Annotated in this window: 110 protein-coding genes, 1 tRNA gene, 1 pseudogene and 1 riboswitch (1 of these 113 running past the window's edge); of the genes and pseudogenes, 45 read left to right on the forward strand and 67 right to left on the reverse strand. The window is 63.9% G+C overall.

Annotation, left to right across the window (positions count from 1 at the left end; all coding sequences use genetic code 11):
• The 6 genes from WDM24_RS33485 to WDM24_RS33510 form a co-directional block, all read right to left on the reverse strand.
• Positions 1-186, reverse strand: partial view of a L,D-transpeptidase gene (locus tag WDM24_RS33485; protein WP_338828813.1) — the 5' end (the start) only. Its footprint begins 690 nt before the window's first position; 186 of the gene's 876 nt are visible here — the first part of the coding sequence; it begins with the start codon at positions 184-186; the stop codon falls past the left edge of the window.
• Positions 187-584: 398 nt separating this feature from the next.
• Entirely contained in the window at positions 585-1,208 is a 624-nt protein-coding gene (locus WDM24_RS33490) for a peptidoglycan recognition family protein (protein WP_338828814.1), read from the reverse strand.
• A 135-nt stretch (positions 1,209-1,343) separates the two neighbouring features.
• Positions 1,344-2,558, reverse strand: coding sequence for a GGDEF domain-containing protein (locus tag WDM24_RS33495; protein ID WP_166298569.1), 1,215 nt, complete (start codon positions 2,556-2,558; stop codon positions 1,344-1,346).
• 681 nt (positions 2,559-3,239) lie between these two features.
• Positions 3,240-3,851, reverse strand: coding sequence for a LysE family translocator (locus WDM24_RS33500; protein ID WP_338691764.1), 612 nt, complete (start codon positions 3,849-3,851; stop codon positions 3,240-3,242).
• A gap of 95 nt (positions 3,852-3,946) precedes the next feature.
• Positions 3,947-4,774 (reverse strand): dienelactone hydrolase family protein, encoded by an 828-nt coding sequence (locus WDM24_RS33505; protein ID WP_338828815.1) that lies wholly within the window; start codon positions 4,772-4,774, stop codon positions 3,947-3,949.
• A 93-nt stretch (positions 4,775-4,867) separates the two neighbouring features.
• On the reverse strand, positions 4,868-5,272 hold the full coding sequence (locus tag WDM24_RS33510) for a response regulator (RefSeq protein ID WP_338832495.1): 405 nt from the start codon (positions 5,270-5,272) through the stop codon (positions 4,868-4,870).
• A gap of 168 nt (positions 5,273-5,440) precedes the next feature.
• Between WDM24_RS33510 and WDM24_RS33515 the strand changes: the two genes are divergently transcribed.
• A complete protein-coding gene (locus WDM24_RS33515) occupies positions 5,441-6,307 on the forward strand; it encodes an SDR family NAD(P)-dependent oxidoreductase (protein WP_338828816.1) in 867 nt (288 codons plus the stop codon).
• 234 nt (positions 6,308-6,541) lie between these two features.
• Here WDM24_RS33515 and WDM24_RS33520 read toward each other — a convergent pair whose 3' ends face one another.
• Positions 6,542-7,390 (reverse strand): FRG domain-containing protein, encoded by an 849-nt coding sequence (locus WDM24_RS33520; protein ID WP_338828817.1) that lies wholly within the window; start codon positions 7,388-7,390, stop codon positions 6,542-6,544.
• Positions 7,391-7,462: 72 nt separating this feature from the next.
• Complete coding sequence (locus WDM24_RS33525; protein WP_338828818.1) at positions 7,463-8,269, reverse strand: lytic murein transglycosylase; 807 nt, start codon at positions 8,267-8,269, stop codon at positions 7,463-7,465.
• Positions 8,270-8,451: 182 nt separating this feature from the next.
• On the opposite strand from WDM24_RS33525, the gene WDM24_RS33530 reads away from it, so the two are divergent.
• Both WDM24_RS33530 and WDM24_RS33535 read left to right on the forward strand, forming a co-directional pair.
• Complete coding sequence (locus WDM24_RS33530; RefSeq protein WP_338828819.1) at positions 8,452-9,279, forward strand: hypothetical protein; 828 nt, start codon at positions 8,452-8,454, stop codon at positions 9,277-9,279.
• Positions 9,280-9,396: 117 nt separating this feature from the next.
• A complete protein-coding gene (locus tag WDM24_RS33535) occupies positions 9,397-10,770 on the forward strand; it encodes a tetratricopeptide repeat protein (RefSeq protein ID WP_338828820.1) in 1,374 nt (457 codons plus the stop codon).
• A gap of 66 nt (positions 10,771-10,836) precedes the next feature.
• Here WDM24_RS33535 and WDM24_RS33540 read toward each other — a convergent pair whose 3' ends face one another.
• Complete coding sequence (locus WDM24_RS33540) at positions 10,837-11,784, reverse strand: DUF817 domain-containing protein (RefSeq protein ID WP_338828822.1); 948 nt, start codon at positions 11,782-11,784, stop codon at positions 10,837-10,839.
• 58 nt (positions 11,785-11,842) lie between these two features.
• Positions 11,843-12,253 carry an ester cyclase gene (locus tag WDM24_RS33545; RefSeq protein WP_338828823.1) on the reverse strand — a complete coding sequence of 137 codons (411 nt, stop codon included), beginning with the start codon at positions 12,251-12,253 and terminating at the stop codon, positions 11,843-11,845.
• Positions 12,254-12,705: 452 nt separating this feature from the next.
• Here WDM24_RS33545 and WDM24_RS33550 point away from each other — a divergent pair, with 452 nt between their 5' ends.
• The gene (locus WDM24_RS33550) at positions 12,706-15,510 is read left to right on the forward strand and encodes a CHAT domain-containing tetratricopeptide repeat protein (protein WP_338828824.1); all 2,805 of its coding nucleotides are present in this window, start codon (positions 12,706-12,708) and stop codon (positions 15,508-15,510) included.
• A gap of 114 nt (positions 15,511-15,624) precedes the next feature.
• A complete protein-coding gene (locus WDM24_RS33555) occupies positions 15,625-15,861 on the forward strand; it encodes a hypothetical protein (protein ID WP_029082033.1) in 237 nt (78 codons plus the stop codon).
• A 352-nt stretch (positions 15,862-16,213) separates the two neighbouring features.
• Here the strand turns inward: WDM24_RS33555 and rpoD are convergent, their stop codons facing one another.
• Together rpoD and dnaG are read right to left on the reverse strand one after the other, a co-directional pair.
• Positions 16,214-18,346 (reverse strand): RNA polymerase sigma factor RpoD, encoded by a 2,133-nt coding sequence (gene rpoD, locus WDM24_RS33560; RefSeq protein WP_338828825.1) that lies wholly within the window; start codon positions 18,344-18,346, stop codon positions 16,214-16,216.
• Between the two features lie 250 nt (positions 18,347-18,596).
• Entirely contained in the window at positions 18,597-20,615 is a 2,019-nt protein-coding gene (dnaG, locus tag WDM24_RS33565; protein ID WP_029082031.1) for a DNA primase, read from the reverse strand.
• 208 nt (positions 20,616-20,823) lie between these two features.
• On the opposite strand from dnaG, the gene WDM24_RS33570 reads away from it, so the two are divergent.
• Positions 20,824-21,378 carry a chlorite dismutase family protein gene (locus WDM24_RS33570; protein WP_166298578.1) on the forward strand — a complete coding sequence of 185 codons (555 nt, stop codon included), beginning with the start codon at positions 20,824-20,826 and terminating at the stop codon, positions 21,376-21,378.
• Between the two features lie 128 nt (positions 21,379-21,506).
• On the opposite strand, the gene WDM24_RS33575 is transcribed toward WDM24_RS33570, so the two are convergent.
• The 3 genes from WDM24_RS33575 to WDM24_RS33585 all read right to left on the reverse strand — a co-directional run bounded on the left by WDM24_RS33575 (position 21,507) and on the right by WDM24_RS33585 (position 23,806).
• A complete protein-coding gene (locus tag WDM24_RS33575) occupies positions 21,507-21,905 on the reverse strand; it encodes a gamma-glutamylcyclotransferase family protein (protein ID WP_166298579.1) in 399 nt (132 codons plus the stop codon).
• A gap of 183 nt (positions 21,906-22,088) precedes the next feature.
• Positions 22,089-22,901 (reverse strand): transglutaminase-like domain-containing protein, encoded by an 813-nt coding sequence (locus WDM24_RS33580; RefSeq protein WP_166298580.1) that lies wholly within the window; start codon positions 22,899-22,901, stop codon positions 22,089-22,091.
• Between the two features lie 2 nt (positions 22,902-22,903).
• Positions 22,904-23,806, reverse strand: a complete 903-nt coding sequence (locus WDM24_RS33585) for a transglutaminase family protein (protein ID WP_338832496.1) — start codon at positions 23,804-23,806, stop codon at positions 22,904-22,906.
• Positions 23,807-23,909: 103 nt separating this feature from the next.
• On the opposite strand from WDM24_RS33585, the gene WDM24_RS33590 reads away from it, so the two are divergent.
• From WDM24_RS33590 to WDM24_RS33600, 3 genes are all read left to right on the forward strand, one after another.
• A complete protein-coding gene (locus tag WDM24_RS33590) occupies positions 23,910-24,707 on the forward strand; it encodes an N-formylglutamate amidohydrolase (protein WP_338828826.1) in 798 nt (265 codons plus the stop codon).
• A 486-nt stretch (positions 24,708-25,193) separates the two neighbouring features.
• Positions 25,194-25,502: a hypothetical protein gene (locus WDM24_RS33595; RefSeq protein WP_338828827.1), complete on the forward strand. Its 309-nt coding sequence runs from the start codon at positions 25,194-25,196 to the stop codon at positions 25,500-25,502.
• Positions 25,503-27,015: 1,513 nt separating this feature from the next.
• Entirely contained in the window at positions 27,016-27,237 is a 222-nt protein-coding gene (locus tag WDM24_RS33600) for a hypothetical protein (protein WP_338828828.1), read from the forward strand.
• An 11-nt stretch (positions 27,238-27,248) separates the two neighbouring features.
• Here WDM24_RS33600 and WDM24_RS33605 read toward each other — a convergent pair whose 3' ends face one another.
• The 9 genes from WDM24_RS33605 to WDM24_RS33645 form a co-directional block, all read right to left on the reverse strand.
• Positions 27,249-27,431, reverse strand: coding sequence for a hypothetical protein (locus tag WDM24_RS33605; RefSeq protein ID WP_338828829.1), 183 nt, complete (start codon positions 27,429-27,431; stop codon positions 27,249-27,251).
• A 5-nt stretch (positions 27,432-27,436) separates the two neighbouring features.
• Positions 27,437-28,525, reverse strand: coding sequence for a PepSY-associated TM helix domain-containing protein (locus tag WDM24_RS33610; RefSeq protein ID WP_338832497.1), 1,089 nt, complete (start codon positions 28,523-28,525; stop codon positions 27,437-27,439).
• A 368-nt stretch (positions 28,526-28,893) separates the two neighbouring features.
• Positions 28,894-29,625 carry a DUF1275 family protein gene (locus tag WDM24_RS33615; protein ID WP_338828830.1) on the reverse strand — a complete coding sequence of 244 codons (732 nt, stop codon included), beginning with the start codon at positions 29,623-29,625 and terminating at the stop codon, positions 28,894-28,896.
• A gap of 69 nt (positions 29,626-29,694) precedes the next feature.
• Positions 29,695-30,477 (reverse strand): 3-hydroxybutyrate dehydrogenase, encoded by a 783-nt coding sequence (locus WDM24_RS33620; RefSeq protein ID WP_338828831.1) that lies wholly within the window; start codon positions 30,475-30,477, stop codon positions 29,695-29,697.
• Positions 30,478-30,520: 43 nt separating this feature from the next.
• Entirely contained in the window at positions 30,521-31,696 is a 1,176-nt protein-coding gene (locus WDM24_RS33625; RefSeq protein WP_338828832.1) for a patatin-like phospholipase family protein, read from the reverse strand.
• Between the two features lie 33 nt (positions 31,697-31,729).
• Positions 31,730-32,524, reverse strand: coding sequence for an acetoacetate decarboxylase (locus tag WDM24_RS33630; protein WP_338828833.1), 795 nt, complete (start codon positions 32,522-32,524; stop codon positions 31,730-31,732).
• A gap of 71 nt (positions 32,525-32,595) precedes the next feature.
• Positions 32,596-33,801: an NAD(P)/FAD-dependent oxidoreductase gene (locus WDM24_RS33635; protein WP_338828834.1), complete on the reverse strand. Its 1,206-nt coding sequence runs from the start codon at positions 33,799-33,801 to the stop codon at positions 32,596-32,598.
• A gap of 117 nt (positions 33,802-33,918) precedes the next feature.
• Complete coding sequence (locus tag WDM24_RS33640; RefSeq protein WP_338828835.1) at positions 33,919-34,254, reverse strand: hypothetical protein; 336 nt, start codon at positions 34,252-34,254, stop codon at positions 33,919-33,921.
• Positions 34,255-34,351: 97 nt separating this feature from the next.
• The gene (locus tag WDM24_RS33645; RefSeq protein WP_338828836.1) at positions 34,352-35,302 is read right to left on the reverse strand and encodes an AraC family transcriptional regulator; all 951 of its coding nucleotides are present in this window, start codon (positions 35,300-35,302) and stop codon (positions 34,352-34,354) included.
• A 367-nt stretch (positions 35,303-35,669) separates the two neighbouring features.
• Between WDM24_RS33645 and WDM24_RS33650 the strand changes: the two genes are divergently transcribed.
• Positions 35,670-36,599: an AraC family transcriptional regulator gene (locus WDM24_RS33650; protein ID WP_338828837.1), complete on the forward strand. Its 930-nt coding sequence runs from the start codon at positions 35,670-35,672 to the stop codon at positions 36,597-36,599.
• A gap of 12 nt (positions 36,600-36,611) precedes the next feature.
• On the opposite strand, the gene WDM24_RS33655 is transcribed toward WDM24_RS33650, so the two are convergent.
• Entirely contained in the window at positions 36,612-36,791 is a 180-nt protein-coding gene (locus WDM24_RS33655) for a hypothetical protein (protein WP_338828838.1), read from the reverse strand.
• Positions 36,792-36,800: 9 nt separating this feature from the next.
• Complete coding sequence (locus WDM24_RS33660; RefSeq protein ID WP_029082016.1) at positions 36,801-37,034, reverse strand: DUF6894 family protein; 234 nt, start codon at positions 37,032-37,034, stop codon at positions 36,801-36,803.
• Positions 37,035-37,229: 195 nt separating this feature from the next.
• Here WDM24_RS33660 and WDM24_RS33665 point away from each other — a divergent pair, with 195 nt between their 5' ends.
• Genes WDM24_RS33665 through WDM24_RS33675 form a run of 3 tightly spaced genes read left to right on the forward strand, consistent with a single transcriptional unit; the run spans position 37,230 to position 41,520 of the window.
• The gene (locus tag WDM24_RS33665; RefSeq protein ID WP_338828839.1) at positions 37,230-37,904 is read left to right on the forward strand and encodes a helix-turn-helix domain-containing protein; all 675 of its coding nucleotides are present in this window, start codon (positions 37,230-37,232) and stop codon (positions 37,902-37,904) included.
• On the forward strand, positions 37,901-40,582 hold the full coding sequence (locus WDM24_RS33670) for a molybdopterin-dependent oxidoreductase (protein ID WP_338828840.1): 2,682 nt from the start codon (positions 37,901-37,903) through the stop codon (positions 40,580-40,582). The genes WDM24_RS33665 and WDM24_RS33670 overlap by 4 nt, the downstream gene beginning before the upstream one ends.
• A complete protein-coding gene (locus WDM24_RS33675) occupies positions 40,579-41,520 on the forward strand; it encodes an FAD binding domain-containing protein (protein WP_338828841.1) in 942 nt (313 codons plus the stop codon). Before WDM24_RS33670 ends, WDM24_RS33675 begins: the two co-directional genes overlap by 4 nt.
• Before the next feature lie 13 nt (positions 41,521-41,533).
• Here the strand turns inward: WDM24_RS33675 and WDM24_RS33680 are convergent.
• The 5 genes and pseudogenes from WDM24_RS33680 to WDM24_RS33700 all read right to left on the reverse strand — a co-directional run bounded on the left by WDM24_RS33680 (position 41,534) and on the right by WDM24_RS33700 (position 46,379).
• Positions 41,534-42,309 (reverse strand): annotated as a pseudogene (locus tag WDM24_RS33680) (IS5 family transposase).
• 172 nt (positions 42,310-42,481) lie between these two features.
• On the reverse strand, positions 42,482-43,465 hold the full coding sequence (locus WDM24_RS33685) for a DUF3592 domain-containing protein (RefSeq protein WP_338828842.1): 984 nt from the start codon (positions 43,463-43,465) through the stop codon (positions 42,482-42,484).
• Between the two features lie 75 nt (positions 43,466-43,540).
• Complete coding sequence (locus WDM24_RS33690; protein WP_029082011.1) at positions 43,541-44,158, reverse strand: LysE family translocator; 618 nt, start codon at positions 44,156-44,158, stop codon at positions 43,541-43,543.
• 230 nt (positions 44,159-44,388) lie between these two features.
• Positions 44,389-44,928 (reverse strand): hypothetical protein, encoded by a 540-nt coding sequence (locus WDM24_RS33695; RefSeq protein ID WP_338828843.1) that lies wholly within the window; start codon positions 44,926-44,928, stop codon positions 44,389-44,391.
• An 8-nt stretch (positions 44,929-44,936) separates the two neighbouring features.
• Positions 44,937-46,379 (reverse strand): hypothetical protein, encoded by a 1,443-nt coding sequence (locus tag WDM24_RS33700; RefSeq protein WP_338828844.1) that lies wholly within the window; start codon positions 46,377-46,379, stop codon positions 44,937-44,939.
• 120 nt (positions 46,380-46,499) lie between these two features.
• Between WDM24_RS33700 and WDM24_RS33705 the strand changes: the two genes are divergently transcribed.
• Genes WDM24_RS33705 through WDM24_RS33720 form a run of 4 tightly spaced genes read left to right on the forward strand, consistent with a single transcriptional unit; the run spans position 46,500 to position 48,286 of the window.
• A complete protein-coding gene (locus WDM24_RS33705) occupies positions 46,500-46,814 on the forward strand; it encodes an ArsR/SmtB family transcription factor (protein ID WP_028333124.1) in 315 nt (104 codons plus the stop codon).
• Positions 46,807-47,277: an SRPBCC family protein gene (locus WDM24_RS33710; RefSeq protein ID WP_051346425.1), complete on the forward strand. Its 471-nt coding sequence runs from the start codon at positions 46,807-46,809 to the stop codon at positions 47,275-47,277. Before WDM24_RS33705 ends, WDM24_RS33710 begins: the two co-directional genes overlap by 8 nt.
• On the forward strand, positions 47,274-47,741 hold the full coding sequence (locus tag WDM24_RS33715) for an SRPBCC family protein (protein WP_338828845.1): 468 nt from the start codon (positions 47,274-47,276) through the stop codon (positions 47,739-47,741). The genes WDM24_RS33710 and WDM24_RS33715 overlap by 4 nt, the downstream gene beginning before the upstream one ends.
• Positions 47,742-47,773: 32 nt before the next feature.
• The gene (locus WDM24_RS33720) at positions 47,774-48,286 is read left to right on the forward strand and encodes an SRPBCC family protein (RefSeq protein WP_338828847.1); all 513 of its coding nucleotides are present in this window, start codon (positions 47,774-47,776) and stop codon (positions 48,284-48,286) included.
• A gap of 179 nt (positions 48,287-48,465) precedes the next feature.
• Here WDM24_RS33720 and WDM24_RS33725 read toward each other — a convergent pair whose 3' ends face one another.
• From WDM24_RS33725 to WDM24_RS33760, 8 genes are all read right to left on the reverse strand, one after another.
• A complete protein-coding gene (locus tag WDM24_RS33725; protein ID WP_338828848.1) occupies positions 48,466-48,900 on the reverse strand; it encodes a hypothetical protein in 435 nt (144 codons plus the stop codon).
• A 2-nt stretch (positions 48,901-48,902) separates the two neighbouring features.
• On the reverse strand, positions 48,903-49,256 hold the full coding sequence (locus WDM24_RS33730; protein WP_338832498.1) for a nuclear transport factor 2 family protein: 354 nt from the start codon (positions 49,254-49,256) through the stop codon (positions 48,903-48,905).
• A gap of 96 nt (positions 49,257-49,352) precedes the next feature.
• The gene (locus WDM24_RS33735; protein WP_338828849.1) at positions 49,353-49,823 is read right to left on the reverse strand and encodes a MarR family winged helix-turn-helix transcriptional regulator; all 471 of its coding nucleotides are present in this window, start codon (positions 49,821-49,823) and stop codon (positions 49,353-49,355) included.
• Positions 49,824-49,841: 18 nt separating this feature from the next.
• Complete coding sequence (locus WDM24_RS33740) at positions 49,842-51,452, reverse strand: acyl-CoA synthetase (protein ID WP_338828850.1); 1,611 nt, start codon at positions 51,450-51,452, stop codon at positions 49,842-49,844.
• A gap of 56 nt (positions 51,453-51,508) precedes the next feature.
• The gene (locus WDM24_RS33745) at positions 51,509-53,029 is read right to left on the reverse strand and encodes an FAD-dependent oxidoreductase (protein ID WP_338828851.1); all 1,521 of its coding nucleotides are present in this window, start codon (positions 53,027-53,029) and stop codon (positions 51,509-51,511) included.
• A 26-nt stretch (positions 53,030-53,055) separates the two neighbouring features.
• Positions 53,056-53,673, reverse strand: a complete 618-nt coding sequence (gene folE, locus WDM24_RS33750) for a GTP cyclohydrolase I FolE (protein ID WP_338828852.1) — start codon at positions 53,671-53,673, stop codon at positions 53,056-53,058.
• Positions 53,674-53,790: 117 nt separating this feature from the next.
• Positions 53,791-54,246, reverse strand: a complete 456-nt coding sequence (locus WDM24_RS33755; protein ID WP_338828853.1) for a GatB/YqeY domain-containing protein — start codon at positions 54,244-54,246, stop codon at positions 53,791-53,793.
• Positions 54,247-54,304: 58 nt separating this feature from the next.
• Positions 54,305-55,006: an alpha/beta hydrolase gene (locus WDM24_RS33760; RefSeq protein ID WP_338828854.1), complete on the reverse strand. Its 702-nt coding sequence runs from the start codon at positions 55,004-55,006 to the stop codon at positions 54,305-54,307.
• A gap of 160 nt (positions 55,007-55,166) precedes the next feature.
• Here WDM24_RS33760 and carA point away from each other — a divergent pair, with 160 nt between their 5' ends.
• The 5 genes from carA to WDM24_RS33785 all read left to right on the forward strand — a co-directional run bounded on the left by carA (position 55,167) and on the right by WDM24_RS33785 (position 60,829).
• Positions 55,167-56,360 (forward strand): glutamine-hydrolyzing carbamoyl-phosphate synthase small subunit, encoded by a 1,194-nt coding sequence (gene carA / locus WDM24_RS33765; RefSeq protein ID WP_338828855.1) that lies wholly within the window; start codon positions 55,167-55,169, stop codon positions 56,358-56,360.
• Between the two features lie 186 nt (positions 56,361-56,546).
• The gene (locus tag WDM24_RS33770) at positions 56,547-57,044 is read left to right on the forward strand and encodes a PaaI family thioesterase (RefSeq protein WP_166303711.1); all 498 of its coding nucleotides are present in this window, start codon (positions 56,547-56,549) and stop codon (positions 57,042-57,044) included.
• Between the two features lie 139 nt (positions 57,045-57,183).
• Complete coding sequence (locus WDM24_RS33775; RefSeq protein WP_338828856.1) at positions 57,184-58,284, forward strand: mandelate racemase/muconate lactonizing enzyme family protein; 1,101 nt, start codon at positions 57,184-57,186, stop codon at positions 58,282-58,284.
• Positions 58,285-58,356: 72 nt separating this feature from the next.
• Positions 58,357-58,878, forward strand: a complete 522-nt coding sequence (locus WDM24_RS33780; RefSeq protein WP_338828857.1) for a cupin domain-containing protein — start codon at positions 58,357-58,359, stop codon at positions 58,876-58,878.
• A gap of 487 nt (positions 58,879-59,365) precedes the next feature.
• Positions 59,366-60,829 (forward strand): DUF1254 domain-containing protein, encoded by a 1,464-nt coding sequence (locus WDM24_RS33785; RefSeq protein ID WP_338828858.1) that lies wholly within the window; start codon positions 59,366-59,368, stop codon positions 60,827-60,829.
• Between the two features lie 106 nt (positions 60,830-60,935).
• Here the strand turns inward: WDM24_RS33785 and WDM24_RS33790 are convergent, their stop codons facing one another.
• Positions 60,936-61,463 (reverse strand): DNA starvation/stationary phase protection protein, encoded by a 528-nt coding sequence (locus tag WDM24_RS33790; protein ID WP_338828859.1) that lies wholly within the window; start codon positions 61,461-61,463, stop codon positions 60,936-60,938.
• A 123-nt stretch (positions 61,464-61,586) separates the two neighbouring features.
• Between WDM24_RS33790 and WDM24_RS33795 the strand changes: the two genes are divergently transcribed.
• The 5 genes from WDM24_RS33795 (at position 61,587) to WDM24_RS33815 (ending at position 67,654) form a co-directional block, all read left to right on the forward strand.
• Positions 61,587-62,276: a class I SAM-dependent methyltransferase gene (locus WDM24_RS33795; protein WP_338828860.1), complete on the forward strand. Its 690-nt coding sequence runs from the start codon at positions 61,587-61,589 to the stop codon at positions 62,274-62,276.
• Positions 62,277-62,353: 77 nt separating this feature from the next.
• A tRNA-OTHER gene (locus tag WDM24_RS33800) sits at positions 62,354-62,429 on the forward strand.
• A 368-nt stretch (positions 62,430-62,797) separates the two neighbouring features.
• The gene (carB, locus tag WDM24_RS33805) at positions 62,798-66,262 is read left to right on the forward strand and encodes a carbamoyl-phosphate synthase large subunit (protein WP_338828862.1); all 3,465 of its coding nucleotides are present in this window, start codon (positions 62,798-62,800) and stop codon (positions 66,260-66,262) included.
• A gap of 197 nt (positions 66,263-66,459) precedes the next feature.
• Entirely contained in the window at positions 66,460-66,933 is a 474-nt protein-coding gene (gene greA / locus WDM24_RS33810; protein ID WP_156928677.1) for a transcription elongation factor GreA, read from the forward strand.
• A gap of 316 nt (positions 66,934-67,249) precedes the next feature.
• Positions 67,250-67,654, forward strand: a complete 405-nt coding sequence (locus tag WDM24_RS33815) for a DoxX family protein (protein WP_166209731.1) — start codon at positions 67,250-67,252, stop codon at positions 67,652-67,654.
• Between the two features lie 223 nt (positions 67,655-67,877).
• Here the strand turns inward: WDM24_RS33815 and WDM24_RS33820 are convergent, their stop codons facing one another.
• The 5 genes from WDM24_RS33820 to WDM24_RS33840 all read right to left on the reverse strand — a co-directional run bounded on the left by WDM24_RS33820 (position 67,878) and on the right by WDM24_RS33840 (position 71,278).
• A complete protein-coding gene (locus WDM24_RS33820) occupies positions 67,878-68,582 on the reverse strand; it encodes a hypothetical protein (protein WP_166303675.1) in 705 nt (234 codons plus the stop codon).
• A gap of 87 nt (positions 68,583-68,669) precedes the next feature.
• Entirely contained in the window at positions 68,670-68,870 is a 201-nt protein-coding gene (locus WDM24_RS33825) for a hypothetical protein (protein ID WP_165127768.1), read from the reverse strand.
• 192 nt (positions 68,871-69,062) lie between these two features.
• Complete coding sequence (locus WDM24_RS33830) at positions 69,063-69,647, reverse strand: protein-S-isoprenylcysteine O-methyltransferase (RefSeq protein ID WP_166303669.1); 585 nt, start codon at positions 69,645-69,647, stop codon at positions 69,063-69,065.
• Between the two features lie 255 nt (positions 69,648-69,902).
• Positions 69,903-70,442: a GDSL-type esterase/lipase family protein gene (locus WDM24_RS33835; protein WP_176422228.1), complete on the reverse strand. Its 540-nt coding sequence runs from the start codon at positions 70,440-70,442 to the stop codon at positions 69,903-69,905.
• A gap of 128 nt (positions 70,443-70,570) precedes the next feature.
• Positions 70,571-71,278 carry a thioesterase domain-containing protein gene (locus WDM24_RS33840; RefSeq protein ID WP_166303661.1) on the reverse strand — a complete coding sequence of 236 codons (708 nt, stop codon included), beginning with the start codon at positions 71,276-71,278 and terminating at the stop codon, positions 70,571-70,573.
• A 371-nt stretch (positions 71,279-71,649) separates the two neighbouring features.
• On the opposite strand from WDM24_RS33840, the gene WDM24_RS33845 reads away from it, so the two are divergent.
• Complete coding sequence (locus WDM24_RS33845; protein ID WP_338828863.1) at positions 71,650-72,852, forward strand: alpha/beta hydrolase; 1,203 nt, start codon at positions 71,650-71,652, stop codon at positions 72,850-72,852.
• A 52-nt stretch (positions 72,853-72,904) separates the two neighbouring features.
• On the opposite strand, the gene WDM24_RS33850 is transcribed toward WDM24_RS33845, so the two are convergent.
• On the reverse strand, positions 72,905-73,384 hold the full coding sequence (locus WDM24_RS33850; protein ID WP_029081984.1) for an Lrp/AsnC family transcriptional regulator: 480 nt from the start codon (positions 73,382-73,384) through the stop codon (positions 72,905-72,907).
• 283 nt (positions 73,385-73,667) lie between these two features.
• On the opposite strand from WDM24_RS33850, the gene trxB reads away from it, so the two are divergent.
• The 3 genes from trxB to WDM24_RS33865 all read left to right on the forward strand — a co-directional run bounded on the left by trxB (position 73,668) and on the right by WDM24_RS33865 (position 76,994).
• Positions 73,668-74,633, forward strand: a complete 966-nt coding sequence (trxB, locus tag WDM24_RS33855) for a thioredoxin-disulfide reductase (protein WP_338828864.1) — start codon at positions 73,668-73,670, stop codon at positions 74,631-74,633.
• Between the two features lie 2 nt (positions 74,634-74,635).
• Positions 74,636-75,556, forward strand: a complete 921-nt coding sequence (locus tag WDM24_RS33860; RefSeq protein ID WP_029081982.1) for a LysR family transcriptional regulator — start codon at positions 74,636-74,638, stop codon at positions 75,554-75,556.
• A 520-nt stretch (positions 75,557-76,076) separates the two neighbouring features.
• Entirely contained in the window at positions 76,077-76,994 is a 918-nt protein-coding gene (locus WDM24_RS33865) for a 4-hydroxy-tetrahydrodipicolinate synthase (protein WP_338828865.1), read from the forward strand.
• 344 nt (positions 76,995-77,338) lie between these two features.
• Here the strand turns inward: WDM24_RS33865 and WDM24_RS33870 are convergent, their stop codons facing one another.
• The gene (locus WDM24_RS33870; RefSeq protein ID WP_166294930.1) at positions 77,339-78,373 is read right to left on the reverse strand and encodes an IS110 family transposase; all 1,035 of its coding nucleotides are present in this window, start codon (positions 78,371-78,373) and stop codon (positions 77,339-77,341) included.
• A 170-nt stretch (positions 78,374-78,543) separates the two neighbouring features.
• A complete protein-coding gene (locus WDM24_RS33875; RefSeq protein ID WP_338828866.1) occupies positions 78,544-80,937 on the reverse strand; it encodes a heavy metal translocating P-type ATPase in 2,394 nt (797 codons plus the stop codon).
• Between the two features lie 65 nt (positions 80,938-81,002).
• Here WDM24_RS33875 and WDM24_RS33880 point away from each other — a divergent pair, with 65 nt between their 5' ends.
• Positions 81,003-81,278: a metal-sensitive transcriptional regulator gene (locus tag WDM24_RS33880; RefSeq protein WP_029081978.1), complete on the forward strand. Its 276-nt coding sequence runs from the start codon at positions 81,003-81,005 to the stop codon at positions 81,276-81,278.
• 217 nt (positions 81,279-81,495) lie between these two features.
• Here WDM24_RS33880 and ychF read toward each other — a convergent pair whose 3' ends face one another.
• From ychF to WDM24_RS33900, 4 genes are all read right to left on the reverse strand, one after another.
• Positions 81,496-82,593 carry a redox-regulated ATPase YchF gene (ychF, locus tag WDM24_RS33885; RefSeq protein ID WP_166303649.1) on the reverse strand — a complete coding sequence of 366 codons (1,098 nt, stop codon included), beginning with the start codon at positions 82,591-82,593 and terminating at the stop codon, positions 81,496-81,498.
• A gap of 131 nt (positions 82,594-82,724) precedes the next feature.
• On the reverse strand, positions 82,725-83,330 hold the full coding sequence (gene pth, locus WDM24_RS33890) for an aminoacyl-tRNA hydrolase (protein WP_338828867.1): 606 nt from the start codon (positions 83,328-83,330) through the stop codon (positions 82,725-82,727).
• 55 nt (positions 83,331-83,385) lie between these two features.
• Complete coding sequence (locus WDM24_RS33895; protein ID WP_338691817.1) at positions 83,386-84,111, reverse strand: 50S ribosomal protein L25/general stress protein Ctc; 726 nt, start codon at positions 84,109-84,111, stop codon at positions 83,386-83,388.
• A 302-nt stretch (positions 84,112-84,413) separates the two neighbouring features.
• On the reverse strand, positions 84,414-84,677 hold the full coding sequence (locus tag WDM24_RS33900) for an accessory factor UbiK family protein (protein ID WP_029081974.1): 264 nt from the start codon (positions 84,675-84,677) through the stop codon (positions 84,414-84,416).
• A gap of 177 nt (positions 84,678-84,854) precedes the next feature.
• Between WDM24_RS33900 and WDM24_RS33905 the strand changes: the two genes are divergently transcribed.
• The 8 genes from WDM24_RS33905 (at position 84,855) to WDM24_RS33940 (ending at position 91,706) form a co-directional block, all read left to right on the forward strand.
• Positions 84,855-85,586: a dienelactone hydrolase family protein gene (locus WDM24_RS33905; RefSeq protein WP_166303640.1), complete on the forward strand. Its 732-nt coding sequence runs from the start codon at positions 84,855-84,857 to the stop codon at positions 85,584-85,586.
• A gap of 16 nt (positions 85,587-85,602) precedes the next feature.
• Positions 85,603-86,103, forward strand: a complete 501-nt coding sequence (locus WDM24_RS33910; RefSeq protein WP_338828868.1) for a GNAT family N-acetyltransferase — start codon at positions 85,603-85,605, stop codon at positions 86,101-86,103.
• 5 nt (positions 86,104-86,108) lie between these two features.
• Positions 86,109-86,951: a prolipoprotein diacylglyceryl transferase gene (gene lgt, locus WDM24_RS33915; protein WP_338828869.1), complete on the forward strand. Its 843-nt coding sequence runs from the start codon at positions 86,109-86,111 to the stop codon at positions 86,949-86,951.
• Between the two features lie 83 nt (positions 86,952-87,034).
• Positions 87,035-88,093 (forward strand): class I SAM-dependent methyltransferase, encoded by a 1,059-nt coding sequence (locus tag WDM24_RS33920; protein WP_166308222.1) that lies wholly within the window; start codon positions 87,035-87,037, stop codon positions 88,091-88,093.
• On the forward strand, positions 88,090-88,857 hold the full coding sequence (gene pgeF / locus WDM24_RS33925) for a peptidoglycan editing factor PgeF (protein ID WP_338828870.1): 768 nt from the start codon (positions 88,090-88,092) through the stop codon (positions 88,855-88,857). The genes WDM24_RS33920 and pgeF overlap by 4 nt, the downstream gene beginning before the upstream one ends.
• 73 nt (positions 88,858-88,930) lie before the next feature.
• Positions 88,931-89,863 carry a MerR family transcriptional regulator gene (locus tag WDM24_RS33930; RefSeq protein WP_338828871.1) on the forward strand — a complete coding sequence of 311 codons (933 nt, stop codon included), beginning with the start codon at positions 88,931-88,933 and terminating at the stop codon, positions 89,861-89,863.
• 102 nt (positions 89,864-89,965) lie between these two features.
• Positions 89,966-90,574, forward strand: a complete 609-nt coding sequence (locus WDM24_RS33935) for a hypothetical protein (RefSeq protein WP_338828872.1) — start codon at positions 89,966-89,968, stop codon at positions 90,572-90,574.
• 178 nt (positions 90,575-90,752) lie between these two features.
• Positions 90,753-91,706 (forward strand): ribose-phosphate pyrophosphokinase, encoded by a 954-nt coding sequence (locus WDM24_RS33940; RefSeq protein ID WP_166303623.1) that lies wholly within the window; start codon positions 90,753-90,755, stop codon positions 91,704-91,706.
• A gap of 162 nt (positions 91,707-91,868) precedes the next feature.
• Here the strand turns inward: WDM24_RS33940 and WDM24_RS33945 are convergent, their stop codons facing one another.
• The 10 genes from WDM24_RS33945 to WDM24_RS33990 all read right to left on the reverse strand — a co-directional run bounded on the left by WDM24_RS33945 (position 91,869) and on the right by WDM24_RS33990 (position 101,988).
• Positions 91,869-92,675 (reverse strand): SDR family oxidoreductase, encoded by an 807-nt coding sequence (locus tag WDM24_RS33945; RefSeq protein WP_338828874.1) that lies wholly within the window; start codon positions 92,673-92,675, stop codon positions 91,869-91,871.
• Between the two features lie 81 nt (positions 92,676-92,756).
• Positions 92,757-93,218: an SRPBCC family protein gene (locus WDM24_RS33950; protein ID WP_166303616.1), complete on the reverse strand. Its 462-nt coding sequence runs from the start codon at positions 93,216-93,218 to the stop codon at positions 92,757-92,759.
• Between the two features lie 8 nt (positions 93,219-93,226).
• Positions 93,227-94,063, reverse strand: coding sequence for an XdhC/CoxI family protein (locus WDM24_RS33955; RefSeq protein ID WP_338828875.1), 837 nt, complete (start codon positions 94,061-94,063; stop codon positions 93,227-93,229).
• Positions 94,063-95,274, reverse strand: a complete 1,212-nt coding sequence (locus WDM24_RS33960) for a VWA domain-containing protein (protein ID WP_338832499.1) — start codon at positions 95,272-95,274, stop codon at positions 94,063-94,065. The genes WDM24_RS33955 and WDM24_RS33960 overlap by 1 nt, the downstream gene beginning before the upstream one ends.
• A complete protein-coding gene (locus tag WDM24_RS33965) occupies positions 95,271-96,143 on the reverse strand; it encodes a MoxR family ATPase (protein ID WP_338691827.1) in 873 nt (290 codons plus the stop codon). The genes WDM24_RS33960 and WDM24_RS33965 overlap by 4 nt, the downstream gene beginning before the upstream one ends.
• Entirely contained in the window at positions 96,140-98,566 is a 2,427-nt protein-coding gene (locus WDM24_RS33970; protein ID WP_338828876.1) for an aerobic carbon-monoxide dehydrogenase large subunit, read from the reverse strand. The genes WDM24_RS33965 and WDM24_RS33970 overlap by 4 nt, the downstream gene beginning before the upstream one ends.
• Positions 98,563-99,063, reverse strand: coding sequence for a (2Fe-2S)-binding protein (locus WDM24_RS33975; RefSeq protein ID WP_338828878.1), 501 nt, complete (start codon positions 99,061-99,063; stop codon positions 98,563-98,565). Before WDM24_RS33975 ends, WDM24_RS33970 begins: the two co-directional genes overlap by 4 nt.
• Positions 99,064-99,074: 11 nt before the next feature.
• Complete coding sequence (locus tag WDM24_RS33980; protein WP_338832500.1) at positions 99,075-99,938, reverse strand: xanthine dehydrogenase family protein subunit M; 864 nt, start codon at positions 99,936-99,938, stop codon at positions 99,075-99,077.
• Between the two features lie 175 nt (positions 99,939-100,113).
• Positions 100,114-101,310 (reverse strand): MHYT domain-containing protein, encoded by a 1,197-nt coding sequence (locus WDM24_RS33985; protein WP_338832501.1) that lies wholly within the window; start codon positions 101,308-101,310, stop codon positions 100,114-100,116.
• A 96-nt stretch (positions 101,311-101,406) separates the two neighbouring features.
• Complete coding sequence (locus WDM24_RS33990; RefSeq protein WP_166303600.1) at positions 101,407-101,988, reverse strand: 6,7-dimethyl-8-ribityllumazine synthase; 582 nt, start codon at positions 101,986-101,988, stop codon at positions 101,407-101,409.
• Between the two features lie 78 nt (positions 101,989-102,066).
• Positions 102,067-102,220, reverse strand: a riboswitch (FMN riboswitch).
• A gap of 444 nt (positions 102,221-102,664) precedes the next feature.
• Between WDM24_RS33990 and WDM24_RS33995 the strand changes: the two genes are divergently transcribed.
• Together WDM24_RS33995 and proC are read left to right on the forward strand one after the other, a co-directional pair.
• Positions 102,665-103,165, forward strand: a complete 501-nt coding sequence (locus WDM24_RS33995; RefSeq protein ID WP_029081955.1) for a YbjN domain-containing protein — start codon at positions 102,665-102,667, stop codon at positions 103,163-103,165.
• 260 nt (positions 103,166-103,425) lie between these two features.
• Positions 103,426-104,190 carry a pyrroline-5-carboxylate reductase gene (gene proC, locus WDM24_RS34000; protein WP_338832502.1) on the forward strand — a complete coding sequence of 255 codons (765 nt, stop codon included), beginning with the start codon at positions 103,426-103,428 and terminating at the stop codon, positions 104,188-104,190.
• A gap of 143 nt (positions 104,191-104,333) precedes the next feature.
• Here the strand turns inward: proC and WDM24_RS34005 are convergent, their stop codons facing one another.
• The 4 genes from WDM24_RS34005 to WDM24_RS34020 form a co-directional block, all read right to left on the reverse strand.
• The gene (locus WDM24_RS34005; protein WP_338828879.1) at positions 104,334-104,729 is read right to left on the reverse strand and encodes a thioesterase family protein; all 396 of its coding nucleotides are present in this window, start codon (positions 104,727-104,729) and stop codon (positions 104,334-104,336) included.
• Between the two features lie 174 nt (positions 104,730-104,903).
• Positions 104,904-105,107, reverse strand: a complete 204-nt coding sequence (locus WDM24_RS34010; protein ID WP_018269806.1) for a tautomerase family protein — start codon at positions 105,105-105,107, stop codon at positions 104,904-104,906.
• 125 nt (positions 105,108-105,232) lie between these two features.
• Positions 105,233-106,735 carry a histidine--tRNA ligase gene (hisS, locus tag WDM24_RS34015; RefSeq protein WP_338828880.1) on the reverse strand — a complete coding sequence of 501 codons (1,503 nt, stop codon included), beginning with the start codon at positions 106,733-106,735 and terminating at the stop codon, positions 105,233-105,235.
• Between the two features lie 198 nt (positions 106,736-106,933).
• Positions 106,934-108,013 carry a branched-chain amino acid aminotransferase gene (locus WDM24_RS34020; RefSeq protein ID WP_166303590.1) on the reverse strand — a complete coding sequence of 360 codons (1,080 nt, stop codon included), beginning with the start codon at positions 108,011-108,013 and terminating at the stop codon, positions 106,934-106,936.
• 331 nt (positions 108,014-108,344) lie between these two features.
• Here WDM24_RS34020 and WDM24_RS34025 point away from each other — a divergent pair, with 331 nt between their 5' ends.
• The 3 genes from WDM24_RS34025 to WDM24_RS34035 are packed head-to-tail and all read left to right on the forward strand — an operon-like array spanning position 108,345 to position 111,013.
• A complete protein-coding gene (locus tag WDM24_RS34025) occupies positions 108,345-108,893 on the forward strand; it encodes a MarR family winged helix-turn-helix transcriptional regulator (protein ID WP_414645645.1) in 549 nt (182 codons plus the stop codon).
• A 20-nt stretch (positions 108,894-108,913) separates the two neighbouring features.
• Positions 108,914-109,618 carry a response regulator gene (locus WDM24_RS34030; protein WP_414645783.1) on the forward strand — a complete coding sequence of 235 codons (705 nt, stop codon included), beginning with the start codon at positions 108,914-108,916 and terminating at the stop codon, positions 109,616-109,618.
• Positions 109,619-109,627: 9 nt separating this feature from the next.
• On the forward strand, positions 109,628-111,013 hold the full coding sequence (locus WDM24_RS34035; protein WP_166303587.1) for an ATP-binding protein: 1,386 nt from the start codon (positions 109,628-109,630) through the stop codon (positions 111,011-111,013).
• Between the two features lie 38 nt (positions 111,014-111,051).
• Here WDM24_RS34035 and WDM24_RS34040 read toward each other — a convergent pair whose 3' ends face one another.
• Positions 111,052-113,031: a TonB-dependent siderophore receptor gene (locus WDM24_RS34040; protein WP_338828881.1), complete on the reverse strand. Its 1,980-nt coding sequence runs from the start codon at positions 113,029-113,031 to the stop codon at positions 111,052-111,054.
• Between the last annotated feature and the right edge of the window lie 342 nt (positions 113,032-113,373).

Consider the following 113,373-nt stretch of genomic DNA (forward strand, 5'->3'; position numbering starts at 1 on the left):
CGATGGCACCGGAGCCGATGGCGCCGGGACCTGGTGCGCGGCTTGCTTCCGTATCGGTTGGACGCTCGCCGGACGCCACAGCAAACCGTACCCCAATGCGACAGCCGCCACGGCGCCAATTGCAACTCTTCCCGCCACCGGTAGCGCGAGCGCCTCAGTCTTCCCACGTTTGGCCCGCTTGCCCATATCTTCTCTTCCCCTGATCCCTTGCTGGCAGAGGTACCCAGCAAATTTTAACAAGCTTCGAAGCGATTTCGCTCAGGCTGGAAATCGCCAAGCGTCGTTAACGCGAGCGCTTGTTCCGTAAGGTTGAGCGAAATCCGGGCAGTCGGTAGGATGGGTGGAGTACAGCGATACCCATCATCCCACAGCGCGGCACGAAGTTGATGGGTATCGCTTCGCTCCACCCATCCTACGAAGCTGTCGTCCTACTGCGAAAGCGGGGGACCCCGTACGGCGCGGGGTCGAGAGAGGACGCGCAATAACTGCTGTCTCTGGAATACTGGATCGCCCGGTCGAAGCCGGGCGATGACAGCTGTTTGCTAGCCCGGGCGTCCTCGTCCACACATGACGCGTACGCGCCCCTACTCGCCCCATTGCCGCGCCATGGTCGCAAGCGCGCAGCCCTCGCAGTAGCGGGCGTCCTTGAAGTCGATCCAGTTGTGCGCGTAGACGTGCTCCAGTGCGATGCCGTAACGCGCGCGCAGCAGCTTCACCAGCACCCGCCACGCCGCGATCTGCGCATCGGTCGGGCCCTTCGCGACATCGGGATAGTTGCCGGAGAACTCGACGCCGATCGAATTGCTGCCGATCACCTGATGATAGGTCGCCCGGTTGTCGATGTACTTGTTGTCGTTGCGGTTGCCGCCGTCGCCATGGGTCGGAACGAGATTGTCCGCGACCGACCAATAGACCGTGCCGTCGGTTTCGACCCAGACCATGACGCCGCGCCGGGTCGGGTTGTTGTGCTGCTCTGCTGCGCCAAACCGCGCCGAGCCCTGCGGGCCCTCGGTCTGGTGCACGATGATGTTGCGCCAGGGATGGGACTTGGCGACGTCACCCCAGGGCGACAGCCAGACCATTTTCAACCCGGGAATCTCAGGCGTGCCTTGCGATCGCGCGATGGTCGCGAGATCGGGCATTTGAGCTGATGCCGCGGAGGACAGCACGAGCGCAGCAAGTACGGCGAGCAGGCGAGACATGATCACGGAAGGATCCAGTGTCGTCCCTCGATAGAGCGGGATAACTTTTCTTCGAATCGTCATCCGACTCTATCTTTTTGATTTGAGCATGATCTTTTCGGAAAACCGCTACACACTTTTCCGGATCATGCTCTAGCATGCTCAGGCGCGCTTGCGCAGCGTCGCTTCCACGAGATCGGCGATCTCGGGCGGCAGCTTGGGCTCGTAGGTCGCATAGCCGTTCTTGCCGCCTTTCTTGGCGTCGTACAGCGCGTGGTCGGCGGCGGCGATCAGGCGGTCGGGATGCATGCCGATCTCGCGGCTCCATTGCGCAACGCCGATCGACACCGCGATCGGAATGTCCTGGCCGGTGCACTGCTCGGCATCGGCGCGGCAGACCTCCAGCACGCGGCGGGCAATCATCGCGCCCTCGCGCAGCGTCGAGGACGGCAGCACGATGCAGAACTCGTCGCCGCCGGTGCGGGCCAGCATGTCACCGGGGCGGAGCCTGGTCTGCGCCATCAGCGTGAAGTGCTGCAGGCAGGCGTCGCCGGCGGCGTGGCCATGGGTGTCGTTGATGCCCTTGAAGCCGTCGAGGTCGATCACCAGCAGCGCGAACGCCTCGCCGTTGCGGTCGGAGCGTGCGCATTCCTCGGTCAGCCGCTGCAGCAGATGGCGGCGGTTGCCGACGCCGGTCAGGTCGTCGAGCAGCGCGAGGTCGGCGACCTCGTTGCGCAGCCGGTCGATCGCCATCAGCAGAAAGCCGAAATTGAGCGCCATCGACAGGAACACCATCAGCAGGATCACCAGCGACTGGCCGGCACTGAAGCGGACGAAGGAGAATTCGCCGGGCTGCAGCAGGGCGCCGACAAGGCGCAGCGCATAGATGCCGATCAGCAGCGAAGCGACGATGCCGGCAAGCCGCGCGCCGGGACTGACGCGGCCGTTCTCGGGCGACAGCAGCAGCTTCAGCGTCAACGCGAACGGCGTGACCTGCGCGATGGTGTAGACCAGGATGCGCATCGGCATGCTGTCATAGGCAAAGATGAAGACGGTAAGGCCGGCGAAGGTGAGCGCGGTGGTCAGCATGGTGCTGCGCCAGCCCACTGGCTTGCCGTAGAACCGCTCGATGCCCATTGCGGCAAGGCCGGCGGCGAACACCATCAGCGTCCCCGCCGCCAGCAGCGGCAGCAGCGAGTCCGTCAGCACCACGCGGAGCATGGCACAGGCGGCACCGGCCGCCGCGGCGAACGCCGACGCGGTCCAGAATTGCGCCGCACCGAAGGCAGGATAGCTGCGCGCGACATAGGCCCAGATCAGGCCGAGCGCGAGAAAATTGATAACGAATACCGTCCAAAGCGTCGGAACGCTCAACATCGCCCCTGTTCGAGACCCCTATCGGTCTCGCCTCTCCTGAAATGACCGCCGCCCCTAGGGCGCTTCCCCAATGACAATCCCCGTTGTCTTGCGGGACAGGATGCGGCCGCGCCGCTTAACGGACTGTCACCCGCAATGCTCCAATCCAAGCTGTGGTTTTGAATTGATGAAGATGCGCGCATCGGCCGTTTGCGCATCGTTAAGCATGACGGATGCGACGCGCGGCGCGCGTAGCGCGGCAAAAAACTGGCGAAAACAGCTAACAACTGTGGATAACACAATGACAGCGCCGTGACAGCACGCGGCAGCCGCCTCCGAATCTGCTGAGTTTGCTACTGAGGATGTTGCGAGGCTGGCCCTCCGCCAAGCATGCCTCGGAGTCGCGTTTCAATCCATGAAACCTTGAGAGGATACTATGGCTAAGAAAGCGAAGAAGGCGAAGGCGAAAAAGGCCCCCAAGAAGAAGAAGGCCGCCAAGAAGAAGTAACCCGTTTCTTGCCCGGGTAGCGGCTCTGCCCTGCCCGGGCACCCAGATCGGGGCATCCAGATCAGGACCACCGGCCGCAACAATATCAACTTCAAATTCACCAATCCAAATAAGTCGGCCCCAGACGGATGGGGCAACACCGCAGGCGCAAGGCCTGCTTTTTTATTGCCTGCATCAACGGTGGCGAAACGCGGTCAGCGCTCCGCGAAGGCAAGCTTGGCGCCGAGCAGGGCAAAGCCCGCGGCAAAGCTGCGCCGCAGCCAGGCCATCACCTTCGGCCGGGTGATGACGCGGTCGCGCACTGACGCCGCGAACAGCCCGTAGACCGCGAACACCGCAAAGGTCATCGCCATGAACACACCGCTCAGCTCGACCATCCGCGCCAGCGGATGCGGCTCGTCGACGGCGATGAACTGCGGCAGGAAGGCCAGGAAGAAGATCGACAGTTTTGGATTGAGGATGTTGATCAGGATGGCGGTGACGATCACCCGCCCGCTCGAGCGCGGCTTGATCTCGGTGTCGACGGCGAGCGCACCACGCTCGCGCAGCGCCTGCCAGGCCATATAGAGCAGATAGACCACGCCGCCCCATTTCAGCGCCGCGAACGCCAGCGCGCTGGTGTGCAGGATGGCGGCCAGCCCCAGCATCGCCGCGATCATCTGCGGCACGATCCCGAGCGTGCAGCCGAACGCCGCCGCCACGCTCGCCCGCGAGCCCCGGGTCAGCGCGACCGCGAGCGTATAGAGCACGCCGGTGCCGGGCGAAGCGACCACGATCAGGGTGGTCAGCAGGAAGGACCAGGTCATTCAAATCCTCAAATGGTCACGTCAATCCAGATGTTGCTTCAGATAGTCCAGCACGCGCGGAAAGGCATCCTTGCGCGCTTCGGGATCGGTCCCGATCACGGGAATTGAGCCGTCGTGCATCTGATATTGCGGCAGCTCGGTGCGCGGCAGGTTGGGCGCGTCGAAGGCGTGCACCGCGCCGGGATGCTCTTCAGCTCGACCGGATTGCCGCGCCCCTTGGCCGCCGCGATGAAGGCGTCGCACGGCTTGAACGGCGTCCAGACGTCGGCCTCGCCGATCAGCACCAGCAGCGGCACCCTTGTGGTCCAGCTGTCCGGCTCGACATTGGTGTACGGCCTTGACTGGTAGATGTCGGCGCACACGCCGGGATGGAACGACACCGCGACCCGAAAATCCTGCGCCAGCGTGGCGGGCCGGCCGATGCTCTTGTCGTTGATCGAGAGCAGCGCCACCCCGCCGCCCTGCGACCAGCCCATCAGCGCGATGCGGTCAGGCTTCACGAACGGCTGCCCCTGCAGATATTGCAGCGCGCCGTAGGCGTCCTTCGGCCGGTCGCGCCACATCCGGCGGGCGTCCGGCCCGCGCGAGCAGGTCTGGCCGAGACCGCGCGGCGTCGCGCTGTCGACGATCAGCGTGACATAGCCCTGCACGGCAAGCGCGCGCGCCCAGGCGCGGTAGAGACCGAAGATGCGGCCCTTTTTGTCGTTGAGGCCGGAGCAGCCGTGCATCAGGACCACCGCCGGCCGCGGCGCGTCGCCCTCGGGACGGGTGAGATGGCCGATCAGGTCGGTCGCACCGTCCAGCGACGGGAAATTGACAATCGCCTCCGCCGCCGCGGCGGGCACCGCGATCGCGGCCGCGCCAGCCATTGCGGTCGCGAGCATGAACCAGACCAGTCCGATGATCGACCACGGGCGGGACATCAGCCGCCAATATCACGGCGTCCGGGGCGGCGGAAGCGGCGGCCGGCCGGCCGCGCCTCGCTTGCGCTGACAACTCCGTTATGACGACCGGCGCTATAAAGACCCGCGCGGCCCACGGCCGAACAGCGCCGACGCCGTCATCTCGGCGAGGCGGATCACATCCAGCGGCGCCCAGGGTTTGGCCCAGAACAGCGCGCCATCGGGCAGGCGCTGCCGCAGCGGCCGGCCCGAGGTGACGACGACATCGAGATCGGGGTTGTATTTCTTCGCGGCATAAGCGAGCTCGACGCCGGTCATGTTTCCGGCCAGCTCGACATCCGTCATCATCAGCACGACATTGTCGCCGTTGCCCTGCAACACCAGTTCGGCGGCTTCCGCGCTGGCGCAGGCGATGACGTCGAACTCGCTCTCCTCCAGCAGCAATTCGATCATCTCGCGCTGCATCGGGTCGTCCTCGACGACCAGGGCCTTCGCACGGTGGGGCCTCGACTGTCCCATAGAATATCCCATGGCTGGGCCTCCCTTTTGATTGCAGTTTTTCAGAGCGAGCACGGGTTCAATGCCTAAAATCACTGGATGGTTCGGTTCCAATTTGAGAAAAGTGGGGACAGCCGCCGTGTTCCCGCACGGCCACCGCGCCCCCTGTTGAGATGGAGCTGACCCGACATGACCGCGATCGCTGGATCCGCCGCCGCCGTGACCGGAGCCGCCAGCGGCATAGGCCGCGCGCTTGCGCTCGAACTTGCGCAGCGCGGCTGTGATCTGGCGCTCGCCGACCGCGACGAGGCCGGCCTGCAGTCGGTGGCTGCCGAGATCGCGAAAGCAGGCCCGCGCAAGGTCAGCGTGCACCGTCTCGATGTCAGCGAGCCGGAGCAGATCACGGCGTTCGCGCAGGCCGCCGGCACCGTGCATCCCGGCCTCAACATCCTCGTCAACAATGCCGGCGTCGCGCTGCTCGGCGCGTTCGGCGAGATCGGGCAGGCGCAGATGGAGTGGCTGTTCAACATCAATTTCTGGGGCGTGGTGCACGGCACCCGCGCCTTCCTGCCGCTTCTGTCGCGGCAGCGCGAGGCGCATATCGTCAACATCTCCTCGATCTTCGGCATCCTCGCCCCGCCCGGCCAGAGCGCCTATTGCGCGGCCAAGTTCGCGGTGCGCGGCTTCTCGGAAAGCCTGCGCCACGAGCTTGCGGTGGCGAACAGTCCGGTCAGGCTGTCCGTCGTGCATCCCGGCGGCGTCGCCACCAACATCGCGCGCAACTCGCGCACCGGAAGCGGCATCACCGACAACGCCCGCCGCGCGCAATCGATCGAGCGCTTCGATTCGCTGGCCCGGACGACGCCGGCCGACGCCGCGCAATGCATCATCACCGGCATCGAGAAAAACCAGCCGCGCATCCTGATCGGCAAGGACGCCCGCCTGATGGACCTGCTGCAACGCTTCCTCCCCGGCACCTACTGGAAGGTGATGCAGCGGCAGATGGAGAAGACCGCGGCGCGGCGGATGGCGCGGGATGCGGCGCGAGCGAGTTGAATGCGCGACGGCAGCGCGCAAGGGCGCCGCGTACACCATCGTCGTCCCGGCCTAGTGCGCAATTGCGCACGGGGGCCGGGACCCATAACCACGGGGGTTGGTTGTTGAAATCCGCTGGGGCCACAGCGTCGTACATAACGGGCATTTGTGGTTATGGGTCCCGGGTCGCGCTTCGCTTGCCCGGGACGACGCTGAGGGTGTTGCAGCATGTGAGTCACGCCCACGCAGCCCGTCTCACCCGCCCAACTGCTTCTTCACCCCAAGCGCCAACCGGAACAGCGGATCGCTCTTCTCCGACGGATAGAGCGCGCTCTTCGTCACCTGCGGAAAATTGTCATTCTTCCAGAACGACGCCGGCGCGAACGCGAATTTTGCGACCAGCCGCCGGCCGAAATCCATCTCGTAGGGAAAATAGTTGTCCTTCTGCGCGGTGCCTGACATCTCCGGATACTCGCCGAGCAGATAGCCCTCCTGGATATGCGGCCGCACCGCCGACGGCGGGCAGACGCTGGAGAGGCGCACGATCTGCAATCCGGCCTCGGCGCTGGCGGTGATTGCGCCGCTCAAATTCGGCACGCCGAGCACATAGAGGAAGGCGGTGCCGGTCTCCGCCAGCGAAGCGAACGACGCGGCGATCCGGATCGAATGGGTGACGTCGAGCAGCGGCGTGGTGCAGACCTCATAATGCTGCAGGATCGACCAGCGGAGGATGCGATGCCGCTTCAGCCGCTCCAGCCCGAGCAGTTTTGCCTTCGCATAGTCCGCGATCAGGATCTGCTCGGCACGCCCCAGCGTCGCGAACCGCGCCACCAGCGTCGCCTGATCCGGATTGCCACGGCCGCTGCGAAACAGCGTCGGCTTCAGCGACGAGTTGCACTTGATGTTCCTGAAGTCGGCGCCCTGGCCGCGAAACAGCAGCACATGGTCGCGATTGAGGAATTGCAGCTCGGCGATTTTTGTCGCGAGTTCGAGATAGGAGCCGACGCGATGGCCCGGCCCCTCCCGCACCGCCGCGTTCTTCGCGATCTGGCATCCGCGGCGGTCGAAGAACGACCAGATCTTTTGGCTGCCGATGGTTTCCATGGGACTCACTCATTCCGTCATTCCGGGGCAGCCCGCAGGGCTGAACCCGGAATGACGACGGCGGGATATTCCTCACCGCCCCACGAGCTGATCGGCAAAATACCCGATGGTCTTGCGGTAGATCACCGCCCTGTTCCACTCGCGCATCGCCTCGAAATTCGCGGTGCCCTCGCCATAGGGCGCGCCCATCTTGAAGCCGTTGGTGTGCAGGAGGTTCGCGGTCGAGGCCAGCACGTCGGCAACCGAGTGGCGCAGATCGACATGGCCGTCGCCATCGAAATCAACGCCGTATTTGATGTAGGACGACGGCAGGAATTGCGTCTGGCCGATCTCGCCGGCATAGGCGCCGATCATGTCGTTCAGACGAAGATCGCCGCGCTGCACGATCTTGAGCGCCGCCAGCAGCTCGCCCTGGAACAGGTCGGTGCGGCGGCAATCATGCGCCATCGTGGCAAGCACGCGAAACACCGGCAGCTTGCCCATGTCGCCCTTGCCGAAATCGGTCTCCAGCCCCCAGATCGCGACCAGGATCTGGCGCGGCACGCCATACTGCTGCTCGATCTTCGACAAGAGCGCGGCGTGACGCTGCAGCATGGCGCGGCCGCCATTGATGCGCCCGGCGCCGACGCGGGTCGCGACATACTGCTCAAACGTCTTGTTGAAGGTGTAGCGCTGCCGCCGGTCGAAGGCGAGCACCCCGCCATCCTGCTGCACCCCGCCGAGCGCCGAGGCGATCACATCCTGCGAGATGCCGGCGCTAGCTGCCTCCTGCGAGATCGCCTGAACGAAGCCGGGAAAGCTGCCGCCGCAGCGGGCGGCATAGGAGGGGGTGGCAAGCAGCAAGGCGCCGAACACAACCGCCAAACGACACCTGAGCATGCAAACATCCCTCCTGCTTCGTGTCGCCCATAGTGACACGGGAAAAACGCTCCAGTCAAAGCAGGATCACGCCAGACCAGTTTTCAGCAATAGCCCAATAACAAACCAATCTCAGGCCGAGAGTTGTCCACTCACCATCAACAATGTTACAAGCAGAAGTTGCTACCGCCTAGGGTACCATAATGTCCAAGAATTTTGACAATCGGACACGCGCATTTGCGGATGTTGTTACGATCGACGCATGGCATCAAGCCTTCGATGAGCAGACCTCCTCGGCGGACCTCCATGCGGACGTTGTGTTCGGCACTGCGCGAGTTGGAGGCGAACTAGATTCTCCAATTCGATTCCGTCTAAGCGTCAAACGGGCAGAAATCGTCGTCGTGATCCCCGAGGCTGAGCCCGTCGCAGTTGACCGGCGCTCCGTGTCAAGGGATGCACCGGACTTGCAGGGCAAGATGACGGAAATAATAGAGAGATCAGCTCAAGCCAACGTTAAGGGATCTGGCGCCGCCACGATTTCCTCTACCGTTATGGCCGGCTCATTGTCTCTTGAGGGAAGCGCCGGCGCGAGCATTACCGCCAATAAGCGGATTGAGGTCTCGGAAAATATTCAATTCATGCTCGTGACCCAGTCGAAGACGGCGGACGGTCACTACCGCTGGTCAGTCGAGCCGCAAAGAACAAAGGTGCTTCACGGGCGTCCCTGGGACGGAACGAAAGAACCTCGATTAGGACTTATCGATAAGCGGAAGGATCGGTCCAAAGGAATTCCACCCGCGGTTAGGGTGGAGGTACGCTGCCGACGCGAAGACCTCTTGATCGAGGACCTCGTGATGAAAGACGAGAACCTGTGGGGTAAAGTTCAGAGTCGCGCCGGATTTAGAAATAGAATGGCGGCCGCCGAGTCTTACATCCGAGATCGGCTTTCTCAGGAAGGACTCGAAGTAAGAAATATACAGGATGTCTTTGGCCAACTTACGTTGGCTAACGTAACAGCAGATTCTACGTAGCGCATGCGACACTGGCTGCATAAAGTTCTGGTGCTTCTGCAGGCTGAGACCTCTGATCTACGCGAACTAGCGTATCTCGCAGGAGGAGACCCGAGAACCTTCTATCGCGGAGCAAATTTGGATGGCGTCGATCTCTCCGGGCAAGACGTCACAGGAATGGAATTCACAACATCGGGCATCTTCTTCACTACGGCCGATGAGTCGACAGGGGGCGATACCAGATATGTACCGCGATTTGATCTTTTCGAAGATGATTGGACTCAATATTCATCGCTCGACTTTGGGAACAAGGATGCACTGTTAAACAGCGAAGACTTCGTGCATTTGGGAGATAACCTCACCTCACGAGGAGAACATAATTTAGCGGCAGCTCTTTATTTGGCAGCTACGGCGCGTTTTCCTCTAGATCACCAGCTATGGCTAAGACTTGGCCAGAGCCTTTCTCAGAATAGAGATTTGCCGAAGGCAATTCGAATTCACTACGATATTGTTCAGAAATTTCCTGCCGTTGAAAGAGCCCGAACACAATTAGCTACCCTGCTTCAAGGGCGCGGTAACGTTCTCGAAGCCGCCAACATACTTAGGGAGGCGACGCAGGTATTTCCCGCAAGCGCAGCATTATGGGCACATCTTGTCGATCTTCTTTCAACGATTGACGTTACCGAGGCTCTATCGGCTCAACGTTCGCTACATGCACTGTATCCTGATGATCTAAGCAACTGGCAAAAACTTGCGAGTTTGTACTTGGAAGCTGGAGACACGAAGCGCGCTATCGCTTCATATCGAGGAGCCCTGAGCAAGTTTCAATATTCGCCCACGCTCGTTCAGGGGATGGCCACTACCTTGCGTCGGCACCACCAATATACGGCGAGCATCGAACTCTTTGAAGAAATTATTGCACGTTACCCGAAACAGATTGACGCATATCGTTGGCTTGCAGATGCTTACTCCCGCAAAGGTGCAGTGCCTGCTGCCAAAAAGATATTGGATCGCGCAATCCGAAAATTTCCAACAAACCCGACGCCGTGGAAATGGCTTGGCGATACTCTCCGCAAGCATTCAGATACGAGGGGATCAATAGCGGCATACAAGAAGGCTATTAAGCTTAGCAGCGAGGACTCTGGCCCTTGGAAGTGGTTAGGCCGCGCATACGAAGAAGAAGGGCATTTCGAGAAGGCCATTAAGGTATACGAAGAAGCAGTTAGGGCAACGCCGGATGTCGCACCCAACAAGTGGTTGAGCGATCTTATGGAGCGAACTGGTCGAACCAACGAAGCCATTGATCTACTGCATAAGGCCCGCCGTCGACATCCTGATGATCCGACCGTTTGGAGGTGGCTATTCGAAGTGCTGGTTCGAGCGAAACACCCCAGTGCCAAGAATGTCCGTCGGGAAGCGCTTGCACATTTTAGAACTGACCCTCGATTTCCGAAATTGCGTGCGAAGTTCAACAGATCAGTGGTCAAGCGCGTGCGAAGTACCCAACGGTAGGCCCACATTGCATCGTATTGGCTTCCGCCAAGACGCTCAATTCCTGGCATCGAGGAAACGAAGCAGTCAAAGTGTCGGCACCGAAATTCTACCAGCGACCTCGTGATCCCGTTGCGCGTCGGTGCCCCTCCACTTCAGCGGCGCATTCACCAGGCTCACCAGCGCGTAGCTGATGATCAGCAGCAGAAACCACGAGCCGAGCTTGTCGATCGGGACCATCGACCAGCCGAGCCGCTGCGACGGGTAGAGCCAGGTCTTGGTGAAGGTACCGATGTTCTCCGTGAACCAGATGAACAGCGACACCAGCACGAGGCCGAGCAGCAGCGGCATCGCGCGGTGGCGGGTCCAGACCCTGAAATGGACGCTTGTGCGGCCGAACAGCCAGGCGGCGCAGGCGAACAGCAGCCAGCGCAGGTCGACGACATAGTGGTGGCTGAAGAAATTGACATAGATCGCGATGCTGAGGGTGATCAGGCTGAGGCGGCGCGGATGCTGCGAGAAGCGGAAATCGAACAGCCGCCAGCAGCGGCTGATGTAGCTGCCGATGCAGGAATACATGATGCCCGAGAACAGCGGCACGCCGCCGATATGGAAGATGCTGGGCTCCGGATAGATCCAGGAGCCGACCGAGGTCTTGAACAGCTCCATCGCGGTGCCGACGACGTGGTAGATCAGGATGACCCTAGCCTCCTCCCAGGTCTCGAGCCGTCCGATCAGCAGCGCGGCCTGGACCGCGAGCATGCAGAGAAACAGGAAGTCGTAGCGCGCAAGCGCCGCGTGCTGCGGATAGAAGCGCCACGTGCCGATCATGAGCGCCACCGCGATGCCGCCGAACAGGCAGGCCCAGGCCTGCTTCGCGCCGAAGCGCAGGAATTCGTAAAGACCCGCGGTCCAGCGGCGCTGGGCCATGACGAGGCCGAGGCGATGTTCGGCGGCGATGAAGCGGCGCAGCGGCGGCCAATTGGCTGCGGCGCTCGCGATTGGTTTGGGTTGACTTCTCAGCTTGTGATGCACGCCGCGGACAATGGCGGCGGATCAGGGTCGCAGCGCGGCGGAGTTGTGCAGATTTCCCTCAATCCCTGAGCTGCTGCTCCAGCCCTGCAAAATCGATCTCGGCCCAGCGCTCGGAGATCCTGCCGTCCCGGATGCGCCAGAACGTCATGCCGCGGAATTCGACGTGGCGGCCGGTTGGGGCAATGCCGCGCCATGGGCTGCGGTGCCGGCCGCGCCAGACGAAGCGGCCGGCGACGATGTCGCGGTCGGCGACCAGGCATTCGGCCACCGCCGACAGGTCGGCGAAGGTCTCGTGCAGCGCGGCCGAATGCGCGATCACCTCCTCGGCACTCATCCGCTTGCCCGCCGCATGGTCGAAGAAGTCGGGCGCCAGCTGCGCGCGGATCGCCCCGGGATTATGCCGGTTGGTCACGGCGTCATAATGCGCGAGCACAAGCGCCTTGTTGGCGTCGAGGGTGGCGTTGGACATCGGCGATCGGCTCTCAAAAATGAGAAGTTGTAGTAGAGGCAAGATGCGCCTCATACGCGAATCTGATGTAGCCGCGCAAGTGACGATGGTCAGAAAGATCGGAGCTTTCGGCCCGCGCGCGTTTCGAGCCCGATGCGAAAGGCGGTTGCCGGCAGGTCGTTCATCCGCAGGCGGTAACATCGTCCGATGGCGGGCAGCGCCGCTGGCATGCAAGCGACGCCGCGCCCAACCAACCGGGAAGCCGTTCAAGGCACGGCGGATGAACGCCGAAGGCGCCGGCCGCGACCAACGAGGATCAATGCGGCGAGCCGGTTCTGCGCTGACGCGTGACCGTCCGCCGTGTCTTGTTCATGCAAAGCTGCGCCGCTAAAGCCAGGCCGGCTGGCTGCAACGACGCTGTCATTCGGGCGACGCCATCCGATGACGGACTTCACGACGAGGATGTGCTGCCGATGACATCAGCCGGAGGATTTGTGCGCGCGCGCCGGGCTGCCGCTTCCGTTGGCATCGTCCTCGTGCTCGGTACGACCTTCGCCGGACCAACCAACAGCGCCGCCGCGCAGGACTCCCGCGCCAAACGCGCGCCGGCGCAAGGCGCAGGCAGCGCCCAAGCGATCACCGCGCAAATGAACAACGCCATCGCGCTGACGCGCAGCGGCAAGATCGACGCCGGCTATGCCCAGCTCAATGCCGCGCTCGACGCCGCGGACAGGCTCGACGACGCCCATTTCGTCATGGGGCAATACTACCAGGCGACCGCCACGCTGCGCGCGGTGAAGCGCGACGATCTCGCCGAGAAACTGTTCGCGCGGGCGCTGCAGGGCAAGGCGGCCGCGCAATCGCCGCCCGGCAATGCCGACGTGCTGCTGTCATATGCCATCCTCTTATCCGACCACGCCAGGATCGCCGAAGCGGTGCCGCTCTTCATGAAGGCAATCGCGACCTACAACGCCTATTGGGGCGAAGGCTCCGAGGAATCGCTGATCGCCAACGACAAGCTCGCGGTCGCGCTGTCGGCCAACGGCTCGGCCGCGTCGGCGACGAATTTGGGCCGGCACAATCTCGAACTCTCCGCGAAGGCGCTAGGGCCCGACCACCGCACCACCTGGAAGCTCGCCAACAATTATGCCGACATGCTGCGCGAGATCGGCGCGCCGGCGAAGGCGCTGGAGCTCGATCTGTTCGCGATCGAGAAGCGCGCCAAGCATTATGGCGAGAACCACCTCAACACGCTGGTGACGGTCAACAACGCCGGGCAGGATTTTCTCAATCTCGGACGCTTCGACGACGCCCGCCGCTATTTCCGCCGGCATCGCGCGATCGCGACCGTGCTGGCGCCGACGGATCCGGGTTTTGCGGGACAGGCCGACGCGTGGCTGTTCTACACCGACATGCTCGCGGCGGGCGATGCCGCGATGGCGCCGACCGATCTGGAGCGGCTGGAGGCGATCGTTGCCAACGAGGAGAATTTCGCGGATTTCCCGCGCATCAAGGCAGCTGGGCTGGCCGCCGGCAAACGCGAGCAGCGCGGCGAGCCCGACAAAGGCATGCGGCTGCGCGAGACCGCGCTTGCGATCTCGACGCGGGCCTTCACCGCGCAGCATCCGGTGAGCTTCGAGATCAAGCTCGGCATCGCGACCGCGCTGATCGCTGTTGATCCGAAGCGCGCGCTGCAGGCCTTCACCGCGCTCGATCGCGAGATGTTCGACTGGATGAAGCGCGAGGTCGGCACATCAGGCGATCGCGCCGTAGCCGAAGCGATCCGCGCCCATGCCGACCATCTCTTGTTCGCGTTCGGCCGCTTCGCCGCCGGCGCCGGTTCAGCGGTGGCGCAGCCGGCCTTTGCGAGCGCCGTGCTGCGCTGGAAGTCGCTCGGCGGCGGCGACGCCGCGGCGCTGCGCCAACTCGAGACGGAGGTCGCGGGCAAAGACGCGGAGACCGCGGCGCTGGTGCGCACGGCGCTGCGGCTCAATGGCGAGAAGCAGGAGCTGTTCTCCTCGGGCAATATCGACGACTGGGCGCGATCGGTGTGGCAGCGGCAGGACGCGGCCGAGAAGGCGCTGAACCAGCGGCTCGATGCGATCGGTATGAGGCCGCCGCGCGATCCGCTCCGCCCACAGCAGCTGCTCGCGGGCGATGAAGCCGTCATCAACTATTTCATCACGCGGCAATGGAAGGCGGATCGCCAGTCGAAGCAGCCGCTGGCGGCGACCGTGCTGTACGCCATCGTCGAGACCGCGCAGGGCGCGCCGCGCGTGGTCGATCTCGGCGATCCCGGCCGGATGGTCGATACCGGGGTGCGGACCGAGATCGCGCGGCTGCGCGCGACGCGCGCCACCGTGCCTGATTCCGGCGCCAGGGTGCTCGATGCGAGGGGCCGTTTCCAGAACCTGCGCGAGCGGTTGTTCGCGCCGCTGGAGCCGCTGCTGAAGGACAAGACCACGCTCTACGTCGTGCCTGATGGCTTCCTGTTTGCCGTGCCGTTCTCGCTGCTGCCTGATGCCGACGGCGGCCTGCTGGAAGACCGTTACACGATCCGGATGCTGACCAGCCCCGACGCGCTGATCGCAATCCATGCCCGCGAGAAGCTCGACAAAACGGGCGCGATGCTGCTCGCCGGCGGCATCGAATACGGCCAGCCGGGGCCAATGCCGCTGCCCGGCACCAAGACCGAGATCGAGGCGATCGCAAAACTCGCCCGCGCACGCGGCGCGCCGGTCGAGATGCTGAGCGGGCGCGGCGTCAGCGAGGATGCGCTGCGCGGGGCGATCGGCAAGGTCCGCATCGCGCATCTGGCGACGCACGGCTTCTATCACGACAGCACGGCAAGTGGCCTCGACACGCTGTGGCAGAGCGGCATCGTGCTGTCAGGCGCGGGCGACAGCCGATTTCCGCTGCGCGACGACGGCGATGGCTATCTCTATGCCTTCGAGTTGATGGACTGGGATCTGTCCGGGCTCGATCTGCTGGTGCTCTCGGCCTGCGAGACCGGCCGCGGCGACGAGAGCTTTGTCAGCGGCCTGCGCGGCCTGCCGACCGCGCTCGGCATCGCCGGGGCGCGCCGCGCGCTGCTGACGCTGTGGCCGGTAACCGACGACGGCACCGCGAATTTCACCGTGCGCTTCTACGAGCACCTCGCTGATGGACTGACCTATTCGGACGCGCTGCGCCAGACCCGGCGCGATGCGCGCAACGGCAAGGTCGCCGGTGCCAGGGATTCCAGCGTGTGGGCGGCGTTCGTGCTGTTCGAAGAGTGAGGCGCGATCCGCGCGTCACAGGGCTGTCACCGTTCCGCCAGCGCAGGGCAGATCGGCGCGGAAAACTGCGTGATTTGCTTTGACAGCGCTGCCGGTATCGGGGACAAGCCGCGCATGCCGAAAAAACCCGGAACCAATCCCAAAGGCGAATTCGCCTTCTTCAACGTCTTCTATGAAGACGGCTCGCAGCGCTCCAACCGCCGCGTGCCATCGGAGCTCTTGGGCGGGCTCGACGGCGACGAGCCGGTCCGCGCCTTCCTGCGCGACCAGGACCGCGAGATCGCCGAAAAGGGCGGCCGCCCGCCGCTCGAGATCAAGACCATCGAGCGCGTCGGTGTGAAGAAGAAGTAGCGGCGCGGGCTGGTCGCCGCATCAGACAAACGTATTTGCTGAACTGCGCGCTTGATTGGCACCGAACAAGCGGCACCCCTCTCCCCACCCTCCCCCGCAAGGGGGGAGGGAGCCCTCCCGCCGGTGCGTCTCTCACATTGTGACTGTCGGACAGCGCGCATTGTGATGCGCTGTGCAAAGCTATGAAGCAACGTAAGGCGAGCACGCTCTCCAGGCTCCCTCCCCCCTTGCGGGGGAGGGTTGGGGAGAGGGGTGGCCGCGGGCGCTGGCGTCAGGATTTGAAGTCATCTGTCTACAAACAAAAACGGCGGGCCTCGGCCCGCCGTTTTCGGTTGAATGGACGCCCGCGAGCTTAGTTGTCGAGGAACGACCGCAGCTTGCGCGACCTCGACGGGTGCTTCAGCTTGCGCAGCGCCTTAGCTTCGATCTGACGAATGCGCTCTCTCGTCACCGAGAACTGCTGGCCGACTTCTTCCAGCGTGTGGTCGGTGTTCATGCCGATGCCGAAGCGCATGCGCAGCACGCGCTCCTCGCGCGGGGTGAGCGAAGCCAGCACGCGCGTCGTGGTCTCGCGCAAATTGGACTGGATCGCGGCGTCGATCGGCAGGATCGCGTTCTTGTCCTCGATGAAATCGCCGAGATGCGAGTCTTCCTCGTCACCAACGGGGGTTTCCAGCGACAGCGGCTCCTTGGCGATCTTGAGGACCTTGCGGACCTTCTCGAGCGGCATGCCGAGCTTCTCGGCGAGCTCTTCCGGGGTCGGCTCGCGGCCGATCTCGTTCAGCATCTGGCGCGAGGTGCGGACGATCTTGTTGATCGTCTCGATCATGTGCACGGGGATGCGGATGGTGCGGGCCTGGTCGGCGATCGAACGGGTGATCGCCTGCCGGATCCACCAGGTGGCGTAGGTCGAGAACTTGTAGCCGCGGCGATACTCGAACTTGTCGACCGCCTTCATCAGGCCGATATTGCCTTCCTGGATCAGGTCGAGGAACTGCAAGCCGCGGTTGGTGTACTTCTTGGCGATCGAGATCACGAGACGGAGGTTGGCTTCCACCATCTCCTTCTTGGCCTGACGGGCTTCGCGCTCGCCCTTCTGCACGCCGTGCACGATCTTGCGGAATTCGCCGATCTCAAGGCCAGTGAGCGCCGCCAGCGACTGGATCTCGTGGCGCAGGTCCTTGATGCGGTCCTTCTCGTGATGGACGAAGTTCTTCCAGCCCTTGGCCGACAGCTTCGAGACACGGTTGAGCCAGCGCGGATCGAGCTCCGAGCCCTGATAGTTGCGAAGGAAATCCTCGCGCGCCACGCCGTGGCTGTCGCCGAGACGCAGCAGGCGGCCTTCGAACGAGACCAGCTTCTTGTTGATGTCGTAGAGCTGCTCGACCAGCGAATCGATGCGGGCCTGATTGAGGCGCAGCGACTTCACCTCGACGATGATCTCGTCCTTCAGCTTCTTGTACTTGCGCTCCTGCGAGGGCGACAGCGACTCGCTCTGCAGCTGGTTGGCGATGTCCTGCTCCTGCAGGCGGCGCAGCTTCTTGTATTCGGACGCGATCTTGTCGAAGGTTTCGACCACCTTCGGCTTCAGCTCGGCCTCGATGGCGGCGAGCGACATCTGGTTCTCGAACTCGTCGTCGTCCATGTCGGCTTCGGCCGCGGCCTCGCCGGGATACTTCTCCTCGGTGGCGGCTTCGCCACCAGCAGGCGCGGCGCGGAACGGGGTCGGCGACGGCGGCGCGGCGGGCGGCGCCACAAGGGCGGGCGCGGCGGCGTCAGCGCCGTTGCCGTTGGCCTCGGCGGTAGCGCCCTCGCCGGCGTTGTTGCCGATCAGGTTCGGATTGATGCCGCCCTTGGACTCCGGCCCGGCATAGGTGGCTTCGAGATCGATGATGTCGCGGAGGAAGATCTTTCCTTCGTTGAGCTCGTCGCGCCAGATGATGATGGCCTGGAAGGTCAGCGGGCTTTCGCAGAGGCCCGCGATCATCGCCTCGCGGCCGGCCTCGATGCGTTTTGCAATTGCGATTTCGCCCTCGCGGGAGAGCAATTCCACCGTGCCCATCTCGCGCAGATACATCCGCACGGGATCGTCGGTGCGCTCGCCGGGCTCCGACTTCTTGACCTCGGTGACGGCCTTCTGCGTGACCTCGACAAGCTCGTTGTCGGTCTCGTCGTCACCGTCGTCCTTCTCGTCCTCGCCTTCGGAATCGTCAGCCTCGGTGACATTGATGCCCATGTCGGAGAGCATCGACATGATGTCTTCGATCTGTTCGGGCGACGTCGTATCGGAGGGAAGCACTTCGTTGAGCTGATCGAAGGTCACGAAGCCGCGCTTCTTGGCCTGCTTGATCATCTTCTTCACCGCGGCATCCGACAGGTCGAGCAACGGCGACGGCGCGTCAGCGGAATCCTTCTCAGGAGCGTCCGCTGCCTTGTCGTCTTTTTCCTTGTCCTTAACCTGCAGCGTCTTTGCCTTGGTGGCCATTCACTAAGCTCCCGAAACGCGGTCGTGCAAAATGGTGCCACGCACGCATGTTTACACGCTATCTAGAATTACTCTCGACGCACAAAGGGCGGCGCAACAAATCGCCACCCCTGTCATCCGTCTCGATGGTTTCCATCTGCAATAGCCGCGAGGCTATTAAGTTTCGCTTAACCCTGTTTCTGCAGCCAAACCATGGATTTGGCGAGTCTTTTTGCGGGTTCGGCCGGCGCCGTCCGCAGCATTTTTGTTATCAGACATTACGCTGGAACCGGCCCGATAATTCCCCGAACCCCTCGATCAGGGCTTCGGTCCCATCGGCTTCTGCCATCCGGGCCTGGATATCCTGCAACCATGCCAGATTGGCCTCGCTGGAGTCCTCAGCCAAGGCCACTTCCGCATCTTTTCTCTCCCTAAGTAGGGCGTGGGTTTTCTGATGCAAGGCAACGAGTTGACGCCAGGTCGATAAAACATCCTCGCGCGCTGCGCCGATCTGCGCGCCCCACACCGCCTGGGTTGTGATTGATCGATCAACCCTTTGAAGAATCTGTAATAATCCGCCTGCTTCGAGGTCGGCCCGCATCTTTTCGGCCTGCTCCTCGACATCAGGGGAGTGGTGATGGTCGTGGGCAAAGGCCGCGATGATGGCCGCCCGCAGCTTGTGGACCTCGGGATGGGCGAGCTCGAGGGCGGCGACCTCCTCAAGATGGTCGTGCAGCAGCCAGGGGTGGTTGATCAGGGATTGCAGGATCAGCGCCTCGCGGCGGGAGATCGCGCTGCGCTGGCCGCGCATGATCGGGCTGTTGGCAAGCTGAGGGCTCGCCGCCTGATAGGGCCCCCGTGAAATCCCGGGGGTGACGCCGCCTTTGGCGCCAAACCGGCTAGCTTGGCCCCCTTGGGCCGGGCCGCGGGGGGCAAACTGGCGGGGTGATTCGCCGCCCCGGCCGCCGCCGAAATTGCCCCTGCCGTAGCCGCCGCGGCCATAACCGCCGCGGCCGCCCTCCGGGGCAAAATTGCGTTGCAGCCGCTCCTGCAGGTCCTGGCGATAATAGCGGCGCACCACCTCGTCGCGGATGCCGTTGGTCAATTCGCCGATCCGCGCCTCCAGTGCCGCGCGGCGCTCCGGCGTGTCGAAATTGCCACCCTCGATCTCGCGCGACCAGATCATCTCGGCGAGCGGCCGCGCGGCTGATATCACGTCCTCGACCGCGCCACGTCCGCCGGAGCGGGCGAGATCGTCGGGGTCCTGGCCTTCCGGCAGCAGCGCGAAGCGCAGGCTTTTTCCCGGCTTGAGCTGCGGGAGGGCAATGTCGGCCGCACGATAGGCCGCCTTCTGCCCGGCGCGGTCGCCGTCGAAGCAGAGGATCGGCTCGTCGACCATCTTCCAGAGCAGGCCGAGCTGGTTCTCGGTCAACGCTGTGCCGAGCGGCGCGACGGCGCCGGGAAAGCCCGACGTGACCATCGCGATGACGTCGACATAGCCCTCGACGACGATCAGCTGTGCGCCGTCATGCGCGGCCTGCCGCGCGGTGAACAGATTGTAGAGATTGTCGCCCTTGTGAAACAGCGTGGTTTCCGGCGAGTTCAGGTATTTCGCCGGAACGTCCTTCTCCAGCGCGCGGCCGCCGAACGCGATGACGCGGCCGCGGGCATCCGTGATCGGGAACATGACGCGGTCGCGGAAGCGATCAAACGGCACCGGCTTGTCCTCGCCGGACACCAAAAGCCCGGCCTCCACCATGTCCTCGGTGGAGATGCCCTGCCCGCCGAGATGCTCCTTCAGCGCGAAGCGGTCCGGCGGCGCATAGCCCATCCGGAACTGGAGCTGGGTTGCCGGCGAGATGCTGCGGTCGGCGAGGTAGCCGCGCGCCTTGGCGCCGTTGCGCGAGGCCAGCGTGTCGGCGAAGAATTTTGTCGCGAGTTCCATCACGTCGTGCAGGGTGCGGCGATGCTGCTCGTGCCGCGCCGCATCGGGCGTCACAGCCGGCAGCGGCACACCGGCCATCGCGGCAAGGCGTTCCACCGCCTCGGGGAACGTCACGCCCTCGGTCTTCATCAGGAAGTCGAAGATGTTGCCGTTCAGCCCGGACGAAAAGTCGAACCAGGCCTGCTTCTGGTCGTTGACGAAGAACGACGGCGTCTTCTCCTGCTGGAACGGCGACAGCCCCTTCCACTCCCGCCCGGCCTTTTTGAGCTTGACGCGCCTGCCCACGACTTCCGAGACCGGAAGCCGGGCGCGCAACTCATCGAGGAATTCGGGCGTGAAACGCATCAGTTTGATTCTGGGCTCGGGCGACGAATCGCGAACAACCGGTTAGCCATATAGCGGGACGGCCCGGCATGACGAACAATGTGGGGCTTTTCCGGGCTATTCACAGGCTGGTCTGTCGGGCCCGGTCGAGCGGGCTACCCCCAAATCCACGGTGGAGAGCCGTTTCGGCCAACTTGAACCTTCCCCGCTTCCGGGATTGGATAGCGCCATGTTCACGACGTTCAGAGGCGGACAGAGCGGCGGCTGGAAGGTCACTTCCATCACGCGGGTGAAGGGCGAGACCTTGCCGAAGGTCGAGGCGCTCTCGGTGATCTCGAGTGACGCGATCGCGCTGCCGCTGTTGCCGGCGCAGACCTCCTGGCGGCTCGCCGGCGTCGCAAGCCATCTGCGCTACACCGAGAAGGAGGAGCGCGAGAAACTCATCGCCGTGCAGGCCGCACTCGGCCGCAGCGAGGCGACGCATGCGGCGCTGATCCCGATCAGGAAATCGGCTGCCTGGTGGGAGCTCACGCAGGAGGAGCGCCGCAAGATATTCGAGGACAAGTCGCACCACATCGCAGACACCATGAAATTCCTGCCGGCGATCGCCCGCCAGCTGTTTCACGCCCGCGACCTCGGCATGCCCTTCGACTTCCTGACCTGGTTCGAATTCGCGCCCGAACATGTCAGCCTGTTCGACGAACTGGTCGGCGTGCTGCGCGCGACCGAGGAATGGACCTTCGTCGAGCGCGAGGTCGACATCCGCGTGGTGCGGGAAGTGTAAGCCCTTGCCCCGGACGCAGCGCGGCACGCAGTGATGCGCTGCTGAGCCGGGGCCCATGATCGTGACACAAATGGGCCCCGGTTCTGCACAGCGGCACTTCGCGCCGCAGGGCGCCCGGGACACGAGCGTCAATGCTCGAGAAACTTTCCTGACGCGATCCGCGGCAACTCCGTGACCGGCCAGTTGTAGAAATAGGTCCACGCCTCGCTCGCGCTGCCGTCGGCGCGCGTGACCTTCAGCATCTCGCGGACATATTCGGTCGGCGGCGGAAACCCTTCGCCGCAGGCTTCGTACATGTCGAACTCGCGCAGCATGGCCTCGCGCTCGCGCAAGCGGAACAATTCACCGTGTACGATGTCGGCGGGATCGTCCGATGCCACGAGGCCCGGATAATGCTTCACCAGATAGAGCCGGCCGCAGCACTGCGCCGGCCCGAGGAATTCGGCATTGCCCGCGAGCAGCTTCGCCATCGGATGGTCGAAGCCGCGCATCAGCGTGCCATAGACGAAGAGAAGATCGGAGATCATGTGAGTTCTATGTCATTGCGAGCGAAGCGAAGCAATCCATCGTGCCACGAAATGGATTGCTCGCTGGCGATCTCCCGTCATCCTGAGGAGCGCGGAACGCGCGTCTCGAAGGATGCACGGCCCGGCTGGTGGCCGTCGACCCTTCGAGACGCGCTTCGCGCTCCTCAGGGTGACGGCTCTACATCAAGCCGCCGCCACCTCATCGGTCATGACGACGAACTTCGCCAGCGTCATGCGGCCAAAGCTCGTGGTGAGGGCTACGTCGGCGGCGTCGCGGCCGGTCGCCATCAGGATGCGGCCGATCCGCGGCGTGTTGTGGCGGGCATCGAAGGTGTACCACTGGCCGGACAGATAGACCTCGAACCAGCCGGAGAAATCCATCGGCGCGGGATCCGGCGGCACGCCGATGTCGCCGAGATAGCCGGTGCAGTAACGCGCCGGAATTCCCATGCAGCGGCAGAAGGTGAGCGCCAGATGCGCGAAGTCGCGGCAGACGCCGGCGCGGCTTTCATAGACGTCGTGCGCCGACTTCATGTGATGGGCGTGCTCGTAGCCGAACGTGACGTGGCGATGCACGAAATCGGTGATCGCCTGCACCCGGGCCCAGCCGGGCTGTGTATTGCCGAACAGCGACCAGGCGATATCGGTCAGCTTGTCGGTCTCGCAATAGCGGCTCGGCATCAGATAGAGCAGCATATCATCAGGCAATTGCTCGATCGGGACCTGCTGCGCCGCCGGATTGACGACGTCAGCCAGCCCGGAATCGCGCACCAGTGCGCTGCCGCGGAAGGTGACGCCACCGGCGGGCGCGACCAGACGCCCACAGACATTGCCAAAGCCGTCGCGATAGAGGCCGAACGGCACGTCTGGCTCGGTCACGATCTGCTCTGTACCGACGATGTCCGCGTAACGCGACGGATGGATCGACAGCATCATCACCATCGGCGTCGGCTGCGGAGCCGTGTAGGTGATCTCGAAGCCGACCCTGATCTGCATCGTCAGACTGTCTCCCGTTCTGCCGCGTCCTCACCGACCGACACGACCTTGATGTCGACGTCCATGCGCTGGAAAGCGTCAGGCGGACCAAGATAGACCCCGTGCAGCGGGACCGCCTGGCGCGGATCGCGCGCCACCGCGACGCGGATCAGGTCGCGCGTGCCGACGATGCCGTTGGTCGGATCGAACTCGATCCAGCCCGCGCTCGGCAGATAGACCTGCACCCAGGCATGGGTCGAGCCGCCGCCGACATAGCCATGCGCGCTGTCTGTGGGCATCGCGAGATAGCCGGAGACGAAGCGCGCGGCGAAGCCGAGCCGGCGCAGCGCCTCGATCATCAACAGCGCATAGTCGCGGCAGGTGCCGGACTTCGTCTGCAGCGTGTCGAGCGGATGCTGGGTGCCATGTTCGTGGCGCTTGCGATAGCTAAAGCTCTCGCGGATACCATGGGTCATGCCGCTCATGATATTGAAAGTCGGCGTCGGAGCCTCGACATCCAGGAAGCGCCGCGCCCAGGCCGACAGCTCGCCGTTCGGGTCGCCATATTGCGGCGTGACGAACTGCTGCAGATCAGGGAATTCCTCATCGTCGTAGAGAAACGGATAGAAGTAGGCGGCATCGTCAGGCGTCAGCGCGAATGTGTCGGCCGGATTATGCTCCACCGTCGCGGTCGAGACGAATGTCAGCGTGTCGGCGCGCTCGTCGAAGGCGGCGATCGCCGTACTGTTACCGAACACATCGTGGATCCAGCGCAGCGACATCGGCTGCGGATCGATCATAAGCGCACTGTCGAGCACGCGCAGATCGTGGCCGTCGCGGGGACGCAGCATGATGCGGTGTTCGCCGAACGCCACCGGGCGCGCGTAGCGATAAACGGTCTTGTGATGAATGGTCAGCAGCGGCATCTTCAAACAATCATCGTGATTTCGGACCGCTTAATCTATAGAGAATGCTGCTCGATTCCAGACCAGCATGCCCCTTGAATAGGCAAAGTTGAGGAAAAGGCCCTTGAATTACGGCAGTGATCCATCGTTCCTGCTCGCAAGCACCGACGTTTCACCGGTTCTTGAACATAATGCCTCCGGCCGCTCGCCGTTCCTGTTCACCTGCGACCATTACGGCAGGCTGATTCCCTCTCCGCTCGGCGACCTCGGCCTGCCCGAAAGCGAGCTCGTGCGGCACATCGCCTGGGATGTCGGCATCGCCGGCGTCGCGACCCAGCTCTCCGACCGGCTCGATGCGCATCTGATCGCGCAGCGCTATTCGCGGCTCGTGATCGACTGCAACCGTCCGCCGCATGCCGCAAGCGCGATCCCGCTGATCAGCGAGGCCACCACCGTTCCCGGCAATGAGGGCCTGTCGCGCGAGGCCGCCGAGATGCGCCGCGCGCAGATCTTCGATCCCTATCACCGGCGCATCGACGAGATCATCGACGCACGTGCGCACCAGGGCATGGCGACAGTGCTGGTGTCGCTGCACAGCTTCACGCCGGTTTATTCCGGCATCGCCCGTCCCTGGCACATCGGCACGCTCTACCACCGCGACACGGTGCTGCCGCCGCGGCTCTTGAAGCAGCTGCGCAACGAGGGCGATCTCGTGGTCGGCGACAATGAGCCCTATGCGGTCAGCGACGAGACCGATTACACGATCCCGGCGCACGGCGAGAAACGCGGCCTGATGAATTCCGGCATCGAGATCCGCCAGGACCTAATCTCCGATCAGGCCGGCGAGACGGCGTGGGCCGAGCGGCTGGCGCGCGTGCTCGGCGAGATCGAGACGGCGCTACGCGCGGAGGCGCTGATCTAAGACGTAGAACGGGCAGCTAGGGCGTGTATTCACAAAGGCCCGCTTCTGAGGGTGAAGTGGATGCTACTCGGCTCGACCGTCATCGGCGGCTTTTGACCCACGGCGGACTTCCGGCCAGCTACGGAAATGGTTTTGGAAGATGTTCTGGGGCCCCAGCAAAGTGTGAGTCGACTTACTCAAATGAAAGGCGCCTAGTGCCCGGATCATCGCCCGCCCTCGGCATCCATCGGTGACTGAGAGTTTTGTGCTCCCGCCCATACCGCGAGAGCATTCATGCCGAAAAATGCGCCCCACCTCTCGCATTTGTCCGTGTGGCGCCCGTTGAACCAGTAACGCCTCGTTCGGACGTCGCGATATCGCTGGCTGGCCAAGAACCGATTGTATTTTGCCAAATCGTGCCTAGTTAACAAGCATCGTCTTTTGTCAAAGACGGCCGAGAGTTCGGCGCTCCCACAGCAGAGTGGCTTCCTCAGAATGGAGCAAAAAATGACAGAACTTCGAATTGACGCGGGCAAAGCAGAACGAATAATCGCGCAAACCTTGCGCGGCGAAAAGGGCATACCCCCAGCCGATGCAGCCGCCATGGCTGCAAATATTTGTCGGCGGCTTACGATGGCGATGCCGACGAGCCCGTCATTGGATCGCTATCGGATCATTTCGAGAGAGCCTCCGGTCGGCGACGGTTTCGCGAGTGCAGTGGCCAAAAAGCTCACTGAAGGGAAGAGTGAGCTTTGGAACGCCAGCGAGCTTTGGGAGCTTGTTTACAATCAAGGTCGCCATCTTCGGACGAACTAGTAATAAACCGCGTTCAATGCCTGCTACCGCTCGGACCCAACTGCGCGAAAGCATCGCCCACCAGACGCCGCGGCTCGACGACATCGCGATATCGCTTCAGGCGTTGGCCCTGCATAGTACGCTCTAGCATGATAGTGCCTGCGCAGGTGCACCACGACCCGGACATCAGCTCCAAGTTCCGACTTCCGAGTTTGACCCAAAGCGGACTTCCGGCCAGCCATGAAATGGTTTTGGCCGATGTTCCGGGGCCGCAGCAAAGTGTGAGTCGACTTACTCAAATGAAAGGCGCCTAGTGCCCGGATCATCGCCCGCCCTCGGCATCCATCGGTGACTGAGAGTTTTGTGCTCCCGCCCATACCGCGAGAGCATTCATGCCGAAAAATACGCCCCCACCTCTCTGCAGGAAGTGCAGCGAGCCCATGAGATGGCTGCTAGCGAAGACGGGCGGTCGGGAGTTCCGCTGCTGTGATTGTGACGGTCCATATCCACTAAAGTCGCCCGAAACAATGAGACTGATCTTAGGCCCATTGAAGCCACCCCACTAAGATGAGTAGGCCGCCTCATGCTGAGGGCCATGGACAGGCCCGGCCGGAAGTGAGCGGCCCGGCCGGGCTTGGGGGCTGAAAGCCGGGACCGCCCGGATCAGGCACGCCCAGCGCGGAAGGCACCCAACTATTCTAACGGTTCCTCGAGGGTTCCAAAGAGGAGCCATGCAGAGAGAACGGTGCCGGGTTAAGCAGATTCATTCTCTCGAAGAGCGCCTTGCCCAGGGAGCCAAAGACCTGCGAGAGCGCGCCAACCAGCTTCCACCAGGTCCAGAACGAGAGTCGCGACTGCGGAGAGAGCGGCACGATGAAGCCGCCGCCCACATGACTGAGTGGCTGGCATCTCCCGGACCAAGATCACCCATCTAAAAATGAAAAGTGAGCAATTTTGCTCAGACGAGAGCTAAGCCGAGTGCTGATTTAGCAAGCACCGGAGGATTGCTCTATCCGGGGCTAGCGCAACGCCACCAAGCATTATTCGGCTTGGGGGCGTTGTGAGCCTCCCTAGGTGGTGAGTTGTCCCGCATATATCTGCAATCTGCCCTGCGTGGTCATTCGCAGCCTGCCCGATAGTTCGACCATGTAACCCATTGCGATCAGCCGGGCGCTGTGTTCGGCCGGGATCACTGCTGGAGGGCTGGTTACGCCAGACGTGTTGCCGACTATAAGCAAGGAAGCAAACTCTTCCGGGCTAAGCGGTTTCGTTTTTGAGACCATGATTCGAGTATGGCCATATCTCGGCAGTTCCGGACGTTCAATTTTGAACACATCAGCAAATAAGGCCGCCTCAGTTGGCGACCTCTTTCATTGATTGATGCGATACCATTTCGCCTCGTGGCCCGAGGCCGACTTGCATTCAGACCGGATTCTATGTCGCCTTTTTGAGGGCTAGCGGACGCGCCCTTCATGAGTACACGCCCTAGTCGCTCGGACGTCGCGGACGAAGCCGCCGCTTTTTCGGCGAACGGTTGACCGACCTCGCCTTGCGCTTTCGGACGGCTGCGCGCGCGACTCTGGACTTGCGAACGGCCTCGATCGCGGCGGCCGTGCCGATGCAGCCGTGGCAGATGATCCTTGGGGCTCGCACCGGCGCAATCCCGCACGCCAGGCATTTGCGCGGCGGCGAGCGCTTGTTCGATTGCTTGTTCGGTTCCTTGCGCATCTCGGCGGTTGAGACACCGCAGGGATGAGCATATTCCGATCAATCCGTCCGGCGCCGCCAGATGAACGCCAGATAGAGCAGCACGGGCAGGCCGAGCGCCGCCCATGAGACGGCATCCCACCAGCCGTCACCGACAAGCGCGCTGATCAATCCCACCGTGCTCACGATCGCGATGACGAGAGGCGCGGCGAAGATCTGGGTCAAGGAGCGATGCGAGAGCATGCTGATCACGACGAGAGCGCAGGGGTGTCGATCGAGGCGGCGTTGGCGATGGCGCGCTCCTGGCTCACGCCCGCCTTGCGGCGGCGCCACCACAGATAGACGCCGGTCACGAGGATGAAGATGGTGAGGATATCGAGCAGCGCCCAGACGATCTTGAGCGGCATGCCGCCATAGTCGCCGAAATGCAGCGGCTGCGAGACGAACAGCGTCGTCACATACCAGGGCATGTCGCGGCTGTCGGTCAGCTTGCCGGTTTCCGCATCGATCAGCGCCGGCTTCAGCAGCCGTGAGGTCAGCGGCGTATCGCCGCGCAGGAAGATCGCGTAGTGACTCTTGCTGCTGAAGGTCGTGCCTGGGAACGCGACGAAGCTCGGCGTCATTCCGGGCACCGCATGCTTGGCCACCTCGACCGCCGCATTCAGCGAGGTCAGCCTCACAGGCACCGGCCGGTCGCGGTACTGCGCGGTCATCTCGGCGAGCTGGCCGAATTGCCACGTCTTCACGACGAGATCGGCCCAGGTGTTGATGACCCCGGTGAAACCGACGGCCAGCGTCCAGGCGACCAGCAGGATGCCGGCGAGATTGTGGACATCCAGCCAGCGCACGACGCGGGTGCGCTGCGCACGATAGGCGCCGAAGCGCAGCTTCCGCATCGACGGCGCATAGACCACGATGCCGGAAATGATCGCGACGCAGAACAGGATCCCCATCAATCCGAGGAACAGCTTTCCGGGCAAGCCCGCGAACATATCGGTGTGCAGCTTCAGCATGATGTAGGTGAAGCGGCCGGTGACATCGGGGGAATCGAGATAGGCGCCGCTATGCGTGTCCATCCGGATCAGCAGGTTGTTGGTCGGATCGGCATCGATCGTCGGACCGACGCTGACCCACATCGCGCCGGGTTCGTCGCGATCCCAGATCAGGAAGTGAGGCACCTTGCCCGGCGCCCGCGCCAGCGCGTTGCCAAGCAGATGGTCAAGATTGGCCGGCGGCGTGCCTGCCGGCACCTCGGCCGGCTTGACCTGGTTGTGCAGGAGGTCATCGATCTCTTCGTGGAAGATCAGCGGTAGGCCGGTGATGCACAACAGCAGCATGAACAAGGTGCAGATCAGGCTGGTCCATTTGTGGACGGCGCCCCATCGCCGCAGGGAAGTGGTGGTCGCAGTCAATTTCCGTCGCCTAATTCCAGGTACGCTTTTGCTCGCCGTCACTAACACGACGAAGGATGCGCACAGCCGCTTGCGGATTAGAACTCGTCCAGTGTTGGACTTATCGTTGATCGTGTTGCGATCTCGCAACGAGAGCATCAGGGAACTGCGACGATGCGTCCCGTCTTTCAATGCAATTCTTAGGATTGTTCTAAACTGAATCGAGGCGAGCGACGAACGACAACCGCGCAGCGAAGCGACCCTGCGCGCGAGAGCGACGTGCATGCGGATCCCGCGTGCGACCTCGACCGCAGTTACCGCACGGCAATCGCAGCGCACGCCAGTGCCGCGGGTAGTGACCAGGTCCAATCTCCGGCCAGCGAAACCGCCGCCGCGGCAATCACACAGCCCAGAAGGAACCCGGCCAAACGGCCGAGCGAATGATGCAGCGGCGTCGCATCCCGCGGCAGCAGGGGATGACGGACCGAAAGCAAGTCCATCACCGACAAAACGGCGTTGGCCAGATTGCCGGTCATCACGGCGGTCGAGATCGCGCCCCGCACCGCGAGGCGCAGGAGCGCGTACTGACAGGCCATGGCGGACACCGCCATCATCGCCGCCGTGCCCGCCAACCATCCAGCCGGATCGGTGGATGGCCTGGCGATGATGCTGAAGGCCAGCAACGCTGCAAGGATCAGAAACTGAACCAGCAGCAATAGCCGCACCAGTCTTGCACCGTGCAAGCGTGATGCGCGAGCAATCAGCCAGACGGTTGCCAGCGCCAGCATGAAGACCGGGATGGTCAACAACTGCGCCCAATGGAACGAGCCGCCGTCGACGGCAACGCCCGCTGCCAGCACGAGGTTGCCGGTCACGTGAGCCGTGAAGACGTGGCCCAGCGTGAAAAAGCCGGTACAGTCGACCATTCCGGCGATCACGCTGAGCAAAGCCGGCAGTCGCGCCTCCATGCGCGACAGCTCCATGGTGTCATCCGCGGAATCATCCGGACCTTGGAAGGCGAGCAAGCCTCTGGCGAGCAGTGACATCGGCGAGCACCTGGATTTGGCCGTCATGGGCCGGCTGAGGAAGTCCCGGTCATGCTCGATGTCCGTGCGCTACCGCGCCGTCCAGCCGCCATCGACCGAGATCGCGGTTCCCGTGATCTGGTCGGCTGCGCCCGAGCACAGGAAGGCGACAGTGCCGCCAAGCTGTGCCGGAGAGACGAACTCGAGCGACGGCTGCTTTTCGGCGAGCATATCTCTCGCAGCATCCTGCTGGCTGATGCCGCGCTCCGCGGCGATGTCGTTGATCTGCTTGTCGACCAGCGGCGTGCGCACCCAGCCGGGACAAACCGCATTGCAGGTCACGCCGCTGCCGGCGGTCTCCAGGCCTACCACCTTGGTCAGGCCGATCAGACCGTGCTTGGCCGCGACATAGGCCGCCTTGTGCGTCGACCCAACGAGGCCGTGGGCGGAGGCGATGTTGACGATACGGCCCCAGCGCTGCTTCTTCATCTGCGGCACCGCGGCGGCAATGCTGTGGAATGCAGCCGACAAGTTGATCGCCAGGATGGCATTCCAGCGGGCGGCCGGAAATTCCTCGACCGGGGCGGTGAACTGGATGCCGGCATTGTTCACGACGATATCGAGGCGGCCGAACCTGGCAACCGTCGCGGTGACCAGGCCGCGCACGGCATCTTCCTTCGACATGTCGGCGCCGTCGTAGCTGACGCGCACGCCATGCTCGCGTTCGATGCCGCCGCGGATCGCCTCGATTTCATTGGCGTCACCAAAGCCGTTCAAGACGATGTCGGCGCGCAGTCTGGCGAGTTCCCTGGCAATGCCGAGCCCGATGCCGCTGGTCGATCCGGTGACGATGGCAACCTTGCCCTTCAACATGGGAATTTCCTTTCGGTGCTGTGAGGATGTGAGGCACCGCAACTCAGTCGCGGCGGTGGATGTCGTGGGTGACGATGCCGCGCTCGGGCGCCGGCCGGTCGAGGCGGCTCGGATCCGCCAGCGTGCGGCGGATATCCTCCAACCCGCTCTGCCAGTGCGCGCGCATCGCGCTCAGCCCGAACTCGTAGTCCTTGGAGTGACGCTCATGGACCTTGGACTGGTAGATCAGGTGAATGACGTTGCAGGAGCGATGGCGGGCCATCTCGGCGATCTCGCGAATTTCCGGATCCTGCCTGACACCCTCCGGCAGCAGTGCGAGCGTCCGCTGCAAGGCCTGACGCATCTTCTGCATTCGCAGCGCCTGATCGGTGATGGCGCGGGTGCGGCTGGAATACTGGATGTCCTTCTGCCGGCTCGATACCTCCATCAGGTCGTTGGGCACGCGGCCCTTCGCCGACCACAGATCGATCTGGAAGGTCAGCGTATCGCGCGGCTCGCTGGACAACACGCGGGACAAGGGCGTGTTCGAAACCACGCCGCCATCCCAATAGTGCTCGCCGTCGACCTCGACAGCTGGGAAGCCCGGCGGCAGCGCACCCGACGCCATGAAGTGCTTCGGTCCGAGCCGGCGCTCGGCGGTGTCGAAATAGGTCAGATTGCCGGTGCGCACATTGACCGCGCCGACGCTGACGCGCACCCCTCCCGAGTTCAGCCGATCGAAGTCGACGAGCTGCTCCAGCGTCTGGCGCAATGCGGAGGTGTCGTAGAAGCTTGTCGCGGCGGCGCCCGAGAATGGCGACAGGAACGGCGGCGGGAAGCGCGGCTTGAAGAAGCCGGGCTGCCCCTGGAGCAAGGCACGCATCGCCGCCAGCGCATTGTGCGCCGAGCGCATGTCGAAGGCGAACGGCAGGGCATTGGCGAGCCCCTCGCCGGCCGGCCATTCCACCGACGCGGCACAGATGCCTTCCCAGAATTTGCGCAGCCGCTCGACGCGCTCTCCCTCGGGCGAGCCGGCGATGATCGCGGCGTTGAGCGCGCCGATCGAGATGCCGGCGAGCCAGTTCGGCCGGATGCCCGCCTCGTGCAGGCCTTCATAGACGCCGGCCTGATAGGCGCCGAGCGCGCCGCCGCCCTGTAGCACCAGCGCCACGACATCGTAGGGCAGCGACATGGTCTGCTGCGACAGCGGATTGATCTGCTCGCGCATCACGTTCAGCATTGCTGGATCTCCTGATGGACGGGTTGCGGCCGGTCAGCCGGCATTCGCGGCGGTCAAGACGTCGCCGCCGCGATGCGGTGTCGCCTGGCTCGTGGCGAGATAGTCGTGCACCACGTCGCCAAGCCCGAGCGTGAGGTCGGCAAGTATGTGCTTGGCGGAGAGAACCTCCAGCACCGGCAGCTCGGCGACAGGCGCCAGCGCATGCGAGTACAGGTCGAGCGCAGCCGGTCCGGTCCAGGCGCCCTTCACCGTGACGTCCTCGAGGTGGTAGCGCACCAGCTCGCAGATGCGCGGCGTGCCATCGACATGCGGAATGATCTTGAGGAGGAAGTTCGGCGCGGCGAGCTTCTTGGCTTCGGCAGCGATGTCGAGCGCGCGGTGCTTGTAGCCCATGGTTCCGGTCGCGATCCGCACCGAACCGTAGTTCAGGGTGCCGACCAGCGTGTCGATCTCGACCTCGAGCTTCGGCTGCGCCAGCTTCTTGGGAAAGCCCCACAGCTCACGCCCGCCCGCGATCGGCGGATGATCGTTGAGGAACATCTGATGGGTGAAGCCGCCGAGCTGACCGTTGTACGACACCGGAATGACCTGGCCGCTCTCGGTGTAGTCGCCGAAGCCGGTCGAGTCCGGCATGCGGATAAACTCGTAGTTCACCACCGGATCGGTCGGCTGCAGCGGCTCAGGCACCACGCGGCGCAGCGCGTCGGGATGGGTCCGGTACTGGATGATGAAATACTCGCGGTTGATGAAGCGGTACGGCCCGGGCGGAAAGGCCGGACTGGTCAGCGGCATCGCGAACGACGATGTGCGCACGGTCTCGTGTTTCACTTTGGTGAGCTCCAGATATGGCGGTCGAGCGTGGCCGCGCCCCGTGCAGGGCGCGGCCGATGTCGGGAGTGTTAGACTTCGGTGACGTGCTCCGGATCGGCGGATGCGAGCGCGGCGGCGCGCTCGGCGCGCGGCGGATAGATCCAGACGGTGTTGATCTCCCGCTTGGTCTTCTTGGCGACGTCGCCGACCATCTCGACCTTGCGCTCCCAGCCGCGGGTGAACAGCGCGCCGGCCTCGCCGAGATCGAGGCAGGTGACATAGGCCTTCTGGTGATACGGCCTGGTCGGGACGCCGAGCAGCTCGGCGGCGGCGTTGTTGCCGGCAAAGGCGCCCATCCGCGTGGCGTGCTGGCACGACATCAGCGCGTAGTTGCCGTCATCGTCGCATGCCGCACGCGCGGCATCGCCGGTGGCGAACACGCCTGCGACCGCCGGCACGCGCAAATCGCGGTCCACCAGCAGCCGGCCGGAATTGTCCCGCTCGGCCGGGATCTGCGCGGTCAGTGGCGCGGCGCGGATGCCCGCCGCCCAGACCACGGTCGCGGCCTCGATATGCTCGCCGCTGGAGAGCGTGACGCCGGACTTGCTGACCTCGGCGACGCCGGCGCCGAAGCGGCCCTCGACGCCGAGCTTGCGCATCGCTTCCTCGATGATCGGACGCGGCCCCTCGCCCATGTCGGGTGCGATCGCAGCGTTACGCTCGACGATGATGACGCGTGGCCTGGCGTCGTTGCCGAGAATCTCCTTGAGCCGTGCCGGCATCTCGGTCGCCGCCTCGATGCCGGTGAAGCCGCCACCGGCAACGACCACGGTGTCGCGCGCCACCGATGCCGGCTGCTTGGCAAGGCTATGCAGATGACGGTCGAGCGCGATCGCGTCCTGAAGGTTGTCGACGCTGAAGGCATGCTCGGCAAGGCCGGGCACGTTCGGGCGGAACAGCCGGCTGCCGGTCGCCACCACCAGCCGATCGTAGGGCAGCGTCTTGCGTGCGTCCTTGGCGGTGACGATCTGCACGGTACGCGCCTTGGTGTCGACGGCCTCGGCGCTGCCCTGCACATAGACGACGTCGATCGCGTTGAAGACGTCTAGCAGCGGTGCGGTCAGCGTCTCCGGCTTGGGCTCGTAGAGCCGCGGGCGGACCACCAAAGTCGGCTCCGGCGCGACCAGCGCGATCTCGAGCTCCTCGGGCGAAACGCCCTTGATGTCGCGCAGGCGGGCTGCGGAAAGTGCGGCGTACATGCCGGCAAAGCCGGCGCCGATGATGACCAGTCGCATGGGATATCTCCTCTGGGTTGACAGTCTCTGATGTCCGCGCGTCGCCGCCGCCGCTTGCCGCTGACGGTCAAACCTGTCGCGAGCTGCGACGCGAAGCGGTGAAATGAACGTGAGTGCCTATTGACTGATGGCACAGCCCGATACGAACGGCGTGCGCGGCGCCGGTCCACACGTCGCGCGACAACCGCGCGCGCCGGGCAGCGAACCGCGGTGAAAGCTGACCGGCTGCGCGGCGCCCGGAAAGAGGTCCCGGGTGAGCCCCTGAGCCGCGTCGTTGATCATCACCGAGGTCATCGGATTGACGCCGTGAGCGGCCTGCGCCGGAGCGTCGGCATCGTCGCCGGTTGCTGAGGTGAAGCGGACGGTGAGCGTCAGCCCGTACATCAGTGCGGTCGCGACGGCCCGGCGTCGCCGCGTGATTGCGAGGGAGCTGCCGAAATCCTTCCAGGCCATCGCTTGTCTCCGTTGTTGGCGTGGGCGCCACGGTGATCTAGCGAATTGGGCTCGTTGGTGCCCCAGAGCGATTGCCCGACCTGTAGAGCGATTGCTGCTACCGCAGACGACGACGCCAATCGCTCGGGGTTTCGCCGGTCAGCTTCCTGAATGCCGCGGCGAACGCGGTCTGCGAGCTGTAGCCGAGCGCCGCCGCGATCGAGACGACGGATGCATCGGTGTCGCGCAGCATGTTCATGGCCTGCTCGAGCCGGTGCTGGCGCAGCCAGGCATGCGGCGAGAGCCCGGTGCTTTCCTTGAAGGCACGGCAGAAGTGAAAGCGCGACAGGCCGGCGTCCATGGCCAGCGCCGCAAGCGAGACGTCCGCATCGCTGTCCGAGCGCAACCGCTCGGTGGCGCGGCGCAGCGCGGTCGGCGACAACCCTCCCATGGTCGCCTGAACGGCGGCGGGCACGCCGGCATGCGCCGACAGCAGGCGGTTCGCCAGAAGATCGGTCAGCTGGTGTCTGAACAGCGCATCCAGCGCCTGGCTGCCGTCGAGAGCGTCGGCGGCGCTCAACAGCAATCGCGATGTAATGGGATCGGGATGCGCGGTGCGCTCCAAGAGATCGCCGGGCGCGGCGGTGTCGGCTTCGCCGGCCACGCGCTGCAGCGTCGCATGCGGAAGATAGAGCTGAACGACATGCATCGACTGGTGGATGTCCCATCGCGAGGTCGAGCCGGCCGGAATGATCGTCACGACGCCTGAACGCGCCGTGCCGATCGAAGTCACCTTGCCGGTGCGCCGCTCCAGTTGCTGCGAGCCGGCGGGATAGGTCATGATGACGTGATCGACCATCGGCCGGACGACGTCGTGCAGGGCCTCGTGCTTCCAATAGGCGATCGCGCCGCTCGACGGGTCGGCCGCGATGCGCAGCGGCCGCGTGTGGAGCACACGCGCCATCTCCTGGTCTGCGGGAGCGCGCGGGCCGACCGGCGTCTCGGGCGGGTTGGCATCGGATGCGGCGGACGAATCCCGCAAAGCATCGTGCAGGATCGGCTTAGTCATGACCTGTGCTCGCGTTTGAAAGCTCATGCGCTACCTCCCTGCGGGCAGGGTCTACGGACCGATAAGGCGCGGAACTGTCGGCGGGAACTAAGCGCCGCGCAGTACGAATGTCTTTCCTAAAACGGCCACGCTTTATCCAATCCTGCTGCAAGCGCGCCGCCGCGACATTCTGCATCCGACAAAGTCGATCGGACCAAAGCAATTGAAATTGTTCTGGAATAGCACTGCCGTGATCGACGCGGTGCGGGTCGTTCATCATCGCGTGAGGAACTGGACGGCACCGCAGCAATCCGGATAATAAGCCACGACCACGCGAGATGACGGTGACGGTTTCCGAGGTCACCCATTACAGTCGGACTTGATCGATATGGCACAGGCAGGCGTCTACGGACGGAGGCTCGGGCGGCCGCTGCAATTGGCGGAAGCGCCCTCGCTGATCACGCGCTCGCTGCGCAGTGCGGAGCTCGCGGTCACCGAGACGCGGAACGACAACCCGGTGCGCGACCTGTCCGGCTCGCTGCCAGCCGACGATGCCTATCTGCTCAGCCTCAAGTTTCGCGATTACCCGGACTGCGAGTGCTGGGAACGCGGCCGGTGCGTCATCAAGTCGGATATCCGCAGCGGCGCAACCTACCTGTACGACCTGAAGCGCGATCCGCGTTATGTGATCGACAAGCCGTTCCACTCGATCTTTTTCTATCTGCCGCGCTCCGCGCTTAACGACATCGCCAGGCAGGCCGGCGCGCCGCGTATCGGTGAACTAGCTTATCAGCCCGGTATCGGCCATGACGACGCCATCGTCCGTCATCTCGGCGCTTCGCTGCTCGAAGCATTGCGCCGGCCGGAGGAGACCAACCAGCTGTTCATCGATCACATGATGCTCGCCCTCACCGCACACGTCACGCAGACCTATGGCGGACTGCGGAGCATCACCGCACCGACCCGCGGAGGCCTGGCCGCCTGGCAAGCGAGGCAAGCGTGCGAACGGCTCGAAGCCGACCTCGGCGGAAAAATCCCGCTGAAGCAGATCGCGGCCGAGTTCGGCCTCTCGGTCAGCCACTTCTCGCGCGCCTTCCGCATCTCCACCGGCCTGCCGCCGCACCAATGGCTGCTGCGGCAACGGGTGACGGCGGCCAAGCAATTGATGGCGGTGCGCGACCTGTCGCTGTCCGAGATCGCGATTTCGGCCGGCTTTGCCAATCAGAGCCATTTCACGCGGGTGTTTTCGGCCGTGATCGGCGTCAGCCCGGCGGCGTGGCGCCGCGAGACGCATCGCCCGACGAAAAGCGAGAGCTGAACCGGTCTGCGTTCAACCGGCCGGGGCGGCTTGAACGGCATGCTTGGCATGCCATTTGGGGCCCGGCCCGCGCATGTAGTGGCGCTCGGGCCGGTAGGGATCGCGAATTCGCTCGATCAGATTCTGCCAGCCGGTCGTGATCGCGTGCAGGCCGCGGCGAATAGGCAGCAATGCTGGCTGCAGCGACCGCATGGCACCCTCTCAGTGTGGTTTGCCGAGAACGGATGCGAAGGACAGGATGACGATCTCGTCGCCGGCCTCGTCGCTGACATGCACGGCCCAGTCGCGCCAGTCTTCCAGGCTGGCGGTCGCGACCAGCGATCGCATCATGCAGGTCGCCGCCTCGCAGGCCTCGGAAAGGCTGGTCACCGCGGTGCCGCGGCGATCCATCAACACGCCGCGCGTAGTCGAGCAATGGAAATAAACCTGGGCCATGTCAGTGTCCTTGCAAGCTCCGGGCGAGCAGGCTCGCCTTTAACAAGCTCTACGTTTCTTGGACGCGACCATCCGTGATGCGGTTCACACCGGTGCCGGCGGCGCGGCGACCTCGCGGAATGGTGATCAGGGCTCCAGCACCACCCTCACCAAATCGCGATTTGACAGTTCTTCTATATTTGTCAAAATCGTCAAATGGGACCGAAGACCCGCATTCTCGATGCCACGATGCTGGTGTTCCGCCGGCACGGCTTTCGCCGTTCCTCGATCGAGCAGGTCGCCGAAGCGGCCGGCCTGACGCGGCAGGCGCTCTATCACCATTTCGAATCCAAGGAAGCGCTGTTCCGCGCCGTGATCGAGCGGGTGCATGAGTCCGCGATCGCGGCCGAGGACGCCGCTGTTGCCGAAGCGGAGACGGCGGGCAGCGATCTCGGCGACATCCTTGCCGCGGGCATGATCGCGCGGATGTCGACCATGATCGCGTCGCTGGACGGCTCGCCGCATCTCGAGGAGCTGTATTCCGAGCACCTCGTGCACGCGCGTGACCTCTACCAGACCTATGCCGCGCGCTACGCGGAGCGCATGGTCGCGACGATCTCACGGATCGTGCGCAAGCAGCAGCTTGTGCTGCCGCAGGGTCTGTCGCCGGCCGAATTCGCCCGGCTGGTCGAAATGGCGATGTACGCATCGAAGTCGCAGTACCCGGCGATGCAGCCGGCCGATGCGTTCCTGAAGGACATGGCGATGATGGTGCGGACGCTCTGCGCGGGCGCCGTGCCGAAATCCATGCCGAAATCGCAAAAGCCGCCCGTCAAGAAGGCGGCGATGAGGGAAAAGCCGACACGCAGGACGACAGGAGGACATCCATGAGCACGACGACCATCAACGGCCGCGTTGAATCCCTGCCCGATGATCCCGACGCGCTATTGATCGACGTCGTGCGCGACCAGCTCAAGCTCACCGGCACCAAGCTGGTGTGCGGCGCCGGCGTCTGCGGCGCCTGCACGGTGCTGGTCGACGGCGCGCCGGTCGCAAGCTGCCTGATGCCGGCGCAGGCCGCCGCCGGCAAATCGGTGACGACGGTGGAAGGCATCGGCGCCGCAACGCTGCATCCGGTGCAGAAGGCGTTCATGGCGCACGACGCGCTGCAGTGCGGCTTCTGCACGCCGGGCTTCATCGTGGAAGCGACCGCGTTCTGCGACCGCTGGCGTGCAACCAAGGGAACGGCCGTGCCCTCGCGCGAGGAGATCGGCGTGGCGCTGTCCGGCCATCTCTGCCGATGCGGCGCCTATGACGGGATTTTCCGCGCGGTGGCGGATGCCTGCGCCGGCCGCTTCGACGGCGACAATGTCACAGCGCCCCGCATCGAGGCGCGCGACAAGGTGACCGGCGCGGCAAAGTACACCGTCGATATCAACCATGATGGCCAACTCGAAGGCGTGATCCTGCGGTCGCGCGAGGCGCATGCCCGCATCACCGCGCTTGATCTGGCTCCGGCGCGGGCGCTCTCCGGCGTCACCGCGGTATCGCTGCTCGGCGACGATCGTACTGTGCGCTATGTCGGCGAGCCGATTGCGGCGGTTGCCGCCCCGGACCGCAGGACCGCGCATGCCGCACTCGCCGCGATCAAGCTGACCAGCGAACGCCTGCCCGCGGTGATCGGGCTCGACGCGGGACGCAAGGATGACGCGCCTGTCGTGTTCGACAAGGCGAGCCGCAAGCGGGCCGGCAATGTCTCGGAAGCGGCTGGCGGGCCGGCGCCCTGGAAGCAGAACATCCGCGGACCGACCGCAGTGTTCTCGACACGCGCCAAAAAGGCCCGCAATTGGGTGGACGAGGCGCGCCAGGCCAACAACCGGCTGCTCGTCGAGGCAACCTTCCGCACCGCCACGCAACAGCACGCATGCCTCGAGCCGCATGCCGCGGTGGCGCGCTTCGACGGCGACCGGCTGACCCTGCACGCCTCGACCCAGCAGGTGTTTCACCTGAAGGAGCAGATCGCAAAACGCTACAAGCTCGGTCACGACAAGGTTCGCGTGATCGCCGATCACGTCGGCGGCGGCTTCGGATCGAAGGCGAGTCTCGGCGTCGAGACGATCGCCGCGATCGAGCTTGCGCGTGAAGCGAAGGCGCCGGTGCGGGTCGCCTACGACCGCCAGGAAGAGCTTTCCGTCGCCGGCTATCGGCCGGCCGCGGAACTGAAGGTCGCGCTGCTTCCCTCCGAGAAGGGCGGCCTGAAAGCGCTCTCCGTCACTGCGCATGCCGATACGGGGGCCGCGACCAACTCGACGATCGCGGGCCTGGCGCGGCTGATCTACCCCGCGGAGGCGAAGGACCTTTCGGATTTCGACGTCATCAGCAATTTGCCGCCCGGCACAGCCTTCCGCGGCCCCGGCGGTCCGCCGATGGCATTCGCGGTGGAGCAGGCGATCGACGAAGCCGCGCTGCGGCTCAACGTCGATCCGATCGCCCTGCGCAAGCGCTGGGATCCTGACCCCAACCGTCAGCGGCTCTACGACTGGGCATCCGGGCTCGAGATCTGGCGCAACCGGAAGCCGGCGCAGACCGGGCGCTATCGCCGCGGCATCGGGGTGGCGACGGGCTACTGGCTCTATCTGTGGCAGCCCAATGTGAAGGTCGAGGTCGCGGTCAAGGCCGGTCGCATCATCGCCAGCACCGCGACGCAGGACATCGGCACCGGCACCCGCAGTGTGCTTGCCGACACGATCGCGCGCGAGTTCGATCTCGAACCCGGCGACATCGAGGTGCGGATCGGCGATTCGTCGCTGCCCGAGGGGCCCGGCTCCGGCGGCAGCCGCGTCACCGCCTCCGTGCTGCCGCCGACGCTGCAGGCGGTGCGGAAACTGAAGGCCGCAATCCTCGAACAGGCCACGCGAAAGCCCGCGCCGGGTTCGAACGCGCCGTGGCGCGAGCTGATCGCGCGCTCGCCCGACATCGCTGTCACGGAGACGCGCGGCGAGGACGGCAAGAACACGGCGCCCGGCATCCGCTCGCCGCTGCGCGAAGTCGGCCTGATGGGATTTGTGTTCGGCTGGATGATGCGCCGCTTCTCGAACATCGCGGTCGGCGCCGGCGTGCCGAGCTCGGTGCAGGTCATCGAGGTGGAGGTCGACACCTGGCTCGGCCATGTGCGCGTGCTCAACGTGCATACCGGGATTGCAGTCGGCAAGATCGCAGCACCCGCGCTGGCGCACAGCCAGGCCTGCGGCGCGGTGATCCAGGGCCTTGGCTACGCGCTCTATGAGGCGCGCGAGCTGGATCCGACCAGCGGCGACGTCCTGACCGCGGGGATGGAGGATTATCGCATCCCGGGCATCGCCGACACGCCCGAGATCGATGTGCATTTCGACGAAGCCGGCTTCGACCATGTGCTCGGCAACAGCGTCGGCATCGGCGAAGCGTCGACGGTGCCGACCTCGGCGGCCGTCGCCAACGCGATCCACAATGCGATCGGCGTCCGCCTCACCGAGATTCCGATCCGTCCCGACCGCATCGTCGCCGCGCTGAAAGGGAGGGCTGCCGCATGAGTGCCGCAACCGCAGACGTGATGTTCGCGCCCGAATTCCGCGCAGCCGGCACCGACCTGTCGGAGCGCCGCCGCAGCGGCCTGTCGTGCGGGTCGATCATCGATCTCGCCGCCAGTCCCGATACGATCGGGATCGCGTGGAACGCCGACGGCTCGGCGCGCATCGGCGCCCTGACCGCGATCGCGACCATCGCATCCGACGGGCGGCTTGCCCAGGCCTATCCCGGCATCGCTGCCGCGGCGCAGGGCCTTGCCACGCCGCAGATCCGGCACATGGCAACGCTCGGCGGCAACCTCGCCCAGCGTTCGCGCTGCTGGTATTTCCGCAATCCGCAGATCGCCTGTCTCAAGAAGGGCGGCTCCGACTGTCCGGCGCGATCGGGCAACCATCTCTATCACGTCGCGTTCGATCTCGGCCCTTGCGTGGCGCCGCATCCGTCGACCATGGCGATGGTGCTGTTGGCCTATGATGCGAAGGTCACCACGGACCGGCGCAGCGGATTGTCGATCTCCGACCTGCTCGGCAACGGCAGCAACGGCACGGTGGACAACCTGCTCGCATCAGGCGAACGGATCGAGCGGGTCGAGCTCGCTGCCCCGCTGGCCGGCGAGCGCGCGCTTTACAAGCGCGCCATCAGCCGCTCGCATGCGGAATGGCCGCTGGTCGAGGTCTGCGTGCGGGCCGTGATCTCCGGCGGTGCATTCCAGCAGGTCTATATCGCCGCCGGCGGCATCGCCCCGGTCCCGCTGCGTCTCACAGCATGCGCGGCGGCGCTGCAGGGAAAGCCGGCTGACGCGGCGACGATCGCGCAAGCCGCGGAGCTCGCGACATCAGGCGCAAAGCCGCTGCCGATGACGGGATACAAGCTCGATCTGCTGGTGGGTTTGCTGCGCGATGTGATGGAGCGGACGCTCAACGTCAACGAGACCGCGCGCTAGGTGGTGTGGACACTTATCGCATCCATAAGACGATGGCTGCGAGAGTGACGACGGCCAGGTAATTTCGGGCGGTCTTTTCGAAGCGGGTTGCAACGCGGCGGAACTGCTTGAGCTTTGAGAAGCAGCATTCGACGAGATGACGCTGGGCATAGAAATGCTTGTCGAGTGGATATTTGAGCGCCCGTGACGGGTTGTTGGGGATCACGGCGAGCGCGCCTTTGGCGGCGATGGCTTGGCGCAAGTGATCGGCGTCATAGGCCGTATCGGCCATGACGACCTCGGCGGATAAGCCTTCGATCAATGCGGCGGCTTGCGGTGCATCGCCCTTCTGACCTGCGGTAAGCGTGAACCGCACCGGACATCCCAAGCCTCGAACGGCCATATGTATCTTGGTGCTCAGGCCGCCGCGCGAGCGGCCGATCGCTTGATCTTCCGCTTGATCTTCAGCCCCCCCTTTTTGGCGCCGGCGGCGTGCTGATGCGCCCGAACAATGGTGGAATCGACGATCAGATATTCGAAGTCCGGATCATCGGACATCGCCTCGAAGATCCGCCACCAAACACCCTTGATGCTCCATCGACTGAAGCGCCGGAACACGCTGTTCCAGTCCCCAAACACCTCCGGAAGATCGCGCCAGGGAGACCCCGTACGCACGATCCACAGCACACCTTCCACGAACATCCGGTTGTCGCGCCCGGTGGAGCCCTTCTGATCGGGGCGCCCTATGATCAGCGGCGCTATCCGCTCCCACGCCGCGTCGCTCAATACCAAACGGTCCATCACACCCAAGGCGGCCTCCCCAAAAGCAGCCTTGAATCTGATTTGCTCCTAAAAGGGAATCCTTAGAGTCCACACCACCTAGGAGCATTTCGGTTCTGATTGAATCAGAACCGAAGCTCTAGATTCTTGTTTTGACGCGTTTTCTTCACGCGAACCGGTGTCCACTTCGCTCGAAAACGCTCTAGCCGCCACGGGTGGCAGCAAACAGCGCGGCCGCGAAAAAGAGTCCTGCGATGGTCCACAGCACCCAGACGAGCCGGCCGTCGCCGCGCGCGTCGAGCGACGCTTCGGCGGGATTGGCGGGATTGACGTGGACCTCGACGGCGGCACCGTCCTGGTAGCGCGACATCAGGCGCTGCAGCATCTTGTTCGAACTCGCGGCGGACTCCGCGCCGACGCGCGCGCATTCGTTGGTGTAGCTGACGTTCTCGTAGGTGTAAGTGTAGGACACGCGCTTGCCGAACATCTCCATCCCGCGCCCGTCGCCTTCGGGTGCAGCGCCACGATACTCCTCCATCTCGGACAAATGGATAATGCCTGATACCACCGGCCAGTGGCTCGCCATCGACGCCTGCCGACGCACGGCGAGCGCAAACAGCCCGACGACGAAGCCGAACGCACCGAAGCCGATCACCATCCCCGACAAGTCGGGCCGCGCCATGTGGTGCGAGAGAACATCGTGGATCCGGTTGAGACCGAAAGCCGAGCCGAACACGATCGCGAGCACGATCGCACTGCCGATGCCCAGACATCCCCAGATGCCCTTCGGCAGATCACGCTCCAGCACCGCCTGATCGGGATGGCGCGGATTGTAGTAGACGGTCACGATACTGCCGGCCGGATACTTCGCCAGTGTCTCCGCAACCTGGAAATTGCCGAGGTCCTCCCCGATGCTGACGCGGTTGTTGCGCAGCTTCCTGCCGTCCACCTGGTATTCGTAGACCACGTTGGCGAAGTTGCGCTGCTCCATCCGATAGCCGTCCTCGCGCTCGTCGTCGGAGACCCTGACCTCGCGTACCTCCGCGGCCGCGGTCACGACCTTGCCCGATGTGTCCGGCCAGCCCCTCGCCTCGCGCACCTGCCAGGTCTTGACGGCGGCGGCGATCAGGATCAGCCCGAGCGGCGCGAGCAGCATCGCATAAACAAACCAGGGCAAATCGGGCACGGGAGGGGTCCTTCCTCGGAGGCAGCGCCGGTTTGACGCGCCACCCCTGTGAAGGGTTCAACCAGCCGGCGAGGTTTATCGGGCCCGGGTCAGCGCCAGCCAGATGCCGCCGCCGATCATGAAGCCGCCGGAGATGCGCGACATCAACCGCGTCCGCTCCTTCGAGAAGAACTTTCGGGCGCGGCCGGCCGCCAGCGCGTAGGCGGCGTCGGTCAGCACGGCGGTTGCCATGAAGGTGACGCCGAGCAGCGCCACCTGCGGAATGTGCGGCTTGTCCATGTCCATGAACTGCGGAATGAAGGCGCCGAAGAACACCAGGACTTTCGGGTTCGAGAGCAGCACCAGAAAGCCCTGCAGGAAGAAGCCGCCGCGCGGCGGTGGCGGCGTCTCGTCGGTGCCGACGCCCTCGACCGGTGAACGGATCAGCTTGATGCCGAGCCAGACCAGATAGGCCGCGCCGGCAAAGCGCACCCAGTCGAACCAGTACCCCATCGTCGCCATCAGCGAGGTCAGGCCGACCGCGACGATGCCGATCACGATCGCGAGGCCGACCTGGGCGCCCAGCACATTGGTAAGCGCGGCGCGCGTGCCGTAACGCAGGCCGTTGGCGATCACCATCGTGACGATCGGACCGGGCAACAGCGCCAGCGCCATGCAGGCGGCGACGAAGGCGAAATAGGCTTGCAGGGACATGGGGAGCTCGTTTGTTCTTTCCTAGACATTATGCATGTGGAGGAAGTGGATGGAAGCGGCACTGTCGCTCCCTCTCCCCGTCCTTCACGGGGAGAGGGCTGGGGTGAGGGGCTCTCTCCGCCAGGCGGTGCAGACCGAGAGACCTGTACCCCCTCACCCGGATCGCATCTGTCGATGCGATCCGACCTCTCCCCGCAAGCGGGGCGAGGTAAGAAAGACGCACGCTACGCTCAACGTCCCTCCATCGCGGCAGTCATCCATTTCCGGACTTCGCGCGACTCCAGAAACTTCAACGTCGCCCGCCGCACCCGTGCGGCATCGCCGCTGCCCTGCGCCGCCACCGCCATCAGATCGCAACGATGCGAGGCCGCGATGCCGATCGCGGTGCGTCTCCCATCGGGCATCTCGATATCATAGGCCCTGATCCGTCCCGGCATGTCGGCGACATCAACGACATCGCCCGCCTGCAGCGGCACGAAGCGCGGGCTGATCATGTCGACATCGGAAACCCGGTCGACCTCGTCGTCATCGGCGACGTTGCTGTCGCAGTTGCAGAAGCCGAGTTTTGGCCTGAGATAGACCTCGACGTCGGCGCCGCACTCCGCCACGCCGCAACGGAAGGCACGGCCGGCAGGCCAGCCGTCGCGCGGGAACGGCCAGGCGATCTCGCGCCACGCGGCTGCCCGCGGCGGTGCCATTTCGTAGCCCGCCACGGCCGAGAGGCCGCCGAGCGCCAGGAACATCGCCGCGATGACCGGCCACCGGCGCATCATCGCGCTCACGGCGGACCGGCGATAGCGCGCGCCTCGCCGGTCAGTTCGAGAATGTGCAGACCGGTGTTGGCGCGGTCGACCGCGTAGATATAGCCGCGCTCGTCGGTCTCGACATTGTTGGTCTGGATCGCGACCTTGCAGCGCTCCTTGCCGTCGACGGTGACGCAGCGCTTGTCGGTCGCGGCAGTGATCGACGGGATGAAATAGCCGACTTCCTTGGGGTGATAGGGATCGCGGATATCGAGCGCGCGGACGCCGGCGTTGAAGAAGGCGATGAAGGCCAGCTTCTTGTAATAGACCGGCGCCATGCTCTCGTTCGACGAATGCGAGCCGAACCGGCCGCCACGCTCGCAGAACGAGCCGGAGGCCTCCGGCACCGTGTAGCTCGAGATCAGCATCGGCCGCGCCTCGGTGGTGACATCGGCGAACCACACCATCTGCCGCGCCTCGCCGCACTCGTTCTGGATCGCCTCGTCGACGATCATCACGATGTCGCGGGTGCTGCCGTCCTTGTCGTGCGCGAACTCGGCGATCGGCATGCCAGGCATCGGGAACACCGTGTGTGCGCCATTCATCGCCGACAGCGGCATCCGCGCGATCTCCGGAAATTTCAGATTGTCCGGCGTCGGCTCTTTCGGTCCGTTCAACAGCTTGTCGCGGTCGACGATCTGCAGGAAACCGCCCTTGTTGGTGCCGTAGCCGAAATAGACGCGGTTGCCCGTCGGCCCGGTCGAGATCGGCCCGTGCAGCTCGGTCGGCACCGCGCCGGTGGCGCCCGGCTCTTGCCCGGGCAGGCCAAAATCCCTGATCTTCTTAGGCTGCGCGGGATCGGAGAGATCGTAGACCTGCGTCATCCGCCGGGTGCGCCAGTCCGGCGCACCCGACACCAGGAAGGCAATGCCGGTGCCGCATTCCCAGAAATTCTTGTGCGTGTCCTTCAGCCCGCCGATCCGGGTCACGAGCACGGGATTGGCGGGATCGGCGACGTTCCAGATCTCATGCGCCTCGCTGCCGAAGGTACGCAGCATGTAGACCGCGTTGCGATCGCCCTTCGGCAGATCCTTGCCGTCGCAGATCCGCACCATCTGCGCGCCGCCGGATTCGTATTTGCCTTCCTGCCCAGGAATGTGCCGCAGATATTTCGGATGCGCGGGATCGGTGACGTCGACGATCGAGGTGCCGCTCGGCTCGGCCTTGCCGGTCATCGGATTGACCGGATCGGAAATGTCGTCGGTACCGCCGTGATGGCCGATATAGGCGATCCACCTGTCGCCCTGATGATGAATGGTCGGCTGATAGGCGCTGCGCGCCTGCAAATCGCTGGTTCCAACCAGCCTCATATTGGAGGCTTCGGGCGGGTCGCCGATCTTCGGCTGCTGGGCGCCCGCAGCATTTGCGAGCAGGACAAGAACAAACGTGCAGCAAACTGCCGTAACGCGACCACCCATGCACACCACCCCGTATTCCCTGCCAATCTGCGTTGGCTGGCAGTGACGATAGCACGGCGAAATGACCGCCCAAACACACGCTCTTGACATGCAACCATTTGGTTGCGTATTATCCGACCCATGGATGAAGTCTTCAAAGCCCTCGCGGATGCCTCACGGCGGACGCTGCTTGACCGGCTTCACGATCAGAACGGGCAGACGCTCGGCGAGCTCTGCGACGGCCTCGACATGACGCGTCAGGCCGTGACCAAGCACCTTGTGATTCTCGAGGAGGCCAACCTCGTCACCACGATCAGGCATGGCCGCGAGAAGCTGCATTACCTCAACCCGGTTCCGATCCATCAGATCGGCGAGCGGTGGATCAGGAAGTTCGAGCGCGGGAAACTTGCCGCGCTCAGCGAATTGAAAAGACAGTTGGAGAAGCGTGATGAGTAAGCCGGAATTCGTCTACACCATCTATATCGCCTCAACACCGGAGCAGGTGTTCGCCGCGCTGACCGACGCCAAAATGTCGGAACAGTACTGGCACGGCAGCTCCGTCGTCTCGGACTGGAAGATCGGCTCGCCATTCGCGATCCGGATGCCCCGGCACAACAAGGAAATCACCGGCGAGGTGCTCGAATACGATCCGCCGAGGCGGCTGTCCTATTCGTTCCTTGCCCATGACGGCTCCGACGGCGGCAAGGCTTCACGGGTTACCTTCGAGCTGGAACGCCAGAGAGATCAAGTCAGGCTCACGGTGATCCATGACCGCTTCGAACCCGGCAGCGTGGCGCTCGAAAAGATCAGCCTCGGTTGGCCGCTGATCCTGTCGAGCCTGAAGAGCTACGTCGAGTGCGGCCGGGTGCTGCATGCGCCCTGGTATGAGAACGAGGCAACGACGGAGCAAGCGCAATGAGCAGGCCCGAATTCGTTTACGTCACCTATATCGAGACCACGCCGGACAAGCTCTGGGATGCGCTGACCGACAGCGCGTTCACCAGGCAATACTGGTTCGACACCGAGGTCCGATCCGATTGGAAGGTTGGCTCGCCGTTCGCATTGGTGATGAGCGGCAAGATCACCGACACCGGCAAGATCCTCGAGGCGGACCGGCCGCGGCGGCTGTCTTATACGTTCAAGCACGAGATGTTCGACGGCATGCGCGACGAGCCGGCGACGAAAGTCGTCTTCATCCTGCAGCCGTTCGGCGATCTCGTGAAGTTGACCGTAACCCACGAAGGCTTCTCCGCCGGCAGCAAACTGCTCGTCGCTATCTCCAAGGGTTGGCCTGCGATCCTGTCCGGGCTCAAGAGCCTGCTCGAGACCGGCAAGGTGTCACCGATTCCGCCGGAGGCGCTCGGGATCGAGGGCTTCGAGTGACCATGAGAATCTATCGAAGGACACGTGCGGACATGAACGTCGAAAAATTCAAGCCGGCGATCGTCTATGCGATTTACATCGCCGCCACGCCCGAGAAGGTGTGGCAGGCACTCACCCAGGCCGAGTTCAGCCGGCAATACTTCTCCGGCCACGCGGTCGAGGTCGATCTGCGGGTCGGCGGCGCCTACATCGTGCGCACGCCTGACGGCGCGCTGCATATCTCGGGCGAAGTGATCGAAATCGATCCGCTGAAGCGGCTGACCGTCACCTTCAACGTCAACTGGCCACAGCTGGTCGAAAAGCTCGGGCCGACACTCGTCACCTACGAGATCGAGCCAGCCGGCGACGGCGTGAAGCTGACCTTGCTGCAATCGCATGACCGCCCGATCAGCGACGACATCCTCGAAGGCGGCCGCACCGGCTGGCCGGCGATCCTCTCCAGCCTGAAGAGCCTGCTGGAAACCGGCAAGGCCATGGTGATCCCGATGCAGCCCCCGCAACGCATGATGGCCGCGCTGAAGGAATTGGGAATCGCGCTGCCGTGAACATACTCCGCCGTCGTCCCGGCGAAGGCCGGGACCCATTATCACCGCCCTAGGTGGTCAGAGTTCGCTGGGGCAACAGCGTCGCGCAACACAAGCATTTGTGGTTATGGGTCCCGGCTTTCGCCGGGACGACGGTGGAGAAATCCATCCAGCATCCGCAGCTCGAGCCGCAACAATCGCTACACGAGCAGGAGAGCAACGACGAGATTGACCACGAACAGCGTCGCATCGATGACGAAAATCCTCAGCATCGGGCCGGTCAGCACGGGCCAATATGCCACCCCGACGCGTCCGCCGCGCATCAGGACCGGAAGGTTGTAGGCGAACTGGCTGAAGTGACACGCGGCAAAGAACAGGAACAGCGCGAGCTGCGCGTCGCCGGCCTGGAAGAATGGCGGCCTCGCCGCGAGGAGATACAGCGACAGCAGCCCGATCGGCAGATTGATCCCGCCGAGGAACGCCACGCTGGCCGACAGGGTTGGCGCGATCGGATTTGCACGCTCCTGCCGCGGCACCAGGATCTTCAGCGTATTGCCCTGGGCAATGCTGAACTGGATGAATGCGCCGCCGAACCAGAGTGCGTTGAGCAGCAGGACGAAATCCGCAAATCGCATGGCTATTTTCCGTAGAACGCTTCGCTGCGCACCACACGGCCGGCATCGTCGAAGTCCATGAACTCGCTGGCGCGCGTGTCGCCCAATTGCCACCACACCGTCAGCCGCGCGATGGTGTCGTCCCAGCTCCAGTTCAGGATCTTCAGGTCTGCGCTCTCGATGCTTCCATAAGCCTGACGCCAGTAGGCGCGAATGTTCTCTGCGCCGGCAACCACTGGGGAATCCGTCAATTTAAGTGCCAGGGGGCTGCGCATCTCGGCGTTTTCGGCGAAGTGCGCGACGACGGCGTCGATATCGACCTTGCACCAGTTGGCGCACCATGCCTCGACAAAGCGTCCGGCCGCCGCCCGATCCATTGCCTGTTCGCCCACGTCTCCACCCTCCTCCGCTGCTTCCGGCAGGAGAGTGACATGGAGCCATCCTCACGTCAACTACGTTGACCTGATGGACGATCAGTGGCTGTCGGCGATGGCCTCCATCACGGCCATCCAGGCGGCGGCGCCAGACTGGCCGACACGGTCGAACGCCTCACGCATCACCTTGCGCTCATAGCCGGATGCGCGCTGCTCGATGCGTTGTCCGGCCGGCGTCAGGCGCAGCAATTTGGAGCGATGCTGCTCCGCCGACCGTTTCGACGTCACGAGTTCACGCTGCAGCAACAGGCCGAGCGGCCGGTTCAAGGCCTGCTTGGAAATGCCGAGAACGTCGATCAACGAGCCGATCGAGATGTCGGGTTGTCGCGCAACGACGTAGAGAATGCGGTGGTGCGGGCGCGACAGGCCAAGCGTGGCAAGATACTGGTCGGCCGACAGCGTCATCCCGCGCCAGCCGTAATACATCAGCTCCAGCGCGGCGTCCAAATCGTGGACCTTCTCGAGCGAGGCGCGATGCAAGCCCGCGGCGCGCGTGGCGGCTTTCTTCATTGGTCCCCCGAACCGAACTTAGCCCAGCGCCCGCAATTCCCTTCGCAGGACTTTTCCCGTCGCCGTCATCGGCAGGCTGTCGGCGAACTGCACGAAGCGCGGATATTCGTGGGCGGCGAGCTGGATCTTGACGAACTCCTGGATCTCGCGCGCCAGTGTGTCGCTCGGCGCGTAGCCCGGGCGAAGCACGATCCAGGCCTTGATCGATTCGGTGCGGATCGGATCGGGGATGCCGACCACCGCAGACATCGCGACGGCCGGATGCTTCATCAGCGTGTGCTCGATCTCGGACGGACCGACGCGATAGCCCGCTGTGGTGATCACGTCATCCTCGCGGCTGACATACCAGAAATAGCCGTCTTCGTCCTGCACGCCGAGATCGCCGGTCAAAAGGAATTCGCCGGCATATTTCTTACGCGTCGCCTCCGGATTGCGCCAGTACTCGATCATGGTGCAGGGGCACGGCTGGCGCACGCCGATGATGCCGCGCTGTCCCCGCGGCAATTCCTCGCCCTTGTCGTTGACGATGCGGACGTCGAAGCCCGGCGTGGCGCGACCCATCGAGCCCGGGCGGATCGGAAACAGGTTGGAGTTGCTGCCGATCACGAGATTGCATTCGGTCTGCCCGAACACCTCGTGGGCATCGATGCCGAAGGTATCGCGCACCCAGCCAAGCAATTCGCCGCCGAGCGACTCGCCGCCGGTGAAGATGCTGCGCAGCTTGACGCCCGAGTTTTTCACATCGGCCTGCCGCATCAGCTTCAGCGCGGTCGGCGGCAGGAACACGTTGCGGATGCCGAGTTCGGCCATCATCTGCATCGCCGCCTGCGGCTCGAACTTGCGGGCGCGGTGACCGACCATCGGGATGCCATGGTACCAGAACGCGAACAGGCCGTTGATCAGGCCGCCAATCCAGGCCCAGTCGGCCGGCGTCCACATCAGATCACCCGGCTTGGGGAGAAAGTTGTGGCACATCTCGACATTGGGCAGATGGCCGAGCACGACGCGATGCGCATGCAGCGCGCCCTTCGGATTGCCTGTTGTGCCCGAGGTGTAGATGATCAGCGCGGGATCGTCGGCCGACGTATCGACGGTGGCAAACTCGGGAGATGCCGACTTGATCGCGCCCCAGAAAGATTTTGTGCCCGCCGGCGTCTTTTCGCCGACGATGTAGACGCTCTTCAGGTCGGGCAGGCGATCGCGGATCTTTGCGACCTTCTGCCAGCCGGCCTCATCGGTGATGATGGCCTTGGCTGCCGAGTTCGAGAGCCGGAATTCCAGCGCATCCTCACCGAACAGCGCGAACAGCGGGATCGAGATCATCGCTGCGCGGAACGCCGCGAGATGCGCGACCGGCAATTCGAGCGATTGCGACAGGAACACTGCAACGCGGTCGCCACGCATCAGGCCGTCAGCGGTCAGCACGTTGGCGAAGCGGCGCGAGGCTTCCGCGACCGCGTCGAACGAGGTGCGCACGGTGCCGCCATCCTCGTCGACATAGACCAGCGCGAGCCGGCCCGTGCCGTCGGCATGACGGTCGCAGCAGGCGGTCGCCATGTTGAAGCGCTCAGGAACGTCCCAGCGGAAGTTGCGATAGAGCTCGTCGTAGGTTTTGGCTTCTTGAAGCATGGCGGCAGATTAGACCATCGCCGTCAGACCACAAACCCTCCTTGAGGAGAAAGCCGTCAGGCTGCCGCCCGCTCCATTGCGACCTCGACCTTGAGGCTTTCGAGGTCGCGATAGATCGACGCGACTGCGAGCACGCGCCCGCCGCGCTTGTAGCGGAGCACGCAATCCCTGCCGGCAATGCTGCCGTCCACCGCGATCTCGTCCCACTGCTCGGCATGGCCGACATAGTTGATCGGCACGTCGTAATGCTGGCTCCAGAAGAACGGCACCGCGTCGAAGACCTCGCGGTGCCCAAGCATATTCCGCGCGGCGGTCTGGCCCTGGCGCTCAGCCACCACCCAGTGCTCGACCCGGATATTCTCGCCGCTGTGCCGATCGGGCCAGCGCGCGATATCGCCGGCCGCGTAGATGCCGGAAACACTGGTCTCGAGATAGGCGTCCACTTTCACGCCGCGATCGATTACGAGCCCAGCCCCTTCCGCCAGCGCCAGCCGCGGCTTCACGCCGACACCGACCACGACGAGATCGGCATCAAGCACGGGCCCGCTCTTCAGGCGGGCGCGCTTGCCGTCGATCGCGGTCACTGTGTCACCGAGGTGGAATACGACGCCATGTTCTTCGTGCAGCGCGCGGACGAAATCGCCCATGTCAGGCCCGAGCACGCGCTCCATCGGCCGCTGTTCCAGCCCGACCACGTGAACCTCGATCTCCCTCGCGCGCAACGAGGCCGCAACCTCGAGCCCGATGAAGCTTGCACCGATCACAATCGCGCGGCGTGCTCCGCTGGCCGAGGCGATGATCGCCCGGCAATCATCGACGGTGCGCAACACATGAACGTGGGGCTGGTCCGCGCCCGGGATCGGCAGCCGTACCGGCTCCGCGCCGGTCGCCAGCAGCAGCCGGTCATACTGAAGCGCTCCGCCGCCGGCGAGCACGACATTGCGGCGGCCGGTGTCGATCGACTTGACCTCGGTCCTGAGTTTCAGATCGATCGCCGCGTCGGTATAGAAACTGTCCGGCTTCAGCGGCAGCCAGTCTTCCGGTGCGCTGCCGGCAAGGAAGTCCTTTGACAGGTTCGGCCGATCCACCGGCGGCGCGGCCTCGCCGCTCAGCATGACGATGCTGCCCCGATAATCCTGCCGTCGCAGCATCTCGGCAGCGGCAAACCCTGCCGCGCCTCCGCCGACAATCACGATCCTGCCGGGCGCATCGACCGGAGCCTTGACGCGGGGTTTCGGCTGCTCGCGCTTCTCCCGCACGATGATGCGATCGCCCTCGCGCTCGACCTTCCAGACGCCGAGCGCGTTGAGGGCAGGCGCGGCGGTCGCTTCACCGGTGCGAACATCAAAACAGGCGTGATGCCAGGGGCAACGGACGGTCTCGCCCTCCACCAGGCCTTCGGCGAGCGGGCCGTGGTAATGGCTGCAATGCGCATCGATGGCGAAGATATCCGCCCCCGAACGCACCAGCAGCACGTCCTCGTCGCCGACATGGCCGAGCAACATCGTGCCCGGGAATTCGGAGAGTGCCACGCCTTGTGTCAAATCCGGACCGGAAGGGGCTTGCTGATCGGCCATATCATTCCTCCATGCCCTGTGACGCTCTAGACCGCCATTCCGAGGAATTCCTGGCGGGTTAGCGCATTGTCGCGAAAGCAACCCAGCATACGGCTGGTCACGAGATCGGTGTCCGGTTTGTGCACGCCACGGGTCGTCATGCAGTGATGCGACGCCTTGATGATGACGCCCACACCCTGAGGCTTCAAGACGGCGTTGATGGTGTTGGCGATTTGGGCCGTCATCTTTTCCTGAATCTGCAAACGCCTGGCATAGATGTCGACCACCCGCGCGAGCTTGCTGATTCCGACCACGCGGCCGTTCGGGATGTAGGCCACCCAGTCCTGACCGATAATCGGCGCCATATGATGCTCGCAATGGCTCTCGAAGCGGATGCCCCGCAGGGCAATCATTTCGTCGTAGCCTTCGATCTCCTCGAAAGTCTTTTCCAGGATCTCCGTGGGGCGCTGATCGTAACCCGCAAAGAATTCCTCGAACGAACGCGTCACCCGCGCCGGAGTTTCAAGCAAACCATCCCGCTCAGGATCGTCACCTGTCCAGCGGATGATGGTGCGGACTGCGGCCTCGACTTCGGCCCGGGTCGGCTTCTCGGATCTGGCTTGAGCAACTCTTGCACGATCCAGCGTATGCACAATCGGGTTCATCGGGGCCTTTCCACCACGGGGTCATCACGAGGTCATGCCCGTCAGATGCTCCGTCAGCAGAAAGGTTCCCGCAATTCGGCCCGCGGCACCTTGCGCCTCAAGCCATGAGGCGAACGGCTAGCCCGTCAGCGCCGCCTTCACCAGGCCGCTGGCCTTGCCGAAATCCATCTGGCCGGCATACTTCGCCTTCAGCGCCCCGATCACCTTGCCCATGTCCTTGATCCCGGCGGCACCGGTCTCGGCGATGATGGCCGAGATCGCGGCCTTCACGTCGTCGTCGGACATCTGCTTCGGCAGATAGGCGGAGATCACCGCGATCTCCTCGCGCTCCTGGGCGGCGAGCTCGGCGCGGCCGCCCTTGTCGTAGAGCTCGACCGACTCCTGGCGCTGCTTGATCATCTTCTGCAACAGGCCGAGCAGGTCGGCGTCCGCAAGCGGCGGCTTGCCCTGCCCGCGCGCGTCGATATCGGCGTTCTTGATGGTCGAATTGACCATGCGCAGCGTGGAGAGCTTGCGCTCGTCCTTTGCCTTCATCGCTTCCTTGACCGCAGTATTGATGTCGTCGCGCAGCATCCTGGTGTCCTTAAACTGGCAATTCCCTCATGTAGGCAGTTTGCAGCTGCCGAACAACCTAGTTGCGCAACCATTCGACCAGCGCGTCGGCGCAGGCCTGCGGCTGCTCCAACTGCGGAAGATGACCGCAATTGGCGAGCACGACGAGCTTGGCCCCGGGAATGCCGTTGGCCATCTCGTCCGACAGCGCGTTCGGAACGGTGTTGTCGGTGTCCGATGTCAGCACCAGGGTCGGGCACTTGATCCAGGCCATGCTCGGCCGCGAATCCGGCCGGCCGAGCACCGCGTTTTGCTGGCGGATGAAGGCCTCGGCGCCGACGTCCTCGCTCATGTCATTTACAATCTGGCGGAGGTTTGCGTCGCCCTGCCGCAACGGGTGCACGAAGCCGGGAAACAGCTCGTCGACCACGCTCCGGTACTGACCGTTTTTGGCACGCTCGATCATGCCGCGGCGGCGGGCGGTTGCTTCCGGCGTGTCGGCGCGCGCCTGGGTGCTCATCAGCGCCAGTTTCGCCACCCGCTCCGGCGCCTGCCGCATGATCTCGAAGGCGATGTAGCCGCCCATCGAGTGCCCGGCGAGCGCGAAGCGCGGCGGCGCCTCGGCCAGGATGCGGCGGGCGATCGCCCCCATATTGTCGTCCCTGACGTGGTTGGCGACCGTGACCGGCCCGAACCGCCACAGCGCCGGGATAACCGGGGCAAAAATCCGCGGCGAGCAGATGAGGCCGGGGACGAGCAGGATCGGCATCGTGTTGTCCATGCGGGGCTCCGGACTGGGTTATTTTCGGCAAGCAAACGGCCGGTTCAGGGAACTTTAGATTAAAAGGCCGTTCCGGCCTGTCAAATCGACCGGGATTGCCGTGTGAATCCGCGCCGTTTCGCTTTGACGCCGCAGGGTGCGGCGACTATTTAAAGGGCTCATGACACCCCCTGAAAACGCTCCCGCCTGGCCGGACCATAAACCGACCGCGCTCCTTGTGCTCGCCGATGGCACCGTGCTGGAAGGTTTTGGCCTCGGCGCGGAAGGCCACGCCGTTGGCGAAGTCTGCTTCAACACCGCGATGACCGGCTATGAGGAGATCCTCACCGATCCGTCCTATGCCGGCCAGATCATCACCTTCACCTTCCCGCATATCGGCAATGTCGGTACCAACGAGGAAGACATCGAGACGGTGAACATGGCCGCGACGCCCGGCGCGCGCGGCGTGATCCTGCGCTCGGCGATCACGGATCCTTCGAACTACCGCGCCACCCGCCACCTCGACCAGTGGTTGAAGGCCCGCGGCATCATCGGCCTCTCCGGCATCGACACCCGCGCGCTGACCGCGCTGATCCGCTCCAAGGGCATGCCCAATGCCGTGATCGCGCATGCGAAGAGCGGCGAATTCGACCTGCACGGCCTGAAGGAAGAGGCCCGCGAATGGCCTGGCCTCGAGGGCATGGACCTGGTGCCGATGGTCACCTCCGGCCAGCGCTTCACCTGGGATGAAACGCCCTGGGAGTGGGGTAAAGGCTTCGGCCAGCAGACCGCTCCGGAATTCAATGTGGTCGCGATCGACTACGGCATCAAGCGCAACATCCTGCGCCTGCTCGCCGGCGTCGGCTGCAAGGTCACCGTGGTGCCGGCGACGACCACAGCCGAGGACATCCTGGCGATGAAGCCGGACGGCGTGTTCCTGTCGAACGGCCCCGGCGATCCGGCCGCGACCGGCAAATATGCGGTGCCGGTGATCCAGAAAGTGATCAATTCGGGCACACCGACCTTCGGCATCTGCCTCGGCCATCAGATGCTCGGCCTCGCCGTCGGCGCCAAGACCATGAAGATGCATCAGGGCCATCATGGCGCCAACCACCCGGTCAAGGACGAGACCACCGGCAAGGTCGAGATCACCTCGATGAACCACGGCTTCGCGGTGGACCAGGCGACGCTGCCGAAGGGCGCGACCCAAACCCATATCTCGCTGTTCGATGGCTCCAATTGCGGCATCGCGCTCGACGGCAAACCGGTGTTCTCGGTGCAGTACCACCCCGAGGCCTCCCCAGGCCCGCGCGACTCGCACTATCTGTTCCAGCGGTTTGCCGATCTGATGCGGCAGAACAAGCGCGCGGCGTAAGGTACTCTGCAGGCCATCTCCAAGATCGTCATGCCCGGGCTTGTCCCGGGCATCTACGTTTTTGGCGCCCAAGACGCGGATGGCCGGGACGAGCCCGGCCATGACGACGTGCTATGTTGCTTAGCGCCTTGGCAGGATGGCGCGTTGTTTATGACCAACCACGATCAAATCACGGGAAATGCCGACATGACCGACAGCGCCGCCCCGAAGCCCGAATACGGCGTCTCCTCGCTGGAGGTGATGGCGTCGATGTCCGGGCTCGACTTCGTGCGCGGCATCTTCGCCCGCACCCTGCCGGAGCCGCCGATCATGGAGAACGTCGAGCCGTTCGACTGCACCGCCGAGACCGGCCATGTCGTGATCCACAGCGTGCCGGGCCTGCGCCACTACAACCCGATCGGCTCGGTACATGGCGGCTACGCCGCGATCCTGCTGGATTCCGCGATGGGGCTCGCGGTGCAGAGCACGCTGCCGAAGGGTTTTGGCTACACCACGCTGGAGTTCAAGATCTCCTTTGTCCGCGGCATGAGCCAGGACACCGGGACGATCCGCACCGAGGGCCAGGTGCTCAATGCCGGCCGCCGCGTCGCAACTGCTGAAGCGCGCATCACCGACGACAGGGGCAAGCTGATCGCGCATGCCACGACAACCTGCCTGGTGTTCGAACTTCCCAAAAATAGCTGAAGGCAATCGCGTCTTGCCGTAAGGTCTTGGCGCATTGGAGGCATGACGAACAGCGCTGGATTGGCACCGGCGTTCTGTGATTGAGTTTCCGTCTCCGAGATCAGGCAAACCTGATCCGGCCAGAAAAGGGAAACGCCCGATGATGTCAGCCAGTTCAGACATGACCATCCGCGACATCCGTGTGACGATGCTGCGGCTCCCCTGGGCCGATGATCGCTGGCTGAAGGGCGCAGCGCTGGGCGAGACGCGCGACATTCTGATCTGCGAGGTCGAGACCGCGGGCGGCATCACCGGCATGGGCTATCTGTTCGTGTTCCGCCCGGCGATGAAGTCGATCGCGGCCTGTTTGGACGAGTGCATCATCCCGCGCGTGAAGGGCAAGGACGCCACCGCGATCGAGGCGATCTGGCGCGACCTGTGGACGGCGACGATGACCTATGGCCGCGGCGGCATCGCCGCGATGGCGATGTCGGCGCTCGACATCGCGCTGTGGGATGCAGTGGGGAAACGCGCCGGCCTGCCGCTGCACCGGCTGTGGGGGCATTATCGCTCCGAAATCCCGATCTACGGCTCCGGCTGCTTCCGTGGCGCCGGCGGCGACGGCATGATCGAGAAGGCGCTGCATTTCGTGAAGCAGGGCTACAAGGCGATCAAGATGCAGGTCGCGCATGTTCACACGCCCGCGCAAGACCTCGACAATGTGCGCCGCATGCGTGAGGCGCTCGGGCCCGACATCGACATCATGATCGATGTCAACATGGGCTGGAGCGCCGATGTCGCCATCGAGATGGGACGCAAGTTCGAGAAGTACGATATCTACTGGCTCGAGGAGCCGGTGCCGGCGGACGATTTCGCCGGCTATCAGCGTATCGCGGCGGCACTCGACATGCGCGTCGTCGGCGGCGAGACCCATTTCACGCGCTACGATCTGCGGCCGTTCTTTCACAATCCTTGCCTGCCGATCCTGCAGCCCGACCCGATGCGTGGCGGCATGACGGACCTGCGCAAGATCGCAACGCTCGCGGATACGTTCGGCATCACCATCGCGCCGCATCTGTTTCCCGAACTCAATGTGCACCTGCTGGCTTCGATTCCGAACGGCATCTGGTGCGAGAACATGGCACTGATCGACGACCTCTGGGTTGATCCGCCGGAGATTGCCAATGGCATGATCACGGCGCCGGAACGGCCGGGGCACGGGCTCAGATTCAAGGACGAGGTCCTGAAGTTCAAAATCTAGCGGGAACAGTTTCCGGACCGACGGTTTGGTTGGTCCGGAGACCACGGTCCCTCGAAACGACGGAGAGCCACCATGTCGGTCGTCAGGTCCGATGCCGAACCCCTGACCTTTGTCTTTCAGGACGACGGGCTGGTGCCGAACAATCCGATGCCGTTCCTGGTCTACGAGGGCGCAGTCGACGTCAGCAAAAATCCCGAAGCCACGATCGAGCAGCTGTTCGGCGGCAACGGCTGGGGCGCGATGTGGCGGAACGGCGTCTACGACTTCGCGCATTACCACGCCACCGTGCACGAGGTGCTGGGCGTCGCCCGCGGCAGCGCGCGCGTGCAATTCGGCGGCGCGCACGGGCGAGCGCTGGAGATCGCCGCCGGCGACGTCGCGATCCTGCCGGCCGGCACCGGGCATCAATGCCTGGCGGCGAGCGACGATTTCAGCGTCGTCGGCGCCTACCCGCCGGGCCCGCCGATGGATCTGCAGCGGCCGACGCCGGAGAGCCACGCCAAGGCACTGAAGACGATCCCGCTCGTGGCGACCCCCGCGACCGATCCGGTGATGGGCAAGAACGGGCCGCTGGTGCGGCTGTGGAAGCAGTAGGATGATTGTCGAACAGGCTGCTCTTCCCTTCTCCCCCTTGGAGAAGGTGACGGGATACAGGCAACTTAAATTGATAATCGGAATTGCATAGCCCAATCTTTATGCGTGCGACGTTTTTGCGCGCTCAACGGTTTCCCGAAACGGGGCCGCTGACCATTCGGCCTGTCGCCATATTGAGCGCTACTCGCTCCCGCTTCCTGCCCATGCTAGAGTGCCACGCGTGGAGGTAGTGCAGGCCCTCTTCAACGTTAAGCCTGCTGGCATCACTTTTCCAAGAACCTTGATTTAAATCAGCATGAGCCGCGGCGATTTATGGCGCCAATGACACGTCAAGACACGCGATTCATCTGCGGGAGTTACAGACTTCCGCGTCCACTGCCGCATTTCTTGCAGGAGCAATGGAGGTCATACGCATCACCTGACGGCATCAGATGCTCCGCGCTTCCCACAAGCAACCACAACAGACATCAGAAGAGGAGAATTCGACATGTTTCGAGGAATTCTGACGCTGTCATTGTCTCTCTGCATCGGCGCGGCTGCCGCGCCTGCAGCGCTGGCCCAGACGGCCCCGGCAATCAACGAGCAGGAGGCGCACGCGATCGCGGTGGACGCCTATATTTACTTCTACCCGCTCCTGACGATGGACATCACGCGAAAGCAGTTCACCAACGTCGAGCCCGGCAAAGACAGCTTCAAGGGCCCAATGAACACCTTCGTCAACGTGCCCGAATACCCACCGGCGAATTTCAAGGGCGTGGTGCGGTCCAACTTCGATACGCTCTATTCCGTTTCATGGCTGGACATGACCAAGGAGCCGATTGTCGTCTCCGTTCCCGATACCGATGGACGCTTCTATTTGCTGCCCATGCTGGACATGTGGTCGGATGTGTTCGCCTCGCCCGGCTGGCGCACCACGGGTACCAAAGCGGGGACTTTTCTGGTGACGGCCCCGGGCTGGCGGCCCGATCTGCGCGACAGGTTTGCGGAGGAGTTCAAGCTTCCGAAGGACACCCAGCGCATCGACGCGCCGACGCCTTACGTCTGGGTCATCGGCCGCACCAAGACGGACGGCCCGCCGGACTATGATGCGGTCCACAAGATCCAGGCCGGTTACAAGGTCACGCCTCTTTCCGAGTTCGGCAAAACGCCGAAGCCGATCGAGGTCAGGATCGATCCCGGCGTCGATATGAAGACGGCGCCGAAGCTGCAGGTCGACACAATGTCGGCCGGCGTCTACTTCGCGCAGGCCGCCGAGTTGCTCAAACTTCACCCGCCGCACATCACCGATGAGCCGATCATCGCGCAGATGAAGAAGATCGGCATCGAGCCGGGCAAGAGCTTTGAAATCAGCAAGCTCGACCAGGTCCTGCAACGGGCACTGGAGACAGCGCCGCAGGACGGGCAGAAGCTGATGGCGTGGAAGGTGCCGACGCTGGCGCGCGTTGTGAACGGCTGGTCGATGAACACCGACACGATGGGTGTTTACGGCAACTACTACTTGAAGCGTGCTATCGTCGCGCAGGTCGGGCTAGGCGCCAACCTGCCGGAGGACGCTATTTATCCGCTCAATCTCGCCGACAGTACCGGCAAACCGCTCGACGGCGCCAACAAGTATACGATCACGTTCGAGAAGGGCGCCACCCCGCCGGTCAATGCCTTCTGGTCGATCACGCTCTACGACCAGGACGGATTCCAGGTCGGCAACCCGCTGAACCGGTTCGCGGTCAGCAGTTGGATGCCGTTCAAATCCAACCCGGACGGTTCGCTCGAACTTTACTTCCAGAACGAGAGTCCGGGCGCGGACAAGGAAGCCAACTGGCTTCCGGCGCCGAAAGGAGCCTTCAATCTGACCATGCGCCTCTACGGTCCGAAATCGGAGGCGCTGACCGGAAAGTGGAATCCTCCGCCGATCGAGAGATCGCAGACGACGGTGGGTCTATCGGCTCAGTAAGCTTCAACCGCACTGACCGCTGCCGAGCGGCAAGACGGCGAGTTTAGCGAAGCAATCCGGAGCAAAACAGCTCTGGATTGCTTCCTCGCGGGTGTGGGCGCGCAGCTTACGCCGCGTTGCTGCCTTCCTGGCGGCTGGCCTCGAACAGGAACCAGGTGCGCCGCTCGGTTTCGTCGATAAAGGTTTCGAGCAGGCCGGCGGTGCCGGAATCCTCGTGGTCGTCGGCGATCTTGTGCGCCTTGCGCATCGCTGCCGCCATATGCTTGTTGTCCTCCATCAACTCGCGCAGCATCTCGCGCGGCGGCACATAATCCTCGTCATTGTCCTTGACGGTCTGGTGCCTGGCGATGTCGCCGATCGACCTCAACGTCGCGCCGCCGAGCTTGCGCACCCGCTCGGCGAGCTGGTCGGTGGTGGCGAAGATCGCATCCGACCGCTCGTCCAGCAACAGATGGTAATCATGGAAATGCCGGCCGCTGACGTGCCAGTGGAAATTCTTGGTCTTGAGGTAAAGCGCGAAGGCGTCCGCCAGCAGCGTATTGAGCGAGGCCGAGATCGTGTCCACCGCAGCCTGCGGCAGGTCGCTCGGCGTGTCGAGGTCGGGGGAGATCTTGTCAGTCTTGGCTTTGCTCACGTTGGACCTTCCTGTTAGGAACCCGTATTTCGGCGCATTGAACATTGGCCGCCGGACCGCTAACGCATCATCAGCCCACCCGTTCCTGGGGCCAGGAACCCGTTCTGCCGGATACCAAACGCGATGGATGAATGGATCGATTATTACGATTCCACGCATACGATCTATGCAAGCCGACTGCACCGCGACCTGCATTTCCAGGTCATCGCAAACGACATCGTCGGCTACATCACCTCACCCGACGCGGTGGTGCTGGACTATGCCTGCGGCGAGGCGCTGTCGGCCACGAAGGTCGCCAATGCCTGCGCCCGGCTCTATCTGGCGGAGCCGGCGCCCGGCGTCCGCGGGCGGCTGGTCGCGCGTTTCGCGCACGACACCAGGATCCGCGTTCGCTCGCTCGATGATCTGAAGAACATGGAAGCGGATTCGATCGACCTCGTGGTGATGAACTCGGTGGCGCAATACATGACGCCGCAGGAGCTCGACAACGCATTCGACGTGATCCACCGCCTGCTGAAACCGACGGGGCGCTTCGTGCTCGGCGACATCCTGCGGCCTGAGGTCGGCATGCCCAGGGACGTCGTGGCGCTGCTGCGCTTTGCGGCAACCCACGGCTTCCTGCGCGATGCCTTGATCGGACTGGCTTCAACCGCACTGTCTGATTACCGGCAGTTGCGCACCAAGATCGGGCTGCAGCGCTACCGCGAGGACAAGATGATCGCGAAGCTCGGCGCCGCGGGGTTCAGCGCAACGCGCGCGCCGCGCAACATCGGACACAATCCGTGGCGGATGACGTTCGTGGCGCACCACTGATCAAGGGTTGCACCAAATATTAACCTTAACCAAAGGTAAACGTGGCCGGCCCTGAAATAATCGGCAATGATCCACTCGGCCCGGTGGCGGAAGCGTCGACGCGGCAGTGGTGCAACACTGTTTATCCTGGTTCAAATCCAGGCCGGGCCTCCACGCTTCGCCCTGACGGGCTACGCGTGGCGCAGCCACGCTGGACCGGCGGGGCAAAGCGTGTCCGGCGTAGCTTGAGCCTAGCGAAAGCGTAGACGGACTGGGCAGCGAGCCCGCAGGGCGAAGCCGGGCCCCGGCAAGCCCTCCCCGCATCCCGAGCCTCCCCAATGGGCATCCCTCAATGAGGAATTTCCCCCAGAATCGCGGTTGATTGGGCGTTTTTGGGGGTTTCGCAGGTGCGGAAACTGGTCTAAAGACCACCGGCGCGCGAGGGATCGCGCTTCCTGCGCTACAAGATGTAGCGCATGGCCCGAGGGACGCGCGACCAGCGCGCCCTTTTTTTGTGCCCAGAATCCAGTCCGCGAGAGCTGATGCCCAAAAGAACCGACATCTCCACCATCCTGATCATCGGCGCCGGTCCCATCGTGATCGGCCAGGCCTGCGAATTCGACTATTCCGGCACGCAGGCGGTGAAGGCTCTGAAGGAGGAGGGTTACCGCGTCGTCCTCGTCAATTCCAATCCGGCCACCATCATGACCGATCCGGAACTGGCGGACGCCACCTATATCGAACCGATCACACCCGAAATCGTCGGCAAGATCATCGAAAAGGAACGCCACGTCATTCCCGGCGGCTTCGCGCTGCTGCCGACCATGGGCGGCCAGACCGCATTGAACTGTGCGCTGAGCCTGCGGCGCCAGGGCACGCTTGAAAAATTCGACGTCGAGATGATCGGCGCAACCGCTGATGCCATCGACAAGGCCGAGGACCGCCAGCTGTTCCGCGAGGCCATGACCAAGATCGGGCTGGAGACGCCAAAATCGCGGCTCGCCAATGCCTCGGCGCTGAAGAAGTCCTACCGCGACAAATACCACGCCGAGCGGGAGAAACTGTCCGGCGAGGCGCTGGAAGAACTCGAGCGACAGTGGACCCTTGGCGAGAACGATCGCCGCAAACGGTATCAGGAGCACGCGTTCGGCGAGGCGCTGATGGCGCTGTCGGAGATCGGTTTGCCCGCGATCATCCGGCCCTCTTTCACGATGGGCGGCACCGGCGGCGGCATTGCCTACAACAAGGAAGAGTTCCTCGACATCATCGAGCGCGGGCTCGACGCCTCGCCCACCAACGAGGTGCTGATCGAGGAAAGCGTGCTCGGCTGGAAAGAGTACGAGATGGAGGTGGTGCGCGATAAAAAGGACAATTGCATCATCATCTGCTCGATCGAGAATCTCGATCCGATGGGCGTGCATACCGGCGATTCCATCACCATCGCGCCGGCCCTGACGTTGACCGACAAGGAATACCAGGTGATGCGCGACGCCTCGCTGGCGGTGCTGCGCGAGATCGGGGTCGAGACCGGCGGTTCCAACGTGCAATTCGGCATCAACCCCGTCGACGGCCGGATGGTCGTGATCGAGATGAATCCGCGCGTGTCGCGCTCGTCGGCGCTGGCTTCGAAAGCCACCGGCTTCCCGATCGCCAAGGTCGCGGCCAAGCTTGCAGTCGGCTACACGCTCGACGAAATCGCCAACGACATCACCGGCGGCGCCACCCCCGCCTCGTTCGAGCCGACCATCGACTACGTCGTCACAAAGATTCCGCGCTTTGCGTTCGAGAAATTCCCCGGCGCCTCCTCCACGCTGACCACATCGATGAAGTCGGTCGGCGAGGTAATGGCGATCGGCCGCACCTTCCAGGAAAGCCTGCAGAAGGCGCTGCGCGGGCTCGAGACCGGCCTGACCGGCCTCGACGAAATCGAGATCGAGGGGCTCGGCCGCGGCGACGACAAGAACGCGATCCGCGCAGCGCTGGGCACGCCGACGCCGAACCGCATCCTGCAGGTCGCGCAAGCGATGCGGCTCGGCTGGACCGACGAGGAGATCTTCAACTCCTGCAAGATCGACCCCTGGTTCCTCGCGGAGATGCGCGCCATCGTCGAGATGGAGGACAAGGTCCGCCGCAACGGCCTGCCGGCGAACGCGTTCGCGATGCGGATGCTGAAGGCGATGGGCTTTTCCGATGCGCGGCTCGCCGTGCTCACGCAGACCACCGAAGCCGACGTCACCGCCAAGCGCCACGGGCTCGGGGTGCGCCCGGTGTTCAAGCGCATCGACACCTGCGCGGCGGAGTTCGCTTCGCCGACCGCCTATATGTATTCGACCTATGAGCGGCCGTTCGCGGGCGAGCTTGCCGACGAGAGCGCGCCGTCGGACCGTAAGAAGGTGATCATTCTCGGCGGCGGGCCGAACCGCATCGGCCAGGGCATCGAGTTCGACTATTGCTGCTGCCACGCCTGCTTCGCGCTCGAGGACGCCGGCTACGAGACCATCATGGTCAACTGCAATCCAGAGACGGTGTCGACCGACTACGACACTGCCAATAGGCTCTATTTCGAGCCGCTCACCGGCGAAGACGTGCTCGAGATCATCGCGACCGAGCGCAAGAACGGCACGCTGCATGGCGTGATCGTGCAGTTCGGCGGCCAGACCCCGCTGAAGCTTGCCCGGGCGCTGGAAGCCGCCGAAGTGCCGATCCTCGGCACCTCGCCTGACGCGATCGACCTCGCCGAGGACCGCGACCGCTTCAAGCGCGTGCTCGACAAGCTGCGCCTCAAGCAGCCGAAGAACGGCATCGCCTATTCGGTCGAGCAGGCCCGCCTGGTGGCCGCCGATCTCGACCTGCCGCTGGTGGTGCGTCCGTCCTACGTGCTCGGCGGCCGCGCGATGCAGATCATCCGCGAGGAGACCCAGCTCAACGACTACCTGCTGGGAACGCTGCCTGAGCTGGTGCCCGCCGACGTCAAGGCGCGCTACCCGAACGACAAGACCGGGCAGATCAACACCGTGCTCGGCAAGAACCCGCTGCTGTTCGACCGCTATCTGTCGGATGCGACCGAAGTCGACGTCGACTGCCTCTCCGACGGCAAGGACACCTTCATCGTCGGCATCATGGAGCACATCGAGGAAGCCGGCATCCACTCCGGCGATTCAGCGTGCTCGCTGCCGCCGCATTCGCTCGACGCAAAGACCATCGAGGAGCTGGAGCGGCAGACCCGCGAGCTCGCGCTCGGCCTCGACGTGGTCGGCCTGATGAACGTGCAATACGCCATCAAGGACGGCGAGATCTACGTGCTTGAGGTCAACCCGCGCGCATCCCGCACCGTGCCGTTCGTCGCCAAGGTGATCGGCATGCCGGTCGCCAAGATCGCGGCGCGGATCATGGCCGGCGAAAAGCTCGCCGACTTCAAGCTGAAGAAGAAGAAGCTCGGCCATGTCGGCGTGAAGGAATCGGTATTCCCGTTCGCGCGCTTCCCGGGCGTCGACACCGTGCTCGGACCGGAGATGCGCTCGACCGGCGAGGTGATGGGCATCGACCGCTCCTTCGAGGTCGCATTCGCAAAGAGCCAGCTCGGCGGCGGCACCCGCGTGCCGCGCCAGGGCACGGTGTTTGTTTCTGTGCGTGGCGACGACAAGATGCGGATCGCGGATGCGGTGCGGCTGCTGCACTCGCTCGGCTTCAAGGTGATGGCAACCTCGGGCACGCAGCGCTACCTCAGCGACAACGGCGTGCCGACGGAAAAGGTGAACAAGGTGCTCGAAGGCCGGCCGCACATCGTCGACGCCATCACCAATGGCGACGTCCAGCTGGTCTTCAATACCACCGAAGGTCCGCAGGCGCTGGCCGACAGCCGTTCGCTGCGGCGGGCTGCCCTCTTGCATAAAGTGCCATATTACACCACTCTTTCGGGTGCGGTGGCGGCCGCACGGGGGATCCGGGCCTATCGGGACGGGGACCTTGAGGTCCGCACGCTTCAGAGTTACTTTTCCGAAAGCTGACCGCTGCCCGGGCTGAAGGCTTGACGCGGTCAATTAGCCGAATGGCTGGAACTCACCGCGCGATTGGATGTTGTCACGGCCCTTAGCGGGGCCGAATATCACTAGGCTTCCGGGCGCGTTTGGCGCCCTGATTCCTGCGTTAGCTGAACTGGATATTCGTGCACGCCGCCGGGTGCGCACGATGAAGGACCAAGATGATGGATAAGGTTCCGATGACCGCGGGTGGATACGCCGCGCTGACGGACGAGTTGAAGCATCGCCAATCGGTGGATCGTCCGCGCATCATCGAACACATCGCGGAGGCGCGCTCGCACGGCGATCTCTCCGAGAACGCCGAGTATCACGCCGCCAAGGAAGAGCAGTCGCACAACGAGGGGCGCATCGCCGAGCTCGAGGACAAGCTCGCGCGCGCCGACATCATCGACATTTCGAAACTGTCCGGCGACACCATCAAGTTCGGCGCGACGGTGACGCTGATCGATGAGGACACCGAGAAGAAAGCCGTGTGGCAACTCGTCGGCGAGGTCGAGGCCGATGCCAAGAAGGGCCGCATTTCCATCACCTCGCCGCTCGCGCGCGCGCTGATCGGCAAGAAGAAGGGCGCCACCGTCGAGGTGATGGCGCCGGGCGGCGCCAAGGCCTACGAGATCACCAAGGTCGAGTGGCGATAGTTACTCTCAAGTGACTGATGTAAAAAGGCCGCGTGTCGCACGCGGCTTTTTTGTGCGCGCGTTTTTGCGCCCGTCTGACAGCAATGTGAGTGGAGGCCGTGACATGTTTATGAAGTATAATCATGTCGGAGACTGGAATCAGACTGATGATTGCGCCGCAACAGGTGTCGCTGCGCGCGTCACCCTGTCGCTCTCGCGGTTTCGATCACGCGAGGAATGATTCCAGATGCAAGGTGTTGACATCACACTCTGGTGGCGAACACCGTGCGCTTCCGCTTCGTGCAATGTTCCAGCGTGTCACAGGGGGTAAATGACAATGGACCAGATGTTCTCCAAATGGCAGCCGACGGTGCTGAGCCTGTTCCGGTTCATCACCGGGCTGCTGCTGTTTCAGTACGGCGTCGCCAAGATCTTCAAGTTTCCCGTGGTCGCGTACTTCGCCAATATCCCGCCATTGATCCAGGCTGCCGGCTGGCTCGAACTGGTGCTCGGCGCGCTCTTGATGATCGGCCTGTTCTCGCGGCTGGTCGCATTCATCCTGTCGGGCGAGATGGCGTTCGCCTACTTCCTCGGCCACATGTTCAAGAACCCGGCCGAGCCCCAGTTCCTGCCGCTGCTCAACAACGGCACCGCGGCGATCCTGTTCTGCTTCGCCTGCCTCTACCTCGCGACCTCGGGCCCAGGTCCGATCAGCGTCGACGCCGCGATGGGCAGGAAGTGACAACGCTGAGATCCGTCCCGGTCAGCCGGGACGGATTCTTCGCGGCGGCGCCATACGACCGACAGCGGCAATCCCGTCGAACAATGAAGGAATAAGCCAGGAGAGCCTGAGGAGGCTGTCCAAGCGCGATGGGAGCAACCCGAGGAGGGTTGCAATGGGCAGGACCCCGGGGCCGATCTTCCAACCGGCCCAGACAGCGCCCGAACCATCCTTGACGAGAAAGCTAACGGTCCGAAGCGAGTTGCACCGTCTGGCGCCCGTCGTTCATGTCTCTCAACTGGTTTACGTAGTCCTCAGGCTTCTGCAAATGAAATGGAGTCTTCAAGCCCATGAAGCTGGCTATGCGACCAATAAAAGCCGTGCAATTGGTCGTTTCCGCGTTCCAGAGGGGCGAGGTCGCCTGAAGATGCTTGATGTACGCAAAGACCTTCTTCGCGTCGGCCTCACTTAGGTACACGCGATAGCTGGCCAACAAATACTGCACGTCAAGGTCGCCGTAACTTGCCCCCGTCTCGGAGGGCACCCAGGTCAGATGTCCCAGCATATAAGGCAGAACGTCGCCCGCCGGGTGCAGCCCGGCGACGTCGACCATCTTCTCGCTTGTCTTGCCGTACCAAACGAACGCATGCCCGTAAGAGGCAGCGGTTCGGGCACGAAAGTCCACATAGTACGGCCCTTTGGCCGCAGACCTTCGAACCGGTTTCGCGTCTGCTCCAGAAACGGAAGCACCCGGTCCAGCAACGGCCGCCGCCACAACCGACCTTGACGATGGTTTGCGCGGCTTTTCCTGCTGCAGCGGGGCTTGATCCGTTTGCGCAGCCAATTGCTGCGCGTGGCTGATGCCGCCCCCCAAAGTCACGGAAGCCGCAACGACACCGATTCCGGCAAGCAGCCGCAGGCCGATCCGTGTCCGCTTCGATTTTGGCACCTTCAGACCCTCACAAGGGCAAAGACATCCCCCAGACAGCGCCGTCCGCAAAAACTGCAGGAATGCGCTGCCCGGGCGATCCTCGGATTAACCCTTGGTTACGATCGGGGCCGGAGCCTTGCCGACCGGGTACTTGCCGACCGGGGACTTGCCGACCGGGTACTTGCCGATTGGCGCCTTGCCAATCGGAGCCTGTTCGGCGACCGGCTGCGGGCGGGGGAGGTCGGCCGCACTGGCAGCAGCCACGAAACCAAATGTCGCAACTCCAGCAACCAGAAACTTCAGCATCGTCATCTCCGAGATGGAAAACTTGAGTGTGAACACCATACCCTCTGACGGGTGCGGTGTAATTAACGCTGTGCCGAAGGTTCTGGTCGTGCGGTCGTTTCTTTGCCGGATGTGGCAAAATCGACACGGACGATTGCTTGGCCTCGGTATCTGAATGCAGATTCGGGCAAGACTCGACCTGGTACAGCCGGCTTAGAACAACCTCGGCATAATGCGCCCGGTCCGGGCCATATACTCCCGATACTCGTTGCCGAACGTTTCCAGCATCATCTGCTCTTCTCTGGCAACACGGCCGAAAAACAGCACGCCAAATCCGATCAGGCCGGCAAAACCGGCTACCAAATTCGGCAACAGCAATGCCTGGGCGACAGCCCAAAGCCAGAATGCGGAATACATGGGGTGCCGAATCTTTCGATAGATCCCGGTTGTGATCAGGTGATGATTTTCCCGCACGTCGAGGCTTAAAGACCAGTTTCGACCGAGAGCGCGATGGGTTAGCCGGAACATGACCAGCGCTGCGATCGCCACGACAACGCCCAGCCAGGCTTGAGCTGGCTGGAAGTCGTACGATGCGAAATGAGGTATGGCCGTTGCCACATAGATGAACGGCACAATGCCAAGACCCGTGAGCGATATCAGCAGCAGGGTGTTCTCGCGAGCGCCGCGGACGCTCCGCACGACCTTTTCACGGCGAGCACGACGCGCGTATCTGTAGCGGATCAGATACCAACCAACCGCCATCATCACGAACACGAACTTGGCAATGCCAGGCGTCATCGTGGGCCAAGGGCTCGCTTCGCTGGCACGCCATCCTTGCCGACCATCGAAACGGCGCCGTCCTTAGCGAGCGTCTGAGATTTGACCGAAACAGATCCACCGACCAACATGAAGCAATCATACAAGGCTTGCAGGTCGTTGCCACTGATAACTTGACAGTGGACGGGTAGAATCCAAGGCGGACGCGTCGCCGGCTTCGCTCTTTTGGGACGGTTGACCCAACGCGGCGGGCGGCGGTGGTCGTGTCAGCTCTTTCTATCTCGCCTGCGGCGAAGCCACGATGGCTCTCCGGTCTATCATCGCCAACACGCGCGGGAGTAACCGCGACGCAATGAAAGCATGGCCGTCAGCCGTGAGGTGGATGAAGTCAAAAGCGTAGTACTGTGGAGGAATTTCTTCGTCATACACGATCACTTTGATGGCGCGATCACGCAATCGCCGCTCCATCGCCGCGATATTGGCCGCCCGCTGCTCTTTCGTAACAAGGAAACGCCTGTCATTGCCCCCGGGCTGCAGGATGACGATGTCGGTTCCCCTTGGCACGTCGCTGTCGATGCGCTTGAGCATGCCGGCCGTGGTATCAAATGGAACGCCGGCATTGACGACGTTCGCACTGACGCCCTTCTCTCTCAGCAGGACCTCTAACTTGGCTGGGTAAGCGCCCTGCTTCCCGACGTACCAGCCTTGCGTGTTGCTTGCGCCGACCGCCACGACACGAATCGGCTTTGTAAAGCCGGCGCACACGATCGCCAGGATACACATGGCTATGGCAATCGAGACTTTCCTGAACGTCATCACCAGTTGCCTCACCGGCTGAAGCCTAAAGAAAAATATACACCGACACCGGGCTTCAGCAGAGGTGCGACGTCCAGCCCCGCTCGTTGCGTCGAACAGCGCCTTCAAACTGCCTTTCGGACGTCATGCTAGGAATTGGAGGAAGCTCCGGTTGCAGGCAAAACCAGGTTCGAAGGACTCTGGTGTTGCCGCGGGCGGGCGGATCCGATCGCCCTGATCTTTCGTATGACCATGCTATGCAGCGCCGCGCTTTTGTCGATGTTGAAGTGACTGACGTTTGCATCACGAACATAAAAGTTTGTAAGCTCGCCACGGAAGCCGGGGCCGCGGCTTATTCGGACGCCTTCATTCTTGTACAAATTCAGAACCCGCGCGACATTCGCCGTCGCCACGTGAGGCGATGTTCCGTCGAATGGCACAACCAAGGCGACCGGCACGCCCATTTGGCCAAGGTACTCCGCCATCGACATCACGGCATCCGCACCAAGAGAGTGCCCGACCAGTATGATAGGCCCACGCTGGCCCGCTCGATATTTTGCGACGATGTCGTCGGCAACGCTTCTCCACTGAGTGTGATTGGCGACAGCCGCGGCGATGCCAGCCGCTCGCAGCTGGGCGGCAAGGCCGTCCATGCCCAAGGAAAAGACGTTCAATAACCCGCGGAACAAATAGACGTGCGCCGTGGAAGAATGCAGTCGAGCGGGCGAACCGGTCGATCTCATTGCAACGGATATTGCAGGACTCGCCTGAGCCGCGCCGTTCAAATGCAAGCTGCTCGCAAAAAGAACCGCCAAGACGGCGCATACCAGCGCCGCGCTGTAACGCAATCTCTCCATTTCTGGATTCCCCGCCAACCCCAAGTCCAGCGGCATTAGATCAGACTTTGGAATCGGACAATCAAGAAACCATTGCTGGAAACGTGTTGAGGCACGCCAATTGGCTGGCTGTCACGGATTTGCCACACCGAAAGAAGCGATCAAGCGACGACCGTTCGTCACCACCCGGCTGTCACTTGGCTCTCATTCTAGCGCCGTCAGCCGTATTTTTTCAGTCAAGGCCAATCTCCATGGGTGCACCAAGCAGATCGAGTGGTAAATTCGTAGGCTGAGATCCACATGATCCATGTCAAGTTCACCTGGGATTTCAGGATCAGCGTCGTAAGATTTCCCGGTAAACTATCGATCCGTTTGCAGATTCGAGTTGCTGGATGATTCAACGACGGCACGTCTTCCACATTGGTGGTTACGATCCAATCACTCCAGAAGAGCAGGTTGAACGCTTGCGCCGCTCGCTGTCGAGCTTCGAAAAGATTTGGGGCGCTTCTTCACGGCTGTCGGAAATCTCGAACGCATCTGCAATCAATGCTTCATGCAACCTGGAAGCATGGGGACCGAACTGGAAAACCTGCATCACCTTCGAGATGCTCCGCTGGGACGATCTCATCCGGCGCGATTCCGGAGTCGGGATGGTACCTCGGCTGGTTCAGTCCACGGTCGCGCTATTCGACTTCATCTTGACCGGAACAATATTCAGATATGCGATCGCAAGCTGGAAATACGCTCTCTTCTTCCTCTTTCCATATTGCTGTTTGCTGTTGATTGCACTTTGCAGCGCCGGGCTATCCTATCTGGTGGTCAGGCCGATACCCGCTACATTCTGGGTAGAACAGTTGCTGCTTGGCATTTTTCTATCACTTGCCATCTTCATCAGCGCGGTGCTCTGGATTGGACCCAAGCGTCGGATAAATCACATTCTCGACGACGCTATTTTTTCCCACCAGTTTCTTTACGGGCAAAGAAGCGAAGTTGATGAACGACTCAACGATTTTGCGGCCGTGATATCAAGAAAAGCTCGGGCCGCAGACGTTGATGAAATTCTGATTGTTGGCCATTCCCTCGGCGCTGCGCTCTCGATAGCGGCGGTCGCGCGCGCGCTAAAGTTGGATCCTCTGCTTGAAACGCGAGGACCGAAGTTGTGCATTCTCACTATAGGCGCCACTATTCCCAAATTCTCGTTGCATCCGATGGGCAACCAAATACGGGAAGCGACACAACTTGTAGCTGGAACGCCTGCCGTCGGCTGGGTCGAATATCAGGCACGAGATGACGCAATCAGTTTCTATCGCTTCGACCCCGTCACGCTGAAACGTATCGGTCGAGACCATTCAGAAGGGCGCCCAAAGATTCGGCGCGTCCAAATACATTCAATGGTGGATCCGATCCGCTTCAGACGTCATCGATTCAACTTTATGCAGATGCATTATCAGTTCTTGATGGGAAACGACCGGCGCTCGGTCTACGACTACTGCGTGATTACTTGCGGCCCGCTCGAGTTCAACGTCGCGACTTCACCGTCCGGGGCTGTTGAACTATTCGAGGCAAACGGTTCGGTGATGACAGCCCGAAATTGAGTAGACTCTTCGCTCCAGCCAACGCATCGCCCCGAAATGACGCGCCACGGCGCTAGCCCGCCGCCTTCAGTCCCAGCGGCACTGCGGCTTCGTACTTCGAATTGTGCAGCACCAGCGAGGTCCTGACGTTGCGCACATGCGGCGCGGCCGTCAGGTGCGTGACGAAATCCTGGAACGTCGCCATGTCGGGGGCGACGCATTTGAGGATAAAATCAACTTCGCCCGACAGCATCCAGCATTCCCGCACCAACGGCTCGGCGCGCACGAAATTCTCGAAGGCGCGCAGATCGGCATCGGCCTGGCTCGACAGATGCACCGAGGCGAACACCGTGACGTCGTAGCCGAGGCGGCGCGGATCGAGCAGACCGCGATATCCCTGGATGTAGCCTTCCTCCTCCAGCGCCCGGACCCTACGCAGGCAGGGCGGCGGCGAGATACCGACGCGTTTGGCCAGTTCCACGTTGGTGATTCGGCCATCAGCCTGGATCTCGGCGAGGATTTTGAGGTCGATCTCGTCAAGGTTCTTCGACACGCGACTACAGTTCCCCTGGGGTTTGGAAGGCTTGGCAGGTCTGCCGGTAACTCTCATAGCGCAGCCAGCCCACCTTGCGCAATTTTATTGCGCGTGCAGCGCAGGATTTCGCGATTGTGACCTTCAGTTCCGGGGAAAAATCGCTGCCATGGATTGCAAATCTTGCATAGCTTCCCAGATATCCTAGACTTGGATTTGACACTTTTGGCGCCGCCGTGACCGTTTCCGGGGCGCTTCCCGCACAAGTCCTTGATCAAAATCCCCAAAAGAGAGGGATCTCGCAATGCCCGCGCCTACCCATGCCAAGGTCGTCATCATCGGGTCCGGCCCCGCCGGTTACACCGCAGCGATCTACGCGGCGCGCGCGATGCTCGAACCGATCCTGATCCAGGGCATTCAGCCGGGCGGGCAGCTCGTCATCACCACCGACGTGGAAAACTATCCCGGCTTCGCCGATGTGATCCAGGGCCCCTGGCTGATGGAGCAGATGGAGAAGCAGGCGGCCCATGTCGGCACCAAGATCGTCACCGACCTCGTCACCAAACTGGAGCTCGGCCAGCGGCCGTTCCGCCTGACCTGCGACTCCGGCGACGTCTATCTCGCCGAGACGGTCGTCCTCGCCACCGGCGCCCAAGCGCGCTGGCTCGGGCTGCCCTCGGAAGAGAAATTTCAGGGCGGCGGCGTGTCGGCCTGCGCGACCTGCGACGGCTTCTTCTACCGCGGCAAGGAGGTCGTGGTGGTCGGCGGCGGCAACACCGCAGTCGAGGAAGCGCTGTACCTGACCAACCACGCCTCCCAGGTCACCATCGTGCATCGCCGCAATCATTTCCGCGCCGAGCGCATCCTGCAGGAGCGGCTGTTCAAGCATCCCAAGATCAAGGTGGTGTGGGACTCCGCGATCGACGAGATCTGCGGTTCGGAGAATCCGAGCAAGGTCACCCATGTGCGGCTGAAGAACGTCAAGACCGGCGCGCTGACGAACCTCAAGACCGACGGCGTCTTCGTCGCGATCGGCCATGCGCCGGCGACCGAGCTCGTCAAAGGCCAGATCAGGCTGAAACCATCGGGCTATGTCGAGGTGGCGCCGAACTCCACGGCGACCTCGGTGCCCGGCCTGTTCGCCGCGGGCGACGTGGCGGACGAAACCTTCCGGCAGGCGGTCACCGCCGCCGGCCTCGGCTGCATGGCAGCGCTCGAGGCGGAACGCTTCCTGGCTCTTCGCGCGAGCGATCGCGCAGCGGCGGAATAATCATGGCACGATCTCGCGACGGATTTACAGATATGGATTGGGACAAGCTGAAGGTCTTTCACGCAGCGGCTGAGGCTGGCAGCTTCACGCATGCCGGCGAACAGCTCGGCCTGTCGCAATCGGCAGTCTCCCGCCAGGTCAGCGCGCTGGAGCAGGAGCTCTCGGTTTCGCTGTTTCACCGCCATGCCCGCGGCCTTATCCTCACCGAACAGGGCGACCTGTTGTTCCGCACCGCGCATGACGTGTTCATGCAGTTGCAGGCGGCCCGCGCCAAGCTCACCGACAGCCGCGAGCGGCCGAGCGGCGACCTCAAGATCACGACGCCGCCCGCGCTCGGCATCAACTGGCTGATCCCGCGGCTCGACGAGTTCGTTGCGCTCTATCCGGACATCCGGATTTCGCTGATCGTCACCGACGAGGATCTCGACCTGTCGATGCGCGAGGCTGATGTCGCGATCCGCACCCGCAAGCCGACCCAGCCGGACCTGATCCAGCGCAAGCTGTTCTCGATCGGCTTCCATGCCTATTGCTCGCCGGAATACATCAAGCGCTTCGGTACGCCGCGGACGCTGGATGATCTCGACTCGCACCGCATCATCATGCTCGGCGACTCGCAGGTGCCGCCGCATCTGCAGAACCGCAGCTGGCTGATCGATGCCGGCCGCAACGGCTCCGGTCCGCGCGAGCCCTACTTCAAGGTCAACAACATCCTGGGCCTCGTGCGCGCCTGCCAGCAGGGCCTCGGCATCGCCGCGCTGCCGGACTATCTGGTCGAACAGAACAACCTCGTGCAGCTGTTCGGCGAGTCCGACTCGATCGCGCTCGACACCTACTTCGTCTATCCGGAAGAGCTGAAGACGGTGGCCCGGGTGCAGGTGTTCCGCGACTTCGTGGTCAGCAAGGCGCAGCGCTGGCCGTCCTGATTAAGCCGCCCTTATGGGCTGGGTTATGGGCTTGCCGCGCTGCCCCACGAGGCCCCTGAATCTCCGCATGACTGACATGCGACCTGGATAGTTGCTGCAGGGCGCCGATGGGGATCATATTGTTTACACGCTGAGCGGTCGCGTCGCGCATATGTCCCCCTCCTCCAGTGGCGCGGAAGTTCAGTAATCCCTCTTGGAAGGTGATTGTGTCGGCCTCACGTGGCCAATACCTTAAGCCGGGCTCTCTCGAGCCCGGCTTTTTTTCGTTTGCACGTCACGCGGACGTGCCGCACGCCCCGATCAGCGCGTGCATTGACAACAACCTCGCAGCGCAGCATCATTGTCCGATGATCACGACTTCGTGCGCCGCTCTGTCGTCGAAAAAAGCTCCCCTCCCGGGGACACGAGATCGCGCGCGATAAGATCACCTTCGCATTCAAACCGATCCCGAAACCCCGCCGCCTGGGACGGGGTTTTTTGTTGGTCCCGTCTCCGGCTTTGCCCCCTTAGGAGATGGAACATGACTGACTTACACCAGCAATTGCAGGGCCTCTGGCTGCCCCTGATCACGCCGTTCCGCGATGGCGAGCTCGACGTCACCTCGCTGCGCCGCCTCGTGCGGCACTACGCCAGCGGCCCGGTCGACGGCTTCATCCTCGGCGCAACCTCCGGTGAAGGCATGGCGCTCAGCACCGATGAACTCGAGGGGTTGGTGAGCGTCGTGCTCGCCGAGCTCAGTGCCAGCTCCCGCCATTTGCCGGTCGTTCTCGGGCTCTCCGGCGCCTCGACCGCCCCGATGAAGCATGCGCTGGATGACACCGCCGACTGGCCGATCAACGGCTATCTGATCGCGAGCCCCTACTACACCCGTCCCTCGCAACGCGGGCTCGTGCAGCACTTCAACGCGCTTGCCGATCATGCGGCATGGCCCATCGTGCTCTACAACATTCCCTATCGCACGGCGGTGAACCTCACCAACGAGACGTTGCTGACGCTCGCGGAACATCCCAACATCGCCGGCATGAAGGATTGCTGCGCCGACCGCGCGCAGTCGATCGACTTCCTCAGCCGGCGGCCGTCGGGCTTCCGCGTGCTGATTGGCGAGGATGCACAGACGTTCGATGCGCTCTCTGACGGCGCCGACGGCGCGATCCTGCTGTCCGCACATCTGGAAACAAATATTTTCGCTTCGATCCGCACGTTGTTGCGGCAGGGCCAGCGCGACGCGGCGCTGGCCGCCTGGCAGAGCGTGGTCGGCCTGACCCGGCTGCTGTTCGCCGAGCCGAGCCCCGCGCCGGCCAAGCACTGGCTGTGGCGGCAGGGGCTGATCGACAGTCCCGAGGTGCGGCTGCCGATGGTGGAGGTGAGCGAGGATCTCGCAACCTGGCTTGATGCCGAGATGGAGCGGCGCGCACAGCTTCTACTGCAGCCGGCATAGCTCCCGTAGCCCGGATGCAGCGAAGCGAAATCCGGGGACGCTCCACCCGCGGGTCGACTTGTCCCGGATTGCGCTTCGCTTCATCCGGGCTTCTGTAACGGGCCTTTGTAAGTCAATCCCTTTTTGCGTGATCCACTCGCCGGGCACTTGCTTCTGTACGGGATCGGCGCGAAGGCCGTCGCCTGATGGGGTGCATTGAGGAGCCGGCCGGCCAATCTACGGAAGCGTGGTTGTGAGCCACTTCCCGGATGGCGGCCTGACCGGATCCATCGTCCCGGCGCAGGGACCTCGCTCAGGGAGAGCCTGGTGTCGTGGCCCGCCCAGAACCGATTGCTGCTCCTTGCTTAGGTTGCCGAGGCCTTGGCCATCGGGTTGAACGGTTTGGCGTCGGCGAGCATGCGATGCAGAACGACGGCGAGCTTGCGTGCGAGCGCCACCTTGGCCTTGCGCAGGCCTGCGCGCCGGGCGATCCGCATCGCCCAGCCTTTCAGCGCCGAGCAGTTCCTGACCGGCTTGGTCAGCATGACGTGAGCCGCCTGATAGAGCGCCTCGCGCACGGAGGCATCGCCGATCTTGCTGATGCGGCCGGTATAGTCGGTTTCGCCCGATTGGTACTTCTTCGGGGTGAGGCCAAAATGCGCTCCCGTCGCCTTCGAGGACCGGAAGCGCTTCGGGTCGTCGACCGCCGAGGCGTAGGTAAGCGCCACGATCGGGCCGACGGACGGTGTCGTCATCAGGAGGCGGGCTTGAGGGTGCGACCTGGCGAGCTTTTGGGTGTGCTTATCCAGGCCATTGAACTCGCGCCGCAGCACGGCGTGGGCTTCGAGCAGCGCCTGTGCCACGATCTCAAGTCCGGGATGGCCCGCTACGAGCTCCCGGATGCGTTCGGCGAACGTGCGCTCGGTGGTCGTGCCGACCTTCAGACCGAAGCCGCGGAGCACGCCGCGCAGGCTGTTCTCGATGTCGCGCAGCTTGGACTGCAGCAGCTTGCGTGCCGTCAGAACCGCCCGCGTCTCCTGCGCTTCGATCGACTTGCAGTGCACCGGCCGGAACCAGCCCAGCCGCATCAGTTGCGCGATCCCGCGGGCATCGTTGCGGTCCGACTTCACCGGCATCGCCTTGAAGGCATCGCGGACGTGCCGCGTCTCCAACAGTTCGACTGCCAGGCCCGCATCCCGCATCGCTGCGTAGAGCCATTGCGACAGCGGACCAGCCTCCAGCCCGATCCGTTCCAGCACCAACCCCAGCGACCGCAACCAGGTGATCAAGGCCTCCGGCTCACTCGCAACCCTCGCCTCGCGCAAAATCTTACCTGTCCCATCGACAAGGCAGACGCTCGAGCATTCCAAAGACACGTCGATTCCTGCATAGTGGTACATGGTCGTCCCTTAATGATGCTTGGAGCGGGCTTGCCCGACTCCGTTTATTGACACCATCAGTTTGAGGGACGACCGCCTTCCAACCAACAGGCCGCTCGCGAGCGCGCTTCCAAATCGCGCCGTAGCGAGCGGGCGGCCGGCCCGTTACCCCATCTACCGATCTCGTCAGTTTAATCCAGCTTCACCCTCGCGAGCCTCAGCGCGTTGCCGATCACGCTGACCGAGGACAGCGCCATTGCTGCTGCGGCGACGATCGGCGACAGCAGGATGCCGAACAGCGGATACAGCACGCCGGCCGCGATCGGTACGCCGGCGGCGTTGTAGACGAAGGCAAACGCCAAATTCTGGCGGATATTGCGCATGGTGGCGACCGACAATCGCCGCGCGCGGACGAGGCCCATCAGGTCTCCGGTCAAGAGCGTGATGCCGGCGCTCTCGATCGCGACATCGGTGCCGCCACCCATCGCGATGCCGACATCGGCGGCGGCCAGCGCCGGCGCGTCGTTGACGCCGTCGCCGGCCATCGCGACGACACGGCCCTCGCCGCGCAGCCGCTGCACGACCTCGCTCTTGCGCTCGGGCAGGACGCCGGCCTCGATTTCGTCGATGCCAAGCGTCTTCGCCACCGCGCGCGCGGTGGTCTCATTGTCGCCGGTCAGCATCACGATGCGCAGGCCCTCGGCGCGCAGCGCCTGCAGCGCGTTGGCTGCCGACGCCTTGACCGGATCGGCAATCGCGATCGCCCCGGCGATGCGGCCATCGACCGCGACATAGATCGCAGTGGCGCCGTCCCGGCGCGCGGCCTCGGCCGCCTGGTCCAGCGCTGCCGTCGCGATCTTCAGGTCGCCCATCAGTACGGCGTTGCCGAGTGCAACCTGCCTGCCCTCGACGGTGCCGGTCGCGCCCTTGCCGGAGGGCGAGGCGAAGTTGCTCACGGTGGCGGAAGCCAGCCTGCGCTCCTTCGCCGCCGAGATGATCGCCTGCGCGAGCGGATGCTCGCTGCCCTGCTCGACGCTGGCGGCAAGGCGCAGCAGATCGTTCTCGTCGAATCCTTCGGCGGCAATGATGCGCACGACCTTCGGCTTGCCCTCGGTCAGCGTGCCGGTCTTGTCGATGACCAGCGTGTCGACCGCCTCCATCCGTTCGAGTGCCTGTGCGTCGCGGATCAGGATGCCGGAATGCGCGCCACGGCCGACGCCGACCATGATCGACATCGGCGTTGCCAACCCGAGCGCGCAGGGGCAGGCGATGATCAGCACGGTCACGGCAGCAACCAGCGCAAAGGTCAGGCGCGGCTCCGGACCGAACACCGTCCAGGCGATGAAGGCGAGCACGGCTGTGGCGATCACCGCCGGCACGAACCAGCCGGCGACACGATCGGCGAGCCGCTGGATCGGCGCGCGCGAGCGCTGCGCCTTCGCCACCATGTCGACGATGCGCGACAGCATGGTATCGCGGCCGATCTTCTCGGCACGCATCACGAGGCCGCCGCTCTGGTTGACGGTGCCGCCGATCACGCTCTCGCCCTCGGCCTTCGTGACCGGCATCGATTCACCCGTCACCATGGATTCGTCGATCACCGCGTTGCCCTCGATGACGACGCCGTCCACCGGAACCTTCTCGCCCGGGCGCACGCGCAGCCGATCGCCGACCTTGATCGCATCGATGTCGATGTCCTCGTCACCGTGATCCGTGATGCGCCGCGCCGTCTTGGGCGCAAGGCCGAGCAGCGCGCGGATCGCGCCCGAGGTCTGGGCGCGGGCGCGCAATTCCAGCACCTGGCCGAGCAGCACCAGCACCGTGATCACGGCCGCCGCCTCGAAATACACCGCGACCGCGCCGTGCATGCCGCGGAAGGCCGGCGGGAACAGCTGCGGCGCCAGCGTGGCGACCACGCTGTAGACATAGGCGACACCAACACCCATCGCGATCAACGTGAACATGTTGAGATTGCGCGTGACCAGCGACTGCCAGCCGCGCACGAAGAACGGCGCGCCGGCCCACAGCACGACCGGCGTCGCGAGCACGAAGGAGATCCAGTTCGACCAGTCCTGCGGCACCAGATGCCCCAGCCCGAGATGGCCGCCCATCTCGAGCACGAACACGGGCAGCGTCAGCGCCAGCGCGATCCAGAACCGCCGGACCATGTCGATCAATTCGGGATCCGGCCCGTCGTCGAGCGAGATTTGCTCGGGCTCGAGCGCCATGCCGCAGATCGGGCAGGAGCCGGGGCCGACCTGACGTACCTCGGGATGCATCGGGCAGGTGTAGATCGTGCCCGCGGGCGCCGGCGGCTCCGGCTCGCGCGGCTTCAGGAATTTCTCCGGCTCGGCCTCGAAGCGCTCGCGGCAGCGGCCGCTGCAGAACAGATACTCCTCACCCTTGTAGCTGAAGCGGTGCTTGGCGGTCGCCGGGTTGACCTTCATGCCGCACACCGGATCGATCGCGAACGCCGTCTCGGCCGGCGCGGCGTCGTGATCATGCTTGCCGCCGCAGCAGGCATGCGCGGCCGCGCCATGATGGTGATGATCCGCGTGCGAATGGTCGTGCTCTGCGTGTGCCACGAGACTCTTCCCGGCCGGTATCCCGGCCTCTTGATTAATATACCCTATGGGGGTATATGAGACCTATGAGAGAAGAGGTCAAGACATCCTGTTTAAAACGGCTCAAACGGATCGAGGGTCAGATCCGCGGGTTGGCCGCCATGGTCGAGGACGACCGCTATTGCATCGACGTGGTGACGCAGATCGCCGCCGCGCGCGCGGCGTTGCGCCGCGTCGAGGAGGAGGTCCTGCGCGATCATGTGGCGCATTGCGTGGAGCATGCGATCTCGTCCGGCGACAAGGCCGACCAGCGGCGCAAGATCACCGAGCTGATGGACGTGATCGGCCGCGCGGACCGTTAGCGCGCAGCCGTTCTACGGGCGCTAACCTCGCCGCTTCCGACGGAGTCGAGAGCGGCGCCTCACATTCCGTGTCGTCCCGGCGAAAGCCGGGCCCCATAACCACAGGGAGTGGTTGTTTGTGCGAGGTGGGGCCCCAGCGTGCTTCATAACCACGGCCGGTGGTTATGGGTCCCGGGTCGCGCTTCGCTTGCCCGGGACGACGTGGGAAAGATCAAGCTCAGGTGTTGAAGCGGAAATGCATGACGTCGCCGTCGGCGACGACGTAGTCCTTGCCTTCAAGCCGCAGCTTGCCGGCATCGCGCGCACCGGCTTCGCCGTTGCCGGCGATGTAATCCGCGTACGCGATGGTCTCGGCGCGGATAAAGCCCTTCTCGAAATCGGTATGGATCACGCCGGCGGCGGCCGGCGCCTTGGTGCCGCGGTCGATGGTCCAGGCACGCGCTTCCTTCGGGCCGACGGTGAAATAGGTGATGAGGTCGAGCAGCTGGTAGCCGGCCCGGATCAGCCGATCGAGCCCGGCCTCTTCGAGGCCGAGCGTCTCCAGGAAGTCGACACGCTCCTCGCGCGACAGCGTCGCGATCTCGGATTCGATCTTGGCCGAGATCACGACCGCGACCGCGCCCTCCTCCTTGGCGCGTTCGAACACCGCCTTCGAGAAATTGTTGCCGTCCTTCGCCGAGCCTTCCTCGACGTTGCAGACATAGAGCACCGGCTTCGAGGTCAGGAGCCCGAGCATGCGGAACGCACGCTCCTCCTCCGGCTTGCGCTCCAGCCCGCGCGCCGGCTTGCCGTCGCGCAGCAGCACCAGCGCGCGGTTGACGAGCTCGAGCTGCTCCTTGGCTTCCTTGTCGTTGCCCTTGGCCTTCTTCGACAGGTTGTCGACGCGCTTCTCGAGGCTGTCGAGGTCGGACAGCATCAGCTCGGTCTCGATGGTCTCGATATCGGCGAGCGGCGCGATCTTGCCTTCGACATGGGTGATGTCGGAATCCTCGAAGCAGCGCACCACATGGGCGATGGCGTCGACTTCGCGGATGTTGGCGAGGAACTGGTTGCCGAGGCCTTCGCCCTGCGACGCGCCGCGCACCAGGCCCGCGATATCGACGAAGGTCAGCCGGGTCGGGATGATCTGCGCGGACTTGGCGATCGCCGACAGCTTCTCCAGCCGCGGATCGGGCACCGCCACCTCGCCGACATTCGGCTCGATGGTGCAGAACGGATAGTTCGCCGCCTGGGCGGCCGCCGTCTCGGTCAGCGCATTGAACAGCGTCGACTTGCCGACGTTAGGCAGCCCGACGATCCCGCATTTGAATCCCATGTTCGTCCCGATCTCTCGCGCGCTCACGCTGCGCGGTTGAATTGACTGAGGTCGTCATACGCGGGCTTGACCCGCGTATCCATCCCACTCGGAAAATGGATCGCCGGGTCAAGCCCGGCGACGACGAGGGTCTACTTCGTGCCCTCGTCCTTGGTGTCGAAAAATCCCTTGGCCTGCATCGTCAGATGCACCTTGTTGGCGAACGACGCGTCGTGCCCCGTCGCCAGCAGGCCGGCATTGTCGGCGATGGCCTGGCACAAGGCCTCCACCCACGCCCGGTCGCTCTTGGCGAAGTCCGACAGCACGTGGCTGTGCACGAGCTCCTTGACGCCGGGATGACCGATCCCGATCCGCACGCGCCGATATTCGTTGCCGATATGCGCCGAGATCGAGCGCAGCCCGTTATGGCCGGCGATCCCGCCGCCGATCTTGACGCGCACCTTGCCGGGCGGCAGTTCGAGTTCGTCCTGGAACACGGTGATGTCGGAGGGGGCAAGCTTGAAGAAGTTCGCCGCTTCCTGCACCGCGCGCCCGGACTCGTTCATGTAGGTGGTCGGCTTCAGCAGAACGACCTTCTCACGGTCGACCACGCCTTCGGAGGTCTCGCCCTGAAAGCGACGGCGCCATGGTGCGAAACCATGACGCCGTGCAATCTCGTCGACCGCCAGGAAGCCGATATTGTGCCGGTTGCTGGCGTATTTCGCGCCGGGATTACCGAGACCGACAAAAAGGCGCATGGCGCGGCATCCCGCGTCGGCGCGCCGTCAGATGATTGCGCGCCGACCTGATCGATTACTTCTTCTTGTCGCCACCGCCGGCGGGAGCCTTGGCACCCGCGGCCGGGGCCGCAGCACCTGCAGCCGGAGCCGCCGCAGCGGCCGGAGCAGCACCCGCGGCCGGAGCCGCAGCGCCACCTGCAGCCGCCGCAGCCGCGGCCTTCTGCTCTTCGGCGTAGCCGGACGGCGGCACGATGGTGACCAGCGTTGCGTCCTCGCGGGTCAGCGACTTCACGCCCGCGGGCAGCTTGACCTCGGAGAGATGCAGCGAGTAGCTGATCTCGAGCGCGCCGACATCGGCCTCGATATATTGCGGGATGTTGTCGACCGAGCACTCGAGGTCGAGCGTGTGGGTGACGATGTTGACGGTGCCACCGCGCTTGACGCCCGGCGAGCTTTCGCCGTTCACGATGTGCAGCGGCACGCTGACGCGGATGGTGGCACCTTCGCCGAGCCGCATGAAGTCGACATGGAGCGGGAAGTCCTTCACCGGATCGAGGTGGAAGTCGCGCGGAATCACGCGGTGCTTCTTGCCCTCGAGGTCGATGTCATAGATCGTGGTCAGGAACCGGCCCGCCAGGATGCGCTGGCGCAGTTCACGATCGTCGACCGAGATGGTGACGGGGGGTTGGTTGTCTCCGTAGATCACTCCGGGAACTCTCCCGGCGCGACGCTCTGCCCGGGCGGCCCCCTTGCCGCTCTTCGGACGCGCGGTCGCCTTCAATTCCTTGACGGTCGCCATAGCGTTAAGTCCTTGTATTTAAAAAGTTAAAGGCCGCAGCGCGGCCCATGCTCAGGTCCACAGCAAGCCTCCAGGGGTGCGGGGGCCGCGGACGTGGCGGGCTTTTAGCCCCAAAGGGCCGAAATGACAAGGAAATGAAGGGATTTTTCTGCGGGCCTAGCTGCGCCCCCAATCTGTCATGCCCGGGCAGAAGCGCGAGGCGCGTCTCCGCGCTAGATGACCCGGGCATCCATCAAAAAGAGGACTCTCTCGTAGGAGGATGGATGGCCGGGTCAAGCCCGGCCATGACGATCGGAGCAAGATCAGCTTGCGCCGCCTACCCCGAGCTTGGCTTCCAGCACCGCGATCCGGGCCTTCAGCGCCTCGTTCTCCTCGCGCGCCAGGCGGGCCATGTCCTTGACCGCGTCGAATTCCTCGCGCTTGACCACGTCGAGGTCGCGCAGGATGCGTTCGGCCTGGTTGCGCATGACGGTGTCGACCTCGCGCTTGACGCCCTGCGCGGCGCCGGCGGCATCGTTCATCAGACGGCCGATCTCATCGAAAAACCGGTTGCTGGTCTGGGTCATCTCGCAAAACTCTCCGCGTTCACTGGATTGCCAGAAGACAATGGCGATCCCCGCCATCCGGTTCAAGTCCGCCGCGAATGGCAGACCTTGCGGCAGCTTGCCTTGTCATGCTCCGGTTTCCTTGCAATCGTATGAACTCACAACAGAAATCGCACACATAACGCGAGCAGGAACGCCATGATCGAGCATACCGTCGAGATCGAGACCAAGGACGGCAAGACCACCACCTTCATCACCCATCCGGAGCGCGGCGGCCCCTTCCCTGTCGTCATCTTCTACATGGATGCGCCGGCGATCCGCGAGGAGCTGCGCGACATGGCGCGGCGGCTCGGCACGTCAGGCTATTATGTGATGCTGCCCAACATGTATTACCGCGCCGGCGTGATGGAGCTCGGCCCGATCAATCCCGATCCGGAATCGCCCGAGCGCAAGCGCATGTTCGAGCTGATGCACTCGCTCAACATTCCGCTTGTCATGGAAGACACCAGGGGCCTGCTCGCCTATGCCGAGACGCAGAAGGCCGCCAACACCAAGATCATCGGCACGGTCGGCTATTGCATGAGCGGCCGTTACGCCGTCAACGCGGCGACGCATTTTCCCGACAGGGTCAAGGCCGCCGCCTCGGTCTACGGCACGCATCTGGCAACCGACCAGCCCGACAGCCCGCATCTCGCCGCGCAGAAGACCAGGGCCGAGCTCTATTTCGCCTGCGCCGAGACCGACATCTACGCGCCGGCGGAGATCATCGAGCAGGTGAAAGCTGGCATGAAGGGCTCGACCAACGAGGTCGAGATTTATCCCGGCACCCATCACGGCTTCGCCTTCCCCAAGCGCCCGGTCTATGACCGCGACGCCGCCGAACGCCATTGGGAGCGGCTGCTCGCGCTCTATCGCCGCAATCTGGTTTGAGGCCTGAACCACGCGGATGGCCGACAGCGTACGAATTCGAGATTATCGAAGCTCCGATGCTGACGAGGTGAACCGGCTTGCGGTTACAGCCTTCGACCAATTCCGCGATGCCTTCCACGACTGGCCGGCGATGCGCACCGGCCTGTCAAAAACCTCCGAGCTGAGTTCCGGCGGCGAGATCATCGTCGCCGACCTTGGTGACCGGCTTGCCGGCGCGGTGGGCTATTTTGGGCCCGGCGTCAAAAAGGCCGCATTCTTCGATCAGGCATGGCCGATCATTCGCATGCTGGTCGTCGACCCCGTCGACGCAGTCGACAGGAGGAAAGGACTCGGGCATGCGTTGACGTCGGAATGCTTTGCCAGAGCGCGGCGCGACCGGTGCCAGACCATCGCGCTTCACACGAGCCCCATCATGACGGTCGCCCTGCCGATGTATCTCAGGATGGGGTTCAGCAAGCTGCATGACGCCCCGCCCATTCACGGCGTGCCCTACGCCGTCTACACGAAAGCGCTCTGATCCAAATGCCGTTCCTGCTGATCGACTTTCCGGTGTTCAACCCCGTGGCGCTCTCGCTCGGGCCGATCGTGATCCGCTGGTATGCGCTCGCCTATATCGTCGGCATCGTGCTGGGCTGGGTCTATGCCCGCTCACTGATCAAGAAAGAGCGGCTGTGGGGCGGCCCGGCGCCGATCACGCTGCCGCAGCTCGACGATTTCATCCTCTGGGTCACGATCGGCATCATCGTCGGCGGCCGCACCGGCTATGTGCTGTTCTACAACCTGCCCTTCTTCATGGCGCATCCGGGTGAGATCCTCGAATTGTGGAAGGGCGGCATGTCGTTCCACGGCGGCTTCCTCGGCTGCGTCGCCGCGGTGATGCTGTTTGCCCGCCGCAACAACATTTCGATCCTGTCGCTCGGCGACATCACCACCGCGGTGGCGCCGATCGGGCTGTTCCTCGGCCGGCTCGCCAATTTCATCAACAGCGAATTGTGGGGCCGTCACGCCGAGGCGAGCCTGCCCTGGGCCATGATCTTCCCTAATGGCGGACCGCTGCCGCGGCATCCGAGCCAGCTCTACGAGGCCGGGCTTGAGGGCATCGTGCTGTTCGTGGCGCTGGCCATCATGATCCGGACGGGGGCGCTGAAGCGGCCCGGCCTGATCCTCGGCAGCTTCATCACGATCTATGGCATTGCCCGCATCATCGGCGAGCACTTCAGGGAGCCCGACCCGCAGCTCGGATTCCTGTGGGGCGGATTAACCATGGGTATGCTGCTGTCGGTGCCAATGATTATTGTAGGCGTCATCATCATCAGGGCCTCCGTCCGTCGCAAGGCGAACGGACCGGCCCCGACTGCAACCTAAGCAAGTTCAATCCAAGGAACGCCGTGAGCGAACCCTCCCCGTTGCTGGACGAGATCAGGAAGCTGATCAAATTGTCCGGGCCGATGCCGGTCTGGCGCTACATGGAATTGTGCCTGATGCATCCGCAGTACGGCTACTATTTGTCGCGCGATCCGCTCGGCCGCGAGGGCGATTTCACCACGGCGCCCGAGGTCAGCCAGATGTTCGGCGAACTGCTCGGGCTGTGGAGCGCCTCGATCTGGCGCGCGATCGGCTCGCCGGAGACGCTGCGCCTGATCGAGCTCGGGCCCGGCCGCGGCACCATGATGGCCGACGCGCTTCGGGCGCTTCGCGTGGTGCCGCCGCTCTACCAGTCGCTCAGCATCCACCTCGTCGAGGTCAATCCGGTGCTGCGGGAGAAGCAGTACGAGACCCTGACGGGCGTGCGCAACATCACCTGGCACGACAGCATCGACGACGTGCCCGAGGGGCCGGCGGTGATCCTCGCCAACGAATATTTCGACGTGCTGCCGATCCACCAGATGGTCCGCCGCGAGACCGGCTGGCACGAGCGCACGGTCGGGATGGATGCCAATGGCAGCCTGTATTTCGCTCCCGCTCCCGAGCCCACGCCGCACTTCGAGGTGCTGCTGCCGCCGCTGGTGCGCGCCGCCCCGCTCGGCGCGGTGTTCGAATGGCGGCCCGACAACGAGATCATGAAGCTCGCAACGCGGGTGCGTGACCAGGACGGCGCCGCGCTGATCATCGATTACGGCCATCTGCGCAGCGACGCCGGCGACACCTTCCAGGCGATCGCGCGCCATAGCTTCGCCGACCCGCTGAAGAACCCGGGACAGGCCGACATCACGGCGCATGTCGATTTCCAGGCCCTGGCGCGGGCCGCCGAGGATGTCGGCGCGCGCGTCCACGGGCCGGCGACGCAGGGTGACTTCCTCAAGCGCCTCGGCGTCGAGGCCCGCGCCGCCGGATTGATGGCGAAGGCAAGCCCCGAAATGTCCGCCGACATCGCCGGTGCGCTGAAGCGCCTGACCGATTCCGGGCGCGGCGGGATGGGCTCGATGTTCAAGACGATGGCCATCTCCGACCCGCGCCTCACCTCGATCGCCGGACTGAGCGATCAGCCTGACGAGACCGAACAATGACATTGGGATCATCGCTGCTGTCGGCCATTCCGGGCCTGCGCCACGCCTTCTTCTCGCGCGAGGGCGGCGTCTCGGAGGGCATCTATGCCGCCCTCAACGGCGGGCTCGGCTCCAACGACGATCCGGCCAGGGTTGCGGAGAACCGGCGGCGGATGGCCGCGCAACTCGGCGTGCCGCTGGATCACCTGATCAGCGTGCATCAGGTCCACTCGCCCGACGTCGTCGTCGTGGACCGCCCGTGGAATGGCGCGCCGCGCCCGAAGGCGGACGCGCTCGTCACACGCACCGAAGGGCTTGCGATATCGGTCACCACCGCCGACTGCGGCCCGATCCTGTTCGTCGATCCCAACGCGCGGGTGATCGGCGCTGCGCATGCCGGTTGGAAGGGCGCGCTGACCGGCATCCTGGAATCGACCATCGATGCGATGGAGAGGCTCGGCGCCGAGCGCGGCGGCATCGTCGCGGCGATCGGGCCGATGATCCGCAAGGAGTCCTACGAGGTCGGCAACGAATTCGTCGAGCGCTTCATTGAGGCCGATGCCGAGAACGGCGTGTTCTTCCTGCCCGGCGAGCGCGACGGACACGCGATGTTCGATCTCGCCGGCTTCATCCGGATGCGGCTGGAGAATGCCGGCGTGCTGATGATCGACGATCTCGGCATCGACACCTATTCCGACGAACGCTGCTTCAGCTACCGCCGCTCCGTGCACCGCAAGGAAGCCGATTACGGCCGGCACGTTCACGCCATCGCGCTGGAACGCTGAGACGAGCATTTTTAGCCGTCGCTGTGCGATAACGTCTTGACTCTCCACCTGCTGGAGACCGGACAAGCGGCGCATGACACAACGCACCTACAGCATCGGCGAGGCGGCGCGGCTCAGCGGCATCAGTGTCCGCAAGCTCCGCTTCTATTCGGACCAGGGATTGCTGCCGCCGGCCGGCCGCACCGCGAGCGGCTATCGCGTCTTCACCGACGACGAACTGGTTCGCCTCGACCTGATCCGCTGCCTGCGTGATGCGGGGCTCGGTCTCGACGCCATTCGTGAGGTCCTGACCAAGGAGCTCTCGCTGGTCGAGGCGCTCAAGCTCCGCCTCGAGACGCTGGAAGCGGAGATCGCGGCACAGCGCCGCGTCGCCTCGGCCCTGCGGGCTGCGTTGCGTTCACCGCAACTCACCGAAGCAGACTTGAGGAGATACCTGACCATGACCCAGCTGTCCCGCGCCGAGCGCCGCAACGTCGTCGAACGCTTTTTCGAGAAAGTGTCCGACGGCATCAACATCGACCGGAATTGGGTCCGGCAGATGATCGAAACCAGCGTGCCCGAATTGCCCGATGAGCCGACGCCCGCGCAATGCGACGCCTGGATCGAGCTTTCGGAGATGCTCAATGATCCCTCCCTTGTCGCCAACATCCGCGCCAACGCGGAGGACGTCTGGAATCACCGCGTGCTGGATCTCACCGCCTGGCAACAGGCCAACGAGACCGTGCTGGCGAGGGCCAAAGAGATCATCGCGCGCGACCTCGGACCGACGTCGGAGGCGGGCCAGGTGCTGGCGCGCGACTGGCTCGAGACGTCGGCGCGATTGCTGAAGCGCGAGCCCGATCTGGAATTCCGCAACTGGATCCGCGGCAAATATGCGCTGCACGACGACCGCGCGGCCCGTTACTGGGAGCTCGTCGCCATCATGCGCGGGCAGTCGCCGGACGCCAGCCCGAACCGGGAATGGGCCTGGATCACCGCAGCCATGCGGCACCATCTCTCTGACTGAGCAAGGAAATCCGAAACCTCGTGGCGCAGCCGCCGGATCGGTTAAGGGCTGTGGCCGTCCTGCCCTAGACGTTAAGCCATTTTAACGATATCGCAGGACGCAATGAGGGAAGCGTCAAACCACCAGTTTCAAACTGGGACAGCCGTGCGCGCCGCGCTCGCCGTCACGTGGCTAGCGGTCGCCTGCGCACTTGGTGGATGCGCGGCCGGCGGCAATGTGGCCGATTCCTACGCCATGGCCGCACCGGCAAGCAGCGGCGCGACCGTTGCGTTCGAATCGATCGACGGCCCGCCGCCCCAAGTGTTCGACCGCATGGTCGGCGTGCTCGACAGCGAATCCAAGCTGCGCAGCCTGTCGGTCGTGTCGCGCCAGGGCGCCGCGGCCTACCGCGTGCGGAGCTATCTGTCGGCACAGGTGGTGCGCGGCCGCACCATGATCGCGTGGGTGTGGGACGTCTATGACAGCAATCAGCAACGTGCCCTCCGCCTCTCCGGCGAGGAGCCCGCAGGCAAGGCTGGCCGCGACGCCTGGGCCACCGCCGACGATCTGGTGCTGCGCAGGATCGCCCAGGCCGGGTTCAGCGGCCTGTCCAGCATGATCAATGGCGGCCCGGCGCCCGCCTCGGCCCCGGAGCTCCGCGGGCCGACCGTCGCGAGCGCCCCGGCCCCCGCCGTGCCCGAGACCGTGGCGCTCGGCTATTCCGCCAATTAGACCCCGTTATGTCCCGGAGACAGGCGTTTTTGCCCAGGAAAACGGCGGCGAAAGCGGGCTAATGGGTTGCCAGCCAAGCCGCCTCCCTGATATTCCCTCGCGCACCGAAAACCCGCCGGTTCTGTAAGGACTTGAGATGCTGAACGTCGTATCCAGCAAGGCGCGGGGGGAAGCATCGATGTCGGCAAAGAACGGATCAATCAAGCTCGTCGCCGGCAACTCCAATCCTGCGCTGGCGCAGGACATCGCCAAGGGCCTTGGCATCGAACTGACCAAGGCCGTGGTCCGGCGCTTCGCCGACATGGAGATCTTCGTCGAGATCCAGGAGAACGTCCGCGGCTCGGACATGTTCATCCTGCAGTCGACGTCGTATCCGGCGAACGACAATTTGATGGAGCTTTTGATCATCACCGATGCGCTGCGCCGTTCCTCGGCGCGCCGCATCACCGCGGTGGTGCCCTATTTCGGCTACGCCAGGCAGGATCGCAGGTCCGGCTCACGGACGCCGATCTCGGCCAAGCTCGTCGCCAATCTGATCGCGCACGCCGGCGTCGATCGCGTCATGACGCTCGATCTGCACGCCGGCCAGATCCAGGGCTTCTTCGACATCCCGGTCGACAATCTGTTCGCGGCGCCGCTGATGGTGCGCGATATCAGAGAAAAGTTCGACCTCGCCAAGGTGATGGTGGTGTCGCCGGACGTCGGCGGCGTGGCGCGCGCGCGTGGCCTCGCCAAGCGCATCAACACCCCGCTCGCGATCGTCGACAAGCGCCGCGAGCGCCCCGGTGAATCCGAAGTGATGAACGTGATCGGCGACGTCGCCGGCTACAATTGCATCCTGGTCGACGACATCGTCGATTCCGGCGGCACGCTGGTGAACGCGGCCGAGGCGCTGATCGCCCACGGCGCCAAGGAGGTCTCGGCCTACATCACCCACGGCGTGCTGTCGGGCGGCGCCGCAGCGCGCATCGCCTCGTCGCGGCTGAAGGAGCTGGTCATCACCGACTCGATCCTGCCAACCGAGGCCGTCAACAAGGCACCGAACATCCGCCAGATCTCGGTCGCCGGCCTGATCGCCGAAGCGATCGGCCGTACCGCGGCGGAAGAGTCGGTCTCCAGCCTGTTCGATTAGCGGACCTACGCTCACTGTCGTCCCGGCCTTGAGCCGGGACCCATAACCACCGATGACTGTTGCTGCGAAGATTGGGGCCGCCGCCGGCGCTCACAACGTAATCCTGTGGTTATGGGTCCCGGCCTTCGCCGGGACGACACTGAGTTTGTGGCACTCAACCCGCTAAAACCCCGGCCGCGGCACGTGGCTCATCAGCGTCCGCGCATAGCCGCCATCCACGATGATCTCCTCACCATTGACGTAGGACGAGCGGTCGCTCGCCAGGAACAGGATCGCGTCCGCCATGTCCTGCGGCGCGCCGATCCGGCGCATCGGCACCACGGCGGTGCGCCGCTCGGTGACCCCAGGCGTATCGTAGAAGGCCTGGCTCATCGGCGTCACGACGAGGCCCGGGCTGACCACATTGCTGCGGATGCCGTGCGGCCCCCATTCGGCAGCGAGCTGCTGCGACAGCATCACGACACCGGCCTTGCTGACGCTGTAGGCGCCGCTCTGCCCCTGCGCATTGCTGGCGGCGATCGAGGCGACGTGGATGAGGCTGCCGCCGCGCGCTTTACGCATCTGGCCGCCGAACGCCTGCGCGCAGATGAAATAGCCGGTGAGATTGACCGCGAGCACCGCGTTCCATTCGACGAGTGAGAGGGTATCGAGCCCGCCCGGGCGCAGCACCGCCGCGGTGTTGACGAGGATGTCACAAGCCCCAAGCGTGCGCTCGACGGCGCCAGCGGCCGCCGCAACGCTCTCCGCGCTAGTGGTGTCGCAGCTCGCGACGAGGTGACCATCGCCGAACTCGCCAAGCTTTGCCTTGGTCTCGGCAAGCCCGCGCTCGTCGCGATCGAGGGCTGCGACCCTGGCGCCGGCGCGCGCGAAGCTGACCGCAGTGGCGCGGCCGATGCCGCCGCCTCCGCCGGTGACGACGGCAACGCGTCCCGACAGGCCGAGCCAGTCGGAGGAGCCTTCCTTGGTCATGGTCCGATCACTCCCATCCAGTGAGTTTGTTACCGGACAGCTTAACCCAAGATGCGATCGGACCAAGACCCCTGTGCGCGCTCAGACGCTGACCGCCGCCGCCCCGCCAACGACCTCACCAAAGGATTTGAAGAACTCGCCAGCAAGCTTCCTCGCGGTGGAATCGATCAACCGACCGCCAAGCTGCGCCAGCTTGCCGCCGATTTGCGCGTCAACCGCGTAAGCCAGAACGGTCAGGTCTGGCCCTTCCGACGTCAGCGTGACGATCGCGCCCCCCTTGGCGAAGCCGGCGATGCCGCCAGAACCTTCGCCGGAGATGCGATAGCTGTTCGGCGGATCGAGATCGGATAGCGTCACCTTACCGCCGAAGGTCGCTTTCACCGGCCCCACCTTGAGCACGACGGTAGCGGTCATTTCGGTAGGTGAGGCCATTTCGAGCAACTGGCAGCCGGGAATGCACCGCCGCAGAATCTCGGAATCGTTAAGCGCGGCCCACACCTTTTCTTTTGAGGCCGGGATACGCTGGCTGTCGTTCATCTGCATGTTGCCGCTTACCTCCCTGCGATGGAACCGGTGGAACGCTGGCCACGGCGGCGTTCAATGGTGATTTCGGCGAGGATCGACATCGCGATTTCCTCCGGCGTGATGGCACCGAGATCGAGCCCGGCCGGCGCCTTCACGCGATCGATCACGGCAGCCTCAAGACCGTCGGCAATCAACTTGTTGCGTAACGCCGCCATCTTGCGTTTGCTGCCGACGAAGGCGTGATAGGCGGCGTCGATCGCGACCGCCATCTTCAGCGCGATCTCGTCACCCCTGCCCTGGGTCGAGACCACGACGAAGCGACGAGCCTGATGGAGATCTTTGGGTTCGAAACCGTCGAAGATCACATCAGCATCCGGCGGGACAATGAGGTCGGACGCGGGTGCGGCAAGCGTCACGTGATAGCCGAGTTGGCGCGCTTGGGCGGCAAGCGACAGCGCGACCGGACTTGCGCCGAGGATGACCAGCGAGGGATGCGGCAAGACCGGCTCCACGAAAATGTCCATCGTCCCCTTGCTCGGGCACATATTCGAGGCGAAGCGCACGCCGTCTCTGCTCTCGCCAGCCTTCACGCCGAGTTCGGCGAGCAAATTCTCCGGCTGCACCGAGACCATGCGCGGCTCGCCATCGATCAACGCCTCGCGCGCCGCCTTCAGGACTGCTCCTCTGGCACACCCTCCTCCGATCCAGCCCGCCACGATCGTGCCGTCCGGACGGATGATCGCCTTCGCCCCCGCCTTGGCCGCGGTCACCGAGACCGTCCGAACGACGGTCGCCAATACGAACGACTGCTCCGCGGCCTTCAGCTGCGCGACCAGATCCATGATCTCGACATGCACGCCCATCAAAGCCTCGCCAGATAGGGCTCGAGCGCCGTCAAGCTCGCAAGCGTGTTGGCCGGCGCATAGAGATCGACATGCGGCAGCGCCGCCTTGATGCCGCGCGCCTCCGGCGCGTAACCTTGCCATCCCATCATCGGGTTGAGCCAGGCGATACGGCGGCAACGCCGGCCAAGCGCCGCCATCTCGCGGCCGAGCAATGCAGCGTCACCCGTCTCGTAACCATCGGAAACGATCATCACACAGGTGCGCGAATGAACCACGCGCGCCGCGTGCCAACGATTGAATGTCTGCAGACACTCACCGATCTTGGTGCCGCCACCCGCTCCCTGCGCCATGATTGAGAGCCGGTCGAGGGCGCGGCCGGCATCTCTCTCCTTCATCGCGTCCGAGACGTGAGCCAGCCTCGTGTGAAACAGGAACGCCTCGGCCTCACGAAATTCGTCGAGCACGCCATGGATGAAGCGGAGGAAAACGCCCGTGTACATGCTCATCGAGCCGGAGGCGTCGAGCAGGACCACCAGGCGTAACGGCTTCGGCTTGCGCTGGCGTCTCACCAGACTGAGCGGCACGCCGCCGTGACTGATGTTGCCGTGAATCGTGCGACGTAGATCCAGACGATAGCCCCGGCGACGCGCCAGATCGCGCCGCGTCAGCCGCGTGCGCATGACGCGCGCCAGCTGCGCCGCAGCGAGATGGGCCAGCTCAACCTGCTGCGGATCGGCCAGATTGCGGAAATCCACCTCGGCGAGATTGTCCGCGCGCGACGCGCCTTCCATGCGCCCATCGCCCGAGCGTTCATTTTCGACCCCATCAACCGAGGGAATCTGATCGATCGCCGTGTCGGCACCGGCTCGGGGCTCGGCCGATTGGTTGGGCAGACTTTTCAGCGACGGATTGTTCGCGGGTTTCGCGGCGCCCGTCGTGATCGAACGCGACCGCACCCGCTTGCCGAGCCAGAAAGCATCAAAAATTCCGTCGAACCTGTCCCAATCGGCCTTGCGCGTCGAAAACAGATGCTTGAGTGCCGAACGCAGCAGGCCCGGCCGTGCTGCGTAGCCCGCAGCCATCAGGGCGGCGGCGTCCTGGCCCTCGGCAAGACCGACGGCGAAGCCGCCATCCCGCAGGGTCCGCAGAAACGCCGCGAGCTTGCGGGACACGAGACGGGACACCTCGTTGATGTCGTCAAGATCGGGCGGTGCGCCGCAGCAACTCATGCGACCCTTCCCAGCAAACGTTGCGTGACCTCGCGCGAGACCCGCGCCTTGTCTTCCTGCGTCTTGAGCAGGCACATCAGGGTTTCGTGCACGGTCTCGGGCGCATCGTGCAGATCCTTCACCTCGAGCCCGACCAATGCAGCGGCCCAATCGAGGGTCTCGGCGACCCCGGGCACCTTTCGCAATTCCTCTTTCCGGATGCACTCGACCATGCGCGCGATCTGCAGCGCCAGCGAGGCGCTGGTGCCTTCGAGCCGCGTCGTGATGATGCGCGCTTCCCGGTCGACGTCGGGATAGTCAACATAGTGATAGAGACAACGGCGACGCAGCGCATCCGAGAGCTCCCGCGTACCGTTCGACGTCAGCACGACATGAGGAATTGCAGTCGCCCTGATCGTGCCGAGTTCGGGTATCGTGACCTGGAAATCGGACAACAACTCAAGCAGAAATGCCTCGAACTCATCGTCGGCGCGATCGATCTCGTCGATCAGCAGAACCGGCGATCTCTCTCGGCGAATCGCAGCGAGCAATGGCCGCTCGAGGAGATACTTCTCGGAAAATATCTGGTCCTCGACCGCATCCGCATCGGCGCCGCGGTGCGCCTGGATCGACAGCAATTGCCGTTGGTAGTTCCATTCATAGAGCGCCGCGGACTGGTCGAGCCCCTCATAGCACTGCAGGCGAATCAATTCGGTAACGTGAACGGCGGCCAACGCCTTGGCGACCTCGGTCTTGCCGACGCCCGCCTCGCCTTCCAGCAGAAGCGGACGCCGCAATTGTTGCATCAGCGCGATCGCAATCGCGAGCTCGCCGTCGGCGATATAGCCGGCGTCGCCGAGTGCGCGCGCGATCTCGTCACGGGTCTTCATGGTACAGCGAACACGCCGAGGTTCTTCGCCGCCAGCCAGTTCCGCCAGAAATCATGCGGCATCTGGATGTGGGTCGAGCCAAGAAACGAGAATGCGTCGTTGACCGCGTTCGAGAACGCGGGCACGCCGCCGACATTCGGGCTTTCACCGACACCCTTTGCGCCGATCGGGTGATGCGGTGACGGAGTGACCGTAAAATCCGTCTCCCAATGCGGCGTCTCCACCGCGGTTGGCATGAAGAAATCCATGAACGAGCCGGTCACGACATTGCCTTCGGCGTCGTAGCGGATCTCCTGTCCCATCGCGATCGCAAATGCCTCGGTGAGGCCGCCATGCACCTGGCCCTCGATGATCATCGGGTTGATCCGCGTGCCGCAATCATCGAGCGCATAGAAGCGCTTGACCTTGTACACGCCGGTGTCGACATCGATCGTCATCACGCAGATATAGGCGCCGAACGGATAGGTCATGTTTGGCGGATCATAGTAGCTGACCGCCTCCAGCCCCGGCTCCATGCCGGGCGGCACCGAATTGTACGCGGCCCAGCAGATATCCTTCATCGACATGACTTTCTCGGGCAGGCCCTTGACGCGGAAGCCATCGATGTCCCATTCGAGATCGTCCTCGTGGACCTCAAGCTTGTAGGCCGCGATCATCTGCGCCTTGGCCCTGATCTTTCGCGCGGCCATCGCGATCGCGGCGCCAGCGACCGGCGTCGATCGCGAGCCGTAAGTGCCGAGGCCGTAAGGCGCGGTATCCGTGTTGCCTTCCTCCACCATGATGTTGTCGGCGGGGATACCGATCTCGGTGGCGATGATCTGTGCCCAGGTCGTCTCGTGCCCCTGGCCCTGGCTCTTGGTGCCCACCCGGGCGATGCCTGCACCTGTCGGATGCATGCGTATCTCGCACGAGTCGAACATCGCAATTCCGAGGATATCGCAGTTCTTCGATGGGCCGGCGCCAACGATCTCGGTGAAGAAGGAGACGCCGAGACCCATGATCTCGCGGGTCTCGCCGCGCTTGAACGCCGCGCGCTGCTCCGCTTGCTGCTTGCGCAAGCCGGCGTAGTCGACCGACTCCATCATCTTGCGCATCGCGGTGTGGTAATCGCCGGAGTCATATTCCCAGCCGAGCGCGGAGTGATAAGGGAATTGCTCCGGCTTGATGAAATTCTTCAATCGAAGTTCGGCCGGATCCATCCCCAGCTTCTGTGCGAGAATATCCATCGCGCGTTCGATGCAGTATGCCGCCTCGGTGACACGGAATGAGCAGCGGTAAGCAACTCCGCCCGGGGCCTTGTTGGTGTAGATGCCGTCAACCGCGAGATGCGCGGTCGGGAAGTCATACGACCCGGTGACGATGTTGAAGAATCCGGCCGGCCATTTCGACGGATCGGCACAGGCGTCGAATGCGCCGTGATCGGCCAGCACATGGACACGCAACCCCGTAACCTTGCCCTCCTTGGTCGCGGCGATTTCCGTCGTCATGTGATAGTCGCGCGCGAACGACGTCGCGGTGAGGTTCTCAATGCGATCTTCAACCCATTTCACGGGCTTGCCGGTGACGATGGAAGCGACCGCGGCGCAGATATAGCCCGGATAGGCCCCGACCTTGTTGCCGAAGCCGCCGCCGATGTCAGGCGCGATGACGTGGATCTTCTGCTCGGGAATTTTTGCGATCAACGCCACGACGGTGCGGATCACATGCGGCGCCTGGAAGGTGCCCCAGATCGTCAGTTCACCCTTGATCTTGTCGAAGGAACAGACGCACTGGCAAGTCTCGAGTGGCGACGGATGGGTGCGATGGTAGGAGATCATCTCTTTGATCGTCACCTCGGCCTTCTTGAAGGCGGCATCCGTCAGGTCCTTGTCGCCGACGGTCCACTCGAAAATGTGATTGTGGTGCTTGCGCGGGCCGTGGGCGCCGGTGGTCTTGCCGGCGAGATCTTCGCGCAGCACCGGTGCATCTGCGTCCATTGCCTTGAAAGGATCGATCAGCGGCGGCAGTGGTTCGTACTCGACCTTGACCTTGTTGACACCGTCATCGGCGGCGTAGCGGTCCGTCGCGACGACGAATGCCACCTCCTGGTTCTGGAACAGCACCTTGCCGTCGGCCAGCACCATCTGCACATCGCCTGCCAAGGTCGGCATCCAGGCAAGATTCACCGTCTTCAGCGTCTCGGCGGTGATGACCGCGAGCACGCCCGGCACCTTCAACGCCTCGGAATCGTCGATCGACTTGACGCGCGCATGCGGATGCGGCGAACGCACGAAATCGCCATGCAGCATGCCCGGCAGCTTCACGTCGTCGACGTAATTGCCTTTGCCCTGCGTAAAGCGGATGTCTTCGACCCGCTTGCGCTTGCAACCCATACCTTCGAGCGCAGCGCTGCGTTGTTCCCGCGTGGGAGTCATATCATTCATTCTGCGGCCTCCCGGAATTCCACGCCGTTGATCTTGGCTGCGGCGTATTGAATGGCTTTGACGATGTTCTGGTAGCCGGTGCAGCGGCAGAGATTGCCGGAGATACCCATCCGGATCTCCTGCTCGGTCGGCGACGGATTCTCCTTCAGAAGCCGATGCGCGCGCATGATCATGCCCGGCGTGCAGAAACCGCATTGCAGACCGTGCATCATGCGGAAGCCCTCCTGCAGCGCCGAGAGCGAACCGTCGGGGTTCGCCATGCCTTCGATCGTGGTGATCTCGGAGCCGTTGGCCTGTATCGCGAACATGGTGCAGGACTTCACCGACATGCCATCGATATCAACCGTGCACGCGCCGCAATGCGTGGTCTCGCAGCCAATATGGGTGCCGGTCATCAGCAGGTTCTCGCGGATGAAGTGCACCAGCAGAGTACGTGGTTCGACGAGGCCTTCGACCTCGGCGCCGTTCACCTGCATCGTGATATGCGTCTTTGCCATCTGGTCCCTCCTCAGGCCGCATTGGCGGCGGCGCGCTGCAGCGCTCGCATCACCATGATGCCGCCAACGTGCTTGCGGTATTCGACGGGCCCCCGCGCATCCGCGGCTGGCGCCATGATTGCCTCCGCCGCGGCCGCAGCCTTCCTGAGCGTGGCTGAGTCGAGGCTGGTGCCGATCACCACCTGGGCGGCGGCATCGGCCAGTAGCGGCGTTTCCGAAAGATTGGTCAGTCCGATCGTGCAGGTCGCAACCTTGCCGCTGGACATCGTGAGCACCACCGCCGCGGCAGCGGTGGCGTAGTCCCCGACCTTCCGCTTCAGCTTCTCGTAGGCGTAGCCGTGACTCGCGGGGGGGACCGGGATGGAGATCGAGGCCAGAAGTTCGCCTGGCTCGATCGCTGTGAAATAGGCGCCTTGATAGTAATCGGCGGCTGCAACCTCACGACCGCCATGCGGCCCCTCAAGATGATAGGTCGCGCCAAGCGTCATCATCAGCGCCGGCATGTCGTTGCCCGGGTCGCCATTGGCGACATTACCGCCCACGGTGCCACGGTACCGGACCTGAGGATCAGCGATCAGAAGCGCGGCTTCATGCAGAATGGGGATGGATTGGGCGATCTCGACGGAGGTAAGCAAGTCGTGCTGGGTGGTCATGGCCCCAATCAGGACCTTGCTGCCTTCGCGACGAACGCCTTTCAGGTCGGCGATGTCATGCAGGTCGACCAGGTGCTCGGGGGCAGCCAGCCGCAGCTTCATCATCGGAACCAGGCTGTGGCCACCAGCCAGCGGACGAACCTCATCGCCAAGTGTCGAAAGCAGTTTCACCGCGTCAGCCAGCGTCGCCGGGCGGTGATAGCTGAACGAGCCGGGAATCATCATTTCCTCCATGTCGTGCTGCGGCCCTTAGGGTCCGGCGGACGTTGGAGGGAGGCTGGCTGGGCGCGGATTCGCCCGCAACAAATGCGGCACGGGCACGCAAAATTCGCACGAAATGCCGCCCGATACGCACGAAATGCGTCAGCGCCTGCGTCCCATCGGGCCCGGGAGGCGTTCAGGCGGTGCGGCGGGCGAGCCCGAGTCGGGCCTTCACCTCAGCGATCTTGGCTCGGCTCACCGGAACGCGATGTGGCGACGGACCGTCCAGTTCAATGACCGCGCCATCGCCCTCCTTCCGAACCAGAGTGACATGCGGAATCGACACGATGTAGCTGCGGTGCACACGCAGAAACAGGCGGGGATCGAGCAGCGCTTCGGCCTCCGAAATCGACCAGGGACACATCCGCTCCCGGGTCCCGTCATGCACCTTGGTGTAGTGGGCATCCGCCCTCACGCTGCGAACGTCTGCGGCATCGATGAAATGGGTGCCGTCCGCCCCTTCTAGAGGCAGCCGAGGTGCCGGCGGGGCGCGGGGCGGCTGGCCAATTCCACCCAGGGGGGTCGGCCGAAGCGGCGGATCGGCCTGAACAGTGGCGGCACCCGCCAGTTCGGCTGAATCGGAGCTTCCCCCGGCGGCGCCGGCAATTGCCACGGCCGTTTTCCGCGGATCAGGCACCAACGACAGCAGGAAGCCTGCGGCAATAACGAAGCACAGCAACGTCACGACCAGCGACAGCATCTGCGACGACGCCGCCAATCCATCCATGTGGTGATGAGCCTCGCCGCCAGATGGAGCTATTTGCATGCCGGCCATTGCCGTGTAGTGCATCCCGGAGACGGCAAAGCCGAAGGCCACCGCACTCAACATCAACTGGACGCCCCCGTGCCGCGCCAGGAATGCGCGTAACCCGCCATAGGCCGCGGCGATCGCGATCGCGATCGAGAGCACAACCAGTCCCGGAGCGTGCGCCATCGCGAAGTCGCCGGACAGCCCGTGCATCCCGACATAGTGCATGCTGGCAATGCCAAGCCCGAGCAACACGGCCGATGAAACAACGCGGAGCATCGACGGCTCGCCGACGCTGACGAAGAACAGCGATATGCCGACCACCAGTGCACAGATCAGAAAGGAGATAATGGTCGGCAACACCAGATAGCCAGTGCCCACCGGCAATGGTGCGGCCAGCATACCAACGAAATGCATCGTCCAGATGCCGACCGCGAGAAAGAATGCTGCACCCGCGAGCAACAAGCGATGACTGGAATCCGGTCCGCCGCGGATCCGCGCGGCCAGGCCGAAACCGGTGTAACCTCCCAGAATCGCGATCACCACCGAGAGCGCGACGAGATAAGGATCGTGTCCTTCGAACATGATCGTCTCGGCCAAGCCGTCGTCACGGCGAGGCCTCCTCCCACCGCCGACTTTATAGAGGCGGCGGTGGGAATGACAATCAGACGATTGGAAGGCCTAGCCGGGGATCCCCGCCGCGACCTGGCCGCGCAGACGCTCCAGGCTGAGCAGCGTGTTGGCGCAGGCTTCCGCGACCTCGATCCCCTTGATCACGAAGTGCTTGCGGAAGAAGTCGTAATGCACCTCGGTCTCGTGGAATTGCTGCGGCGTCAGCACCGCCGAGAACACCGGCACCTCCGTGCGCAGCTGCACGTCCATCAGCGCCTTGATCACGGTGTCGGCGACGAATTCGTGGCGATAGATGCCGCCATCGACGACGAGCCCGGCCGCGACGATCGCGGTGTAACGGCGGGTCTTCGCCAGGAGCTGCGCGTGCAACGGGATCTCGAACGAGCCCGGGACCTCGAACACGTCGACATTGGTGATGTGGCGCGCCTCGATCTCCTTCAGGAAGGAGATGCGGCACTCTTCCACCACATCGCGATGCCAGGACGACTGCACGAAGGCGACGCGCTGCGGCTTGGCGAAGTGCGGATGCTCCGGCGCCGGCGGAATTGCCGGCGTATCGGGAGCGCTATCTGCTTCGGAGGTTTGGACTTGAGAAGCTTGAACGTCTTGGTCTTGCAACATCTGATTCATGGCTTTCCTCTTTCAGGACCAGAATCAGGGCACACGGACAACGACACGAGCCGACGCGAAAATCGCGTTGGCCGCCGCAACCGTTCTCTTTCATCCGGACTGTAACCGTCGGCTTCGGAATTGCACCGAATCTGCTGACCCTTCTCCCGGCTTCGCGGAAGGAGGCGCTCGCGGGCTTGGGCTCATCACCCTTACCGCCGGTGGGGATTTTCACCCCGCCCTGAGAACATCGGCACGCCCGGGATGGACGTGCCTGAGATGAAATATGACCAAACCGCGACAGCCGGGCAAGGTCCTTTGGCATGGGGAATCGGCATGTCCCCATGAGCACGATGCGGCTCTTGCAGGGAGGGTGCGAGGGCTCGGAGGCTGATTCACGCGTGCGGCGAAGCGCCTGCAAATGGTTAACAAATCGTTACGCGCGCACCAAGATTCCGATTTGTTCGCAAAATCACAAGTGTGGCGGAGATCAGCTGTGGACGATGCGCGCTTTGGCTGTGGACGGACTCGGCGTGCGGTTGCGCGGATTCCGCAAATCACATCACTTCATCGGCGTCAGGTCCAGGAGCATCCGGAAGCCCGGTCAAGGAACTGCACTCGGCCACGACGCAGTATGTCGCAGGTGCCGGCTTCCGTGTGCGTATCAAGCGATCATAAGAACAAGGTCCGAGACGGCATGTCCCTCCTCGAAAGCATTATCGATTCCCGGAACAACCCGCTTGCGGTGGTCGAAGATATCGCCACCGACAACAACTGGGCGTTCGAGCGTTCCGGCGAAGACGAGGTGACGATCGTCTCCAAGGGAGACTGGATCGATTATCAGCTCTCGTTCACCTGGATGGGAGAGATCGAGGCGCTGCATCTCGCCTGCGCCTTCGACATGAAGATGCCGCAGGCGCGGCGCGCCGAAGTGCAGCGGCTGGTTGCCGCGATCAACGAACAATTATGGGTCGGGCATTTCGACCTGTGGACCCACACCGGCATGGTCATGCACCGTCAGGCGCTGGTGCTGCCTGGCGGCCTCACCGCCTCGACCGCGCAATGCGAGAGCATGGTGGTCAACGCGATCCACGCCTGCGAGCGCTACTACCCGGCGTTCCAGTTCGTGGTGTGGGCCGGCAAGTCGACCGCCGAGGCGATGGCCGCCGCGATGTTCGACACCGAAGGCGAGGCGTAAGGGTTTCGCTCCGCCGTTTCCATAAACCCGCTGTCGTCCCGGCCTAGTGCGCGATTGCGCACGGGGAGCCGGGACCCATACTCCGCGGCGCCTGGGCTTAAGCAAACTGCTTGTCGCTCCTCCCTCGCTTCACTAGAACCACATGTGGTTATGGGTCCCGGCCTTCGCCGGGACGACGAACGGTGGTGACACCTGTGAACACATCAAGCAGCGCATTGACTGATACTACCGGCACCATCGCGCTTGCGGGCGCGGGCAAGATGGGCGGCGCGATGCTGACCGGCTGGCTCGCACAGGGCCTCGCGCCCAAGCAGGTCGCGGTGATCGATCCGTATCTCTCGCCGGAGATCTCCGCGCTCGCCGCAAAGGGCGTGCGGCTCAATCCGCAGGCGAAGGATCTCGGCACCGTCGATACGCTTGTCGTCGCGGTGAAGCCGCAATCGTTCCGCGACGCCGGCGCCGCGCTGAAGGGGTTCGTTGGCCCCTCGACGCTGGTGGTCTCGATCATGGCTGGCACGACCATGTCAGCGCTGGAAGAGGTTGTCGGCGGCGCGGTGGTGCGCGCGATGCCGAACACGCCGGCGGCGATCGGCCGCGGCATCACGGTCGCGGTGCCGTCAAAGCGCGTCACCGCCGCGCAGCGCGCCACGACCGATGCGCTGCTGAAGGCAACCGGGCTCGTCGAATGGGTCGACGATGAGAGCCTGATGGACGCAGTGACCGCGGTCTCCGGCTCCGGCCCGGCCTATGTCTTCCTGCTCGCCGAGGAACTGGCCCGCGCCGGCGTCGCGGCCGGCCTGCCCGAGCAGCTTGCGACCACGCTGGCGCGGGCGACCGTCGCGGGCTCCGGCGAGTTGCTGCATCGCTCGGATCTGCCGTCGGCGACGTTGCGGCAGAACGTCACCTCGCCCGGCGGCACCACGGCTGCTGCGCTCGAGGTTCTGATGGCGAACGATGGCATGCAGCCGCTGATGACTCGCGCCATCGCGGCCGCGACCCGGCGCTCAAAGGAATTGGCGAAGTAGCCGTCTGTTAATCCCGTCACCCTGAGGTGCGAGCGAAAGCGAGCCTCGAAGGGTGCACGGCCCGTGGCCCATCCTTCGAGGCTCGCCCAGCGGCGCAAGTGCGCCGCAAGGCTCGCACCTCAGGATGACGCGGAGTATTTGGCCTAAGCCGCCCCAAGCCTTTTGTTGAAACTCTCGACATTGATCAGGCCGCGGGCGTGGCGGCCTTCGCCGAGCTTGCGCGGGCCTTCAAAGGCCTCGACCTCGAAACGGATCACGCGGCGCTCGACCGCGATCACCTTCGCGGTGGTTCGCACCGTGGCGCCGACCAGCGCCGCCGCGAGATGGCGGATATCGACCTCGGTGCCGACCGTGACCCAGCCGGGCTGCAGCGCGCCGCGGATGGCGTCGCCCGAGGCCATCTCCATTTCGAGGATCATCATCGGCGTCGCATAGACCATCGGCATGCCCGGCACGAAGTGCCCGACCGTGCGCTCCGGCGGCACCACGAGCATGCGCTCGGCGCTCATACCGATCTTGATGAAGTCGCGTGCGTCCATGTGGCCTCAAAAAGACTGTCGTCCCGGCCTTGAGCCGGGACCCATAACCACCAAAGCTGGTTGTTGCGAAGGCTGGGGCCCCAGCGAGCGCAACGACTGGCATCAGTGGTTATGGGTCCCTGCGCCAGTGCGCAATTGCGCACAAGGCAGGGACGACCCGTGGAGAGACAGGGGCTATTTCTTCGCCGCGGCGGCGCGCTCGACGAAGGACTTGCCGCCCTTCATCTTGTGATGCAGCGGCGCTTCATTGATCTGGATCACGACCGCGTCGGCATCGACGCCGAGATTCTTCACCAGCGCCTGGGTGATGTCGCGCATCATGCCGAGCTTCTGCTCGTCGGTGCGGCCGGCGGCCATGCTCACGGTGATCTCAGGCATTGGAAGAACTCCCTTGTTATTGTTGACGCACAAACTGCAGCTGACCGGGCTTGGCCGGGCGCGCCATCTTTTTGAAGATGGATGCGCGGGTCAAGCCCGCGCATGACAATCCAGCTATCCCCAGCTCAGCCCCAAGCCACGTCATGCCGCGCCAGGACCTCGCGGACCTTGGCGACGAGATCGGTCTCTGTGCAGGAGAACTGCGCGGGACGTGTTTCGCGCCATTCCTGGTTGGAGGCGATCGCGGCCGCGGCCTTGGCGCCCTCGATCAGGTCCTTGATCTGCACCTCGCCGCGCGCCTTCTCATCCGAGCCCTGGATGATCACGCAAGGCGAGTTGCGGCGGTCGGCATATTTGAGCTGGTTGCCCATGTTCTTCGGATTGCCGAGATAGAGCTCGGCGCGGATGCCGGCTTGGCGCAGCTCGGCGACCATCTTCTGGTAGTCGGCGACGCGGTCGCGGTCGAACACGGTGACGACGACGGGGCCGAACTCGGCCTGCGTGTCGAGCTGGCCGAGCATCGTCAGCGCGGCCTGCAGCCGAGACACGCCGATCGAGAAGCCGGTTGCCGGCACCGGCTCGCCGCGGAAGCGCGAGACCAGGCCATCGTAGCGGCCACCGCCACCGACCGAGCCGAACCGCACCGGGCGGCCCTTCTCGTCCTTGGTATCGAGCAGCAGCTCAACCTCATAGACCGGGCCGGTGTAGTATTCGAGGCCGCGAACGACGGTGGGATCGATGCGGATACGATCCGCGCCGTAGCCGGACGCGGCGGCAAGCTGCGCAATATTGGCCAGTTCGCTAATGCCCTCACGGCCGATCCCAGAGTCCGAAACGAGCATCAGCTTTGTGATGATTTCTTCATTTGTACCAATCTCGGGACACGTAGAGGCGAGCACACGCGTAATCGCATCTTCTTCCAGTCCGGCTCCTTTGGTGAAATCGCCGCTTTCATCTTTGCGGCCTCCCCCAAGCAAAGCGCGTACACCGTCTTCGCCCAACCGATCAAATTTATCGATCGCACGCAGCACCGTGAGGCGACGACCCGCATTCTCGTCGCCGCCGAGGCCAATCGCCTCGAGCACGCCGTCTAGCACCTTGCGGTTGTTCACCTTCACCACATAGCTGCCGCGCGGAATGCCGAGCGCTTCCATGGTGTCGGCCGCCATCATGCAAATCTCGGCGTCGGCCGCAGGCGTCGCCGAACCGACTGTGTCGGCATCGAACTGCATGAACTGGCGGAAGCGGCCGGGACCGGGCTTCTCGTTGCGGAAGACGTAGCCGAAGCGATACGAACGATAAGGCTTCGGCAGCGCGTCGAAGTTTTCCGCGACATAGCGCGCGAGCGGCGCGGTCAGGTCGTAGCGCAGCGAGATCCACTGCTCGTCATCGTCCTGGAACGAGAACACGCCCTCGTTGGGACGGTCCTGATCGGGCAGGAACTTGCCGAGCGCGTCGGTATATTCCATCGCCGGCGTCTCCACCGGCTCGAAGCCGTAGAGCTCGTAGACGGCGCGGATCTTCTCGACCATCTGCCGCGTGGCATTGATCGCGGCGGGGCCACGATCTTCCAGCCCGCGCGGCAGGCGCGCCTTCAGTTTCTGGGGTTTTTTGGGTTTTTCGGCCATGAGCGGCCGTTTACCAGCCGGCGCGCAAGGCGGCAACCGGGGCAGTCTATTCGTCCGCCGTCATTCCGGGGCGCGTCGAAGACGCGAACCCGGAATCTCGAGATTCCCCGATGCGCAATTGCGCATCTGAGGTCTGGTCGGCGGACCATCCCGGAATGACGCCAAATAACATATCCGGCGGTATCGAGTAGGCGCCAATTACTGGACGTTTCTGATCCAGTTATGCGGGTCGTTGGTGCGACCGTACTGGATGTCGACCAGCTTCTTGCGCAGGCCCATCGCGACCGGGCCGGCCGCGCCGCCGCTGATCTGGAAGTCGCCGCTCGCCGAGCACACCTTGCCGATCGGCGAGATCACGGCCGCGGTGCCGCAGGCGAACGCTTCCTTCAGCTTGCCGCTCGCGGCATCAGTGCGCCACTGCTGGATCGTGTAGGGCTCCTCGCGCACGCGGGTGCCGGCATCCTTGGCAAGCGCGATGATCGAGTCGCGGGTGATGCCGGGCAGGATCGTGCCGAGCGGCGGCGTCAGCAGCGAGCCGTCGTCGAACGCGAAGAAGACGTTCATGCCGCCGAGCTCCTCAATATAGCGGCGCTCGACCGCATCGAGGAACACGACCTGATCGCAGCCACGATCGATCGCCTCGGCCTGCGCGCGCAGGCTTGCCGCGTAATTGCCGCCGCATTTGACTGCGCCGGTGCCGCCGATCGCGGCGCGCGTGTAATTTTCCGACACCCAGATCGACACCGGCGCCGGGCCGCCCTTGAAGTAGGAGCCGACCGGCGAAGCGATCACCGAGAAGATGTATTCCGCCGACGGCTTCACACCGAGGAAGACCTCGCTCGCGATCATGAAGGGCCGCAAATAGAGACTGCCCTCGCCGCCCGGGATCCAGGCGCGATCGATCCGCACCAGCTGCTCGACCGCGTCGATGAACACGTCCTCGGGCAGCGGCGCCATCGCCATGCGCTCGGCCGAATTATGGAAGCGCCGGGCATTGGCGTCGGGACGGAACAGGTTCACGCCGCCATCGTCGCGCTTGTAGGCCTTGAGACCTTCGAAAATCTCCTGGGCGTAGTGCAGCACCGCGCCGGCCGGATCGAGCGGGAAATTCGCGCGTGCCTCGATGCGCGCGCTGTGCCAGCCCTTGCCCTGGCTGTAGCGGACGATCGCCATGTGATCGGTAAAGACCCGGCCGAAGCCTGGGTCCACGAGCCTGGCCGCGCGGTCCTTGTCGGGCGTCGCATTCGGCGAAGGCTGGATGTCGAAGTTCAAAGTCATTTTTCTTGCTTTCCGCTGTCGGAACCGACGCAATGTCCGGCGCCGGCCTGTTTCCCCCGGAGCCTCCCGGCTCGGCTTGGCCCGAACTTCACCACCACCGGCCCTGCGGCCGGTTGCCTGCGCCAACATGCCGTTTAGACATGCTTTTGCGGAATGCTGAAGTCCAGTATGTTTGCCGAAATGCCGCTCGACAATCGCACGGTAGTCCAATTTGCGGTCCAAACCGCCTCACAGGCTCTTTCAGGCCGCCTCAAACGCTGTCGAAGACAAAACGACCTAATGTTTCGTCGTGACAGGCAGTTTTGTAACATTGAACCCAAGATACGTCAATATGACTGACATAAATTTCTCAGGCATGGCTGCCAAGCCCGATTCGCAGGGAGACGACCACGCTCCCGCGGCGGGCGGGCGCGACCTGCGCTGGGACATCATCGAGCTCTTGTTCTTCGCCTACCGCGACTTTGTCGGCGACGCCGACCAGGAGCTGGAGGCGTTCGGCTTCGGCCGCGCCCACCACCGCGTCATCCACTTTGTCACCCGCTATCCCGGCCTGAAGGTCGCCGACCTGCTCGACGTCCTGCGCATCACCAAGCAATCGCTCGGCCGCGTGCTCAAGCAGCTGCTGGACGAGGGCTACATCGTGCAGAAGACCGGCAACAACGACCGCCGGCAGCGCCTGCTCTACGCCACGCCGAAGGGCGAGGCGCTGGTCGCCAAGCTCGCTGGACTGCAGACCGACCGCATCAACCGCGCGATCGCCGGGATCGATCCGGCCGGCGTCGAGACCGTTCGCCAGTTCCTCCGCGCGATGATCGACCGCGACGATCCCGACAAGGTGCTCGAAGCGATCTTCGGCGTCGGCAAAAAAACGAGGGAGTGAACCTGGTGCAGGCTGCAACCATGCTGCGGACACCGGCCGAGCCGGCCGACGACGCACCGCATCTCCTTTTGGTCGACGACGACCGGCGTATTCGCGACCTGTTGTCGCGCTTTCTGTCCGGCGAGGGCTATCGCGTCACCACGGCGATGAGCGCCACCGACGCCCGTGCCAAGCTGCTCGGGCTGCATTTCGACCTGCTGATCCTCGACGTGATGATGCCTGGCGAAAACGGCTTCGACCTCGCCCGCTTCATCCGCAGTTCCTCGACGGTGCCGATCATCATGCTGACCGCCCGCCACGAGGCGGAAGCCCGCATCGAGGGCCTGCAAATCGGCGCCGACGATTATGTCGCCAAGCCGTTCGAGCCACGCGAGCTCGTGCTTCGCATCGGCAATATCCTCAAGCGCACCACGCCGCCGCAGGTCGTAACCGTCGAGCAGATCGCGTTCGGCCCCTACATCTTCCACATCGAGCGCAGCGAGCTGCGCCAGGGCGAGGAAATTATCCATCTCACCGATCGCGAGCGCGAGATGCTGCGCATCCTCGCGAGCGCGCCCGGCGAGACCGTGCCGCGCGCCGAATTGACCTCTGGCGGCACCGTCAATGAGCGCGCGGTCGACGTGCAGATCAACCGCCTGCGCCGCAAGATCGAGCACGATCCCGCCAATCCGCTGTTCCTGCAGGCGGTGCGCGGCATCGGCTATCGCCTGGTGGCCTCGCCGTAAGATGCAGCCATGAGCACGCTCGACACCGGCCTGACCCTGATCAAGAACGCCTCGCAGCGCGTCTCGAAGGCGAACGGCTGGATGGGCAATGCGTTCAAGAGCTGGATGCCAACCGGCCTCTACGCCCGCGCGCTGCTGATCATGATCGTGCCGATGGTGATCCTGCAGACCGTGGTCGCGTTCGTGTTCATGGAGCGGCACTGGAACACGGTGACGCGGCGGCTGTCGGCCGCGGTGGTATCCGACATTGCCGCGCTGATCGACGTCTACAAGACCTATCCGCAGGACAAGGATCGCGCGCAGCTGCGCCGCATCGCCCAGAAGCTGCAGCTGGTGGTCGACTTCCTCCCCACCGGCGACATGCCGCCGCCGGGACCGAAGCCGTTCTTCTCGCTGCTCGACCAGACGCTCTCGGTGCAGCTCGGCCGCCAGATCAGCCGTCCGTTCTGGATCGACACCGTCGGCAAGTCCAACCTGGTCGAGATCCGCGTGCAGCTCGACGATTCGGTGATCCGGATCTTCGCCCAGCGCAGCGCGGCCTACGCCTCCAATTCGGAGATCTTCATCTTCTGGATGCTCGGCACCTCGACGATTCTGTTGATCGTCGCAGTGCTGTTCCTGCGCAACCAGATCAAGCCGATCCTGCGGCTTGCCGACGCCGCCGAAAGTTTCGGCAAGGGCCGCGAAGCGCCGAACTTCCGGCCGCGCGGCGCGCGCGAGGTGCGGCGCGCGGCGCAGGCCTTCATCGAGATGAAGGCGCGCGTCGAGCGCTCGATCGAGCAGCGCACCGCCATGCTCGCCGGCGTCTCGCATGATCTGCGCACCATCCTGACCCGCTTCAAGCTCGAGCTCGCCTTGATCGGCGAAGGCCCCGAGATCGACGCGATGCGCAAGGACGTCGACGAGATGTCGATGATGCTGGAGGATTATCTCGCCTTTGCGCGCGGCGATTCCGGCGAGGTCGCGCAGCCGACGGACATGGCGCTGGCGCTTGAGGAATTGCGCAGCGACGCCGAGCGCCACGGCCACACCGCGACGGTGGCATTCCACGGCCTGCCCGTCGTGACGGTGAAGCCGGCCTCGTTCAAGCGCTGCCTCGGCAACCTTGTCTCCAACGCGGCGCGCCACGCCAACACCATCTCGATCACCGGCCACCGCGACCATCGCTATCTCAACGTCACGATCGACGACGACGGGCCCGGCATCCCCGCCGCGATGCGCGAGGAAGTGTTCAAGCCGTTCCTGCGGCTCGACGATGCGCGCAACCAGGACGAGGGCGGCAGCGGGCTTGGCCTTGCGATCGCCCGCGACATCGCCCGCTCGCATGGCGGCGACATCTTGCTCAGCGAAAGCCCGATGGGCGGCTTGCGGGCGGCGGTGCGGGTGCCGGTGTAGCAAAGCTCTGCCTTCGGCTCGAAGCTCAGGAATGGCCGCTACCAGCGATAGGACAAGGTGCCGATGACCTGACGCCGTTCGCCGGCATAACAATAGCCGGACTGGCAGGTCTGATAGTGCTTGTCGAACAGGTTGGTCGCGTTCAGCCGCATCGTGGCTCCGAGCAATCGCCGGTCCAGCTTGCCGAGATCGTAATCGATCACGGCATCGAACAATGTTGTCGCTGCATTCTGGAACGTGTTCTGGTCGTTGCCGAAATTGGTCCCGATGTAACGGACCCCCAGGCCAAGCCCGAGCCCTTCGACGGGGACGCCGGACTGGAACGTGTATTTGCCAAAGGCGGCGAAGGAATTCCGCGGAATGCCGGAGAGCTCATGGCCGGTCGTATCGGGATTGCCCTGGGTGATCACCACGTTGAGATGGGTGTAGGCGGCGGTGAGATCGAACCCCTGTTTGAGCGCGAGCTTCGCCTCGAGCTCGACGCCCTTCGATTCGACCTGACCGGTTGCCGCCTGGAATGCCATGTTGTTGGGATCGGTGCGCAGCACATTGTCCTGCGTGATGTCGAACACCGCGGCGGTCAGCAGCACCGGAACGTGCGGCATCTGGTACTTGATGCCTGCTTCCGTCTGCTCGCCGGTGGTCGGCTTGAACGGCAATCCCGAGGCGTCGACGCCGACCTGCGGGCTGAATGCCGTAGCGTAGCTGACATAGGGCGCAAGGCCATTGTCGAAGACGTAGCTGAGGCCCGCACGGCCGGTAAAGGCGGTCGCCTTTTGCGTTGACGGAATGCCGTCGAGACCTGCGGTCGTGGTCTGCGATACCCAGCTCTGGCGCCCATTGAGCGTCAGGATGAAGCCTCCGAGCCTGGCCTGCTCCTGGCCATAGACACCGACCTCGTCAGTCGACTGCTTGTTGAAGATCGAGAATGCCGGCGTCGCGATGGCCTGGGCGCCGTAGTTCATGGTCAGAAGATTGAGATCGGGAGCCGCTCCGTAGCCGATCTTGTCGTTGTAGTAGGAGTGACCGTAGTCGACGCCGAACAGGGCCGTGTTCCTGATCGCGCCGAGCATGAACTTGGCCTCGGCCTGATTGTCGAGCGTCACGGTGTTGAAGCTGTCCAGGATCCGCCAGGCGGAGCGCGACGCCAGATTGGTGCTATAGTCGATGGAATCGATCTGGGTGTATTTCGCGTCCACGTCGACCTGATAGAAGCGGAAATTCTGCCGCACCGTCCACACGTCGTCGACATTGTGCTCGAACGCGTAACCGATCCGATACTGCTTCTGGTCCATGGCGCTGAAGGCCGGATCATTCGAGTAGATGTTGGTCAATTGTCCGTCAACCGTGCGGAAATTGCCGATGCTCGCGGCGGTGCGGCTGGTTTGATATTCGCTCAGGATGGTGAAGGACGTATCGGCGTCCGGCCGCCAGGTCAAAGCAGGCGCGATGTAGGCGCGATCGTCGTCATTGCCGGGATACCAGGTCTTCGCGTCGCGGAGCAAACCGGTCAGCCGGTAGTACAGTTGATCGCTGCCGGGCACCGGGCCACCGATATCGAAACTGCCCTGGTAACGGTCATAATTGCCGGCCTGCAGCTGCACCTCGCCGAACGGCGTCAACGTCGGCCGCTTCGTGGTGACATCCACGATGCCGCCCGGAGAGCCAAGGCCGTAAAGGCCCGAGGCGGGACCACGGAGGATCGACACGCTGTCGAGACCGTAGGGTTCGATCTTCGGAATGGCGAAGTTGCCGCCGCCCTGGCGCAGGCCGTCCCGATAGATCCCCGTGTAGGTCGCATCGAAGCCACGGATGTAAAAGCTATCGAACCGCGGATCATAACCGAATGCCGTGGTCGTGACGCCGGGCGTGTAGTTGACGGCGTCCTTGAGTGTCTGAACGTTGCGATCCCTGAGCTCCTTCTGCGTCACCACCGAAAGCGATTGCGGCGTTTCGAGCAGCGGCGTGTTGGTCTTGGTGCCGGCGGTGCTGTTGGTTGCCACGTATCCGGTCGTCACGCCGATCGCGCCTCCGCCGCCTTGCGCCCGCGGAGCCTGGCTCTGAACGGGCGCCGCATCGCGGCGCTGGTTCGCCGCGGCCGTGCGCGAAGTCCTGGCGCGCTGACTTGAAGCGACGGCGCCGCGCTTCTTTGCCGCATCAGGTTGATCCACCGTCACCGGAGGGAGCACGCTTACATTGTTCGGCGGAGCACTGGTTTGCGCCTGAGCGTTGGCGACGTTTGCTCCCACTGGTAAAAGCAACACCGAACCGAGAAACGCCGCATTGATCGCAGCCGTTGATCCGAGCAAGCCGCGCTTGCCCCGCGACGAAGCCATTCCCACCAAACAATCCCCACACTG

This window comes from Bradyrhizobium sp. 27S5 (genome assembly GCF_037217225.1).
Taxonomy (GTDB): Bacteria; Pseudomonadota; Alphaproteobacteria; order Rhizobiales; family Xanthobacteraceae; genus Bradyrhizobium; species Bradyrhizobium septentrionale.

Bases quoted from the DNA above. Each gene is read 5' to 3' on its own strand.
- WDM24_RS33795 (WP_338828860.1), top strand. From the start codon at position 61,587: ATGGATGAATGGATCGATTATTACGATTCCACGCATACGATCTATGCA.
- dnaG (WP_029082031.1), bottom strand. From the start codon at position 20,615: ATGCGTTTCACGCCCGAATTCCTCGATGAGTTGCGCGCCCGGCTTCCG.
- WDM24_RS33660 (WP_029082016.1), bottom strand. From the start codon at position 37,034: ATGGCCCAGGTTTATTTCCATTGCTCGACTACGCGCGGCGTGTTGATG.
- WDM24_RS33900 (WP_029081974.1), bottom strand. From the start codon at position 84,677: ATGACCCAGACCAGCAACCGGTTTTTCGATGAGATCGGCCGTCTGATG.
- WDM24_RS33825 (WP_165127768.1), bottom strand. From the start codon at position 68,870: ATGCTGAAGTTTCTGGTTGCTGGAGTTGCGACATTTGGTTTCGTGGCT.
- WDM24_RS33645 (WP_338828836.1), bottom strand. From the start codon at position 35,302: ATGACTAAGCCGATCCTGCACGATGCTTTGCGGGATTCGTCCGCCGCA.
- WDM24_RS33670 (WP_338828840.1), top strand. From the start codon at position 37,901: ATGAGCACGACGACCATCAACGGCCGCGTTGAATCCCTGCCCGATGAT.
- WDM24_RS33965 (WP_338691827.1), bottom strand. From the start codon at position 96,143: ATGAAGACCCGTGACGAGATCGCGCGCGCACTCGGCGACGCCGGCTAT.
- pgeF (WP_338828870.1), top strand. From the start codon at position 88,090: ATGACATTGGGATCATCGCTGCTGTCGGCCATTCCGGGCCTGCGCCAC.
- WDM24_RS33990 (WP_166303600.1), bottom strand. From the start codon at position 101,988: ATGAATCAGATGTTGCAAGACCAAGACGTTCAAGCTTCTCAAGTCCAA.
- WDM24_RS33740 (WP_338828850.1), bottom strand. From the start codon at position 51,452: ATGCTTCAAGAAGCCAAAACCTACGACGAGCTCTATCGCAACTTCCGC.
- WDM24_RS33640 (WP_338828835.1), bottom strand. From the start codon at position 34,254: ATGGCCTGGAAGGATTTCGGCAGCTCCCTCGCAATCACGCGGCGACGC.
- WDM24_RS34030 (WP_414645783.1), top strand. From the start codon at position 108,914: ATGCTGCGGACACCGGCCGAGCCGGCCGACGACGCACCGCATCTCCTT.
- rpoD (WP_338828825.1), bottom strand. From the start codon at position 18,346: ATGGCCACCAAGGCAAAGACGCTGCAGGTTAAGGACAAGGAAAAAGAC.
- WDM24_RS33665 (WP_338828839.1), top strand. From the start codon at position 37,230: ATGGGACCGAAGACCCGCATTCTCGATGCCACGATGCTGGTGTTCCGC.
- WDM24_RS33995 (WP_029081955.1), top strand. From the start codon at position 102,665: ATGTCCCTCCTCGAAAGCATTATCGATTCCCGGAACAACCCGCTTGCG.
- WDM24_RS33510 (WP_338832495.1), bottom strand. From the start codon at position 5,272: ATGGGACAGTCGAGGCCCCACCGTGCGAAGGCCCTGGTCGTCGAGGAC.
- WDM24_RS33975 (WP_338828878.1), bottom strand. From the start codon at position 99,063: ATGGCAAAGACGCATATCACGATGCAGGTGAACGGCGCCGAGGTCGAA.
- WDM24_RS33780 (WP_338828857.1), top strand. From the start codon at position 58,357: ATGTCGGTCGTCAGGTCCGATGCCGAACCCCTGACCTTTGTCTTTCAG.
- WDM24_RS33930 (WP_338828871.1), top strand. From the start codon at position 88,931: ATGACACAACGCACCTACAGCATCGGCGAGGCGGCGCGGCTCAGCGGC.
- WDM24_RS33620 (WP_338828831.1), bottom strand. From the start codon at position 30,477: ATGTTGAAGGGCAAGGTTGCCATCGTCACCGGATCGACCAGCGGCATC.
- trxB (WP_338828864.1), top strand. From the start codon at position 73,668: ATGCCCGCGCCTACCCATGCCAAGGTCGTCATCATCGGGTCCGGCCCC.
- WDM24_RS33785 (WP_338828858.1), top strand. From the start codon at position 59,366: ATGTTTCGAGGAATTCTGACGCTGTCATTGTCTCTCTGCATCGGCGCG.
- WDM24_RS33880 (WP_029081978.1), top strand. From the start codon at position 81,003: ATGAGAGAAGAGGTCAAGACATCCTGTTTAAAACGGCTCAAACGGATC.
- ychF (WP_166303649.1), bottom strand. From the start codon at position 82,593: ATGGGATTCAAATGCGGGATCGTCGGGCTGCCTAACGTCGGCAAGTCG.
- WDM24_RS33635 (WP_338828834.1), bottom strand. From the start codon at position 33,801: ATGCGACTGGTCATCATCGGCGCCGGCTTTGCCGGCATGTACGCCGCA.
- WDM24_RS33715 (WP_338828845.1), top strand. From the start codon at position 47,274: ATGAGCAGGCCCGAATTCGTTTACGTCACCTATATCGAGACCACGCCG.
- WDM24_RS33610 (WP_338832497.1), bottom strand. From the start codon at position 28,525: ATGCTGCTGTTGTGCATCACCGGCCTACCGCTGATCTTCCACGAAGAG.
- WDM24_RS33725 (WP_338828848.1), bottom strand. From the start codon at position 48,900: ATGCGATTTGCGGATTTCGTCCTGCTGCTCAACGCACTCTGGTTCGGC.
- WDM24_RS33985 (WP_338832501.1), bottom strand. From the start codon at position 101,310: ATGTTCGAAGGACACGATCCTTATCTCGTCGCGCTCTCGGTGGTGATC.
- WDM24_RS33835 (WP_176422228.1), bottom strand. From the start codon at position 70,442: ATGACGTTCAGGAAAGTCTCGATTGCCATAGCCATGTGTATCCTGGCG.
- WDM24_RS33935 (WP_338828872.1), top strand. From the start codon at position 89,966: ATGAGGGAAGCGTCAAACCACCAGTTTCAAACTGGGACAGCCGTGCGC.
- WDM24_RS33840 (WP_166303661.1), bottom strand. From the start codon at position 71,278: ATGGAGAGATTGCGTTACAGCGCGGCGCTGGTATGCGCCGTCTTGGCG.
- WDM24_RS33555 (WP_029082033.1), top strand. From the start codon at position 15,625: ATGCCGAAAAAACCCGGAACCAATCCCAAAGGCGAATTCGCCTTCTTC.
- lgt (WP_338828869.1), top strand. From the start codon at position 86,109: ATGCCGTTCCTGCTGATCGACTTTCCGGTGTTCAACCCCGTGGCGCTC.
- WDM24_RS33595 (WP_338828827.1), top strand. From the start codon at position 25,194: ATGACAGAACTTCGAATTGACGCGGGCAAAGCAGAACGAATAATCGCG.
- WDM24_RS34005 (WP_338828879.1), bottom strand. From the start codon at position 104,729: ATGGACGCACGCGACTTCATCAAGATCGGTATGAGCGCCGAGCGCATG.
- WDM24_RS33500 (WP_338691764.1), bottom strand. From the start codon at position 3,851: ATGACCTGGTCCTTCCTGCTGACCACCCTGATCGTGGTCGCTTCGCCC.
- WDM24_RS33515 (WP_338828816.1), top strand. From the start codon at position 5,441: ATGACCGCGATCGCTGGATCCGCCGCCGCCGTGACCGGAGCCGCCAGC.
- WDM24_RS33735 (WP_338828849.1), bottom strand. From the start codon at position 49,823: ATGAAGAAAGCCGCCACGCGCGCCGCGGGCTTGCATCGCGCCTCGCTC.
- WDM24_RS33755 (WP_338828853.1), bottom strand. From the start codon at position 54,246: ATGCTGCGCGACGACATCAATACTGCGGTCAAGGAAGCGATGAAGGCA.
- WDM24_RS34020 (WP_166303590.1), bottom strand. From the start codon at position 108,013: ATGACTTTGAACTTCGACATCCAGCCTTCGCCGAATGCGACGCCCGAC.
- WDM24_RS33625 (WP_338828832.1), bottom strand. From the start codon at position 31,696: ATGCTGAACGTGATGCGCGAGCAGATCAATCCGCTGTCGCAGCAGACC.
- WDM24_RS33495 (WP_166298569.1), bottom strand. From the start codon at position 2,558: ATGTTGAGCGTTCCGACGCTTTGGACGGTATTCGTTATCAATTTTCTC.
- carB (WP_338828862.1), top strand. From the start codon at position 62,798: ATGCCCAAAAGAACCGACATCTCCACCATCCTGATCATCGGCGCCGGT.
- WDM24_RS33945 (WP_338828874.1), bottom strand. From the start codon at position 92,675: ATGACCAAGGAAGGCTCCTCCGACTGGCTCGGCCTGTCGGGACGCGTT.
- WDM24_RS33650 (WP_338828837.1), top strand. From the start codon at position 35,670: ATGGCACAGGCAGGCGTCTACGGACGGAGGCTCGGGCGGCCGCTGCAA.
- WDM24_RS33940 (WP_166303623.1), top strand. From the start codon at position 90,753: ATGTCGGCAAAGAACGGATCAATCAAGCTCGTCGCCGGCAACTCCAAT.
- WDM24_RS33870 (WP_166294930.1), bottom strand. From the start codon at position 78,373: ATGTACCACTATGCAGGAATCGACGTGTCTTTGGAATGCTCGAGCGTC.
- WDM24_RS33695 (WP_338828843.1), bottom strand. From the start codon at position 44,928: ATGCGCCGGTGGCCGGTCATCGCGGCGATGTTCCTGGCGCTCGGCGGC.
- WDM24_RS33580 (WP_166298580.1), bottom strand. From the start codon at position 22,901: ATGCAGATCAGGGTCGGCTTCGAGATCACCTACACGGCTCCGCAGCCG.
- WDM24_RS33955 (WP_338828875.1), bottom strand. From the start codon at position 94,063: ATGGGCGTGCATGTCGAGATCATGGATCTGGTCGCGCAGCTGAAGGCC.
- WDM24_RS34035 (WP_166303587.1), top strand. From the start codon at position 109,628: ATGAGCACGCTCGACACCGGCCTGACCCTGATCAAGAACGCCTCGCAG.
- WDM24_RS33520 (WP_338828817.1), bottom strand. From the start codon at position 7,390: ATGGAAACCATCGGCAGCCAAAAGATCTGGTCGTTCTTCGACCGCCGC.
- WDM24_RS33770 (WP_166303711.1), top strand. From the start codon at position 56,547: ATGACCGACAGCGCCGCCCCGAAGCCCGAATACGGCGTCTCCTCGCTG.
- hisS (WP_338828880.1), bottom strand. From the start codon at position 106,735: ATGGCCGAAAAACCCAAAAAACCCCAGAAACTGAAGGCGCGCCTGCCG.
- WDM24_RS33860 (WP_029081982.1), top strand. From the start codon at position 74,636: ATGGCACGATCTCGCGACGGATTTACAGATATGGATTGGGACAAGCTG.
- WDM24_RS33615 (WP_338828830.1), bottom strand. From the start codon at position 29,625: ATGTCACTGCTCGCCAGAGGCTTGCTCGCCTTCCAAGGTCCGGATGAT.
- pth (WP_338828867.1), bottom strand. From the start codon at position 83,330: ATGCGCCTTTTTGTCGGTCTCGGTAATCCCGGCGCGAAATACGCCAGC.
- carA (WP_338828855.1), top strand. From the start codon at position 55,167: ATGACACCCCCTGAAAACGCTCCCGCCTGGCCGGACCATAAACCGACC.
- WDM24_RS33960 (WP_338832499.1), bottom strand. From the start codon at position 95,274: ATGAGTTGCTGCGGCGCACCGCCCGATCTTGACGACATCAACGAGGTG.
- WDM24_RS33525 (WP_338828818.1), bottom strand. From the start codon at position 8,269: ATGCTCAGGTGTCGTTTGGCGGTTGTGTTCGGCGCCTTGCTGCTTGCC.
- WDM24_RS33775 (WP_338828856.1), top strand. From the start codon at position 57,184: ATGATGTCAGCCAGTTCAGACATGACCATCCGCGACATCCGTGTGACG.
- WDM24_RS34010 (WP_018269806.1), bottom strand. From the start codon at position 105,107: ATGCCTGAGATCACCGTGAGCATGGCCGCCGGCCGCACCGACGAGCAG.
- WDM24_RS33605 (WP_338828829.1), bottom strand. From the start codon at position 27,431: ATGCTCTCGCATCGCTCCTTGACCCAGATCTTCGCCGCGCCTCTCGTC.
- WDM24_RS33745 (WP_338828851.1), bottom strand. From the start codon at position 53,029: ATGGCCGATCAGCAAGCCCCTTCCGGTCCGGATTTGACACAAGGCGTG.
- WDM24_RS33910 (WP_338828868.1), top strand. From the start codon at position 85,603: ATGGCCGACAGCGTACGAATTCGAGATTATCGAAGCTCCGATGCTGAC.
- WDM24_RS33845 (WP_338828863.1), top strand. From the start codon at position 71,650: ATGATTCAACGACGGCACGTCTTCCACATTGGTGGTTACGATCCAATC.
- WDM24_RS33980 (WP_338832500.1), bottom strand. From the start codon at position 99,938: ATGATTCCCGGCTCGTTCAGCTATCACCGCCCGGCGACGCTGGCTGAC.
- WDM24_RS33505 (WP_338828815.1), bottom strand. From the start codon at position 4,774: ATGTCCCGCCCGTGGTCGATCATCGGACTGGTCTGGTTCATGCTCGCG.
- WDM24_RS33970 (WP_338828876.1), bottom strand. From the start codon at position 98,566: ATGAATGATATGACTCCCACGCGGGAACAACGCAGCGCTGCGCTCGAA.
- proC (WP_338832502.1), top strand. From the start codon at position 103,426: ATGGGCGGCGCGATGCTGACCGGCTGGCTCGCACAGGGCCTCGCGCCC.
- WDM24_RS33720 (WP_338828847.1), top strand. From the start codon at position 47,774: ATGAACGTCGAAAAATTCAAGCCGGCGATCGTCTATGCGATTTACATC.
- WDM24_RS33815 (WP_166209731.1), top strand. From the start codon at position 67,250: ATGGACCAGATGTTCTCCAAATGGCAGCCGACGGTGCTGAGCCTGTTC.
- WDM24_RS33700 (WP_338828844.1), bottom strand. From the start codon at position 46,379: ATGGGTGGTCGCGTTACGGCAGTTTGCTGCACGTTTGTTCTTGTCCTG.
- WDM24_RS34025 (WP_414645645.1), top strand. From the start codon at position 108,345: ATGACTGACATAAATTTCTCAGGCATGGCTGCCAAGCCCGATTCGCAG.
- WDM24_RS33545 (WP_338828823.1), bottom strand. From the start codon at position 12,253: ATGTCCAACGCCACCCTCGACGCCAACAAGGCGCTTGTGCTCGCGCAT.
- WDM24_RS33905 (WP_166303640.1), top strand. From the start codon at position 84,855: ATGATCGAGCATACCGTCGAGATCGAGACCAAGGACGGCAAGACCACC.
- WDM24_RS33950 (WP_166303616.1), bottom strand. From the start codon at position 93,218: ATGCAGATGAACGACAGCCAGCGTATCCCGGCCTCAAAAGAAAAGGTG.
- WDM24_RS33585 (WP_338832496.1), bottom strand. From the start codon at position 23,806: ATGCCGCTGCTGACCATTCATCACAAGACCGTTTATCGCTACGCGCGC.
- WDM24_RS33705 (WP_028333124.1), top strand. From the start codon at position 46,500: ATGGATGAAGTCTTCAAAGCCCTCGCGGATGCCTCACGGCGGACGCTG.
- WDM24_RS33730 (WP_338832498.1), bottom strand. From the start codon at position 49,256: ATGGATCGGGCGGCGGCCGGACGCTTTGTCGAGGCATGGTGCGCCAAC.
- WDM24_RS33865 (WP_338828865.1), top strand. From the start codon at position 76,077: ATGACTGACTTACACCAGCAATTGCAGGGCCTCTGGCTGCCCCTGATC.
- WDM24_RS33760 (WP_338828854.1), bottom strand. From the start codon at position 55,006: ATGGACAACACGATGCCGATCCTGCTCGTCCCCGGCCTCATCTGCTCG.
- WDM24_RS33655 (WP_338828838.1), bottom strand. From the start codon at position 36,791: ATGCGGTCGCTGCAGCCAGCATTGCTGCCTATTCGCCGCGGCCTGCAC.
- WDM24_RS33575 (WP_166298579.1), bottom strand. From the start codon at position 21,905: ATGATCTCCGATCTTCTCTTCGTCTATGGCACGCTGATGCGCGGCTTC.
- WDM24_RS33570 (WP_166298578.1), top strand. From the start codon at position 20,824: ATGTTCACGACGTTCAGAGGCGGACAGAGCGGCGGCTGGAAGGTCACT.
- WDM24_RS33690 (WP_029082011.1), bottom strand. From the start codon at position 44,158: ATGTCCCTGCAAGCCTATTTCGCCTTCGTCGCCGCCTGCATGGCGCTG.
- WDM24_RS33895 (WP_338691817.1), bottom strand. From the start codon at position 84,111: ATGGCGACCGTCAAGGAATTGAAGGCGACCGCGCGTCCGAAGAGCGGC.
- WDM24_RS33675 (WP_338828841.1), top strand. From the start codon at position 40,579: ATGAGTGCCGCAACCGCAGACGTGATGTTCGCGCCCGAATTCCGCGCA.
- WDM24_RS33530 (WP_338828819.1), top strand. From the start codon at position 8,452: ATGTCCAAGAATTTTGACAATCGGACACGCGCATTTGCGGATGTTGTT.
- WDM24_RS33710 (WP_051346425.1), top strand. From the start codon at position 46,807: ATGAGTAAGCCGGAATTCGTCTACACCATCTATATCGCCTCAACACCG.
- WDM24_RS33920 (WP_166308222.1), top strand. From the start codon at position 87,035: ATGCCGGTCTGGCGCTACATGGAATTGTGCCTGATGCATCCGCAGTAC.
- folE (WP_338828852.1), bottom strand. From the start codon at position 53,673: ATGAACCCGATTGTGCATACGCTGGATCGTGCAAGAGTTGCTCAAGCC.
- WDM24_RS33550 (WP_338828824.1), top strand. From the start codon at position 12,706: ATGACATCAGCCGGAGGATTTGTGCGCGCGCGCCGGGCTGCCGCTTCC.
- WDM24_RS33830 (WP_166303669.1), bottom strand. From the start codon at position 69,647: ATGACGCCTGGCATTGCCAAGTTCGTGTTCGTGATGATGGCGGTTGGT.
- greA (WP_156928677.1), top strand. From the start codon at position 66,460: ATGGATAAGGTTCCGATGACCGCGGGTGGATACGCCGCGCTGACGGAC.